This window comes from Acinetobacter sp. YH12231 (assembly GCF_013417755.1).
Lineage (GTDB): Bacteria > Pseudomonadota > Gammaproteobacteria > Pseudomonadales > Moraxellaceae > Acinetobacter > Acinetobacter amyesii.
Map to the genome: position 1 here is coordinate 1 of NZ_VPDJ01000006.1, position 115,019 is coordinate 115,019.

General features: G+C 42.1%; 127 protein-coding genes, 4 tRNA genes and 1 rRNA gene (1 of these 132 running past the window's edge). 51 read left to right on the forward strand and 81 right to left on the reverse strand.

From position 1 onward, the window contains the following. From FTV11_RS03600 to FTV11_RS03615, 4 genes are all read right to left on the reverse strand, one after another. Nucleotides 1-782: ribosomal RNA gene (locus FTV11_RS03600) — 16S ribosomal RNA — on the reverse strand; the annotation flags it as partial. 439 nt (nt 783-1,221) lie between these two features. Beyond that, the gene (locus FTV11_RS03605) at nt 1,222-2,298 is read right to left on the reverse strand and encodes a DUF6670 family protein (RefSeq protein WP_180026035.1); all 1,077 of its coding nucleotides are present in this window, start codon (nt 2,296-2,298) and stop codon (nt 1,222-1,224) included. A 36-nt stretch (nt 2,299-2,334) separates the two neighbouring features. Continuing rightward, nucleotides 2,335-3,159: a CDP-diacylglycerol--serine O-phosphatidyltransferase gene (pssA, locus tag FTV11_RS03610; protein WP_180010549.1), complete on the reverse strand. Its 825-nt coding sequence runs from the start codon at nt 3,157-3,159 to the stop codon at nt 2,335-2,337. 41 nt (nt 3,160-3,200) lie between these two features. Continuing rightward, nucleotides 3,201-4,058, reverse strand: coding sequence for a 23S rRNA (adenine(2030)-N(6))-methyltransferase RlmJ (locus FTV11_RS03615; protein ID WP_078189232.1), 858 nt, complete (start codon nt 4,056-4,058; stop codon nt 3,201-3,203). Between the two features lie 114 nt (nt 4,059-4,172). On the opposite strand from FTV11_RS03615, the gene FTV11_RS03620 reads away from it, so the two are divergent. After that, the gene (locus FTV11_RS03620) at nt 4,173-4,775 is read left to right on the forward strand and encodes a 2OG-Fe(II) oxygenase (protein ID WP_180026036.1); all 603 of its coding nucleotides are present in this window, start codon (nt 4,173-4,175) and stop codon (nt 4,773-4,775) included. A gap of 71 nt (nt 4,776-4,846) precedes the next feature. Continuing rightward, nucleotides 4,847-5,374 carry a hypothetical protein gene (locus FTV11_RS03625; RefSeq protein ID WP_180073401.1) on the forward strand — a complete coding sequence of 176 codons (528 nt, stop codon included), beginning with the start codon at nt 4,847-4,849 and terminating at the stop codon, nt 5,372-5,374. 49 nt (nt 5,375-5,423) lie between these two features. On the opposite strand, the gene FTV11_RS03630 is transcribed toward FTV11_RS03625, so the two are convergent. The 5 genes from FTV11_RS03630 to FTV11_RS03650 form a co-directional block, all read right to left on the reverse strand. Next, complete coding sequence (locus FTV11_RS03630; protein WP_180073402.1) at nt 5,424-5,681, reverse strand: DUF2789 family protein; 258 nt, start codon at nt 5,679-5,681, stop codon at nt 5,424-5,426. A gap of 105 nt (nt 5,682-5,786) precedes the next feature. Continuing rightward, nucleotides 5,787-6,047 (reverse strand): DUF2789 family protein, encoded by a 261-nt coding sequence (locus FTV11_RS03635; protein ID WP_180003486.1) that lies wholly within the window; start codon nt 6,045-6,047, stop codon nt 5,787-5,789. Nucleotides 6,048-6,236: 189 nt separating this feature from the next. Further along, nucleotides 6,237-7,223: a malate dehydrogenase gene (locus FTV11_RS03640; RefSeq protein ID WP_180073403.1), complete on the reverse strand. Its 987-nt coding sequence runs from the start codon at nt 7,221-7,223 to the stop codon at nt 6,237-6,239. Nucleotides 7,224-7,393: 170 nt separating this feature from the next. Continuing rightward, nucleotides 7,394-7,975, reverse strand: a complete 582-nt coding sequence (locus FTV11_RS03645) for a ribonuclease I (RefSeq protein ID WP_257223169.1) — start codon at nt 7,973-7,975, stop codon at nt 7,394-7,396. 126 nt (nt 7,976-8,101) lie between these two features. After that, a complete protein-coding gene (locus FTV11_RS03650) occupies nt 8,102-10,078 on the reverse strand; it encodes a lytic transglycosylase domain-containing protein (RefSeq protein WP_180073405.1) in 1,977 nt (658 codons plus the stop codon). A gap of 307 nt (nt 10,079-10,385) precedes the next feature. Here FTV11_RS03650 and miaB point away from each other — a divergent pair, with 307 nt between their 5' ends. From miaB to FTV11_RS03670, 4 genes are all read left to right on the forward strand, one after another. Beyond that, complete coding sequence (gene miaB / locus FTV11_RS03655; protein WP_180073406.1) at nt 10,386-11,843, forward strand: tRNA (N6-isopentenyl adenosine(37)-C2)-methylthiotransferase MiaB; 1,458 nt, start codon at nt 10,386-10,388, stop codon at nt 11,841-11,843. 38 nt (nt 11,844-11,881) lie between these two features. Beyond that, entirely contained in the window at nt 11,882-12,973 is a 1,092-nt protein-coding gene (locus FTV11_RS03660; RefSeq protein WP_111885944.1) for a PhoH family protein, read from the forward strand. Nucleotides 12,974-12,982: 9 nt separating this feature from the next. Continuing rightward, nucleotides 12,983-13,465 (forward strand): rRNA maturation RNase YbeY, encoded by a 483-nt coding sequence (gene ybeY / locus FTV11_RS03665; protein WP_078192431.1) that lies wholly within the window; start codon nt 12,983-12,985, stop codon nt 13,463-13,465. Between the two features lie 63 nt (nt 13,466-13,528). After that, nucleotides 13,529-13,819 carry an antibiotic biosynthesis monooxygenase gene (locus tag FTV11_RS03670; protein WP_180026041.1) on the forward strand — a complete coding sequence of 97 codons (291 nt, stop codon included), beginning with the start codon at nt 13,529-13,531 and terminating at the stop codon, nt 13,817-13,819. Nucleotides 13,820-13,822: 3 nt separating this feature from the next. Here the strand turns inward: FTV11_RS03670 and FTV11_RS03675 are convergent, their stop codons facing one another. Further along, on the reverse strand, nt 13,823-14,680 hold the full coding sequence (locus FTV11_RS03675) for an energy transducer TonB (RefSeq protein ID WP_213033255.1): 858 nt from the start codon (nt 14,678-14,680) through the stop codon (nt 13,823-13,825). A gap of 258 nt (nt 14,681-14,938) precedes the next feature. Between FTV11_RS03675 and FTV11_RS03680 the strand changes: the two genes are divergently transcribed. The 4 genes from FTV11_RS03680 to FTV11_RS03695 all read left to right on the forward strand — a co-directional run bounded on the left by FTV11_RS03680 (nt 14,939) and on the right by FTV11_RS03695 (nt 17,828). Then, nucleotides 14,939-15,622 (forward strand): hypothetical protein, encoded by a 684-nt coding sequence (locus tag FTV11_RS03680; protein WP_111885941.1) that lies wholly within the window; start codon nt 14,939-14,941, stop codon nt 15,620-15,622. Between the two features lie 158 nt (nt 15,623-15,780). Then, on the forward strand, nt 15,781-16,494 hold the full coding sequence (locus tag FTV11_RS03685; RefSeq protein WP_180010540.1) for a DUF3108 domain-containing protein: 714 nt from the start codon (nt 15,781-15,783) through the stop codon (nt 16,492-16,494). Between the two features lie 90 nt (nt 16,495-16,584). Further along, on the forward strand, nt 16,585-17,160 hold the full coding sequence (locus FTV11_RS03690) for a xanthine phosphoribosyltransferase (RefSeq protein WP_180010539.1): 576 nt from the start codon (nt 16,585-16,587) through the stop codon (nt 17,158-17,160). 269 nt (nt 17,161-17,429) lie between these two features. Then, the gene (locus tag FTV11_RS03695; RefSeq protein ID WP_180026120.1) at nt 17,430-17,828 is read left to right on the forward strand and encodes a hypothetical protein; all 399 of its coding nucleotides are present in this window, start codon (nt 17,430-17,432) and stop codon (nt 17,826-17,828) included. A 109-nt stretch (nt 17,829-17,937) separates the two neighbouring features. Here FTV11_RS03695 and FTV11_RS03700 read toward each other — a convergent pair whose 3' ends face one another. Both FTV11_RS03700 and wrbA read right to left on the reverse strand, forming a co-directional pair. Next, the gene (locus FTV11_RS03700) at nt 17,938-18,093 is read right to left on the reverse strand and encodes a hypothetical protein (RefSeq protein ID WP_180026042.1); all 156 of its coding nucleotides are present in this window, start codon (nt 18,091-18,093) and stop codon (nt 17,938-17,940) included. Between the two features lie 349 nt (nt 18,094-18,442). Beyond that, nucleotides 18,443-19,036 (reverse strand): NAD(P)H:quinone oxidoreductase, encoded by a 594-nt coding sequence (gene wrbA, locus FTV11_RS03705; RefSeq protein ID WP_180026043.1) that lies wholly within the window; start codon nt 19,034-19,036, stop codon nt 18,443-18,445. A gap of 112 nt (nt 19,037-19,148) precedes the next feature. Here wrbA and FTV11_RS03710 point away from each other — a divergent pair, with 112 nt between their 5' ends. Further along, entirely contained in the window at nt 19,149-20,396 is a 1,248-nt protein-coding gene (locus FTV11_RS03710) for a YihY family inner membrane protein (protein WP_078192438.1), read from the forward strand. Nucleotides 20,397-20,450: 54 nt separating this feature from the next. Here FTV11_RS03710 and FTV11_RS03715 read toward each other — a convergent pair whose 3' ends face one another. Continuing rightward, complete coding sequence (locus FTV11_RS03715; protein WP_180026044.1) at nt 20,451-21,380, reverse strand: DMT family transporter; 930 nt, start codon at nt 21,378-21,380, stop codon at nt 20,451-20,453. Nucleotides 21,381-21,483: 103 nt separating this feature from the next. Between FTV11_RS03715 and FTV11_RS03720 the strand changes: the two genes are divergently transcribed. Continuing rightward, nucleotides 21,484-22,299 carry a helix-turn-helix domain-containing protein gene (locus FTV11_RS03720; RefSeq protein ID WP_180010537.1) on the forward strand — a complete coding sequence of 272 codons (816 nt, stop codon included), beginning with the start codon at nt 21,484-21,486 and terminating at the stop codon, nt 22,297-22,299. Nucleotides 22,300-22,395: 96 nt separating this feature from the next. After that, the gene (locus tag FTV11_RS03725) at nt 22,396-23,169 is read left to right on the forward strand and encodes a tetratricopeptide repeat protein (RefSeq protein WP_180064808.1); all 774 of its coding nucleotides are present in this window, start codon (nt 22,396-22,398) and stop codon (nt 23,167-23,169) included. Nucleotides 23,170-23,221: 52 nt separating this feature from the next. Here the strand turns inward: FTV11_RS03725 and FTV11_RS03730 are convergent, their stop codons facing one another. Together FTV11_RS03730 and FTV11_RS03735 are read right to left on the reverse strand one after the other, a co-directional pair. Beyond that, nucleotides 23,222-23,863 carry a fumarylacetoacetate hydrolase family protein gene (locus FTV11_RS03730; protein ID WP_180073407.1) on the reverse strand — a complete coding sequence of 214 codons (642 nt, stop codon included), beginning with the start codon at nt 23,861-23,863 and terminating at the stop codon, nt 23,222-23,224. A gap of 32 nt (nt 23,864-23,895) precedes the next feature. Then, nucleotides 23,896-24,393, reverse strand: a complete 498-nt coding sequence (locus FTV11_RS03735) for a YcxB family protein (protein WP_180073408.1) — start codon at nt 24,391-24,393, stop codon at nt 23,896-23,898. Between the two features lie 184 nt (nt 24,394-24,577). On the opposite strand from FTV11_RS03735, the gene FTV11_RS03740 reads away from it, so the two are divergent. Further along, nucleotides 24,578-25,861, forward strand: coding sequence for an SRPBCC family protein (locus FTV11_RS03740; protein WP_373685403.1), 1,284 nt, complete (start codon nt 24,578-24,580; stop codon nt 25,859-25,861). Nucleotides 25,862-25,953: 92 nt separating this feature from the next. Here FTV11_RS03740 and FTV11_RS03745 read toward each other — a convergent pair. The 4 genes from FTV11_RS03745 to FTV11_RS03760 all read right to left on the reverse strand — a co-directional run bounded on the left by FTV11_RS03745 (nt 25,954) and on the right by FTV11_RS03760 (nt 26,785). Continuing rightward, nucleotides 25,954-26,030: transfer RNA gene (locus FTV11_RS03745), tRNA-Arg, on the reverse strand. 451 nt (nt 26,031-26,481) lie between these two features. After that, nucleotides 26,482-26,558: transfer RNA gene (locus FTV11_RS03750), tRNA-Arg, on the reverse strand. A 45-nt stretch (nt 26,559-26,603) separates the two neighbouring features. Further along, nucleotides 26,604-26,680 (reverse strand) — tRNA-Arg (locus FTV11_RS03755). A 15-nt stretch (nt 26,681-26,695) separates the two neighbouring features. Further along, nucleotides 26,696-26,785: transfer RNA gene (locus tag FTV11_RS03760), tRNA-Ser, on the reverse strand. Nucleotides 26,786-27,053: 268 nt separating this feature from the next. On the opposite strand from FTV11_RS03760, the gene rnr reads away from it, so the two are divergent. From rnr to FTV11_RS03790, 6 genes are all read left to right on the forward strand, one after another. Beyond that, nucleotides 27,054-29,471, forward strand: a complete 2,418-nt coding sequence (rnr, locus tag FTV11_RS03765) for a ribonuclease R (RefSeq protein WP_180073410.1) — start codon at nt 27,054-27,056, stop codon at nt 29,469-29,471. A 79-nt stretch (nt 29,472-29,550) separates the two neighbouring features. After that, nucleotides 29,551-30,135, forward strand: a complete 585-nt coding sequence (locus tag FTV11_RS03770; RefSeq protein WP_111885424.1) for a hypothetical protein — start codon at nt 29,551-29,553, stop codon at nt 30,133-30,135. A 74-nt stretch (nt 30,136-30,209) separates the two neighbouring features. After that, a complete protein-coding gene (locus tag FTV11_RS03775) occupies nt 30,210-32,249 on the forward strand; it encodes a M3 family metallopeptidase (RefSeq protein ID WP_180073411.1) in 2,040 nt (679 codons plus the stop codon). A 40-nt stretch (nt 32,250-32,289) separates the two neighbouring features. After that, a complete protein-coding gene (locus FTV11_RS03780) occupies nt 32,290-32,499 on the forward strand; it encodes a YheV family putative zinc ribbon protein (RefSeq protein ID WP_171256675.1) in 210 nt (69 codons plus the stop codon). Between the two features lie 16 nt (nt 32,500-32,515). Further along, nucleotides 32,516-32,953: a hypothetical protein gene (locus tag FTV11_RS03785; RefSeq protein ID WP_180073412.1), complete on the forward strand. Its 438-nt coding sequence runs from the start codon at nt 32,516-32,518 to the stop codon at nt 32,951-32,953. A gap of 66 nt (nt 32,954-33,019) precedes the next feature. After that, nucleotides 33,020-33,895, forward strand: coding sequence for a DMT family transporter (locus FTV11_RS03790; protein ID WP_180073413.1), 876 nt, complete (start codon nt 33,020-33,022; stop codon nt 33,893-33,895). Nucleotides 33,896-33,982: 87 nt separating this feature from the next. On the opposite strand, the gene FTV11_RS03795 is transcribed toward FTV11_RS03790, so the two are convergent. The 5 genes from FTV11_RS03795 to FTV11_RS03815 all read right to left on the reverse strand — a co-directional run bounded on the left by FTV11_RS03795 (nt 33,983) and on the right by FTV11_RS03815 (nt 39,296). Continuing rightward, the gene (locus tag FTV11_RS03795; RefSeq protein ID WP_180003463.1) at nt 33,983-36,268 is read right to left on the reverse strand and encodes a TRAP transporter large permease subunit; all 2,286 of its coding nucleotides are present in this window, start codon (nt 36,266-36,268) and stop codon (nt 33,983-33,985) included. Between the two features lie 191 nt (nt 36,269-36,459). Beyond that, nucleotides 36,460-37,032 (reverse strand): rhombosortase, encoded by a 573-nt coding sequence (gene rrtA / locus FTV11_RS03800; protein WP_168379122.1) that lies wholly within the window; start codon nt 37,030-37,032, stop codon nt 36,460-36,462. Nucleotides 37,033-37,075: 43 nt separating this feature from the next. Then, a complete protein-coding gene (locus FTV11_RS03805; protein ID WP_180021620.1) occupies nt 37,076-38,140 on the reverse strand; it encodes a hypothetical protein in 1,065 nt (354 codons plus the stop codon). A 519-nt stretch (nt 38,141-38,659) separates the two neighbouring features. Then, complete coding sequence (locus FTV11_RS03810) at nt 38,660-39,046, reverse strand: hypothetical protein (RefSeq protein WP_180073414.1); 387 nt, start codon at nt 39,044-39,046, stop codon at nt 38,660-38,662. Beyond that, complete coding sequence (locus FTV11_RS03815) at nt 39,039-39,296, reverse strand: succinate dehydrogenase assembly factor 2 (protein ID WP_078189264.1); 258 nt, start codon at nt 39,294-39,296, stop codon at nt 39,039-39,041. The genes FTV11_RS03810 and FTV11_RS03815 overlap by 8 nt, the downstream gene beginning before the upstream one ends. A 181-nt stretch (nt 39,297-39,477) precedes the next feature. Between FTV11_RS03815 and FTV11_RS03820 the strand changes: the two genes are divergently transcribed. Further along, nucleotides 39,478-40,650 carry an acyl-CoA dehydrogenase family protein gene (locus FTV11_RS03820; RefSeq protein ID WP_180073415.1) on the forward strand — a complete coding sequence of 391 codons (1,173 nt, stop codon included), beginning with the start codon at nt 39,478-39,480 and terminating at the stop codon, nt 40,648-40,650. 44 nt (nt 40,651-40,694) lie between these two features. Here the strand turns inward: FTV11_RS03820 and FTV11_RS03825 are convergent, their stop codons facing one another. From FTV11_RS03825 to FTV11_RS03975, 31 genes are all read right to left on the reverse strand, one after another. After that, the gene (locus FTV11_RS03825; protein WP_373685399.1) at nt 40,695-41,492 is read right to left on the reverse strand and encodes an alpha/beta fold hydrolase; all 798 of its coding nucleotides are present in this window, start codon (nt 41,490-41,492) and stop codon (nt 40,695-40,697) included. Nucleotides 41,493-41,626: 134 nt separating this feature from the next. Beyond that, nucleotides 41,627-43,117 (reverse strand): NAD(P)/FAD-dependent oxidoreductase, encoded by a 1,491-nt coding sequence (locus FTV11_RS03830; RefSeq protein WP_180073416.1) that lies wholly within the window; start codon nt 43,115-43,117, stop codon nt 41,627-41,629. A gap of 216 nt (nt 43,118-43,333) precedes the next feature. Then, entirely contained in the window at nt 43,334-43,699 is a 366-nt protein-coding gene (gene rplQ / locus FTV11_RS03835; protein WP_005012953.1) for a 50S ribosomal protein L17, read from the reverse strand. Between the two features lie 18 nt (nt 43,700-43,717). Continuing rightward, nucleotides 43,718-44,725 carry a DNA-directed RNA polymerase subunit alpha gene (locus FTV11_RS03840; RefSeq protein WP_004650465.1) on the reverse strand — a complete coding sequence of 336 codons (1,008 nt, stop codon included), beginning with the start codon at nt 44,723-44,725 and terminating at the stop codon, nt 43,718-43,720. 17 nt (nt 44,726-44,742) lie between these two features. After that, the gene (gene rpsD, locus FTV11_RS03845) at nt 44,743-45,369 is read right to left on the reverse strand and encodes a 30S ribosomal protein S4 (protein WP_078192454.1); all 627 of its coding nucleotides are present in this window, start codon (nt 45,367-45,369) and stop codon (nt 44,743-44,745) included. A 12-nt stretch (nt 45,370-45,381) separates the two neighbouring features. Continuing rightward, nucleotides 45,382-45,768: a 30S ribosomal protein S11 gene (rpsK, locus tag FTV11_RS03850; RefSeq protein WP_001040166.1), complete on the reverse strand. Its 387-nt coding sequence runs from the start codon at nt 45,766-45,768 to the stop codon at nt 45,382-45,384. A 19-nt stretch (nt 45,769-45,787) separates the two neighbouring features. After that, entirely contained in the window at nt 45,788-46,144 is a 357-nt protein-coding gene (gene rpsM / locus FTV11_RS03855; RefSeq protein WP_078189269.1) for a 30S ribosomal protein S13, read from the reverse strand. 107 nt (nt 46,145-46,251) lie between these two features. Next, nucleotides 46,252-46,368 (reverse strand): 50S ribosomal protein L36, encoded by a 117-nt coding sequence (gene rpmJ / locus FTV11_RS03860; RefSeq protein WP_000867907.1) that lies wholly within the window; start codon nt 46,366-46,368, stop codon nt 46,252-46,254. Nucleotides 46,369-46,388: 20 nt separating this feature from the next. Continuing rightward, nucleotides 46,389-47,708: a preprotein translocase subunit SecY gene (gene secY / locus FTV11_RS03865; RefSeq protein ID WP_171263746.1), complete on the reverse strand. Its 1,320-nt coding sequence runs from the start codon at nt 47,706-47,708 to the stop codon at nt 46,389-46,391. Nucleotides 47,709-47,753: 45 nt separating this feature from the next. Next, nucleotides 47,754-48,194 (reverse strand): 50S ribosomal protein L15, encoded by a 441-nt coding sequence (gene rplO, locus FTV11_RS03870; RefSeq protein WP_078189271.1) that lies wholly within the window; start codon nt 48,192-48,194, stop codon nt 47,754-47,756. Between the two features lie 3 nt (nt 48,195-48,197). Then, a complete protein-coding gene (rpmD, locus tag FTV11_RS03875; protein ID WP_005012961.1) occupies nt 48,198-48,374 on the reverse strand; it encodes a 50S ribosomal protein L30 in 177 nt (58 codons plus the stop codon). 6 nt (nt 48,375-48,380) lie between these two features. Further along, on the reverse strand, nt 48,381-48,878 hold the full coding sequence (rpsE, locus tag FTV11_RS03880; protein WP_067762902.1) for a 30S ribosomal protein S5: 498 nt from the start codon (nt 48,876-48,878) through the stop codon (nt 48,381-48,383). Between the two features lie 2 nt (nt 48,879-48,880). Next, a complete protein-coding gene (gene rplR, locus FTV11_RS03885) occupies nt 48,881-49,231 on the reverse strand; it encodes a 50S ribosomal protein L18 (protein WP_067762903.1) in 351 nt (116 codons plus the stop codon). Nucleotides 49,232-49,245: 14 nt separating this feature from the next. Then, entirely contained in the window at nt 49,246-49,779 is a 534-nt protein-coding gene (gene rplF / locus FTV11_RS03890; RefSeq protein WP_078189272.1) for a 50S ribosomal protein L6, read from the reverse strand. Between the two features lie 13 nt (nt 49,780-49,792). Next, complete coding sequence (rpsH, locus tag FTV11_RS03895) at nt 49,793-50,188, reverse strand: 30S ribosomal protein S8 (RefSeq protein WP_078189273.1); 396 nt, start codon at nt 50,186-50,188, stop codon at nt 49,793-49,795. Between the two features lie 12 nt (nt 50,189-50,200). Beyond that, nucleotides 50,201-50,506 carry a 30S ribosomal protein S14 gene (gene rpsN / locus FTV11_RS03900; RefSeq protein ID WP_067762906.1) on the reverse strand — a complete coding sequence of 102 codons (306 nt, stop codon included), beginning with the start codon at nt 50,504-50,506 and terminating at the stop codon, nt 50,201-50,203. 9 nt (nt 50,507-50,515) lie between these two features. Continuing rightward, nucleotides 50,516-51,052 (reverse strand): 50S ribosomal protein L5, encoded by a 537-nt coding sequence (gene rplE / locus FTV11_RS03905; RefSeq protein WP_067762907.1) that lies wholly within the window; start codon nt 51,050-51,052, stop codon nt 50,516-50,518. 15 nt (nt 51,053-51,067) lie between these two features. Then, nucleotides 51,068-51,385 (reverse strand): 50S ribosomal protein L24, encoded by a 318-nt coding sequence (rplX, locus tag FTV11_RS03910; protein WP_078189274.1) that lies wholly within the window; start codon nt 51,383-51,385, stop codon nt 51,068-51,070. A 9-nt stretch (nt 51,386-51,394) separates the two neighbouring features. Continuing rightward, nucleotides 51,395-51,763: a 50S ribosomal protein L14 gene (gene rplN / locus FTV11_RS03915; RefSeq protein WP_005012978.1), complete on the reverse strand. Its 369-nt coding sequence runs from the start codon at nt 51,761-51,763 to the stop codon at nt 51,395-51,397. Between the two features lie 89 nt (nt 51,764-51,852). Further along, complete coding sequence (gene rpsQ / locus FTV11_RS03920; protein WP_078189275.1) at nt 51,853-52,110, reverse strand: 30S ribosomal protein S17; 258 nt, start codon at nt 52,108-52,110, stop codon at nt 51,853-51,855. Continuing rightward, nucleotides 52,107-52,304: a 50S ribosomal protein L29 gene (gene rpmC, locus FTV11_RS03925; protein ID WP_005012982.1), complete on the reverse strand. Its 198-nt coding sequence runs from the start codon at nt 52,302-52,304 to the stop codon at nt 52,107-52,109. Before rpmC ends, rpsQ begins: the two co-directional genes overlap by 4 nt. Next, nucleotides 52,304-52,717: a 50S ribosomal protein L16 gene (rplP, locus tag FTV11_RS03930; protein WP_078189276.1), complete on the reverse strand. Its 414-nt coding sequence runs from the start codon at nt 52,715-52,717 to the stop codon at nt 52,304-52,306. The genes rpmC and rplP overlap by 1 nt, the downstream gene beginning before the upstream one ends. Nucleotides 52,718-52,720: 3 nt before the next feature. Further along, nucleotides 52,721-53,473, reverse strand: coding sequence for a 30S ribosomal protein S3 (gene rpsC / locus FTV11_RS03935; protein WP_078189277.1), 753 nt, complete (start codon nt 53,471-53,473; stop codon nt 52,721-52,723). Between the two features lies 1 nt (nt 53,474). Further along, a complete protein-coding gene (gene rplV / locus FTV11_RS03940; RefSeq protein ID WP_035265103.1) occupies nt 53,475-53,804 on the reverse strand; it encodes a 50S ribosomal protein L22 in 330 nt (109 codons plus the stop codon). A gap of 11 nt (nt 53,805-53,815) precedes the next feature. Continuing rightward, nucleotides 53,816-54,091: a 30S ribosomal protein S19 gene (gene rpsS, locus FTV11_RS03945; protein WP_004281508.1), complete on the reverse strand. Its 276-nt coding sequence runs from the start codon at nt 54,089-54,091 to the stop codon at nt 53,816-53,818. Nucleotides 54,092-54,110: 19 nt separating this feature from the next. Continuing rightward, on the reverse strand, nt 54,111-54,935 hold the full coding sequence (rplB, locus tag FTV11_RS03950) for a 50S ribosomal protein L2 (protein WP_078189278.1): 825 nt from the start codon (nt 54,933-54,935) through the stop codon (nt 54,111-54,113). Between the two features lie 11 nt (nt 54,936-54,946). Continuing rightward, nucleotides 54,947-55,267, reverse strand: a complete 321-nt coding sequence (gene rplW, locus FTV11_RS03955) for a 50S ribosomal protein L23 (protein WP_005012992.1) — start codon at nt 55,265-55,267, stop codon at nt 54,947-54,949. Continuing rightward, a complete protein-coding gene (gene rplD, locus FTV11_RS03960; RefSeq protein WP_078189279.1) occupies nt 55,264-55,866 on the reverse strand; it encodes a 50S ribosomal protein L4 in 603 nt (200 codons plus the stop codon). The genes rplW and rplD overlap by 4 nt, the downstream gene beginning before the upstream one ends. A gap of 11 nt (nt 55,867-55,877) precedes the next feature. Further along, nucleotides 55,878-56,516 carry a 50S ribosomal protein L3 gene (gene rplC / locus FTV11_RS03965; protein WP_078189280.1) on the reverse strand — a complete coding sequence of 213 codons (639 nt, stop codon included), beginning with the start codon at nt 56,514-56,516 and terminating at the stop codon, nt 55,878-55,880. A 59-nt stretch (nt 56,517-56,575) separates the two neighbouring features. Continuing rightward, nucleotides 56,576-56,887 (reverse strand): 30S ribosomal protein S10, encoded by a 312-nt coding sequence (rpsJ, locus tag FTV11_RS03970; RefSeq protein WP_000070912.1) that lies wholly within the window; start codon nt 56,885-56,887, stop codon nt 56,576-56,578. A gap of 268 nt (nt 56,888-57,155) precedes the next feature. Continuing rightward, nucleotides 57,156-57,893, reverse strand: coding sequence for a type 1 glutamine amidotransferase (locus tag FTV11_RS03975; protein WP_180073417.1), 738 nt, complete (start codon nt 57,891-57,893; stop codon nt 57,156-57,158). Between the two features lie 158 nt (nt 57,894-58,051). Between FTV11_RS03975 and FTV11_RS03980 the strand changes: the two genes are divergently transcribed. From FTV11_RS03980 to FTV11_RS04010, 7 genes are all read left to right on the forward strand, one after another. Beyond that, the gene (locus FTV11_RS03980) at nt 58,052-59,254 is read left to right on the forward strand and encodes a PLP-dependent transferase (protein WP_180073418.1); all 1,203 of its coding nucleotides are present in this window, start codon (nt 58,052-58,054) and stop codon (nt 59,252-59,254) included. A gap of 14 nt (nt 59,255-59,268) precedes the next feature. After that, the gene (locus tag FTV11_RS03985; RefSeq protein WP_180073419.1) at nt 59,269-60,852 is read left to right on the forward strand and encodes a helicase HerA-like domain-containing protein; all 1,584 of its coding nucleotides are present in this window, start codon (nt 59,269-59,271) and stop codon (nt 60,850-60,852) included. A gap of 150 nt (nt 60,853-61,002) precedes the next feature. Further along, on the forward strand, nt 61,003-62,211 hold the full coding sequence (gene hmpA, locus FTV11_RS03990) for an NO-inducible flavohemoprotein (RefSeq protein ID WP_078192460.1): 1,209 nt from the start codon (nt 61,003-61,005) through the stop codon (nt 62,209-62,211). Between the two features lie 86 nt (nt 62,212-62,297). Further along, a complete protein-coding gene (locus FTV11_RS03995) occupies nt 62,298-62,741 on the forward strand; it encodes an Rrf2 family transcriptional regulator (RefSeq protein WP_180073420.1) in 444 nt (147 codons plus the stop codon). An 85-nt stretch (nt 62,742-62,826) separates the two neighbouring features. Continuing rightward, nucleotides 62,827-63,687, forward strand: coding sequence for a ribosome biogenesis GTP-binding protein YihA/YsxC (gene yihA, locus FTV11_RS04000; protein ID WP_180039474.1), 861 nt, complete (start codon nt 62,827-62,829; stop codon nt 63,685-63,687). A 157-nt stretch (nt 63,688-63,844) separates the two neighbouring features. Beyond that, nucleotides 63,845-64,789, forward strand: coding sequence for a metal-dependent hydrolase (locus tag FTV11_RS04005; protein ID WP_180021608.1), 945 nt, complete (start codon nt 63,845-63,847; stop codon nt 64,787-64,789). A 221-nt stretch (nt 64,790-65,010) separates the two neighbouring features. Next, nucleotides 65,011-65,436 (forward strand): VOC family protein, encoded by a 426-nt coding sequence (locus FTV11_RS04010; protein ID WP_180039472.1) that lies wholly within the window; start codon nt 65,011-65,013, stop codon nt 65,434-65,436. On the opposite strand, the gene FTV11_RS04015 is transcribed toward FTV11_RS04010, so the two are convergent. Together FTV11_RS04015 and FTV11_RS04020 are read right to left on the reverse strand one after the other, a co-directional pair. After that, a complete protein-coding gene (locus FTV11_RS04015; RefSeq protein WP_171525930.1) occupies nt 65,433-66,692 on the reverse strand; it encodes a dicarboxylate/amino acid:cation symporter in 1,260 nt (419 codons plus the stop codon). The two genes, FTV11_RS04010 and FTV11_RS04015, sit on opposite strands and share 4 nt — an antisense overlap. Before the next feature lie 248 nt (nt 66,693-66,940). Further along, nucleotides 66,941-67,813, reverse strand: a complete 873-nt coding sequence (locus FTV11_RS04020; RefSeq protein WP_078189289.1) for an acyl-CoA thioesterase II — start codon at nt 67,811-67,813, stop codon at nt 66,941-66,943. 287 nt (nt 67,814-68,100) lie between these two features. Between FTV11_RS04020 and plsB the strand changes: the two genes are divergently transcribed. Further along, nucleotides 68,101-70,674 (forward strand): glycerol-3-phosphate 1-O-acyltransferase PlsB, encoded by a 2,574-nt coding sequence (plsB, locus tag FTV11_RS04025; protein WP_180073421.1) that lies wholly within the window; start codon nt 68,101-68,103, stop codon nt 70,672-70,674. Between the two features lie 86 nt (nt 70,675-70,760). On the opposite strand, the gene FTV11_RS04030 is transcribed toward plsB, so the two are convergent. Further along, nucleotides 70,761-71,357: a methyltransferase domain-containing protein gene (locus tag FTV11_RS04030; protein WP_180073422.1), complete on the reverse strand. Its 597-nt coding sequence runs from the start codon at nt 71,355-71,357 to the stop codon at nt 70,761-70,763. 151 nt (nt 71,358-71,508) lie between these two features. Next, entirely contained in the window at nt 71,509-72,288 is a 780-nt protein-coding gene (locus tag FTV11_RS04035) for an NAD-dependent epimerase/dehydratase family protein (protein WP_180073423.1), read from the reverse strand. 59 nt (nt 72,289-72,347) lie between these two features. Here FTV11_RS04035 and recG point away from each other — a divergent pair, with 59 nt between their 5' ends. After that, nucleotides 72,348-74,393 carry an ATP-dependent DNA helicase RecG gene (gene recG, locus FTV11_RS04040; RefSeq protein WP_078189293.1) on the forward strand — a complete coding sequence of 682 codons (2,046 nt, stop codon included), beginning with the start codon at nt 72,348-72,350 and terminating at the stop codon, nt 74,391-74,393. Nucleotides 74,394-74,539: 146 nt separating this feature from the next. After that, nucleotides 74,540-75,172, forward strand: a complete 633-nt coding sequence (locus tag FTV11_RS04045; RefSeq protein ID WP_180073424.1) for a ComF family protein — start codon at nt 74,540-74,542, stop codon at nt 75,170-75,172. A gap of 46 nt (nt 75,173-75,218) precedes the next feature. Here the strand turns inward: FTV11_RS04045 and FTV11_RS04050 are convergent, their stop codons facing one another. Beyond that, nucleotides 75,219-75,626 carry an NUDIX domain-containing protein gene (locus FTV11_RS04050; RefSeq protein ID WP_180059170.1) on the reverse strand — a complete coding sequence of 136 codons (408 nt, stop codon included), beginning with the start codon at nt 75,624-75,626 and terminating at the stop codon, nt 75,219-75,221. Next, entirely contained in the window at nt 75,626-76,231 is a 606-nt protein-coding gene (locus tag FTV11_RS04055) for a TIGR00730 family Rossman fold protein (RefSeq protein ID WP_180073425.1), read from the reverse strand. The genes FTV11_RS04050 and FTV11_RS04055 overlap by 1 nt, the downstream gene beginning before the upstream one ends. Nucleotides 76,232-76,386: 155 nt before the next feature. On the opposite strand from FTV11_RS04055, the gene FTV11_RS04060 reads away from it, so the two are divergent. Next, nucleotides 76,387-77,400 (forward strand): CorA family divalent cation transporter, encoded by a 1,014-nt coding sequence (locus FTV11_RS04060; RefSeq protein ID WP_078189297.1) that lies wholly within the window; start codon nt 76,387-76,389, stop codon nt 77,398-77,400. Between the two features lie 75 nt (nt 77,401-77,475). On the opposite strand, the gene FTV11_RS04065 is transcribed toward FTV11_RS04060, so the two are convergent. The 8 genes from FTV11_RS04065 to dxs all read right to left on the reverse strand — a co-directional run bounded on the left by FTV11_RS04065 (nt 77,476) and on the right by dxs (nt 86,232). Further along, on the reverse strand, nt 77,476-77,736 hold the full coding sequence (locus tag FTV11_RS04065) for a lipid asymmetry maintenance protein MlaB (protein ID WP_218945760.1): 261 nt from the start codon (nt 77,734-77,736) through the stop codon (nt 77,476-77,478). Nucleotides 77,737-77,775: 39 nt separating this feature from the next. Then, entirely contained in the window at nt 77,776-78,411 is a 636-nt protein-coding gene (locus tag FTV11_RS04070; protein WP_180064824.1) for a phospholipid-binding protein MlaC, read from the reverse strand. Between the two features lie 17 nt (nt 78,412-78,428). Next, nucleotides 78,429-79,109 carry an outer membrane lipid asymmetry maintenance protein MlaD gene (locus FTV11_RS04075; RefSeq protein ID WP_180073426.1) on the reverse strand — a complete coding sequence of 227 codons (681 nt, stop codon included), beginning with the start codon at nt 79,107-79,109 and terminating at the stop codon, nt 78,429-78,431. After that, a complete protein-coding gene (gene mlaE, locus FTV11_RS04080; protein ID WP_078189301.1) occupies nt 79,109-79,888 on the reverse strand; it encodes a lipid asymmetry maintenance ABC transporter permease subunit MlaE in 780 nt (259 codons plus the stop codon). Before mlaE ends, FTV11_RS04075 begins: the two co-directional genes overlap by 1 nt. Beyond that, complete coding sequence (locus FTV11_RS04085; RefSeq protein WP_218947263.1) at nt 79,885-80,703, reverse strand: ABC transporter ATP-binding protein; 819 nt, start codon at nt 80,701-80,703, stop codon at nt 79,885-79,887. The genes mlaE and FTV11_RS04085 overlap by 4 nt, the downstream gene beginning before the upstream one ends. A 406-nt stretch (nt 80,704-81,109) precedes the next feature. Continuing rightward, nucleotides 81,110-82,921, reverse strand: a complete 1,812-nt coding sequence (locus FTV11_RS04090) for a DEAD/DEAH box helicase (protein WP_078189302.1) — start codon at nt 82,919-82,921, stop codon at nt 81,110-81,112. A 457-nt stretch (nt 82,922-83,378) separates the two neighbouring features. After that, nucleotides 83,379-84,209 carry an inositol monophosphatase family protein gene (locus FTV11_RS04095; RefSeq protein WP_078189303.1) on the reverse strand — a complete coding sequence of 277 codons (831 nt, stop codon included), beginning with the start codon at nt 84,207-84,209 and terminating at the stop codon, nt 83,379-83,381. A 112-nt stretch (nt 84,210-84,321) separates the two neighbouring features. After that, nucleotides 84,322-86,232 (reverse strand): 1-deoxy-D-xylulose-5-phosphate synthase, encoded by a 1,911-nt coding sequence (gene dxs, locus FTV11_RS04100; RefSeq protein ID WP_180073427.1) that lies wholly within the window; start codon nt 86,230-86,232, stop codon nt 84,322-84,324. 311 nt (nt 86,233-86,543) lie between these two features. On the opposite strand from dxs, the gene ribA reads away from it, so the two are divergent. Beyond that, nucleotides 86,544-87,146 (forward strand): GTP cyclohydrolase II, encoded by a 603-nt coding sequence (gene ribA, locus FTV11_RS04105; protein ID WP_168379100.1) that lies wholly within the window; start codon nt 86,544-86,546, stop codon nt 87,144-87,146. Nucleotides 87,147-87,240: 94 nt separating this feature from the next. Here the strand turns inward: ribA and hemN are convergent, their stop codons facing one another. Further along, complete coding sequence (gene hemN / locus FTV11_RS04110; RefSeq protein ID WP_180073428.1) at nt 87,241-88,614, reverse strand: oxygen-independent coproporphyrinogen III oxidase; 1,374 nt, start codon at nt 88,612-88,614, stop codon at nt 87,241-87,243. A gap of 277 nt (nt 88,615-88,891) precedes the next feature. On the opposite strand from hemN, the gene hemF reads away from it, so the two are divergent. From hemF to aroE, 3 genes are all read left to right on the forward strand, one after another. Next, nucleotides 88,892-89,833, forward strand: coding sequence for an oxygen-dependent coproporphyrinogen oxidase (gene hemF / locus FTV11_RS04115; RefSeq protein WP_180026069.1), 942 nt, complete (start codon nt 88,892-88,894; stop codon nt 89,831-89,833). Between the two features lie 229 nt (nt 89,834-90,062). Next, nucleotides 90,063-90,284, forward strand: a complete 222-nt coding sequence (locus FTV11_RS04120; RefSeq protein ID WP_078189308.1) for a hypothetical protein — start codon at nt 90,063-90,065, stop codon at nt 90,282-90,284. A gap of 102 nt (nt 90,285-90,386) precedes the next feature. Beyond that, nucleotides 90,387-91,175: a shikimate dehydrogenase gene (gene aroE, locus FTV11_RS04125; protein ID WP_180073429.1), complete on the forward strand. Its 789-nt coding sequence runs from the start codon at nt 90,387-90,389 to the stop codon at nt 91,173-91,175. A gap of 86 nt (nt 91,176-91,261) precedes the next feature. Here the strand turns inward: aroE and FTV11_RS04130 are convergent, their stop codons facing one another. Further along, nucleotides 91,262-93,772, reverse strand: coding sequence for a hypothetical protein (locus FTV11_RS04130; protein WP_180073430.1), 2,511 nt, complete (start codon nt 93,770-93,772; stop codon nt 91,262-91,264). A 230-nt stretch (nt 93,773-94,002) separates the two neighbouring features. Here FTV11_RS04130 and FTV11_RS04135 point away from each other — a divergent pair, with 230 nt between their 5' ends. Further along, entirely contained in the window at nt 94,003-95,826 is a 1,824-nt protein-coding gene (locus FTV11_RS04135) for an acyl-CoA dehydrogenase C-terminal domain-containing protein (RefSeq protein WP_168379095.1), read from the forward strand. Between the two features lie 342 nt (nt 95,827-96,168). After that, entirely contained in the window at nt 96,169-96,471 is a 303-nt protein-coding gene (locus FTV11_RS04140; RefSeq protein ID WP_180055404.1) for a hypothetical protein, read from the forward strand. Between the two features lie 42 nt (nt 96,472-96,513). On the opposite strand, the gene FTV11_RS04145 is transcribed toward FTV11_RS04140, so the two are convergent. Then, nucleotides 96,514-96,921: a hypothetical protein gene (locus FTV11_RS04145; RefSeq protein ID WP_168379842.1), complete on the reverse strand. Its 408-nt coding sequence runs from the start codon at nt 96,919-96,921 to the stop codon at nt 96,514-96,516. A gap of 133 nt (nt 96,922-97,054) precedes the next feature. After that, nucleotides 97,055-98,209, reverse strand: a complete 1,155-nt coding sequence (gene hemW / locus FTV11_RS04150) for a radical SAM family heme chaperone HemW (RefSeq protein WP_180026074.1) — start codon at nt 98,207-98,209, stop codon at nt 97,055-97,057. Between the two features lie 125 nt (nt 98,210-98,334). On the opposite strand from hemW, the gene FTV11_RS04155 reads away from it, so the two are divergent. The 3 genes from FTV11_RS04155 (at nt 98,335) to FTV11_RS04165 (ending at nt 101,068) form a co-directional block, all read left to right on the forward strand. Beyond that, complete coding sequence (locus FTV11_RS04155; protein WP_180003411.1) at nt 98,335-98,793, forward strand: DMT family transporter; 459 nt, start codon at nt 98,335-98,337, stop codon at nt 98,791-98,793. A gap of 41 nt (nt 98,794-98,834) precedes the next feature. Next, the gene (locus FTV11_RS04160) at nt 98,835-100,193 is read left to right on the forward strand and encodes an MATE family efflux transporter (protein WP_373685400.1); all 1,359 of its coding nucleotides are present in this window, start codon (nt 98,835-98,837) and stop codon (nt 100,191-100,193) included. Nucleotides 100,194-100,633: 440 nt separating this feature from the next. Further along, nucleotides 100,634-101,068: a hypothetical protein gene (locus FTV11_RS04165; protein WP_180073431.1), complete on the forward strand. Its 435-nt coding sequence runs from the start codon at nt 100,634-100,636 to the stop codon at nt 101,066-101,068. On the opposite strand, the gene FTV11_RS04170 is transcribed toward FTV11_RS04165, so the two are convergent. Beyond that, nucleotides 101,061-101,273 (reverse strand): DUF1737 domain-containing protein, encoded by a 213-nt coding sequence (locus FTV11_RS04170; protein WP_180073432.1) that lies wholly within the window; start codon nt 101,271-101,273, stop codon nt 101,061-101,063. The two genes, FTV11_RS04165 and FTV11_RS04170, sit on opposite strands and share 8 nt — an antisense overlap. 201 nt (nt 101,274-101,474) lie before the next feature. On the opposite strand from FTV11_RS04170, the gene FTV11_RS04175 reads away from it, so the two are divergent. Next, nucleotides 101,475-102,773 (forward strand): AarF/ABC1/UbiB kinase family protein, encoded by a 1,299-nt coding sequence (locus FTV11_RS04175; RefSeq protein ID WP_180073433.1) that lies wholly within the window; start codon nt 101,475-101,477, stop codon nt 102,771-102,773. A gap of 104 nt (nt 102,774-102,877) precedes the next feature. Continuing rightward, complete coding sequence (locus tag FTV11_RS04180; protein ID WP_078189321.1) at nt 102,878-103,132, forward strand: type B 50S ribosomal protein L31; 255 nt, start codon at nt 102,878-102,880, stop codon at nt 103,130-103,132. Nucleotides 103,133-103,252: 120 nt separating this feature from the next. Here the strand turns inward: FTV11_RS04180 and crcB are convergent, their stop codons facing one another. After that, nucleotides 103,253-103,636, reverse strand: coding sequence for a fluoride efflux transporter CrcB (gene crcB / locus FTV11_RS04185; protein ID WP_078189322.1), 384 nt, complete (start codon nt 103,634-103,636; stop codon nt 103,253-103,255). 168 nt (nt 103,637-103,804) lie between these two features. On the opposite strand from crcB, the gene FTV11_RS04190 reads away from it, so the two are divergent. Beyond that, nucleotides 103,805-104,137, forward strand: a complete 333-nt coding sequence (locus FTV11_RS04190; RefSeq protein WP_078189323.1) for a HopJ type III effector protein — start codon at nt 103,805-103,807, stop codon at nt 104,135-104,137. Between the two features lie 88 nt (nt 104,138-104,225). Here the strand turns inward: FTV11_RS04190 and FTV11_RS04195 are convergent, their stop codons facing one another. Next, a complete protein-coding gene (locus tag FTV11_RS04195; RefSeq protein ID WP_257223161.1) occupies nt 104,226-104,651 on the reverse strand; it encodes a protease inhibitor I42 family protein in 426 nt (141 codons plus the stop codon). Between the two features lie 73 nt (nt 104,652-104,724). Further along, nucleotides 104,725-105,285 carry a hypothetical protein gene (locus FTV11_RS04200; RefSeq protein WP_111884184.1) on the reverse strand — a complete coding sequence of 187 codons (561 nt, stop codon included), beginning with the start codon at nt 105,283-105,285 and terminating at the stop codon, nt 104,725-104,727. 304 nt (nt 105,286-105,589) lie between these two features. On the opposite strand from FTV11_RS04200, the gene FTV11_RS04205 reads away from it, so the two are divergent. Beyond that, the gene (locus FTV11_RS04205) at nt 105,590-106,216 is read left to right on the forward strand and encodes a class I SAM-dependent methyltransferase (RefSeq protein WP_180003403.1); all 627 of its coding nucleotides are present in this window, start codon (nt 105,590-105,592) and stop codon (nt 106,214-106,216) included. A 47-nt stretch (nt 106,217-106,263) separates the two neighbouring features. Here the strand turns inward: FTV11_RS04205 and FTV11_RS04210 are convergent, their stop codons facing one another. Both FTV11_RS04210 and FTV11_RS04215 read right to left on the reverse strand, forming a co-directional pair. After that, a complete protein-coding gene (locus FTV11_RS04210; protein ID WP_180073434.1) occupies nt 106,264-106,857 on the reverse strand; it encodes a hypothetical protein in 594 nt (197 codons plus the stop codon). A 55-nt stretch (nt 106,858-106,912) separates the two neighbouring features. Next, nucleotides 106,913-107,383 carry a Holliday junction resolvase-like protein gene (locus FTV11_RS04215; protein ID WP_078192492.1) on the reverse strand — a complete coding sequence of 157 codons (471 nt, stop codon included), beginning with the start codon at nt 107,381-107,383 and terminating at the stop codon, nt 106,913-106,915. Between the two features lie 132 nt (nt 107,384-107,515). Between FTV11_RS04215 and FTV11_RS04220 the strand changes: the two genes are divergently transcribed. From FTV11_RS04220 to FTV11_RS04245, 6 genes are all read left to right on the forward strand, one after another. Continuing rightward, nucleotides 107,516-108,160, forward strand: a complete 645-nt coding sequence (locus FTV11_RS04220) for a ParA family protein (RefSeq protein ID WP_078192493.1) — start codon at nt 107,516-107,518, stop codon at nt 108,158-108,160. A 150-nt stretch (nt 108,161-108,310) separates the two neighbouring features. Continuing rightward, on the forward strand, nt 108,311-109,432 hold the full coding sequence (locus FTV11_RS04225; protein ID WP_180026123.1) for an AI-2E family transporter: 1,122 nt from the start codon (nt 108,311-108,313) through the stop codon (nt 109,430-109,432). A 116-nt stretch (nt 109,433-109,548) separates the two neighbouring features. Further along, on the forward strand, nt 109,549-110,097 hold the full coding sequence (gene sodC, locus FTV11_RS04230) for a superoxide dismutase family protein (protein WP_078192494.1): 549 nt from the start codon (nt 109,549-109,551) through the stop codon (nt 110,095-110,097). A gap of 124 nt (nt 110,098-110,221) precedes the next feature. Further along, complete coding sequence (yccS, locus tag FTV11_RS04235; RefSeq protein ID WP_373685401.1) at nt 110,222-112,372, forward strand: YccS family putative transporter; 2,151 nt, start codon at nt 110,222-110,224, stop codon at nt 112,370-112,372. 18 nt (nt 112,373-112,390) lie between these two features. Next, nucleotides 112,391-112,957 carry a hypothetical protein gene (locus FTV11_RS04240; protein ID WP_180049227.1) on the forward strand — a complete coding sequence of 189 codons (567 nt, stop codon included), beginning with the start codon at nt 112,391-112,393 and terminating at the stop codon, nt 112,955-112,957. A 142-nt stretch (nt 112,958-113,099) separates the two neighbouring features. Beyond that, nucleotides 113,100-113,399 carry a DUF3817 domain-containing protein gene (locus FTV11_RS04245; RefSeq protein ID WP_078189335.1) on the forward strand — a complete coding sequence of 100 codons (300 nt, stop codon included), beginning with the start codon at nt 113,100-113,102 and terminating at the stop codon, nt 113,397-113,399. Between the two features lie 79 nt (nt 113,400-113,478). Here FTV11_RS04245 and FTV11_RS04250 read toward each other — a convergent pair whose 3' ends face one another. Both FTV11_RS04250 and FTV11_RS04255 read right to left on the reverse strand, forming a co-directional pair. Beyond that, complete coding sequence (locus FTV11_RS04250; RefSeq protein WP_180073435.1) at nt 113,479-114,708, reverse strand: MFS transporter; 1,230 nt, start codon at nt 114,706-114,708, stop codon at nt 113,479-113,481. 250 nt (nt 114,709-114,958) lie between these two features. Further along, nucleotides 114,959-115,019: the end of a pirin family protein gene (locus tag FTV11_RS04255; RefSeq protein ID WP_180073475.1), read on the reverse strand. Its footprint extends 821 nt past the window's final position; the window shows 61 of its 882 coding nt (coding positions 822-882); its start codon lies beyond the right edge, outside the window; its stop codon occupies nt 114,959-114,961.

Here is a 115,019-nt window from a genome sequence, read left to right on the forward strand (position 1 = left end):
TCCTGTTTGCTCCCCATGCTTTCGTGCCTCAGCGTCAGTATTAGGCCAGATGGCTGCCTTCGCCATCGGTATTCCTCCAGATCTCTACGCATTTCACCGCTACACCTGGAATTCTACCATCCTCTCCTATACTCTAGCTTCCCAGTATCGAATGCAATTCCCAAGTTAAGCTCGGGGATTTCACATCCGACTTAAAAAGCCGCCTACGCACGCTTTACGCCCAGTAAATCCGATTAACGCTCGCACCCTCTGTATTACCGCGGCTGCTGGCACAGAGTTAGCCGGTGCTTATTCTGCGAGTAACGTCCACTATCCTTAGGTATTAACTAAGGTAGCCTCCTCCTCGCTTAAAGTGCTTTACAACCAAAAGGCCTTCTTCACACACGCGGCATGGCTGGATCAGGGTTCCCCCCATTGTCCAATATTCCCCACTGCTGCCTCCCGTAGGAGTCTGGGCCGTGTCTCAGTCCCAGTGTGGCGGATCATCCTCTCAGACCCGCTACAGATCGTCGCCTTGGTAGGCCTTTACCCCACCAACTAGCTAATCCGACTTAGGCTCATCTATTAGCGCAAGGCCCGAAGGTCCCCTGCTTTCCCCCGTAGGGCGTATGCGGTATTAGCATTCCTTTCGAAATGTTGTCCCCCACTAATAGGCAGATTCCTAAGCATTACTCACCCGTCCGCCGCTAGGTAAGGTAGCAAGCTACCTTTCCCCGCTCGACTTGCATGTGTTAAGCCTGCCGCCAGCGTTCAATCTGAGCCATGATCAAACTCTTCAGTTAAAAATCATTAGTAGCTTATGGCTACAAATCTTGGCTCATCAATTTTCTGACTTTAATTTCTCAAATAAACTTCGAGTAATTTCTACCATCAATCAATGAAAATAATTTCGATCGATCAACCGGTAAAAATCCACACAAGTTGTTCTTCATAATCTCTTAATGATCTTCTTGCTACTTCGTCAGCAGCAAGCTAGGTCGGCTATATTACTCTCTATCGAAAGAAAGTCAACAGGTTTTATTGATTATTTTTAAACTTATTCAAGATTTTCAGATTACACCCTTTAGGCTAAATCTTTGTTTCTAAACAAGTTTTAATCAACATCACCGCCGATGGATGTGCATTCTACAGCATTTCAGAACCGTTGCAATACCCTTTTCCATTTATTTTTAATTTTCCATTACGTTTGTTTATTTATTCTACTAAATTGAGTTTTTTTTACTATTTTTTGAGCATAAAAGGGACAATATTTCCATATTTGTCCGTTAATTTATCTTTTTCATTCTTTTCTTGCCATTTCAAAGCTCGACAATCGACATATTCACAGTATCCACCTTCCCCACACTCAATTTCGTCATTGATTTTGATTTGATAGTTAAAGCTTCCTGCATAACCTGCGCCGAGTCCAAATTTAAAATCCCCACGGCTCTGCGCTTGTACATGTATTTTCATTTTGTCATTTTGGTAAATCCATTCAAATTCACGTGGCAAATACATTTTTTGCAAATTGGGGGTTTTAACAACGGGATAAACGCGCATGACTTTAAAGAACACACCTTGGTCTGCCATGAACACTTGCTGCTGATTTAAATCTCTTAGATATAAACGCGAACTCAAAATATTGTTATAACGATCTCGCGTTTGCATAAAGATAATTTGACGCTGTCGGCTAAGGTTGATTACCTGATGGGTATAAAACGCTAAAGGTAAATATGGAAACTTGCGTATTTGTGCATAAGATAATACCGCCAACTGATTTACATCATACATCTGGCCCTGAAATTTGATTTGCCCTTCACATTGGCACATCACTGACCAATATTCAGCAAGACCCAATCTTAATTTAATTAAACACGAAGAAATATCGGTAGTTTGCACGGACAAATCTAAACTGAGTTCAGTATCTTCTCGATGGATTTGAAATACCGCACCATCCCAACCAATCAGTTCTTTGTCTCTAAATTTAAAGACGGTCTCACTCAGACTACAGTCGTCTTTGATGGAATATGATTGTAATTGCCCAACTATATGACCACTCACACTGGTCATTACTGTGGCTGTATTGAGTTCGTCTTGTTGAATGGACGCAGGATTTTGAAAAGCGGGAATCTGAGGCTGCCCGAGCCAACTCATAAAGTTAAGATAATGTAAGGGCGCAGGAAGATTCGGTAGACAAAGTCCATAATGGACTGAAGGATATGGCATATTCGGCGCATGTAGATTTATTTTTTTATGTTGTAAATCTGGAGCTTGATTCAGTCGTCTTGATTGATCCAAGAAATCTTGAAATATCTGCATATCAAGCTCCTTTTCATTTTTATTTCATGTTTTAACTCATGCTTCAGCCTTTTTTGCCATTAAGGTTGTGACAAAGCCAGACAATGCATAAATTACTGAAATAATTAAAATACCCATTGGAATATTATACGTTACAGCAGCTAAAACAAAGACTATGATTGGTAACACCGCAAATGGAACACGGCGACGATCCACCGTTTTAAATGAATAGTATTTTACATTTGAGATCATCAATAGACCCACTGCAATAATCACTACCGCATTAAAAATCTGAATACCTATTTCGCGTAAGTCGAAGACCGCAGGGATATCCATACCTACCCATACCAATGAAATAATCATAACGGCTGCGAGTGGACTTGCAACACCAATAAAGTAACGTTTATCGACGACCCCAATTTGTACGTTAAAACGTGCCAAACGGAAGGCTGCACATGCGGTGTAAACAAAACATGCTGCCAGGCCAATACGGCCTAAGTCATTTAGACTCCAGCTATACATTAAAATGGCAGGTGCAACACCAAATGCTAGCAAGTCTGATAAGGAGTCAAACTGTTCACCAAATGGACTTTGTGCGCCGATAGCACGTGCGACACGTCCATCCAAACCATCAAATAATGCTGCAAGAAAAATAGCATAAATGGCTTGTTGAAACTCACCATTCATACTGGCAATTATTGAATAAAAGCCGGATAACAACGCTGCAGTTGTAATCAAGTTTGGCCACAGATAGATCCCACGACGTTTCACTTTATGCCCTTCATGGGTATGCTCCTCTTCTTCAACTTCAAATGTAATGCCATCAAATGCATTTTCATCCTTTGAAGAAATTTCCCGCTCAGGTTTATTTGTATTTGTCATTGTTCGATCCTAACTGTGACCTTTCTTTTTCAAGTTTAAAATTATTCGCCAACCAACCAACGTACGGCTGCATGACCACCATTTTCATTCATACGAAGATGTGGGAACAACCATTGTAATGCTTCGTCCGCATCTTCAGAGAATTTCCAAGGTGGGTTAATCACCAATAAACCACAACCATTTAGACCGACTGGAGTGTCATCTGGCCATACACAAATTTCGCAAACCAACTGACGACGAATGCCGGTTTTGTACATTTTCTTTTCAAAACGTTCAATCATTGCGCGGTCTTTAATTGGATACCATACCGCAAAAACGCCTGTCGGCCATTTTTTATAAGCAGCCACCAACAATTCTACAAGCTGTGGAAAATCTTTACGTTCTAATTCGTAAGGCGGGTCAATCATGACCAAACCACGTTTTTCTTTTGGTGGAATTACACCCAGTAAACCTTCGTAAGCATCACGCTCATGCAAGCCTGCACGTTTATCAAAAATATTGTGGCGCAATTGTTGGAATACATCACGCTGCATTTCAAAAATCGTTGCTTTATCAGTTTCACGCATGCCTTCAAGTGCAAACCATGGAGAGCCTGGATAAGCACCTTTACCAAAGTTTTCACGCATTTTTTCAACAACTTTTAAATATTGTTGAACACCTTCAGGCGCATTGCGTTTAATCGAATCATCGAGCTTAACTAAACGATGAATACCATTTAAAAACTCACCTGATTTCTGTGCTTCAGAGGTCGAAAGATCATATTTACCCGCACCACCATGTGTATCTACATAGCGATAAGGTTTATCTTTTGCATTCAGTCGACTTAATAACTGAAGCAGCAAAACGTGCTTCATCACGTCGGCAAAGTTGCCTGCATGGAAATGGTGACGGTAATTCATGTTTCTTTAATTCCTGATATCAACGGACATTTTAGCATGAAAAATAGTTTCATTCCGATGCTATTCTTGCTCTAGAATACGTCACCTTTTTTTCCACAACTTTATGGTTCGTATATGGAAACAGCCTTTCTCCCAAAGTCTTGGCCGGTTGATCAAATCCTCGATGATTTAGATCAACACGGGTTTAGCATTATTGATGACGCTTATCCTGCTGAATATATACATGCACTTGTTGAAGAATGTATGTCAAATTTAAATAAATTTAGGGATGCAGCCGTACAAAATGGGGTCATCAGTAAAATTAGAAGTGATCATATTTTATGGATTAACGACACCTTAGATGTCGCACAAGAACACGTTCAAGCGTTAGAACATTTATCAGAACAATTTAATCGCGCATTTTTTTCTGGCATTCACGAAGTCGAAGCACATTTTGCCTGTTATAACGCAGGTGAATTTTATGCTCTGCATAAAGATAATCCTCAAGGCAAAAATGGACGTGTCATTTCAGCGGTTTATTATTTACATGAACATTGGCAAGCCGACTGGGGCGGTGAATTGCGCTTACAAGATAAGAATGATGTTTGGCATATTTTAGAACCTAAACCGAATCGCATTGCATTATTCCAAAGTGACCTATTACACGAGGTACTCGAAGCTAAACATCAACGTTTATCGATTACGGCTTGGCTACGTAATGACAACTCGATGTGGTAATTCGAGATTCCTCCTTTAAATCCCTTAAACTATCCTCATATATGAGTCATTCATAGATGAGGATGTACCCGATGCGTCAAAACAGTCATAAAATTATTCAACGTATTGGCGAAACCGATCAATTATTTCTACAAGGCAACAGCCCTGAACTTGCCCTTGAGCGTGCAGACTTACGCCTGCAATTGGTTAATTTAAGTAAGAACCATCAAGAACAAGTGTATTTTCTGCAAGAAGCCATTGTTCTACTTGAGCAAAGCCGGATTGAATTTGAAGAAATGCCGATTGAGCTATACATCAATTTGTCTGTGCATTTAGCCAAAGCCTATATGGTATTTTTTGAAATCACCAAAGAGCAGCGCTATGCCCTGATTACCCAGCAGATTATGAAACCGATGTCCAAAGCTGAACATGGCGACATCTACTTCTATTTGGCCTATGCCTCTGCAGTAAAACAAGAACCTGCGTTAACCCGCCACTGGTTATATAAATACAGCAAATCTCAAGAATTCAAACTGACCACATTACTTGAGCATCCTGCATTTAATCCTTATCGCCAAGAAGAGTGGTTTGCAGAATTACGCCAAAGTAAACTGCACTAAATAAAAAACACCTCCGAAGAGGTGTTTTTTATTTGTAGAGAAATGAAATCTATGCCAGCTGCAGCTTATATGCATCCATATGTAACTGTTGATTCAGCTCATCAATCCAAATAGCCCAATCATCATCTTGTACTAAATGACTGATTAGAAAATCACGCTGCGCTTTATTCCAAAACGGCGCATCATGTAAATTTTCACTTGCGGCAAGCTGATGCGTACGTACGTATAACTCGATCGCAGCTGGACTGCTGGCTAACCCCAATTGAGAAAACAATAAAGCTAAGGATGGTTTATTTTGATTGAGCATCTCGCCCTCCTTATCAACTAATCTGTCATTTATTATTTAATTAACTTATATGATGAAGCTAAAAAAACCTAGCGATAAAACTAGGTTTGTTGTTTCAAATTGTATTTAGATTTTGCATGATCCGGAAAGCTTATGTTCTGTATGCAATTGTTCATTTAAAATATCGACCACTATGGCCCAGTCATCATCTTTTTTCCAATGACTGATAATAAAGTCACGCTGTGACTTCGTCCAAAATGGCGCTTCATGCAATGGAACATCCATGGTGATTTGATGCGTTTCGATAAATTGATCGATGCCTTCCGGAGTTGCATCCAACCCCAATTGTTCAAAAAATAGTTCCAACGTTGGTTGTTGATCAAACATTGCCGTTCTCCTCAAACTAATAACATTTCTCCCATCTTTATAGTTATCTGTTTATTTGACTTTGTCAGTTGCAACAGCATCTCAACGTGTTATTTTTTGTTCAAAACTTAAGCGTGATATTTTTCGCAGGCCATAAAAAAGCACCCCAAATGGAGTGCCTTTTTTTATAATTTAATTTAAAAAATTAAATTATTTAACCATGTCAGCAACTGCTGCACGTTCTTCTTCAAGCTCGTTTAGAGTGAAGTTGATACGTTCACGGCTGAATTCGTCGATTTCAAGACCTTGAACGATTTTGTATTCGCCGTTTTCGCAAGTTACAGGGAAACCGAACATTACGCCTTCAGGAATACCGTAAGAACCGTCAGAAGGGATACCCATCGTTACCCATTCGCCGTTTGTGCCAAGCGCCCAATCACGCATATGGTCGATTGCAGCGTTTGCAGCAGAAGCAGCAGAAGAAAGACCACGCGCTTCGATGATCGCAGCACCACGTTTACCAACAGTTGGAAGGAATACGTCTTTGTTCCAAGCAGCATCGTTGATTTTGTCTTTTAAGCTTTCGCCGTTTACATTTGCAAAACGGTAGTCAGCATACATTGTTGGAGAGTGGTTACCCCAAACTGTCATGTTTTCGATGTCAGAAACTGCAACACCCGCTTTTTGAGCAAGTTGAGTTAACGCACGGTTGTGGTCAAGACGTAACATAGCTGTGAAGTTTTTCGCTGGAAGATCTGGAGCAGATTTCATTGCAATGTAAGCGTTAGTGTTTGCAGGGTTACCTACAACAAGAACTTTAACGTCACGGCTAGCAACTTCGTTAAGCGCTTGACCTTGACCGATGAAGATTTCACCGTTTACTTTAAGAAGGTCAGCACGTTCCATACCAGGACCACGTGGACGTGAACCTACAAGAAGAGCGTAGTCAGCATCTTTGAATGCAACTTTAGGATCATCAGTACCGATCATACCTTCTAAAAGAGGGAATGCGCAGTCATCAAGTTCCATCATTACGCCTTTAAGCGCTTGTTGAGCTTTCTCAACTGGAATTTCTAATAATTGAAGGATAACTGGTTGGTCTTTACCCAACATTTCACCGCTTGCGATACGGAATAATAAGCTATAACCGATTTGACCAGCTGCGCCAGTAACGGCAACACGAACTGCTTGCTTCATGTAATTATCTCCAATTGAGGAAGGTCATAATGATTAAATAGCTGTTCTATCTAATCTTAATAATCATAAACGGCAAAGATTGTACTCCAATCTTTTGACGCTTGCATGTAAAAGAGAATGCTTTTCAACAAAAGTATGATAGGAAATATAAATAAAATGCCGAAAAAAGCTTAGAAAGAACCTTTAATTATGAAAGTTGCAGGACAATTTCCGACGATAGTCGCAGGGCAACTTTTGTACTGACCATTGTTTTTATAGCAAATTTTAATCTCAGTCAGCAGACTACCACCACGGGTTTGCATACAGTTAAATTCAATACTTTGTGATACCAATCCGCTGTTCATACGCAACATTTTATTACGCAAGACATTGGCTTGAATGGATTGGGTTTCTTGACTGGTCAATTCATCTGGAATTTTTAGCTTATCTGCATGATTAATAATGGTTCTGAAATACTGGCTAGCATTCATTGGGACACAGCCGCCGGTATTGTGCCAAAGCGCCACGCGAGCATTTTCATCAGGCATAATCCGTGCAACCACTTTCGCTTGCAACGGAGAAAGTTTAGCTGAACTATTGGTCGTGCAATCACGTGTAGAGGTTTCTGGATATAGACCCGTGATATTGAGTGAATACCCTTCCAGACATTTACGTTTTTTACTTTTTAATGGGTCATAGGCGCAAACAGCAGGCACCATTTGCACATCCATCACATACCCTTTTACAACCGGTGCAGCCGAAAGCATAGACATACCAAAGCCTGCACCACTGCCGATGAGCAGTGATGTCAGTATTCGATAAGCAGGTCTAATGTCCATTTTCGGCATTCATCATTTACCCATATTGCGCCTAAAAACAGGCGCATCTTGCTTTAAAATTTATTGCGCATTCCGTAATGGAATCATTTGCATTCTTTTTTCAATCGATTGTGGCCCCTGACCTAATAAAAGGCCGTAATGGGTTGCATTGGTCATCACATGTTTTACATAGTCTCGCGTTTCCGTTAATGGAATCGATTCTGTATATTGGTCCGCTGCAATCGCTTGATATTCAGGCTGCCAGCGTCGAGCACGATTTGGACCCGCATTGTAACCTGCGGTCGCTAAGACTGGACTATTACTCAATTGACGTTGAATCATCGATAAATAGAAAGTGCCATAACGAATATTGGTATTCATATCCGTTAATGCAGCGGGGTTATAACTCTCCCCCATCTGACGAGCCACCAATTTTGCGGTGTCTGGCATAATTTGCATTAAACCACCGGCACCGACATGTGAACGTGCGCTAGTGACAAACCGACTTTCTTGACGCATCAAACCATAAGCCCATGCAGGGTCAATGCCGGCATTACGACTATGACTCACCACATAATTTTGATGCGGCATAGCATAACGTAAAGCATAATTGTGCTGTTTAGTGGTTCGATCTGCCGCATAAATCGCCCGATCATACCACCCCATATCGGTTGCACGTTTAGCTGCGGCAAGAATCATGCCATCATCATGCTTTAAATAGGCTTGACGCACTGCCCAGTTCCATTCACGGTTAATATAGCTGTCAGATGCATTAATATTGCGCAATGCAAAGGCACGACGGAAGTGAATATCCTGACTGAGACGCTGCGCATCTTGTGACGAAGGCTGCACATTTGACGGAATATTGTTATAAGACTGACCAATTTTGTCACGTGCTAACAAATTATGGTAATCATCGCCAACGGCAAGCTTACGATAAATGTCTTGTGCCGCACGTTTAGATGAGGCATCGCCACGTTGTTCAGAGGCACGTGCTAACCAATATTGCCAACGATCTTCTTGCTTTTGCGAAACGCTCATCGCATCAATTGCACGAATGACACTTTCCCATGCGCCAAAACGAATGGCTTGTCGCGCATAAATCTCGGCTTCTTCTGCACTAAAAGGCAGTCCATAACTCAAATCAAGATAATTTAGAACTTCACGGTTGAAATTATTTTTCATTACCGTTGTACCACCGATATACCCGACACTACGGTATAGGGCTTTTTGTACATCGGCTGGTGTGCCTTCTGCTGCACGTTTCACCGAAGAAATCGCGCCATTTAAGTCGCTATCGGCCAAGCGACCCATCGCATAAATCAGGTATGCATGATCTTCAGCTGTGGCTTTGGGTGCAGACCATAAATAATTCAGTGGATTGGCTTGAATGGTGTTGAGTTGTGACAAATTAATATTTACGCCAATGGTTTGCGCAGTCGCAATCGCTTGTCCTGACTGACCCGCTCTTAACTGTCCCCACATCCGTTGATGGCGGTCATCTTGAGTCATTAAAGGACTCGACAGCATCATACGGCCCAAGCCCGTACACGAGTCAGGTTGTGAGTTTGTGGTCAACCATACATCTTTAAATTCTGCGTAAACCAGAGGGTCGCCCGACTTTGCGCGGACTTGAGCCATGGCACATGTTTCAGCACGGTCAGCATTAGTCACATATTGCAAGACAGGCTGTGCTGTAGCGAAATCAGCTTGTTTGACTTTTTCTTCAACATAATCTGCGGCTAATTTTTCTGCCATTGCCGAGTTTGGATAGCGCTGTGCAAAATTAATAATGGCACTTGCAGGTTGTGAAGCCAAATTATTATTCAGTAACCAATATTCTGGATAATAGCCCAAAACGTCATTTTGCATGGATGATTGGTATTGTTGTAATAAACTAATATTGCCTGCATTCGCAGCACGTAAAGCATCCTTAAACTGCTCATCTGCGGCTTGGGCAAACGCAGAAATTCCGGAGAGCCCGACACTCAAAGCAAGTAATTTAGCGTAATTTTTCTGTTTAAAATTATGTTTTAACATCCACTTGCCTTCTTTCATGTCATTCTGCTCAGTTACAGCACATCGAACTTTGTTTAGGAATTAGTTTAATAATTCTAAACTCTGCATTGTGTTCTGTTATGTAACCTTATGATTAGCCAATATTAATTTTCAAACATTTTTACTTCATAAATCAATATGGCAGAGTTGTCATTTTAGGCTGTAAGTTTCTAGTGAATTACTGCTAAAATATTGCCCATTCTTAAAATCCCCTTTTTGACCTCCGCAGCTGCACAATTCAATTGATTGAATTGTCTGTCAGCCACGTATGGTTATTGATTTTCATAAAATTCCTTTAGGAGCCTACATGACGGTTCAAACCTTCATCCCCAATAGTGCCCAAGCTGCCCCAGATAACACTGTTACCCAGCCACAGCACACCCCAGCTCAAGATGGAGCAGTGAAAAAACTGTACATCGAAACGCAAGGGTGTCAGATGAATGAGTATGACAGTCAACGTATGGGCGACCTTTTAGGTGATTCTCACGGCTATGTGCTGACAAGCGATCCAAAAGAAGCGGATATTCTCCTGATGAATACCTGCTCTATCCGTGAAAAAGCACAAGAAAAAGTATTTTCTGAGTTAGGCCGCTGGCGCAAGCTGAAAGAAAAAAATCCTGACTTGGTGATTGGTGTTGGTGGCTGTGTTGCTTCTCAGGAAGGTGACAACATTCAAAAACGCGCACCGTATGTAGATATGGTGTTTGGTCCACAAACCTTACACCGTTTACCGCAAATGCTGGATCAACATACTGAGCAAGTGGTCAAACCAAAAAAAGAAAAAATTCAGTTGGTGGATATTTCATTCCCTGATATTGAAAAATTCGACTTTTTACCTGAACCGCGTGTAGAAGGGTTTAAAGCCTTTGTTTCTATCATGGAAGGCTGTTCTAAATACTGTTCATTCTGCGTAGTTCCTTATACTCGTGGTGAAGAGGTTTCTCGCCCACTCGATGACGTATTGGCTGAAATTGCCACTTTAGCTGAAAAAGGCGTACGTGAAATTTCATTACTCGGCCAAAACGTGAATGGCTACCGTGGTGAAACTTTTGAAGGGGAAATCTGTACCTTTGCAGACTTATTACGTTTAGTTGCTGAGATTCCAGGGATTGGTCGTATTCGTTACACCACATCGCACCCGCTTGAATTTAACGATGACTTGATTCAATGCTACCGTGACTTACCGCAAATGGTTTCTCACTTGCATCTACCAGTTCAAAGTGGTTCAAACGACGTGCTACAAGCCATGAAACGTAACCACACGATTGATGTTTATATCGATAAGATTGCAAAATTACGTCAAGTTCGCCCTGATATGCATTTATCTAGCGACTTTATTATTGGCTTCCCAGGTGAAACTAACGAGAACTTCGAAGAAACTTATCAATTTATCCAAGATATGGACTTCGATCATTCATACAGTTTCATCTACTCAAAACGTCCAGGTACTCCTGCTTCAGAACTTGAAGACACCACCCCTGAAGATGTGAAAAAAGAACGTCTTGCCAAAGTTCAACAATGGATTAAACAATCGAGTATTGATAAAACTGATGCCATGCTAGGCACCATTCAACGTGTCTTGGTTGAGTCTGTTTCTGACAAAGATCCGAACTTGCTGATTGGTACTGCAGACAATACACGTTTGGTCAGCTTCATTGGTGATCCTGCATGGGTTGGGCGTTTTGCAGAGATTGAAGTGACCGATATTAAAACTTTGAAGTTTGTTTATGGTGAACTCTTGAATCTTGAGCCTGACGTGGCGTAATGTAAGCTTAATCGTCAGACCAATTTAAAGGAATTCTCTTGACTGCAGCGATTCGACGTACTGTAACTTTTGCTGGTATTCCACTTGACCGTTTACAAAGCATGCTCGGTGCCTATAACGGTCATCTCAAACAAATTGAACAACGTTTAGATGTCAAAATTTCTCATCGCGCAGATGCTTTTTTTGTCGATGGGGAAATCGATGCGGTTGAGAGAGCCGAAAGCCTCCTTCACCGTCTTTATGAAGAGTCCGAAACCAATCCACAGATTAGTGCTGATATCTTACACATGATGATTCAAGGCAGTCAGACCGACCGCGAAATTCAGGAAGATTTTTCTGAAAATGAGCACACCGGTTTAGATAATGTTTATCTACAAACTCGTAAAGGTCGGATCAACCCACGTGGCGCCAATCAAAAACGCTACGTGCAACGTATTTTACAAAGTGATATTTCTTTCGGTATTGGCCCAGCGGGTACAGGTAAAACTTATCTCGCGGTCGCCGCTGCTGTAGATATGCTAGAACGCAACGAAATTCAACGCATTTTATTGGTTCGCCCTGCGGTTGAAGCCGGTGAAAAACTGGGGTTTTTACCCGGTGATTTGAGCCAAAAAATTGACCCTTACTTACGTCCGCTATACGACGCTTTGTATGAAATGCTCGGTTTTGAAAAAGTCGCAAAACTGATAGAACGTCAAGTGATTGAAGTTGCTCCTCTGGCCTACATGCGTGGTCGTACCCTAAATCATTCCTTTGTGATTTTAGATGAAGCACAGAACACCACCCCTGAACAAATGAAAATGTTCCTCACCCGTTTAGGTTTTGGTTCTCGTGCGGTAATCACTGGCGACATTACACAGGTCGATTTACCTCGCGGTCAACAATCTGGTTTGGCACATGCCTTACGTGTGATTGAAAAAATCAAAGAAATTCATATTACTCGCTTCCACTCTCGTGACGTGGTACGTCATCAATTGGTTCAAAAAATTGTTGAAGCCTATGAGGGATGGGACAGCGAACAACATCGCCTCACGGCTGAACAACGTGCAGAACGTAAAGCACGTCAGGAGGCCTTGGTGGCGGACAATGATGCTAAAGCTGATGGGCAGCATCAAGACGAAAACATTTAAGGATTCATTTTGAAACTTAATCTCTCCTTGCAGCAAAATTTTCAGTCACCTGAATTGGTGGTGAAACGTGCGCATATCAAAAAAGTCGTGGAAACGGCTTTACGTCATATCGATACACAAAGTGATTGTGAGATCGGTATTGCATGTGTGGACAATGACGAAAGCCACAAATTGAACTTGGAATATCGTGGTAAAGACAAACCGACCAATGTGTTGTCTTTTCCGAGCGATCTCCCGGATGAAATGGCGGCAGTTTTAGACTCATTTCCGATTGGCGACTTGGTGATTTGTATTCCTGTAGTTCTTCGAGAAGCACAAGAACAAAGCAAAGCACCCCTGACCCACTTTACGCATATGCTGGTACACGGTACGTTGCACCTGATGGGCTATGACCATGAAACCTCTGATGAAGATGCTGAAGAAATGGAAGCGTTGGAAATTGAGATTTTAGCCAAATTGGGGTTTGATAACCCTTATCTGGAAAGAGATTAAGAACCAAAAAAGCGAGCTACGGCTCGCTTTTTTTATCGTCATAAAAACCAAGGAAGGAAAGATATGCAATATGTCGTGATTTTTAAAGCACGCATTCGTACGCTTGATGAATTGTATTTTTCGACTGCACAGCAGCTTAGAGACAAAGCCTTGACACACTTTAACTGTCAACATTTTGAAGCGCTAACAGAGGCTGAGCATGAAATCGCCCTTTCCTACTGGAATACCTTAGAAGACATTCGAGCTTGGCAGCAAGATGCACAACATCTGGTGGCGCAGCAATTGGGGAAAAACCAATGGTATGCAAGTTTTAGCGTCGAAATCTGCGAAGTTTTGCGACGCTATCACAACTGAATTTTAACGAACCTCAAACTCTGCTTCTGCAGGATCGAAGCGCCAAGTCCGCACAATACGAAGTTCTGAGATGTCTTTCATTTTGGCATCAAACAAACCAAAAGGTGCCGCCTTACGCACAGAGGTTTTTGCAGCTTCGTCCAATAAGCTTGAACCTGAACTTTCGATCAAACGAATGGCACGAATCCCGCCATTACTGTTCAAAATAACCATTAAGCGTACTTCACCTCGTAGCTGCTGCTGTTTTGCCGCTTCAGGATAGTAACGGTTACCGTAAAACTCGACTTTTTCACGAAACTTTTCCATATAGGCCGCAGAAACATCTTGCTTGGCTTGAATACCATCTATGGTTTTAATTTTTTGCTGACGGCTAAAGTTTTGCTGACGTTGTAAATATTGAGCTTCGATACTCGCCACCATCGCAGCCTTGGCCTGAAACTGACTATTCAACTCCTCAACAGCTTTTTTGCGACTGTTTTCTTCCGCTTGTTTTTGCCAACTCAAAGTTGTCATCAACACTTTATCTTCAAAACTGAGCTCTTTTTTTTGTTGCAGTTGCTCTAAAGCTTCACTTTTTTGCTCACCGGCTTTTTGTTCGATCATCGGTGCAGGCATGTCACTCGACATCCGATGTGACTCACGGAATGTCCCCGAGCCCTGCTGATCGGCTTGCGCTAAAAAGTCCGCATGTTCAATTTTTTCCGTCGTAGGACGTAAAGAAACTGCAATTTCTTTGGTGTTATAATCCGCCTCTTGGGGCATGGTAAATTGCATGGTTAAAAAAGCCAAATGCAACACAGCAGCAAACGCCAATGCAGTTGCAAATATGGGATCTTTCCACCACTCTTTCATCAAGGGCATGAACGTTATTTTTTTCAGCATCACATTAAACCGACAATTTGCCGCATTCCCCAAACTGCTTAAAACAGTATAAAATAAAACTCGTATTCATTTTTTGATGAAAACGAGAAATCCATCAACACATCGATAATGCACAATTAAAATCATGAAAATGGTGCAATTTATTTTGCTAAACTGCAAGATCAAAACCTTGTGTTTTTATAGAAATCGACAAGATAAACATCGTTAAAAAACATAATTTGTCAGGATGCACTTCTTATGCAAACGCTAGTTTCCAATATCGCTAAACGTATACGCCAAGTGTACCAAAAAGCTGAAGGATTTATTGAAGATGAGCGTGAATTCCCAATGTCTCAAGTGTTTTTAAATGCGACATTTCAGCGCTTTGTCACCGATAATGTGAAAATGCTCAAAGACTTGCATGCTGACCTGCATGATGACTGGCTTCGACTGTATGCCACATTGGATTATAACGGGCTGATCATAACACTCTCTGTTGATTTAAAACTGGTACAAATGGAACTCAACAAACAAACCCAATTGATCGTATTTGAACAAATTAGTGATACACAAGTGATTGAAGCAAAGTATCCAAATGTTCTGTATAAGATGGGCGTGCGCATGGCGTTATGGTTCTATCAAAAAGTACTCAACCAAGATCCATTGGGTATGATTTTGGAAAAGCTCAATGTGATCAAAGTTAAAGATGATTTACTGTATTTAGACCTGAATCGCTGGCTCGGTAAAAGTCGATCGATTATCGACACACTGGGCAAAGTCCATGTCAACCATGCTGTTTTACGTGAGGCCGAATTGGTGGTGATTGGTAATGTTAATTTAACAGCATTGTTCACCAAAATGTCGCAAGAACGGATGGAAGACTGGGATGATTCAAATTTAAAAGACGATGAAGTCACGCCTATAAAGCAAAAGGAAAGCTAGACTTATCCTGTACTTAGGCATCTTGAACCTATAAAAACGCTACACAATATATACATTAGGCACGGATTTGTGACGTGATTCTCCACAATCCAGCCGCATAATAAACATATCAGGTGGTTTAGCCCACCGCACTTCTATTGAATAGGAAAACCATACTTATGGCACATTCAGTTTTGAAAAATTTAGGTCTTGTTGCTGGGGTATCGACTACACTGCTTTTGACTGGTTTCTCAAGTCAGTCATTTGCCATGAGTCCATTCCAAGCAAGCTACCAGTTTAATTACAACGGCAAAAACTTGGGTTCTGCAACACGTACCCTAAAACAATCTGGGAATAACTGGACGTATGTTTTCGCAGCAAAAGCTGGTGCGATGGCCTCTGCAACTGAAACCAGTCGTTTTAGTTTAAATGGCAGCCAAATTCACTCGAACAGCTTTAGCCGCAGCAGCAAAATTTTGGTGCACAACAACACCATGAATATTAATTTTAATGCTGGCGCAAAAACCATTAATACCAAAAAAGATGATAAAGCGCGTTCATTTGCGTGGAAATCAGGTGTGTTAGATGAACTCAATGCTGAATTGCAAATTCGTGAAGATTTAAAAAATGGTGGTTTGAAATCGAATTACTACATTGCCGATGCCAAAGAGGTTGAAGCTCGTAAGTTCGTGAAACAAGGCACTGAAAAAGTGAAAACCACTTATGGAACTTTTGACACCGTGAAAGTCGTGATGCGTCATGATAAACCAGGCCGTCAAACGACTTTCTGGTTAGCACCAAAACTAGATTACCTACCTGTCAAAGTTTCCCACCAAGACAATAAAACCTCTTACGGTTTATTGTTAACGGGCTATAAAGGTGCAACAAATTAATTGATTTGATCAATTTCGCTTGCATTTTTCACGGTGCTTTTTAAAATACGCTTTTGCTTTAAAAAGCACCTGCCCCTCGAGGATTCTCCCGTGCACGCTCTGGAACAGAAAATCTTAGCTGAAGGTATCGTTCTCTCTGAAGAAGTTCTGAAAGTCGATTCTTTCCTGAACCACCAAATTGACCCTGTGATGATGCAGCAAATTGGTCAAGAATTTGCCCGTCTTTTTAAAGATGCTAGCATCACAAAAATCATTACGATTGAAGCATCAGGTATTGCACCTGCAGTAATGGCTGGTCTTGAACTTGGTGTTCCTGTGATTTTTGCACGTAAATATCAATCTTTAACCTTAAAAGATGATTTGTATCGCTCAAAAGTGTTTTCTTTTACGAAACAAACTGAAAGCACTATCGCGATTTCTAAAAAGCACATCAATGCTGAAGATAAAGTTTTAGTGATTGATGACTTCTTGGCCAATGGTCAAGCGGCTTTAGGTCTTGCAGATCTTATTCATCAAGCAAGTGCTGAAGTATTGGGTATCGGTATCGTGATTGAAAAATCATTCCAACCTGGTCGTGATATTTTGCTTGAAAAAGGCTATCGCGTTGAATCATTGGCACGTGTGAAATCACTGGCGAATGGTACAGTTGAATTTGTTCGTGACTAAGTTTGCGTTCAAAAGAAAAAAAGAACACATCAGGTGTTCTTTTTTTTGCTAAAAACTTACGATTAAGGTGACGTAGAGCGTACTTTTTAACACCTTGGTTACAAGCAGACAAAACATCTGTGCGCAAAACTCGATAAAATTCAGGAAAATCGTTGCATTTGATCAAATGGGTCAACTACTCATCTGTCAAATTACATTATGCTGCACCATAAATTCGGCCACTTTATTTTTTAAGGCTACGGAAAGTTATGAATACAGAAGATCAAAACATGGAACCGACAGTTAAATGTCCAAGATGTGGATCAACCCATATTGAAAAGCGTAACCATGAACAAAACTTACAAAAAATTGGTGGGGTTTTACTCAGTGGTGCAGGAACTGCTGCAGGGACTGTCGGTGGTGCGGCATCTGGCGCATCTATTGGTGCTGCGATTGGTGGTGTGACTGCAGGCCCACTTGGCGTGATTATGGGCGGAACCATCGGTACTTTTGTTGGTGCAATTAGCGTCGGCATTACAGGCGGTTTTCTAGGACACCGTTTTGGTAAAAAAGCCGGCGTGATCGTCGATCAAAATATTTTTCTCGACTACCAATGTTTAGACTGCAAACAGCGCTTTGAAGTTGAGCAACAGCCTGAAGACGCTGCAAAGACTTCGGATCAAGACTAAATTGGATATAAAAAAAGAGCGCATCAGCGCTCTTTTTTTATAGGTTATTGTTTTTCTAATATGTATTTCTAGTCTATTGAAATGCTATTCGAAAACCATGGCGAATCAATTATTTTGAAGCATCAGTTAAAGATTTTGATTCTGCTTTGACTTGATCTTGTTTCGCCAAAAATTCTTTTTCTTCAGCTTTTTTCTCTTGCGGGAAATCCATACTGTATAAACTGGCATTGCCGTACACAAGGAAGATGCAGCCAATACGGAACACAGGAAAGTCATTAGAAAATTAACAATAGACATCACACCCCCTAAAGAAGAAATTTAAATACAAATCATGTAATCAAAAAATAAAAATAACGCGCCCAACGAGACAGCAATATTCGACTCAAGGCCATCACTGAGCAGGCTGTATTTAAAAAATTTCAATATATTGTTGATATTATTTATTTTTAATATTTCAGGAATAGTTCGACAGATTTATTTTTATATTTTGGGCGGTATACAACGTCATAAATAAAAAGACGTCACACGTAAATAAAGCAAGAAAAGTGCAATATTTAAACCTTTTCTTGCCCGTTCGCTACAAAGTTAGCGCAACTTCCTAGAGCAAGTAAGTATCAAATCAACTTTTTGACGACTTCGCCTAGGCGTTTACCCAGCTCTTCACACAAGTTACGCTCATCTTGACTCAATGACTGATCATGGCGTGGACCACTGACATGGCTTGCACCATAAGGTGTACCACCCGTTTTGGTATTCGATAATGCAGGATGGGCATTAGTTAAACCCATAACCATCATTCCGTGATGAAACAAAGGCGGCAGCATGGTCAGCAAAGTACTTTCCTGTCCCCCATGCATTGAACCTGAACTGGTAAACACACAGGCAGGTTTGCCATGTAATGCGCCATTGAGCCAAAGCGCTGTGGTTTGATCCCAGAAATATTTCATTTCCGACGCCATATTACCAAAACGTGTTGGCGAACCAAGGGCTAAACCTGAGCAATGCGCTAAGTCATCTAAGCTACAGTAAATATCGCCTTCGGCAGGAATACTGGGCTGCACGTCAGTCACCACAGTAGATAAATTTGGAACGGTTCGTATTTTTACTGCCATTCCAGACGCTTCAATTCCATTGGCAATTAAATGTGCCATCTCACGTGTTGAACCATATTTGCTGTAATACAACACCAGTACATAAGCTTGCGTCATTTTTATAAATTCAATGAAAAAAGAAAACTATACGGTATTTTTCCTATTTTTTGGTTAAGCTAAGTGATGAAAATTGCATAAACATGACTAAAATAACTCGAGACTTGAACGAATGATCGAAGCATTTTTAAAAAAACTTCCCTTTTACGACAAGAAATGGTTTCAGTTTGTTTTATTTGTCATTCGACGTTTTGAAGCCGATCGCTGCCGTGAACAAGCAGGATCATTAACCTATACCACCTTGTTTGCAGTGGTACCCATGTTGACCGTATTCTTGGTCATCATCTCCTCAATTAAAGCTTTAGAACCTGCTCGTCAACAGCTTCAACAATTGATTTATAGTAATTTCCTACCGAAAACGACAATTGCTTTTGATAAAGCACTGAATGCATTCACCGATAAATCCAGTAACCTGACCGTGATAGGTGTGCTGTTTTTATTCATTACCACAGTTATGATGCTGACCAGCATTGAGACAGTATTTAACCGAATTTGGCGGGTGCGTGAGACACGTGGCGGCATTATTGGCTTTATGCGCTATTGGACTATTATCTCATTAGGCCCAATCTTACTGGGTAGCGCATTTGTTGTGTCATCTACCTTGGCCTCTATGAATGTCCTCAGCAATAATTTTGCCGGCTATGAACTGGATGGGGCTTTTCTGCTGTGGATCTTGTCTTTTTCATTGACCATTTTAGGTTTTTTCATTCTGTATTGGACGATTCCCAACCGCAGTGTGCCGATTAAGGCGGCGCTGATCGCGGGTGTCTTTAGTGCCGTGGTATTTGAATTACTCAAAAACCTCTTTGGTTTTGTCATGTCAAATTTCACCAGTTATCAAATCGTTTACGGTGCTTTTGCTGCAGTGCCAATTTTCCTGCTTTGGATATTCCTTTCATGGAATATCGTACTGATTGGGGTAGAAATTAGTTATGCACTGACAGCTTTCAATTCGGGCAACGACCAAAAACGTCATCCTGTTATTATGTTGATGGATTTGCTTGAATTATTTTATAAAAAGCAAAAACTCGGTCAGAGCGTGACAGAAAAAGAAGCGCTTGAGGTTTTAGGGCGTGATGAAATCGGCCGCCTGCCAAGCTATATTTTATTGTTTGAAGAGCAACACCTGATTAAACGTACAGATGATGATCATTATGTTTTAGTTCGTAATTTAACCCAAGTGGACTTTTGGAGTTTTTACAGTAAGCTGCCCTATCCGCTCCCTAAACGGCAAGATTTAGGTCGCGTCGATCCAGATGATGTTTGGATGGAAAAAATTGGGCCGCAACTGGTCGAATCGGATGATTATCTCGCGGCCAAACTCTCGATACCGCTTGCGACTATTTTTGAAGAAAAATAACCGTATAAATTGAAAGGGAGAACTGCAGTTCTCCCTTTTAATTTATACATGATATTAGATCGCTGTGCACTGATGTCCCATCAATTTAGACAACCACCGATGCAAGGTTACCGTCATCACTCCAACCATTACTAAGGCCGTTCCCAAAATAAAGTTCAGTTCAATCGTTTCGTTTAAGATCAATACGCCAAAGACCAGTCCAAAGATTGGGGTAAGGAATGAAAAAACGCCCAGACCATTGGCCAGATATTTACTTAACAGCCAAAACCAAAGCATCAGGCTAAAAAATGAAATAATGAGCACATGAAAAATCATACTGCTGATGGACAACACCGTCCAATGTACAGTCATTTGTCCTGTCAGCCACGCCACGGGTAATAAAAATACACAACCACCAACCAACTGATAAAACAAGGTCTGAGTCGGAGGTGCATCAGAGAGTTTGGTGAGTCTTAATGAAATGGTGGTCAAGGCCCACATCACCCCAGCAAGTAATGCCATCGCATCACCCAACAGGGCTTGAGTGTTGACTGTAGTACTACTTTCACGTCCCATAAACGACAGTACTATTCCTGAAAAGGCAATAAAAATACCGACCCATTGGATCGCTGTGAGTTTTTCTTCAGGCAACTTCCAATGTAAACCTAATGCCACAAAAATCGGTGCGGTATAGAGCAAGACAACGGTATGTGATGCAGAGGTATAGCGCAGGGATTCTGCCACTAAAATAAATTCGGCTGAAAATAAAAACGCCAACCAAATACCCGGCAGCAAGTATTCGCGTGTATATAAATGTGTTCCCGGCTTAAGACGAATCAGTGGAAAGACCAACAGCGCAGCCAAACCCGATCGGATGGCAATTTGCATGATCGGCGCAATATCAACCGCGGCCAATTTCAAAATGACCTGTTGAATCCCTAAAATCATGCACAAAATAATCATCAAACCAGAAGCTTTTGCATCTAGCGCCTTACGCTGTTCCACACTATTTACTCGACAATACGATAAGCAACACTATAGAACTGTCAGAAATAAAATATATACTTCAAAATAGACAAGTGATCTTCTTATTCAGGCAAAATTTCTCATGCGTCATAAAGCTCGTGCAGATCATACGCAGTTGCAACAACTTCCCACCAACGATGAAATTCAAGCAGCACTGTGGATCAGTTTTCGTGACGATCCTGCACTGTCTGTTTATCCCGTTCATGGACATGCTTGGGGCGAGTTTGTCTATGCCTTTAATGGCGTAATGGAAGTGAACATCAACCAGATAGACTATATTACCCCACCACCTTATGGCATTTGGCTTCCCCCACACTTAGAACATAGTGGTTTAAATCGTACTGCAGTTTCACATGGCACCTTATATGTACATGAATCTCTATGCACCCACTTGCCGAAACAACCGGGGATTTTACTCAGCTCACCTTTAGTTACAGCGATATTCAGCCATTTGCGTCTGTTGCATCAACAAGCCGACCTCATGGAAAATACGGCCGAATATCAACGCTTACTCCATGTGATCTTAGATCAACTGCATCAAGCCAAACTGGTCAGTAGTTATTTACCGCATTCGGATCACCCTGCCCTCAAACAGCTGCTTGATTATTTACATCAACATCCTGCAGATCAGAGCGCGCTTGAGCAATTGGCACAGCGGATAAATATGACGGAACGTACTCTGGCGCGTTATTGTCAAAAAGAACTTGGGATGTCCCTGCATGAATGGCGACAACGTCTTAAAGTCATGAAAGCCATGTCGATGCTCAACGCAGGCCAAACCGTCGAAAATATTGCCTTAGAACTTGGTTATGCCAATGCCTCGGCGTTTATAAATATGTTTAAAAAATGGATGCTTTGCACCCCAGATCAGTTTAGGAAATCTACCTTAAAGCCCTAAATGTGTTTAAATTTAGCCGCAAGGATCTCTATAAAGTGATTCAACAATCCGCTAAGATCAAAAAATCCACAAAGAATGATAATGACTCCATTTCGAATGAATAAAAAAACCATTTTAGCGCTGTGTTTATCTGCCGTATTTTTAACGGCTTGTAGTTCCAAAGAACAGCGTGAATTTAAATCTGCACTCAAAACCGCTCAAACGGGCGATGCGACCGCACAAATGAAAGTGGGTGATTTATACCTCAGTGGAACGGGCACAGAACAAAACATCGAACAAAGTGTACATTGGTACAAAGCTGCTGCGGATCAAGGCACTACGGACGCATTCGCATGGTTAATGACTCAAGCCTATCAAGGCAACCCACATGCAGATCAAGTGATTCGAAAGATGCAGCAAGATGGCAATATTTTCCTTGCACACTGGGTGCTAGACCTTGCAAAAAAGACTCATGATCCTGCTGCTGAATATACCGTTGGTTGGATGTACGACACTGGAAAAGGCTTAATTCAAGATAAGCACCAAGCGCAAATTTGGTATGAAAAAGCTGCCAAACAAAAGAATGTCGAAGCGATCAAAGTCTTGGGAAATCAACATTATTTTTCTGAACATCCTTCGTCAACACCCGACAAAGCAGCTGAATATTTAAGCTATGCCGCAGAACAAGGGCAAGATGCTGACGCGGCGATGAAAATGGCACATTATTATCATTATGATATTCGAGATGGTGAAAAAGCGCGACAATGGTATGCCAAAGCAGGTGCATTGGGAGACACCGACTCACAGCATATGGCCGACACCTATGAAACATGGAAAGACACTGGTCCTTTACAACCCAATGAGCCACCGCCATCAAGTAGCACTGAATAGATCAATCAAAAAAGGCTGCATTAAGCAGCCTTTTTTGTATTTCGTTCACAGTTTATTTGACAAAGGTTGTCCAGATATAATCCTGATTTTTTCCTTTTAGGGTCATTTTCAACTGCTCACCTGACTGTAGTGCCGCGACACCTGCAGGCGTACCTGTCATGACCACATCACCCGCTTCAAGACTAAACACTTGGCTAATATCGGCCAGTAATGTACCCACATCAAAAATCAGCAATGCAGTATCACCGTTCTGACGCAGTTCATCATTGACATGCAAGGTGTAATGCACATCTTTCCAATCTTGAACCACTTCTTGGACATCGATCCAATCCGCAAGGATGCAAGAACCATCATAAGCTTTGGCACGTTCCCACGGCTGACCTTTTTTCTTTAAGTCATCTTGTAGATCACGCAAGGTCAGGTCTAGCCCTAAAGTCACAGCTCCGACTGCTTCTAAGGCTTTGCGTGGATCAGTTTCAGCCGATAAAGGACGATCAATACGTAAACTTAATTCGCATTCATAGTGGCAACTGCCCCATGCAGGATTCCATGAGATGCCTTGGTCTAATGCGGTTAATGCACTTGGCGGCTTCATAAAAAGTACAGGACGGTCAGGAATTGCATTGCCTAATTCTTTGGCATGATCTGCATAACTACGACCGACGCAAACAATTTTAGATGGACGTGACTGCATACTTCTCCCTCTTTTGTTATGAATAGATTGTCTTAGTGCTGAAAAGTATTGGTAAAAATCGCTTGGTCCGCAGTATCTTTAAATGCACTTTTCGGCACAATAATCACGGTTTTATTTTTCAGTTCAAGCATATAGGTCAATTTGCCTTCAGCAAAATTTGCCACTTCAGCATAATGGAAGACATTCTTACGACCATTGGCATGAATTTCTGCATAGTCTTGAAATAAATCAATACCTTGTTCACTTTTGCCCAATTGGTATTTTACAAACTGGCGTTTAAACATCATCGGTAAAAACCAATAACGCATGATGCCTTGAAGAAGTAAAAAGAAAGCGCCCAGCCCAACATAGTAGGCACCAACACCATCTACACCCAAGTAAAAACCCCAGATGATAATCCCAAGGCTAATGGCTGGCGTTAAAAAACGCGTAAATTGCTTTTTGCCAAAAGTAGCTAGTGCAAAACCATCCTGTGATTCTTCTAGATTTAAAAAATAGCGCAGCGATAATGCAGGTAGATTCTCAGACATAAGCTTATGAATATTTAAAAATGAATTGCGCTAAATACTACACCACAATTCGAACTTGCTTCATGCTTTTTAATGGTCGGTTGTAACACTTGACTACTTCCCTTCCACCTAGAAATACGTTAAAAACAGCAACAAATAAAAGATTGCATACGCAGGATGTGACATGCAGATAACAAAAATAATCATGATGCTGGTGTTTCTGACTGGACTGAGCATATCGACCAGTTGGGCCAAATTCGTTCAATGGCAACCCCAGATCCCTAGTAGTTTGGACTTGTTTAATGGCAATGCCAAAGCCTTGGCAAATCTTGCCGGTGATCACATCGTGATTTTCGCACATCCTTCACAGCAAATTAGTCTACCCTCGATGAAAGCAGGCCAAAAAGTCGTTGGTAAATTTCAGAGTGCCGCCGTGGTTGTCCCAACCAACAGCAAAAATGTGGCGAGATTACTCAGTAATTATCCAAACTATGCAGGCTTATTTCCCACGCTAAAATCTGCTGAGGTTTTGCAACAACAAGGTTCAACCAGCCAAGTTGAATATCGCATCCATATCCCGACACCAATTCCGGTTTTAAACTTTAAAGAAACCGTGGTGATACAGCACCAAATTCAGCACAACAGCATTAATAGTTTGGTTCTACAAGCACCGGTGCCCTTTGGTACAGGGAAAATTGAATGGTTTGAGATAGATGCACAACACACCTTGATTAGTGTGACCCAATGGGGCGATTTAAATCAGCCCAAAGGTTTTTTGTTTAGCAAAATATTAAATGCCTTACCCGATGCCAAATTAGGGATTCCTGCGGGAACCAATGGTTTTTTACTCGAATCATTACAGCGCCGATTTAAAGCCTTTAGCAGCGAAACTCTCGCTGCAAATCAATTACCTGAACTCAAATTAAATGCCTCTCAACTCGACAAAGTCACCCAATTAAGTCAAAGCTCAAAAGAACCTGTGTCCTTTATTTTGACAGCGCAGCGCGTTCCCTTTGGGCAAAATTATGAATTGATGCGCTTTAGCACCAGTTTTCAATATTATGCACAAGAGCCTTCGAGCTTACAGCGCTGGATTAATGTGTCTTCGTTCAAGCACTTATTTCCAAGACAAGTTAAACATATGCAAGTGCAGAAAATTAATCCGCACCTGATGGATGCCGACTATAAAATTTCGGTGGGTTTAGGTGTGATCAATATTCCCTTTGATTTTAAAATGCGTTTTAACTACCCAGACTTACTGCAAAATCAATACACCGCGACAGGTGGAGACTTAAAGTTTGTCCGAGGCGCAATGCATATTCGCCCCTTACAACAAGGGTCATTATTACAATTGACCAGTGCGGTGAAGATTGATGACAAAGCACCGTTTTTACTTCGTGCTATGCGCAGTCTGCCGTATCACGACATGTTGCCGGCTTTAGGCGGAAATACGGTCTTTGCACTCAAAGTTAAACAGAAGTTAAGTTAGAACCTCGAGGATGAGCTGAATTTATTGTTTTTAGCTATATTTCAGACACAAAAAAACCGCAACATGTGCGGTTTTTTCAATCTTGATCAAGTTGGTGCGCTCAGAGAGATTCGAACTCCCGACCCCTTAGTTCGTAGCCAAGTGCTCTATCCAGCTGAGCTATGAGCGCGATGTCTTGATGAGGCTCATTATACGTGATTTTTATTTTTTGTTAAGAGCTTTTTCATATAAATTTAACCAAACGCACAGCAAATAAACAATTGCCCTTTAAACACGCTAAAAATCAGCCAGATTTACTTTTTTAATGGCTTTTGCATCACAAGTTTGGAATTTAAACTTAGCAATACTCACGTATAAATGCTCAAGATAGATAACAAATCTATCGCCATCATTGAATCACTGCTTTAACTCACCCAACTTTTCTTTATCTTAGCTTTAAAAAAATGCATCACCATGAACATCTGAAATAAGCGTTAATCTGTTGAAGAAAGCAAATGGAATAGAACGCTTTATAAAAGCAAAAGACAAAAGACAAAAGACAAAAGACAAAAGACAGCTATATCAAAGCGATAAATCACAAGCACAAAAAAACCGCAACATGTGCGGTAATTTGTTCAAGTTGGTGCGCTCAGAGAGATTCGAACTCCCGACCCCTTAGTTCGTAGCCAAGTGCTCTATCCAGCTGAGCTATGAGCGCGTAACTTGTGTCGTCTTAAAAGACTACGTTTTCAGATTTACTTATTGGTGCGCTCAGAGAGATTCGAACTCCCGACCCCTTAGTTCGTAGCCAAGTGCTCTATCCAGCTGAGCTATGAGCGCGACATAAGTAAATCGTGGCGGTGAGAGAGGGATTCGAACCCTCGATACAGTTGCCCGTATGCATCCTTAGCAGGGATGTGGTTTCAGCCACTCACCCATCTCACCGTAACGTGCCGCCATAATACAAAGATCATGATACGACTGCAAGCACAGTCGTTATATTTTTTTCATTTTTTTACTCAATTAGATATTTTTTAAACGATTTTCAAAAAATTAGTGCAAAATTAGTTCAGCACGCGCTGCTATCCCCTACTTTTCGGCTTTAAACATTATAAAATATCGGCATAAAACACTTTATTGCAATCAATTGCGTGCAGTATCTGCTTGCATGACTTATGCTAATCCTAATCTTCTGATTTGAAGCCAAATACATATGAAAAACTGGGTCGACCCTGAAGCAAAAGCTGAAGCCGAACGTTATGACAATCCAATTCCAAGCCGTACTCTAATTCAAGAGACGATTGAACAACTGAAAACTGCAATGTCGCATGCCGATCTTGTAGAACATTTTGAAATTGCCGATCAAAAAAGTATTGATGCACTGAGCCATCGTCTGATTGCGATGGTTCGAGATGGTCAGTTGATGAAAGATGGATTTAAGTTCCAGCTTGCAGCTGAGCAACCGACTCATGAAGCAACGGTTTATATCAACTCAAAAGGTTTAGGCACAGCCAATATTAGCGGTGAAGATGACCTTTTACTTCCTGAACGTGAGTTGCGTCAGGTGTTTAATGGTGACCGTGTTAAAGTCCGCCAAACATCGGTAGACCGTAAAGGCAAGGCATGGGGCTTTATTACTGAAGTTCTACAGCATCGTGTCAAAGAAATTATTGGTAAAGTGTCTGAATATGAAGGTGAATATTTTATTCAGCCGGCAAATCCCAATGCACACCAACCGATTACTTTAGAAAAAGAATTAATCGAGCATGCCAAAGTCAAACTCGGTGACTCTGTGCGTATTGCGATTGACAGCTACCCAACCAAAGAAGAATTTGCGACAGGCCATATTGTTCAGTCGATGGCTGATAAAGCAGACACTGAAATTATTATTCCGCAAACCATTTTAGAGTTTGGTTTACCTTACGAATTCCCTGAAGCGGTACAACAAGAAGCTGACAGCTTTAAAGAACCCTCAGAACAAGACCGTGAAGGTCGTGTCGATTTACGTGATTTAGCGCTTGTCACCATTGATGGTGAAGATGCCCGCGACTTCGATGATGCCGTGTATGCGGAAAAACGTCCAGGTGGTGGTTATCGTGTTGTGGTGGCAATTGCCGATGTCAGCCATTATGTACGTCCGGGTAAACCACTCGATGACGAAGCTCAAGAGCGCGGTACATCGGTGTACTTCCCTCATTTTGTATTGCCGATGTTGCCTGAAGCGCTGTCGAATGGTTTATGTTCTTTGAACCCACACCTAGACCGCTTATGTATGGTCTGTGATTTAAACTTATCTCGCGCGGGTCGTGTTACCAAGTTTGAATTCTATCCGGGTGTGATGCATTCAAAAGCTCGTTTGACCTATACCCAAGTTGCCGAATATTTTGAGGGTAATAGTCAAGCCATTCCTGAAGACCGTGATGTGCGTAAATCGATCAATACCTTATTCCAATTGTATCAAGTGTTGAAAGGCTTACGTGCTGAACGCCACGCGATGGAATTTGAAACCGTTGAAACTTATATGACTTTTGATGAGCTTGGCGGTATTAATGAAATCTTACCGCGTAGCCGTAATGATGCACATAAGTTAATTGAAGAATGCATGTTGTTGGCAAACGTCGCAGCGGCAGAATATGCATTAAAAAATGAAATTCCGATGCTGTACCGTGTGCATGAGCCACCTGAGTTCTCACGTATTCAAAAGGTTCGTGATTTTGTGAAGTTATTGGGGCTGCCATTCCCTGAACAGCCGACTCAAGCTGACTATCAAGCCGTGATTGATGCCACCAAAGAGCGTATTGATGCTCCAAGTATTCATGCCGTTTTACTCCGTTCAATGATGCAAGCTTATTATGGCGCGAACAATGCAGGTCACTTTGGCTTGGCTTATGAAGCGTATACGCATTTCACATCTCCAATCCGTCGTTATCCAGACTTGTTACTTCACCGTGCCATCAAAGCACAATTGAAGAAAAAGCCTTACCCAATTTCTGGTGCTTCGCTGGATGATGCAGGTGAACACTTCTCTGCGACCGAGCGCCGTGCTGATGAAGCTTCACGTTCTGTCACTACATGGTTGAAGTGCCATTACATGCAGCAGCATTTGGGTGAAGAATTTATTGGTACCATCAGTGCGACTGCTGAATTTGGCCTGTTTGTAACGCTCAAAGACTTATATGTTGATGGCATGATCCACGTCAGCCAATTGGGTGATGACTTCTTTGTCTATGACCAACCAAGTCAGAGCTTAATTGGTCAATCTCGCGGTCAAGTTTTCAGTCTCGGCGATGAAGTGAAAATTAAAGTTGCTGGTGTAAATCTAGAAGAGCGCAAAATCGACTTTGAATTGATTCAACAATTGAGCCATGCAGGCCGTGCTATTCGCGCGCGTGCCCCTCGTGTTGCAAAACCCACAGCCAAAGAAGAAGTCTTTTCAGAGCGTAAAACCAACGTTGCTGAAGATGGAGAACAGCCCATACGACGCAAAAAAGACAAAGGAAAACCCAGCTCCTACAGCCAAAAACCTGCTAAAAAATCTGCAACAAAGTCTGAAGCGAAGGCTAAAGATAAAGTGAAGAAAAAGTTAAAAGTAAAAAAGAAAAAATCCAATGCCAAAGCAAAGGGTGAGTAAATTTTACTAAATAAAAAAGAGTGCTACGGCGCTCTTTTTCATTTAATATATCTCTATAAAAATAAACCACTTAAAAATCATGACATCACAGAAAATTACTAAATACTATTACCATGAATATGTAATATGCTTAGTCTTTGTACTTAGTATTTCAGCACTGATTGCTCTCTTTTTTATAGACTTCACCCCAACAAATCAAGTCAAAATCACAGCCTTCATTGTTGCAACGTTGATTTATTTGGCTGTTTTGATCTACTTTTATGTTCTGCATAGATACGGACAATGGATCATTCCACGTACATGGACAAATGTACAAAAAAAGCCAAAATTCTATTTTTTACTCCTCTTCCCTATTTTTGTAATTCTGTTTCTTTACTTAAATCTAGTTGTCTATCCTCCTCTGCTTCATACCCTAGTTTTGGGTACACCTACTGTGGTGACATTGGAAGCAAGCGCTGTTAAAAAACATGGTAAAAAAGGAAGTGTCTACTATTCTATTGAAACACCGTATGACTCTACTGGTATGTTTCGAATCAATGTAGATGAATATGAACACTACAAAAATCAAAATCTATTCATAAAATTATCGGTCATTGAGGGGCGCTTTGGCACCTACATCCAAGATATTCAATCTATCCACGGTGAAACAAGAGCGAATAAATAGCACCCAAGGCTTGATTTATCCTTCTAGAAGCCTTACTTCTACAAATAACACAGGAAATAAATCGGCAGACCGACATGACATTAGAAAAGGCAACTTTGCCTGTTCCACAATTTGATCAAATTACACTGGCAGATTTAAAACAAAAAATTGAGCATGCCATTCAGCAGGGACAAAACTTTTTAAATAATCTGACTGCAGTACCTGAAAATACGACGGCGCAATTAAATGTTTTAGAACAGATTGATCAGCTCGAAAATAACATGAGCGAAGCATGGGGCGTGCTGTCACATTTAAATGCGGTCATGAATAATCCTGAAACCCGCGAAGTGTATCAAGCGCTGTTACCAAGTTTAAGCGACTACTACACTCAATTGGGTCAGCACACGGTGTTGTATCAAAGCTATCAACATATTCACGACGCCAACACCTTTAAAGATTTGCCTGCTGCACAACAAAGCGCAATTCAACTGGCATTGCGCGACTTTAAACTGTCAGGTGTGGCCTTAGAAGGTGAAGCTAAAAAACGCTATGCTGAAATTTCAGCGCGTTTATCGCAACTGTCATCAGACTTTTCCAATCATGTATTGGATGCCACCCAAGCCTATTACAAAGTATTGTCCGAAGATCAGCTCAAAGGTTTACCGCCAAGCAGCGTTGAATTGCTGAAACAATATGGTCAGCAACGCGAATTGGAACAAGCTGTGGCAACACTGGATATTCCTGCCTATTTAGCCATTATGACCTATGCCGATGATCGTGCTTTGCGCGAAACCTTGTATCAGGCATACACTACTCGCGCGTCCGATCAATCAGCCCAGTCTGAATTTGACAACACCCCGATCATGGAAGAAATCTTGCGTTTACGTCAAGAAATGGCGCAATTGCTCGGTTTTAACAACTATGCAGAATTATCCCTTGCCAGCAAAATGGCACCAAGTGTCGAAGCAGTCGATCAATTCCTGCGTGAACTGGCAGAACATGCTCGTGCACCTGCAGAACAAGAAATTGCCGAACTCAAAGCCATTGCCGCCCAAGATGGGATTGATACCTTACAACCGTGGGATACAGGCTACTATTCTGAAAAATTAAAATTACAGCAATTTAACCTTTCACAAGAAATGTTAAAACCATATTTCCCTGCACCGAAAGTGGTTGAAGGTCTATTTAGCATCGTCAAGCGTTTATACGATGTCGATATTATTGAGCGCGCTGCCCCTGTTTGGCATCCTGATGCACGTTATTTTGAACTTGAAGATCAAGGTCAAGTGATTGGTGGTTTTTACTTTGATCTATATGCCCGTACAGGCAAACGCGGCGGCGCATGGATGAGTGGTTTCCGTTCACGCATGCAATTGGCACAAGGTTTACAAAAACCAATTTGCTATATGGTGTGTAACTTTACCCCACCTGTTGCAGACCAACCCGCGCTTTTAACGCATGATGAAGTCATCACCCTATTCCATGAATTTGGACATGGCTTACATCACATGCTAACTGAAGTAGATAATATTGCTGTGGCAGGTACACATGGTGTCGCTTGGGATGCGGTGGAATTACCAAGCCAATTCATGGAATTTTGGACTTGGGATCAAGATAGTTTAGATATGCTGAGTGCGCATATTGAAACCCAAGACACCCTGCCAGAACACCTGCTTAAAGCACTGTTAGATGCACGTTTCTTCCAGTCGGGAATGCAGAGCCTGCGCCAAATTGAATTTGCCCTGTTCGATTTAAGTATTCATCGCAACAACCCTGCTTTAAATGCGGAACAGATTCAAGCCATGCTAGATGATATTCGTCAAAACTATGCCGTTGCGCCAACTACAGCTTACAACCGCTTCCAGCACAGCTTCAGCCATATTTTCGCAGGCGGCTATGCTGCAGGATATTATTCATACAAATGGGCAGAGGTTTTGGCGAGTGATGCCTTCGACCGATTCGAAAATGAAGGAATTTTTAATACTTCGACTGGCAAGTCGTTTAGACAATTTATTCTAGCAGTTGGCGGAAAAGATACGGCACTTGACGCATTTATCAATTTCCGTGGACGCGAGCCAAAAATAGATGCTTTGCTGCGTCATCAAGGTTGGACGAACGCATCTAAAAACGCTTAAACTAGTGACCTTAGTTAGATTCAAGGTAAGTATGATGACCATTAAACGACGCTTCATTGCAGGTGCAAAATGTCCAAAATGCCAAGCGATGGACCGGGTTGTCATGCTGACCTCTGGCGAAGACGAATGGATCGAATGCATTGATTGTGGTTACAGTGAAAATCGACCGACTCATGTCGATCAACCTGAACAACCAGCCGTGCCAGATGATATAGGTGTGATCCAATTTAAGCCGCGCCAGCCTAAATAAAAATTAAGGTCACATAATGCTAGTAGATCAAAGAAATAATCCAAAACTGTTAGTTGGAATCATTGGGGGCTTAACGTTATTGATTGCTATCTTTTTTGCATATCAATGGTTAAGCAGCAGTACAGCAGATAAATCTGCACTTCAAGAAGAAATGGTCGCTGCACCGGCTAAACCGCCTGTTGCAGTCCCTGTCCAATCTGAAACTGAAGCATCAGTCCCTACCGCAGAGACTGACACCATTAAATTGGTCGAAGAAGACATTTTAGATGCAGCTGTGCCTGAAAATGCCTCTTTAGCCAAAGAAGAAATTGCCAAATTAGATGACATTCAACAGCAATTGAATGATCAGGAACAAAGCTTAAAACAGCAGCATTCAGATGCAGATGAGCTGATTAAACTGAAAGAAGAACAAATTAAATTACTCGAAGCCCAGTTAGCACAACAAGCAAAATAACCGACTTCTGCTACACCCTGCGTACTTATAGGCTAGAATATCATCAGATTTTTTAGCCTTTTTGTTATGTCCACTACTACACCACAGAATATCCCCAAAGCAATTGGCTTTCTCATGCTGTCAGCGCTGCTTTTTTCCATCATGGGGGTTTGTATACGCTACGCATCTCACACGGTAGATAATGCCACCATCGTATTTTTTCGAAATGCGGTTGGCTTATTGATCTTTCTCCCTTTGATCCTGCAAAAAGGGAGCACATTTTTTAGAACTGAAAAACTGTGGATGCATACATGGCGTTCAATCGTAGGCTTGGTGGCAATGTATGGCTTTTTTTATGCCATTGCACACTTAAAACTCTCCAATGCCATGGTCTTCACCTATTCCTCACCGATCTTTATCCCCTTAATTGCATGGTTATTTTTAAAAGAAAAAATAACCCTGAGTATGCTCATTGCCGCAGTCATTGGTTTAATCGGCGTGCTCTTCGTCGCAAAGCCCGATGCAGGAATGTTCAATCAGTTATCACTCATCGGACTGAGCGCAAGCTTCTTGGCAGCCATGGCATTTGTCACTGTCCGTGCGCTTACAGCAACAGAACCGCCTGAACGCATTGTGTTTTATTTCTGCTTTTTTGGCACACTTATTTCCATGATCCCAATGTTTTGGCTCTGGCGTCCCTATAGTTTAAAAGAGTTAGCTTTTCTGATTACAGCGGGACTTTTGGCCAATATCAGTCAAATTTTTATGTCCAATGCCTATAAGCTCGCACCCGCAGGTCAAATTGGCCCCGTGAACTATATCACGATTATTTTTGCAGGTATTTGGGGCTTTGTTCTTTGGCAGGAACTGCCAGACATTTACAGCCTATTCGGCTTTGCTTTTATATTTTTAGCGATTTTGCTCTGTAGTCCAATCCTACAAAATAAGTTTAAAAAGTCATAAAGATTCAAACCATTTACCATCAAATGCACAGCCCCTTATTCAATAAAAAAGCACCCGAAGGTGCTTTTTTAATGCTTCAAAATTAATTTATTGATACCAACCAAACAGCTTAAAGAAATACGGCAGATACGCAATAATCAACATTGCAGGGAACAGCACAATCAGCGGCAAAATCCAACGTTCATAACGGTAATAAAACGACAAGTGACGAACTTCAGCATCCGCTTCATTGACTTCAGCATCCCCTATCGACTGTCGGGCCAAGAGGTGGTTCAATGCAACTGGAGGCGTAACATAACCTAGCTCAAAACCAATGAGTGTAATCATCCAAAAATGCACAGGATGAATACCGTATTGATAGGCTACAGGAGCAATAGTTGCAGAAATTAAAATGACTGCGCCAAACGGATCCATAATCATACCCACAAAGACCATCAATCCGACAATCAATGTGATAACCAAAAAAGTACTGCTGATATCAGTTGGGAATAAACTCATGACTTCAGTACGCTCTAGCAATCCACCAACGCTTACCGAAAGCGCCATCAAAATAACCAAAGCACCGATATGTCCAACGGTTTCACTGGTCGAAATATGCATCGACTTCCAAAAACCAACTTGACGTAGAATCTGCATAGAGCTGGATTGAGCCACTGTATGATTCGCAGCCTGCCCATCATCTGTGCTATTACCATGTAATCCTTCACGGTATTCTGCATGTGCAACCTGTGCGCCGGCTAAAGCAGGTTCAGCATTCGCACTATAATTTGCTGTTAGTGTTTCATCCCAATGCCCAACTGCTGACAATGGTGCTGGCTGATGACGTAATTTATCCACTAAAACGATCATCAGCAGAATAACAGGCATCATGACTGGTGCAGTAAATTCATTTAAATCTGTATTCAATAAATATTTATAGAACATCCAAATCAGCACGAAAATCACAATATAAGGAATAACGGCTAAGAAGGCACGTCCTGACTGCGGCGCTGCCACATTGGCTTGAGCAATACGGAACTTATGTTCTGCAAAAAATAACGACACAATTAAAAACATCGTAGATGTCAGCAAGAACGTATAAATACCATATTGATAAAGCAGATCCGTGGTCACTTCTTTATTTAGCGATGCAACAACCACAATCAATAAGCATGGACGTAAAACCACCCCAAGCGAACCGGACATTGCTGTTGCAGCCAAGGCAAATTGACGGCGTCCGCCAGCGTTCCACACTTCCTTATAAATAATCGCGCCTGCCGCAATGACAAAGATCCCCGATGCTCCAGTATAGGCTGTAGGCAATGCTGCTGCGATTAAAATCAGCCATGTTAAAGTCTCAGGAGCTAAGTTCCATGGGCGTAAAATATTCAAGAATAAATCTACGACACGGGTTTGCTTCAACAACATACCCGCCCAAATGAATAACGCTAGATTCAGGAAAATACTTGAAAACTCGACCAATTGCCCTAAATAGATGCCTTGCCCCATCGGGTAGTCCATAAAGAAGATAAAGGCGATACCTGTAATCAACGCCATATACGCATATAAAGGCACGCTTAGGAACGCGAAACTAAGACTACCGCCCTCTTTGGCATCTTTTGGCGGACTAAACAATTGCAAAACACTGATCAATGTCAGGATTGAGAACAGCGTCATCCACATCCAATAAATCAGTTCAGTTTCGGTGGTCATTGGAACTCCCGAATTTTTCACTGAATTGAATTGGCTGATACTTGAGTAGGTTAACAGTCCATTACCGAAGCTCATCATCAGGCTATAAACACGATAATCCTTCTTGGTTGCAGGACCGCGTAGACCAATATGATGAATTTTCAATGTCGCACTAATCGCAGCTATAACCACCATAAAAATCAACAAAATGGCGCGATTTTCAGTACCAAATTTAAAGATACCGAAGAAGCTTGTTTCAAAATTACGATAGGCGCGAATACTCGGATGCTTCTCCATATGTTGCATGGCTTTATCATAAAATTGATACTTTTCTTCACACTGCTGCACACTCGCTAAAATAGACGAACGAACGTCATTCTCAGATGCCGTACCAAAAAAATCAGCAAACTCATCTGCTGCATTGGCTTGCATTTGAGTTTTCACCAACGCATCGACATTCGGGTTACGGTCACATTCAGGCTTGGTCGGTTCTGCACGTAAAAATGAATACTGCATCCCAATGCTTTCATTACCATACAAACGCTCACCAGTACGCAGAAGCTGACCATGAATCATCTCCCCTGTACCGATAATCAATGTAAGCAGAAGCAAGATCAACACGACTAGAGTCGAAATCCATTCTGTCCAGACATACCTTAACAGCCCGACGATGCCGGATCTGTTTTGTGCATCATTTTGCATGAGTCTTCCTATTTTTTATTTTGGAGCCTAGCGGAGCCAAGCATCCTTTTCCTTAGCGGCTCGAGAAGATCCTTTCCCTGACCTAACTGTTTTATTATTACGTTTAAATTTGCATCAATATTCAAAACATTAAAATGACAATATGTATTTTCTTTTCGTTTTTTTTTGTCAACCCAATCACCTAAAGTGAGCTAACGATCCCAGAAATAATTGCCAACAAGATAGAACAAGGCGATGATAATGCCCCAAATCACCCCCAATAAATGTGCTTCGACTAAAATGGGGCTTCCAATTAATTCAGCCGTTCCCGTATTGCCCACGGTATTTTCCCACACCAATTTTGCCAAAATCAGCAACAATACAAAGGCTGCAAAATTTCGCTCCCGTCGATACATCAAATGCACACAAGCGACCGCGACATAGGCACCATGTAAGACACCAGATAATCCGGCATAGGCTTCAATATCGGGTAAGAAAAAATAGAAACTTAGACTGATTAAAGGAGATAAAATCAATAAAATGGCAACAAAATGCCATGTCGAAACTCGTGGGAAAATAAACGGTAAGCAAATAAAGGCCAATATATTTAAAACAAAATGAATCCAACCGACGTGAACCCAATGTGCGGTCCATAAGCGCCAAAAATCATGAAATAAGTCATCTTGCCAATAGATAAAATAATCTTTAAATACCTGTAGCGAGGCACAGATCGAAACGAATACGGCAAGAAAGACAATTTTCGGTATTAAAAATTGTAGTTTCATTTTCGCTCCTCCTGTACCTCACTTTTAAACGCTATTGCAAAGATTAATTTGCAGCTGTGCCACTGGTTTCAATATCACCACTAAACAAATCATCGAGTTCAGAACTATTGGCACTTTCATCCCAGAAATGTTCCATACCATCATCAGCCGTACGAACGCCTGTATGTTCAGTCCAATAACGATCTGAAATCCCTTTCACCATGGTTTCAGCCATGCTATCGATGAGCTTAAATTGTGGATTAACAGGTTTCTCATCGCTACGCGCTTGTGCAAAGGTACGTAAGGCATCACGGATTTTCGCATCATCGCCACTGGCTTGTGCAGCAACCGCATATAAAGCATGTGACAGTCTCACACCTTTTTGCTCACCAATTTGCGTAGATTGTTTCAAGGTTTGGTATGGATCAGGTTTTCCATCACCTGCACCCGGCAATAACGTCCAGATCACAGCGCGGGTTGCATTTGGTGCGCCCCAGAATTTTTCATTATTTAGACATACCATACCGCGTTCAACAATCGCAGCAATGTCTTTTGGAACGTTTACCGCCCCACCTGAGTTAATATCATTGGTCATGGCCTGTAAGCCACTTAACATTCCCAACATATACACTGTTTGGTCAATGTCGCTGTTCATTTTTGGACAGCCTTCACCTAGACTTTTCTTATACTTCTTTTCAAAACGATCTTGAAATAATTGATAGCCGGTATATTGACGCTGTGCAGCAAGTGCCGCCCAACGCTTTTGCTCAACACGAGCATCCTGTGCTTCGGATACTTGGTTAGCTTTAGATGCACGTAAATAGCGTAACTCTGCATCCAAGGCTTTTTGTTCTGCACAAATCCCTGCTGCTGAATACATCAACACAGCCACACGTGTTGGGTCTGCGCCCATATCTTTGGTGGCCATAATGGCTGGAGTTAATGAATTACCTGAATTACACACCATTTCAGCATCTTCCATGGCTAAAATTGGTGGCACAATATGTTTTTCTGTAAATCCGAGTGCAACATTAGCACCGGTTTTTACAACCTGCGAACAACCCGCGAATAATGTACTTGTTATTGCTACAACTGCCACACCCTGGCATATTTTTTGGACGCTCGACATTTTCCTGTCCTCTATAATTGTGTTTATGTCCATCACGACAAACATATCAGAAGCAAAAAATGAATAAAAGAGTATTTGCTCTAATTTGAACGACACACTGTGCCATGAATCACGCTGAATGCAATTGACTGATTTTTTACAAAGACTAAATTTTAGGCAAAAAAAAGTAGCATAGCGACGGTTCGGCACATGCTACTTATTAACTGTGAAAGCGTTTGACTGCTTATTTTTGAGTTAACTGTTCCTTCAGCACTGTTCCTAGTCGTCCTATAACAATTGCTAACACAATCGCTATTACCAGAAACATCCAAGTTGGCATCATCATGATGATTTCCCTTAACGGCTGTTGGTAAGGCTAATATATAGGCAGAGAATCACCGCACAGCTTAAAATTGTCAGACAATTTAAATATTTTGCCAATAAATTTCAATCCTGTCAGACAAGATTATTTTACCCACAACATAAGATAATGAAATATTTGCATTTTATTGAATTTTAAAAATAAAGGCTGTCTAACAATTAGATTATTTTGGCCAATACTTTGAGTGATTTCCACTGTTTCAATGACAATTGATCGCGCCAAATAATCACTGGTTTTGCACGTGCATGCATAAAATACACCACAATATACATTTGATGATCCAAAATATGGCTTATTTGAACGCGTTGCACCGGGCGGTTGAGTCGTTGCAAAGACCAATCAGTTCCATCCAAATAATCTAGACTGGTGACGTGTAAATGCTTACGGAAAAACAGAACATAAACCACTAGCCCGATGAGGAAAAATATCCCCCAAAGCATGGGTGTTAGTAACTGATAAAGCAGCGTCATCAATACCGCAAAAATAAAAAACTGAAACGCATGCGATAAAAAACTGCGTTTCAGTTTGAATTGCCGATTATCCATGAACGTAATGTTTTAATTTTTGAATAAACGTTTTTAATTCAGGACGTGGCGGTTCACTAACTTCCATAAACCAATCCAACAAATCTGGATCTTCTGCAGCAACGAGTTCTGCAAACATGTCTTTTTCAGCTGCATCGGCTTGTAAATAGTAATTTTTGACGTAGGGATCAAAATAAACATCAATCTCTTTTAAACCACGACGTGCACGGTAGATCACTTTACGCTCTTCTAAGCTGATTTCATCAGTCATTGTCTTCCCCAATCGTTGAACACGTCTAGTGTAACTCATCCACCCCATTGAAGTGGAGTGTTTTCACAGATTGACCGAATGCTTCATCGCATTTCCTGCTTTTGAATGTTCTGCACATTGCAGTCACTCGCTGCATCTTATAAGTTGAGACAAAGCCATAAAAATGAATAGGATATTCAAAATGCAATCTGGAGCGATTCGCCCACTCAACAACATGCTGCCACGTCAATTATTTAATGCAGAACATGATGCATTTCGTGAAACAGTACGAAAATTTTATGAAAAAGAAGTTGTGCCCAATATCGAAAAATATGAAAAACAACAACATGTTGACCGTGACTTATGGAATAAAGCCGGTGCCATAGGCTTGCTTTGTCCAACAATGCCCGAAGCTTATGGCGGCTATGGTGTTGACCGGCTTTATAGCATGATTCTGATTGAAGAGCAGGCCTATGCCATGGACTCCTCTACCGGCTTTTCACTGCATTCCGACATTGTGGCCAATTATATTCATAACTTTGGCAATGAAGAACAAAAGCTGCATTGGCTGCCGAAAATGGCGTCTGGCGAAACCGTGACTGCCATTGCAATGACCGAACCGGGCACAGGTTCAGACCTACAAGCCGTACGCACAACCGCTACAGAAGATGGTGATGACTATATTATTAATGGGTCAAAAATCTTTATCACCAATGGCTATTTATGTGACATGGCGATTGTGGTCTGCAAGACAGGCAATAGTGAAAAAGGTTCAGCCAATTTATCGCTAATTATCGTCGAAGCAGATCGCGTCGGTTTTAGTAAAGGCAAACCTTTAAACAAAATTGGCATGAAAGGTCAGGATACCTGTGAACTGTTTTTTGATAATGTCCGCGTCCCTAAAAGCAACTTACTCGGCATGCAAGGTATGGGCTTTATGATGCTGATGAAGGAATTGGCTTGGGAGCGCATGTTGGTTGCGATTATTTGCCAAGCAGGTGCAGAAGCAGTCTTTGCGCACACTGTTCAATACACCAAAGAACGTAAGGCATTTGGCAAGACCGTATCAAGTTTCCAAAACACCCGTTTTAAATTGGCAGAACTACGTACTGAAATCGATTTTTGTCGAGCTTATCTAGATCGCTGTATGGAACTACAACTTGAGGAACAGCTCGGTATTGACGCTGCAGCCGCTGCTAAATACAAAATTTCAGAAATGTTTTCCAAAGTCGTGGATGAATGTCTGCAGTTGCATGGTGGCTATGGCTATATGCTTGAATATCCAATTGCTCGCGCTTATATCGACAATCGTGCCAACCGTATCTATGCCGGAACCAATGAAATTATGAAAGAGCTCATTTCCCGATCTTTATAACAACAAAGCCCATCATCAGATGGGCTTTTTACATTCTTTCGATATCAACTTAAATCATTCACAAAATCACAGATCAGTGCAGTGACCAAAGCAGGTTGCTCTTTGTGCGGCATGTGATGAAGCCCTTCCAAAATCTCTAGCTCGGTATCGCCTTGTATACCCGAAAAAAGTTTCTGAGCTTGTGCTGTCGTCCCATATTCATCCAGTTCTCCATGTATGACCAAGCTTGGACACTGTACTTTTCCAACATAATGCTCGAGGTTCCATTGACGAAAACTCGGTGAGAGCCAAGTTTCAGTCCAAGCATTTAAAACCCATTGGGCTTTATCCCCATGATATTTAGCCAAGCGTTCAAGCTGTCCCTGCTGCGCAAACCCTGTTTTAGCTTCACGTATACCCGATAATGTGAGTTCTTCTACTTCATACTGTGCTGATATGGTAATCAGACCTCGACATTGTTCAGTATATTCACTGGCAATGACCACAGACATTCCTCCGCCAACACTATGCCCCATCACGATAAACTGTTGAATAGAATAATGTTGAAGAAGCGCCTTAAAGCCCTGCTGTGCTTCGGCATAGACAAAATCAGTACTTAATACATCAGGATTTGCTGATGATTTCCCGAAGCCCAAGCGATCATACGCTATTACCGTTCTGCTAGACTCAGCAGCCAATTGCGCAGGAAAATCACGCCACAAATCCACACTGCCTAGAGAATCATGCATCAATATAATCGGAGCCAAAGTTGCATCATTATCTGCTGTTTCAGGCTGCCAAGCTTTAATATATAGCTCATAATCATTTAATTTTATAAATTCTGAATGTTGTTGAATATTCACATTAACCCTGTGTACATTTCCTTATTTTCAACATGATATATTTTTCAACAAATAATACGCATCAAATAAAACCCTAAAGTCACACATCTAAAGTAAAAAAAAGGAGCATCATGCTCCTTTTTTATGTAATAGACTTAAGAAACTAATCTGGGTTTAGCAGCCACTTGATCAGACTTTTTTTCAAATTTCAGCACTCCATCTTCAAATGAAGCATGCTTTAATTCTTTACGATCTGCCAAATAGTTATTGCTGACTTTCCACGGTGCATGTTTACCCTGTTTTGGCATCACATCTGCTGCACGTGCAATATAGCCTGAGGTCAAACTGCCCATTACGGTATCTTCTAACAACTCGGTCGCATCGCCTTGTGGAATCACTTGGTTATAACCATTTTGATCCATATAGTTAATCAATTTACAGATGTATTCAGAAGCAATATCGACTTTTAAAGTCCATGAAGCATTAATATAGCCAATAATCATCGCCATATTGGGTACATCACTGACCATAACACCACGGTACAACATATGTTTTGAGGTATTCAGTGGCTGTCCATCGATTGTGGCACTAATGCCGCCTAAAATTTGAATGTTGAGACCTGTAGCAGAAATTACTACATCTGCATCAAGATGTTTACCTGATTTCAATTGAATGCCATTTTCAGTAAAACTTTCAATTTGATCGGTTTCAACAGATGCACGGCCATCGCGTAAAATTTTAAACAAATCACCATCTGGCACCACACAAAGGCGCTGATCCCAAGGATTGTAATCTGGGGTAAAGTGCTTCATATCTACTTTACCTTTCAACTGCAACTCAATTGATTTTAATAAAAATTTACGGAGTAATTTAGGTTGCTTTTGTGCAACAGCATAAACAGCTCGTTGGACACCGATATTTCGTGCACGGGTCAGTTTATAAGCAACATCTTCAGGTAATACTTTACGCATTTTGTCGTAAATGATGTCAATAGAAGGTACTGAGGCAATATAGGTTGGAGAACGCTGTAGCATAGTCACATGCCCTGCACCGCCTTTTGCCATAGCTGGTACCAGTGTAATCGCTGTTGCGCCACTACCAATAATCACCACTTTTTTGCCTGCATAATTAAAATTTTCAGGCCAATGCTGTGGATGAATAAAAGTACCTTTGAAATTTTCCTGCCCTTTAAACTCAGGTTGGAACCCTTGGTCATAATTATAATAACCCGTACAGCCAAAGACGAAATTTGCAACCCAGGTTTGTTGTTTCTTCTTCGCATCTTCAATAACAACAGACCATTTACGAGCTTGTGAGTCGTAATTTGCACTCACAACACGATGTTGAAAATGAATTTTTTCTTTGATCTTATATTCGTCAATCACTTCAGAAAGGTAGCCTTTAATCGAAGACCCATCAGCAAGCACACTAGATTTTTTCCACGGCTTAAAATTAAAGCCAAAAGTTGACATGTCCGAATCAGAACGAATACCCGGATATTTAAAAAGATCCCATGTACCACCGAAACTTTCACGACGTTCAATAATTTCAAATGAACGATTTGGACATTTTTTTGAAAGATGCGCAGCCAAACCTACACCGGAGATCCCTGCACCTACAATGAGAATATCAACTTGTTTTTCCATGTTGTTCTTTTAACCTATCTTAGATTTATATTTATTAAATCACATTTTTGACAATGCACAATGTCAAGTTTAAGCAAAAGGCGATTTATTTTTATCTTTTAAGGACAAATTGAATTATTGTCTAACAATATACAGCCAACACAAAACTGCAGGCATTAAAAAAGGTCGGTTAAAAACCGACCTTTTTTAGAACAACGTACGCTGCTCTTCACGAAATTAGTTAACTTCGCGATCTACTAGCTCAACGTAAGCCATCGGTGCAGCATCACCTGCACGGAAGCCCGCTTTAAGAACACGTAGATAACCGCCGTTACGTTCTTTGTAACGAGGGCCAAGAACGGTAAATAATTTACCAACAGTTGCAGCTGAACGAGTACGAGCAAACGCTAAACGGCGGTTTGCTACAGAATCGACTTTAGCTAAAGTGATTAAAGGCTCAGCAACACGACGCAATTCTTTTGCTTTAGGAACAGTAGTTTTAATTAACTCGTGTTCGAACAAAGAATTAGCCATGTTTTGGAACATCGCTTTACGATGACTGCTTGTACGGCCTAATTTCACACCACTATTACGATGACGCATGGTGATAGTCCTACTTAATTAACGGCTACGATAAGCAAAGCGATCGTCCATGCGGAGGCTAGCCGGTGGCCAGTTCTCTAAACGCATGCCCAATTGCAAGCCTTTCGATGCCAGAACATCTTTAATCTCAGTCAACGATTTTTTACCTAAGTTAGGAGTTTTAAGCAACTCAACTTCAGTACGTTGAACAAGATCGCCAATGTAGTAAATATTTTCTGCTTTCAAACAGTTAGCAGAACGAACAGTAAGCTCTAGATCATCTACTGGACGAAGCAAAATCGGATCAACTTCTTCACGAGGCTCTTGAGCAACTGGTGCTTGATCTTTCTGAAGATCAACAAAAATTGCAATTTGTTGTTGCAAGATTGTTGCCGCTTTGCGGATAGCTTCTTCAGGATCAACAGTACCGTTGGTTTCAAGATCAATGATCAATTTATCAAGGTCAGTACGTTGTTCTACACGAGCGTTTTCCACTGTGTAAGACACACGTTTAATTGGGCTGTAAGAAGCATCTAATTGCAAACGACCCACTGGGCGAGTTTCACCCTCAGGGAAGCGTGAATCAGAAGTCTCATAACCACGACCTTGAGAAACTTTCAGGCGCATTTTTAATGAGCCAGAAGCACTTAAAGTACCGATCAAATGTTCAGGGTTAACCACTTCAACATTGTGTGGTAAACGAAGGTCAGCGGCTGTAACGTCGCCAGGACCTTGTTTTTCCAATGTCAGATAAGCTTCATTTTGATCGAACAGCTTAATAGACAATCCTTTTAGGTTCAGCAAGAGCTCGACGATGTCCTGCTGCAAGCCTTCCAAAGTACTGTACTCGTGCTCGACACCTTCAATCTCTACTTCAACCACGGCTGCGCCAGGTAAAGAAGACAAAAGGATACGACGTAAAGCATTACCAAGAGTATGACCAAAGCCACGCTCTAATGGTTCTAGAATAACTTTTGCCGAGGTCCCGCTTGCCGCTTCGACCTTAATCGCTTGCGGAGTTAGAAACTCATTTGCAGTACGCGTCATTATTGCTACCTCAAGGATTATTTAGAATACAATTCTACAATCAAGCTTTCGTTGATTTCAGCAGGTAAATCAGAGCGATCTGGTGCAGCTTTGAATGTACCTTCCAATTTAGAATGATCAATTTCAATCCAAGATGGAATGCCACGTTGAGTCGCTAACTCAACTGCGTTTTTGATACGCAATTGTTGTTTAGCACCTTCGTGAACTGCAACAACGTCACCAGCTTTAACTTGGATAGACGCGATATTAACACGACGACCATTTAAAGTGATTGAACGGTGAGATACAAGCTGACGAGCTTCTGCACGTGTAGAACCAAAACCCATGCGATAAACAACGTTATCTAGACGGCTTTCAAGAAGTTTCAACAAGTTTTCACCTGTTGCGCCTTTAACACGAGCAGCTTCTTTGTAGTAGTTACTAAATTGACGCTCTAAAACACCGTACATACGACGTACTTTTTGTTTTTCACGTAATTGTAGTGAGTACTCAGATTGTTTGCCGCCACGAGCGCCACCATGTTGGCCAGGTGCTTTAGCAGCTTTTTTTGTTTTGACGTCAAATGGTTTAACGCCAGATTTTAATTGCAGGTCTGTCCCTTCGCGGCGAGAGAGTTTGCATTTTGGACCAATATAACGAGCCATGAATGTTTCTCCTTACACGCGACGTTTTTTAGGTGGACGGCAACCGTTGTGCGGGATTGGCGTCACATCGGTAATGCTGTTAATTTTATAACCCACTGCACCTAAAGCACGAACCGCAGATTCACGACCTGGACCAGGACCTTTTACAAGGACGTCCAAGTTTTTCAAACCGTAATCTAAAGCAGCTTTACCAGCAACTTCAGCAGCTACCTGAGCAGCAAACGGAGTTGATTTACGTGATCCACGGAAGCCTTGTCCACCAGAGGTAGCCCAAGCCAGTGCATTACCTTGACGATCGGTAATAGTCACAATGGTGTTATTAAAAGAAGCGTGAATGTGTGCAACACCTTCAGAGACGGTACGAGTGACCTTCTTGCGTGTGCGAGTATCTTTAGCCATCTTTTAGCTTCCAGAAATCTTATTTCTTAATAGGTTTGCGCGGACCTTTACGGGTACGTGCGTTAGTTTTGGTGCGTTGACCACGGACAGGCAAGCTGCGACGATGACGAAGACCGCGGTAGCAGCCTAAATCCATTAAACGTTTAATGTTCATGGAAATTTCGCGACGTAAATCACCTTCGGTAGGAACCTTAGTAACTTCTGCACGAATCGCATCAAGCTGAGCGTCATCTAATTCACGAATTTTAGTTGTTGGTGCAATACCAGCAGCAGCTAAGATAGCTTTTGCAGTGTGGCGACCAATACCAAAAATGTACGTTAGAGAGATAACAGCATGCTTGTTATCCGGAATGTTTACACCGGCAATACGAGCCATTCAATTTTCTCCAAAAAGGCAGTTAAGATAATCAACCGCCCGACAAAATCTTTGAGGGGCGGATAATAACCTAATTAGCCTACTGAAATCAACAGGTCTTGATCAGATTAACCTTGACGCTGCTTATGACGAGGTTCTGCGCTGCAAATTACGCGAATAACCCCATTACGACGGATAACTTTACAGCTACCACAAATTTTCTTTACAGAAGCTTGAACTTTCATAATGAAACCTCTAAGTGCGCTTATCCTTTCGGATGAGCAGTCGTTTTACGCATTAACGATTGATTGTCATATTGATGCGATGTGAGATGAGCTTGGAGCTGAGCCATAAAGTCCATCACCACCACCACTACGATCAGTAAAGACGTACCACCTAAGCTAAATGGAATACCAAATGAGCTTTGTAGAATCATCGGCATTAAACAGATGATTGTGATATAAACCGCGCCAATAAAAGTCAAACGATTCAAAATATGATCTAAATAGCGTGCAGTTTGCTCACCAGGACGAATACCCGGTACATAAGCACCACTACGTTTTAAATTCTCTGACACTTCTTTCGGACTAAATACTAGCGCAGTATAGAAGTAACAGAAGAAGATAATTAATGCACCAAATAGCACCAAATACATCGGTTGACCCGGCGACAATACGAGTGCCAAATCTTGTAGGCCACGTTTAATCACGCCAGCATTTGGGTCTGCACTGCCAACCCATTGCCCTAAGCTCGCTGGGAACAATAGCAATGAACTCGCAAAAATTGCAGGAATCACACCCGCCATATTAATTTTTAATGGCAAATGTGTTTGCTGAGCAGTAAATACACGACGACCTTGCTGTTTTTGAGCATAGTTTACTGGAATGCGACGCTGCGCCTTCTCAATAAACACAATTGCTGCTAACACTGCAACAGATAGCAATGCAAAGATTGCAAGACCAATTAAACTTGATTGGCCATTATCTACTGAGGTTAAAGATTGCAGAACCAAGTTCGGCAAACCAGCAACGATACCAGCGAAGATGATCATGGAAATACCATTCCCTACTCCACGCTCAGTAATTTGCTCACCTAACCACATCAGGAACATTGTACCTGCAACCAAAGAAGTTACAGCAGGAACGTAAAAAGCAAGTCCACTAGTCAAAGTAATATTTTGACTAATCAGACCTGCACACATCCCAACGGCTTGCACAAGTGCAAGAAACAATGTGCCTTGTCGCGTATATTGATTGATCTTACGCTTACCTTGTTCGCCTTCTTTCTTTAAAGCTTCCAGCGAAGGAACAACCGTAGACATTAACTGCACGATAATCGATGCAGAGATATACGGCATAATCCCAAGAGCAAGAATTGACATACGCTCTAATGCACCACCTGAGAACATGTTAAACAAACCAAGGATCGTACCTTGGTTTGCATTAAACAGATTCTCTAGTGCGGCATTGTTAATGCCCGGTACTGGAATATGTGCTCCCAGTCGAAAAACCAACAACGCCCCGATGAGGAACATCATACGGCGAATAATTTCACGATATTTCACATGAAAAGGTTGGCCTTTCATCATGTTAACATGACCTGTCGAACTAGGAGTCATAGACACTGGGGATTACTCCTCGACTTTACCGCCAGCAGCTTCAACAGCAGCTTTAGCGCCTTTAGTCAATGCAACACCTTGAACAGTGAATGCACGAGTAATTTCACCAGAAAGTACGATGCGTGCACGCAACATATCTTTACGTACAACGTTAGCAGCTTTTAAAGTTTCAAGAGACACGATGTCGCCTTCAACTTTAGCAAGTTCTGATAAACGTACTTCAGCAGTTTTCAAAGCCATTTGGCTAGTGAAACCGAATTTAGGTAAACGACGATATAACGCAGTTTGACCACCTTCGAAACCAGGACGTGTACCACCGCTCTTACGTGAGTTTTGACCTTTGACACCACGGCCACCAGTCTTACCAACGCCAGAACCGATACCACGGCCTAAACGAAGGTTGTCACGCTTAGCACCTTCTGCAGGTGCAATTGTATTTAAACGCAGAGTCATGGCTTATTCCTCTACACTAACCATATAGTAAACTTGGTTGATCATACCACGGTTAGAAGGCGTATCTTGCACTTCAACTGTATGACCAATACGACGCAGACCTAAACCTTTAAGGCTAAGCTTGTGATTTTTCAAGCGATGCGATGAAGATTTAGTCTGGGTAACTTTAATCGTTTTCATGATTGATTACCCTTGAATTTGTGCTACTGATAAACCACGTTTCGCAGCAACTTTCTCAGGAGAAGTCATATCACGCAAACCGTTAAAAGTTGCGTTTACTACGTTAGCAGCGTTAGTAGAACCATAACACTTAGTTAATACGTTACGTACACCTACAGCTTCTAAAACTGCACGCATAGCGCCACCAGCAATTACACCAGTACCTTCAGAAGCAGGTTGCATGTAAACGCGGCTTGCACCGTGACGAGCATTGATAGGGTGCTGAACAGTACCGTCAACAAGGTCAACAGTAATCATGTTGCGACGAGCAGCTTCAAGTGCTTTAGAAATAGCAGCTGGAACTTCACGTGCTTTACCACGACCAAAACCTACGCGACCATTACCATCACCCACAACAGTTAATGCTGTGAAAGAGAAGATACGACCACCCTTAACAACTTTGGCTACACGATCAACGGCAACCAGCTTTTCAACAAGACCTTCGTTTTGTTCAACTTTAGCCATGATTAGAACTCCAAGCCGTTTTCACGAGCAGCATCAGCCAAGGCTTTGATACGACCATGATATTTGAAACCAGAACGGTCAAATGCAACTTTAGTTACACCAGCCGCTTTAGCACGTTCTGCAATTAAAGCACCAACTTTCTGAGCCGATTCAACGTTACCAGTAGTACCAGCACGTAGAGTAGCGTCTAAAGTAGAAGCTTGCGCTAATACTTTGCCACCATCTGCAGAGATAACTTGAGCATAGATGTGACGCGGAGTGCGGTTTACACACAAACGAGTCGCACCCAATGCACGGATGTGCAAGCGTGTGCTTTTCGCACGACGCAAACGGGATTGTTTCTTTTCGTTCATAAGAACCTCGCGCCTTATTTCTTCTTAGCTTCTTTACGAAGTACAACTTCGTCAGAATAACGAACACCTTTACCTTTATAAGGCTCTGGCGGACGGTAACCACGGATTTCTGCAGCAACTTGACCTAATTTAGCTTTATCAGCAGATTTAAGTACAATTTCAGTTGCAGTAGGAGTTTCTGCAGTTACACCTTCAGGAAGGTTGTAGTCGATCGGGTGAGAGAAACCAAGGTTAAGGTTAACAATGTTACCTTTAACCGCAGCTTTATAACCAACACCGATAAGCTGTAACTTACGTTCGAAACCTTCGTTAACACCTTTTACAAGGTTGTTAAGCACAGCGCGAGCAGTACCAGCTTGCATCCAAGCATCTTTAGATTCAGCTTTAGGAGCAATAACTAGAGTACCGTCTTCCTGTTTTAGCTCGACCAGCGCATGCAGGTTGAAAGACAATGTACCTTTGCTGCCTTTCACTTCGACCTGCCGGCCGTTCTGAGTAACTGTAACACCGTTAGGTACAGTTACTGGGGCTTTAGCCACACGAGACATGAGGAATCACCTATTAAGAAACAAAAGCAATAACTTCACCACCGATACCTGCAGCACGTGCAGCGCGATCAGTCATGATGCCTTTGCTTGTAGAAACAATTGCAATACCTAAACCTTGCTTAACGCTAGGAAGTGCATCTTTACCGCGATATTGACGTAGACCAGGACGGCTTACGCGTTTCACAGTATCAATAACTGGTTTGCCTTCGAAATATTTTAAAGTAATCGTTAAAGTTGCTTTGCCTTCATTGTCAGCAACAGCTACATCAGCGATATAACCTTCTTGTTGAAGTACGTTAGCAATCGCAACTTTCAACTTTGAGTTTGGCATAGAAACAGTTTGTTTCTTTGCCATTTGTGCGTTACGAACACGTGTTAGCATGTCGGCAACGGTATCTTGCATACTCATTTATAGTGCTCCTTACCAGCTTGCCTTAACAACGCCCGGTACATCACCTTGCATTACTGTTTCACGTAATTTGTTACGGCTTAAACCGAACTTACGGAAGTAACCATGAGGACGACCAGTTAAACCACAACGGTTACGTAGACGTACTGGAGACGCATTACGTGGTAATGCTTGAAATTTCATCATCGCTTCGAAACGTTCTTCGTCTGATGCATTTACATTTGCGATAATTGCTTTTAATTCAGCACGTTTCGCAGCGTATTTAGCAACAGTAGCTTCGCGTTTCAATTCGCGATTAATCATACCTTTCTTAGCCATATCGACCTCTTATTTGAACGGGAAGCCGAATGCACGCATAAGCGCACGGCCTTCGTCATCGGTGCGAGCAGTCGTAGTGATGGTAATATCCATACCACGAATACGATCAATCTTATCAAAATCGATTTCAGGGAACATGATTTGTTCCTTAAGACCCATTGAGTAGTTACCACGACCATCGAATGATTTCGCAGAGAAACCACGGAAGTCACGGATACGAGGGATCGCGATAGAGATCAAACGGTCTAAGAATTCGTACATACGTTCGCCGCGTAAAGTAACTTTACAGCCGATCGGCCAACCATCACGGATTTTGAAACCAGCGATAGATTTACGAGCTAAAGTAAGTACTGGTTTTTGACCAGCAATTGCTTGCATATCAGAAAGAGCGCCATCTAACAATTTCTTGTCAGCTGATGCAGCACCAACACCCATGTTGATGGTGATTTTTGTAATGCGAGGAATATCCATCACATTCTTAACGCCCAATGTTTCTTTCAATTGAGCCTTAAGTTCGTCATTGTAACGCGTTTTAAGTCTGGCCATTGCCTAGTCAACCTATTACTTCGCTACCGCCACTGATTCACCATTAGATTTGAATACGCGAGTTTTCACGCCTTCAATCACTTGGTAACCAACACGGTCAGCCTTTTGGGTTGTAGCATTAAAAATTGCCACGTTAGAGATATGAAGCTCAGCTTCTTGAGTTACGATGCCGCCTTCAGCGCCAGTAGCTCGGTTAGGCTTTTGATGCTTCGTTACCAAGTTAAGGCCTTCAACCTTAACACGGTCATTTGAAACAGACAAAACAGTACCTTGTTTGCCTTTTTCTTTACCTGCGATCACAATTACTTGATCGCCCTTTTTAATCTTAGCCATGAGTGCCTCTTATAGAACTTCAGGAGCCAATGAAATAATTTTCATGAACTGTTCAGTACGAAGTTCACGAGTCACTGGTCCGAAAATACGAGTTGCAATCGGCGCTTTGTTGTTGTTCAAAATAACAGCTGCGTTATCGTCGAAACGAATAACTGAACCATCTGCACGACGGATGCCGAATTTTGTACGTACAACTACAGCATTCATCACGTCACCTTTTTTAACACGTGCGCGTGGAATAGCTTCTTTTACAGTAACTTTAATAATGTCGCCAACAGAAGCATAACGACGATGTGAACCACCAAGTACTTTAATACATTGTACGCGGCGAGCACCACTGTTGTCTGCTACGTCGAGCATACTTTCGGTTTGAATCATTGCCCTACTCCAAAACCGAGCATCACCGGTCGCAATTTCGAAAGGCTCAAAGAGTACTCGAAATTGACCGATGATGCAAGAACGTTTAATTACTCAGCAGCAGCTTCAACAACTTCAACTAAAGTCCAAGACTTAGTTTTAGAAATTGGGCGGCTTTCTTTGATGCTTACTACGTCGCCAACTTTAGCAACATTGTTTTCATCATGAGCGTGTAATTTAGTTGAACGGCGGATTGATTTGCCATACAACGGGTGTTGAACGCGGCGTTCGATAAGAACAACGATAGACTTGTCCATCTTGTCGCTAACTACTTTACCGGTTAACGTGCGAACTGTTTGTTCACTCATTGTCCGTTCCCCTGTTTTTCGGTTAGGAGTGTCTTAATACGAGCAATAGTTTTACGAGTAAGCGCAACTTCGTGCGATTTACCCAATTGACCAGTTGCTTTCGCCATACGAAGACGGAATTGGTTAAGCTGTTGCTCATCAAGCAAAGCTGTCAACTCTTCTACCGACTTTTCACGTAGATCATTAGTTTTCATTACATTACCGTCCGAGTCACGATAGTGGTTTTAAACGGAAGTTTTGCAGCAGCAAGCGTAAACGCTTCGCGAGCAAGTTCTTCGTTAACACCATCAATTTCGTACAAGACTTTACCTGGTTTGATTTGGCAAACCCAGTATTCCACAGAACCTTTACCTTTACCCATACGAACTTCTAATGGTTTTTCAGTAATTGGTTTGTCTGGGAAAACACGGATAAAGATCTTACCACCACGTTTAATACGACGGCTGATTGTACGACGCGCTGCTTCAATTTGACGTGCAGTCATTTGACCACGTTCAATTGATTTAAGTGCAATAGTACCAAAAGATACTGAGCTACCGCGATGTGCTAGACCAGTGTTACGGCCTTTTTGCACTTTACGGAATTTAGTACGTTTAGGTTGTAACATGGATTATTCTCCTTTTTCAGCAGAACGATCATTGCGACGACCACGACGCTCTTGACCTTCACCACGACCACGACCACGTTTAGCTGGACGTTCTTCAGCTGGAGCTGGGTTCATGACTTGTTTCATGCCGCCCAAGATCTCACCACGGAAGATCCATACTTTAACGCCGATCGTACCGTAAGTAGTCTCAGCACGCATAGTAGCATAGTCGATGTCAGCACGAAGAGTATGAAGAGGTACACGACCTTCACGATACCATTCAGTACGAGCAATCTCAGCACCACCTAGACGGCCTGAAACTTCTACTTTGATACCTTTAGCACCAGCACGCATAGAGTTTTGAACCGCACGCTTCATAGCACGACGGAACATTACACGTTTTTCTAATTGAGAAGCGATTGCTTCAGCAACTAAACGAGCGTCTAAATCTGGGCGATCGATTTCATTGATACTTACTTGCGCAGGAACACCCATAATGGCTGTTAATTCGCGTTGTAGTTTCTCAATGTCTTCGCCTTTTTTACCGATCACGATACCAGGACGTGCAGTGCTAATAGTTACTTTAGCTGCGCCTGTAGGGCGTTCGATAAGAATATTGCTTACCATCGCATTCTTAAGTTTTTTAGTTAAAAACTCACGAACTTGAAGATCTTTTAGCAAATATTCAGCATATTGTTTCGGATTCGCATACCAGTTAGCGTTATGACGTTTCACAACACCTAGGCGGATACCGATTGGATGAACCTTCTGACCCATATCAAACCCCTACCTTAACGGTAATGTGACAAGTACGCTTAGTAATACGATCTGCACGGCCTTTAGCACGTGGCAAAATACGTTTCAGGCTCATGCCTTCATCAACGTAGATCGTAGAAACTTTAAGGTCGTCTACATCTAAACTGTTATTGTGTTCAGCGTTTGCAATCGCAGATTCCAATGCTTTTTTAACTAAAACTGCAGCTTTTTTGTTGCTGAAGTTTAAGATATTTAAAGCATGCGCAACAGATTTGCCGCGAATTAGGTCTGCAACCAAACGTGCTTTTTGTGCCGAGATAGCGGCACCGCGTAATTTAGCAGTTACTTCCATCATAGCACCTATTAACGTTTAGACTTCTTGTCAACACCGTGACCACGATAGGTACGAGTTGGCGCGAATTCACCTAATTTATGACCAACCATATGCTCAGATACGATCACTGGAACATGGTTACGGCCATTGTGTACAGAAATTGTTAGACCAACAAAATCCGGTAAGATCATCGAACGACGCGACCAAGTTTTGATCGGCTTACGGTTATTAGCCGCGATAGCCGCTTCAACCTTAGCGAACAAGTGCGCATCGACGAATGGGCCTTTTTTCAGAGAACGAGGCATTGTCAGATTCCTTTACTTGTTACTTAACGCGACGGTCGCGAATGATCATCTTAGTCGTACGCTTGTTGGTACGTGTTTTGTACCCTTTAGCTTTTTGACCCCATGGACTTACAGGTTGAATACCTTTGTTACGTCCTTCACCACCACCATGTGGATGGTCTACTGGGTTCATCGCCATACCACGTACGGTAGGACGAACGCCACGCCAGCGTGATGCACCTGCTTTACCAAGTGAACGAAGGTTGCTTTCTGAGTTAGAAACTTCACCTAACACAGCACGGCATTCAACGTGTACTTTACGCATTTCGCCTGAACGAAGACGAATGATAGCGTAAGAACCGTCACGACCCAACAATTGAGCAGATGTACCAGCAGAACGTACTAATTGTGCGCCTTTACCGATTTTAAGCTCGATGTTGTGAAGAGTAGAACCGATAGGCATGTTGCGAAGTGGCAAGCAGTTACCTGGACGGATTGGAGCATCGTTACCAGACTGAACTTGATCACCAGCGCGAAGGCCTTTAGGTGCAATAATATAGCGACGTTCACCGTCAGCATATTTCAATAAAGCAATATGAGCTGTACGGTTTGGATCGTATTCAATACGCTCAACTACAGCTGGGATGCTGTCTTTGTTACGTTTGAAGTCTACGATACGGTAGTGCTGTTTATGACCACCACCAACGTGACGAGTTGTAATGTGACCGTTGTTATTACGACCGCCAGTACGTTTTTTAGCTTCAACCAACGGAGCATATGGCGCGCCTTTGTGAAGGTGGTTATGAACCACTTTCTCTACAAAGCGACGTCCTGGAGACGTTGGCTTACATTTTTGAATCGGCATAATTTTCGTCCTTATTCCGCTGCGTTTTCAGCGGTATCGCCCAAGTCAGCCATTTCAACATCTTGGCCAGCTTTCAGGGTGACGTATGCTTTTTTAACATCAGAACGACGTCCTAATGTTTTACCAAAGCGTTTAGTCTTACCTTTAGTGATCGTTGTGTTAACTTTAACAACTTGAACACCAAATAGTTGCTCAACGGCTTTTTTGATTTCAAGTTTGTTTGCATCTAGTGCAACTTTGAACACTTGAACACCAGCAGTTTCGCCTAAAACTTGTGCTTTTTCTGAGAATACAGGTCCTTGTAGGACTTGATAGATACGTTCGTTGTTCATCCGAGTTCTACCTCAATTTTCTTAGCAGCAGCAACAGACATAACAACTTTATCGAACGCGATCAAGCTAACAGGATCGATTGCAGCAGCATCAACCACATCAACGTGTGGAATGTTGCGAGCAGCAAGATACAAGTTCTCATCAACAGCATCTGTAACGATTAATGCACGAGGTGCATTCAAGTCGTTAAGTTTTGCAAGCAATTCTTTAGTTTTTGGAGCTGCAACAGCAATCTCTTCAACTAAAACAAGGCGATCTTGACGAACAAGCTCAGCCAGGATGCATTGCATAGCACCGCGATACATTTTACGGTTTACTTTTTGAGACCAGTCTTGTGGACGAGCAGCAAAAGTTTTACCACCGCCAACCCAGATTGGGCTACGAATAGAACCAGCACGAGCGCGGCCAGTACCTTTTTGACGGAAAGGTTTTTTACCACCGCCAGAAACGTCAGCACGTGATTTTTGCGCTTTTGAACCTTGACGACCACCAGCTAAGTAAGCTGTAACAACTTGGTGTACAAGAGCTTCGTTAAAATCACGACCAAACGCAACTTCAGATAACTCAACAGCAGAGCCGGAAACAGTATTTAAATTCACGTTATTTCCCCTCAGGCCTTGATAGTAGGACGAACAGTAACGTCGCCACCAGTAGCACCAGGAACCGCGCCTTTAACAACTAGAACTGAACGTTCTGCGTCGATAGCAACGATTTCAAGACCCTGTGTAGTTACACGTTCAGCACCTAAGTGACCAGGCATTTTTTTGCCTTTGAACACGCGACCAGGAGTCTGGTTTTGACCTGTAGAACCGATAACACGGTGAGATACAGAGTTACCATGTGTAGCGTCTTGAGTACGGAAGTTCCAACGCTTAACACCACCTTGGAAACCTTTACCTTTAGATGTACCAGTAACGTCAACGATTTGACCCACTGTAAACACATCTACACCGATAGTTCCGCCAACTTCACGACCTTCAAGATCAGCTTCTGTAGCGCGAAATTCTTGAACTAGACGACCAGCAGCAACACCAGCTTTCGCAAAGTGACCTTTCTGAGCATTAGTTACGCGAGATTCGCGACGTTCACCAGTAGTGATTTGAATCGCTTGATAACCATCAGTTTCAAGCGTTTTGATTTGTGTGATGCGGTTAGGATCAACCTCAATCACTGTTACAGGTACAGAAACACCAGCATCTGTAAAGATACGTGTCATACCGCACTTGCGACCGACTAAACCAATAGCCATGTGCATAAACCTCTAAAAAAGCGGCCTAATTAACTTAGAGCGTTAATTAACCGAAAGCCTTAACCCAAAGCGATCTGAACATCAACACCAGCTGCAAGATCTAACTTCATCAATGCATCAACAGTTTTATCTGTAGGTTGAACGATGTCGATCAAACGTTTGTAAGTGCGGATCTCGTATTGGTCACGCGCATCTTTGTTAACGTGTGGTGATGTTAAAACGTTAAAACGTTCGATACGTGTAGGCATCGGGATTGGACCACAAACTTGTGCACCAGTACGTTTTGCTGTTTCTACGATTTCTTGAGCTGATTGATCAATTAGACGGTGATCAAAAGACTTAAGACGGATACGAATTCTCTGGTTAGACATACCAGTTAACTCCAAGCCAAATATATAAAGAATCACCCTTGACGCATCTCACCCCACTTTAAAAGAGGCAAGTGTCAAGAGCAGTGAAATATCACTAAGGTCACGATCGATGCCGTGACTGTCACGATGTTAACTACTTTATTCGTAGCTAACCCCCTTCATCAAAGGGTCGCCCATTATAGCTATTGTTTAATGCATAAGCAAATCTCTTTTGCTGTTTTTCTTATATTTTTCATTTTTTATGCAAGATCAATTGCTTAACTTTTAATCAATAGGCATTTTTTCTTAATACATACTCTATTGCTTGGTTTAGTATTTGATTTCCCTCAATAAATTTGTTTTTTGCGCTTTTCCGTAGATCATGTACTGGCTGCACATGTATTCCTGAAAAAAATGCCACTTCTTCATCATTTTCCAAAAATAAATCGAGTACTTCAGGAGTAATTTCAGGATGAAATTGAAAGCCCAAAACATTTTGTCCGATTTGATACATTTGATTACGACATGCATCATTTTCCGCCAGTAATACTGCTCCTTTGGGAATTTCAAATGTTTCACTATGCCACTGCATGACTTTAAACTCTTCCGGTAGTTTGAAACAGTCATGCGGTACGTTAGCGACCTTACGGATGGTCGTCCAACCCAATTCTTGTTGTGCATTTCGGCTCACCGCCCCACCCAAAGCATTGGCAATCAATTGCCCGCCTAAACAAAGCCCGATTGCGGGTTTGCCGAGTGCTAAATAGCGTCGCAGCCATCGTTTTTCTATTTTTAACCATGGGAAATTTGCCTCATCATTTACGCTCATGGTCCCACCCATGATGATAAGTAAATCGACATCTTCAACATGCGGCAAAGCCTCGAGATCCAAGGCTTGATCGACAGGTAATGCAAAGAATTCTGTGGCCGTAATTTTGGCCTGATGCTGTTTTAAAAAATCATAACAACTGCCGAACCCTTCGCCAGCAATATGCTGAAAATAATGTACTTTTAAATGCGACTTCATGCGCTAAACCTATTGTTGTTGCTCTGATATCGGTTTTGCAAGAATGAAGCCAACTTTGCTTTTCACTTAATTTTCTATACAAAAGCATCGTAAATCCATGCGTTTTAGTCGTATTCTTTTGAACATTCATTATTATTTTGATCATTTCAGAGCGCCACGTGAAAAAGAATCCTCAAACTGAACTCATTCATGCACCAAGAATGGCACCGCAATACATCAATAGTGTTCAACCTCCCCTGTTTCGTGCATCCACTATAATTTTCGAAAATACAGATGCGCTATTTAATCGCCATTGGACTGATGATTATGACTATAGCTATGGCACACATGGTACGCCCACTACATTTACCCTAGGGGATCAGATTGCTCAGATTGAAGGTGGCTTGTATCACTTACTCGCACCAAGCGGTTTATCTGCAATTAATTTGGTCAATTCATGTTTTTTAAGTCAGGGGGATGAGGTTTGGGTCGCAGATAATATCTATGGCCCAAATATGGAACATCTGCGTAACCTAGAAACCCGCTACGGCATCATGGTCAAGGTTTATAACCCGATTGATGTCGATTCATTTAACCCTTCAGCGCAAGCCAAGCTTATCTGGTTAGAAGCGGCGGGTTCTGTCACTTTAGAGTTTCCTGATTTAGTCGGCTTGGTCAAAAAAGCCCAAGCACAGAACATGCTCACTGCACTGGACAATACGTGGGGTGCTGGTATCGCCTTTAATGCTTTTGATTTTGGCAATGAACACCTAAGCGTGGATATCAGTGTGCATGCCTTGACCAAATACCCAAGTGGTGGTGGCGATATTTTAATGGGCTCGGTAATTACACGAGATAAAAAGCTTCATCACAAACTGTTTCGTGCCCACGCCATTCAAGGCATTAGTATCTCTGGTGATGACGCCGCGCAAGTACAACGCAGCCTGGCTTCTATGCGCTTGCGCTATGAACACCAGTCACAAAGTGCTTTAACTTTATTAAATTGGCTAAAACAACAGCCAGCCTTTGTACAGGTTTTACACCCAGCCGATGAAGCTTCCGCAGGACATCAGTATTGGAAAGAAATTTGTACAGAACAACACAGTGCAGGCTTGGTCAGCGTGGTATTTAATGAAAAATATAGCCTGCTAGATGTACGCTGCTTTTGCGATGCGCTGAAACTCTTTAAGCTTGGTTTTAGCTGGGGTGGCCCAGTCAGTTTAGTCATGCTATATAACTTAAAAGATATGCGTGTACTCGAACATTCACACATTCAAGCCGGCTTACTGGTTCGCTTTTGTATAGGACTAGAACATCCTGCAGATTTAATACAAGATATAGAAAACGCACTACAACATTTAAATAAACAGCAACTCGAATAAATACAGGAACATCTATGGGTACACCAATTGTTATTGGCAAAAAAACACAAGACACTACACAAGATGTGGTGCTTCATTCACAATTTGCAAACCGCCATGGTTTGATTGCTGGGGCCACAGGTACTGGTAAGACGGTGACGTTGAAGGTGTTGGCAGAAAGTTTTTCTCGGCTGGGTGTACCTGTATTTTTAGCCGATGCCAAAGGGGATGTTTCTAGCCTTGCCAAAGCAGGTGAAAGCAATCCTAAGTTTGACGAACGAATTAAAAGTTTAAATATCGAGAGCATTCCTTTTGCTGCCTCCCCTGTGGTGTTTTGGGATTTGTTTGGTGAACAAGGTCATCCCATTCGCACTACCATTTCTGAAATTGGCCCACTGCTCCTTGCCCGAATCCTCAACTTAAATGACACGCAAGAAGGTGTGTTATCAGCGGTCTTTCGTATTGCTGATGATCAGGGCTTATTGCTCATCGACTTTAAAGACTTAAAAGCCATGATCAGCTACGTCAGTGAACATGCAGCAGAATTTAAAAATGAATATGGCAATTTATCACCTGCAAGCTTAGGTGCAATTCAACGTAATTTGCTCGCATTGGCCGATCAAGGTGGTGACAAGTTTTTTGGTGAGCCTGCGCTCAATATCATGGATTTCATTCAAACGGATGCACAAGGTCGTGGCAACATCAACCTGCTCGCCGCCGACAAGTTAATGAATACCCCTAAGCTCTATGCGACTTTTTTACTTTGGATGCTGTCAGAACTGTTTGAACAATTGCCCGAAGTTGGAGATATGGATAAACCCAAACTGGTGTTCTTCTTTGATGAAGCGCATTTATTGTTTGATAATGCCAGCCCTGCTTTACAAGAAAAGATTGAACAAGTGGTTCGTCTGATTCGCTCTAAAGGGGTCGGCATTTACTTTGTAACGCAAAATCCACTTGACCTACCTGAGAGTGTTTTAGGACAACTGGGTAACCGTGTTCAACATGCGCTACGTGCATTTACCCCGAAAGATCAGAAAGCTGTTAAGACGGCAGCAGATACTTTTCGAGCCAATCCTGCGTTTAAAGTCGATCAAGTGATTACGGAACTGGCTGTAGGTGAAGCACTGATCAGCTGTCTAGATGAACAAGGCACACCTCAAATTGTTGAACGTGCTTGGGTGATGCCACCCTACTCTTCATTTAGCCCAATTGCTGTAGAAGAACGCAAAGCTCTGATGGCAAATAGCGTTGTCGCAGGTGTGTATGACACCGAAGCAGATCGTGAAAGTGCCTATGAACTTTTACAAAATAAAGTGGCGGAGCGCCAACAACAAGCCGTCCAAGCGGAACAAGATAAAATAGAAGCCAAAGAACAAGAAGCGTTGGCCAAACAACAAGCCAAAGAAGCAGATGCACTCGCTAAACAGCAAGCGCGTGAACAAGAACGCCTTGCACGCGAACAACAAAAAGACGCTGAGCGCTCAGCCAAACAACGTGAAAAACTGATTCAAGACACTGTAGGAACTTTTGCAAAAAGTGCAGCACGCAGCTTGGGTGGGTCGACAGGTCAGAAAATTATCCGTGGCCTCTTAGGTTCTATTTTCGGCAAGAAATAATCTAAAAGCCCAATTAAAAAGTACAAATTTATGGAATCTTTTTATATTCCATAATTTTTTTATGGTTTTTACTAAAACATGTATTGCGCGGATGTATTTAAAAATGTATTTTAAATACATCTTATAAATAACAGCCATGAGAGATCAGCTATGACTCCGCAGCAAATTGACCTAGTAAAAGCAACTGTTCCTGTTCTACGTGAAAATGGTGTCGCGCTGACTGGTTACTTCTATAATCGTATGTTGGGCAATAACCCTGACCTCAAAGAAACCTTTAACATGGGACATCAGCGCAGCGGTGCTCAGGCACAAGCCTTGGCGGGTGCTGTATTGGCTTATGCTGAAAATATTGAGGACCCATCTGTACTTTTACCAGTTGTAGAATTAATTGCGCATAAACATGTGAGTCTTAACATTCAAGCGCCAGACTATAATATTGTCGGCGAAAATTTGCTGCACTCGATCAGTGAAGTATTAAGCATTTCAATGGAAGATCCACTGATTGCAGCTTGGGCAGCAGCATATGGACAATTGGCAGACTTGTTTATCAGCACTGAAAAAGCGATTTATGAGCAACATCAGCAAACTAAAGGCAGTTGGTTAGGTTGGCGTAATTTCAAAATCGCGAAAAAAGTGGCTGAAAGTGATGAAATCACCTCATTCTACCTTGAGCCTTCTGATGGTGGTGATTTACCAAAATATGAAGCAGGTCAGTACATCTCTGTACGTGTATTGGTCGATGAGCTGGGTCTAAAACAACCACGTCAATATACACTGTCTACCAGCCCACAAGACAACTACTTACGTATCTCTGTAAAACGTGAAGATCAGAAAGGTGACTTGGTTCCAGGTTGGGTATCAAATACACTGCATGGCTTGGAGATCGGTTCAGAAATCGAAGTGTCTGCACCAACAGGTAATTTCTTCCTGATTGATTCACAAAAACGCAATGTCTTTATCAGTGGTGGTGTAGGTCTAACACCAATGATTGCGATGCTGAATCAGTTGGTGACTTTAGACATGCCACAACCTGTAACCTTTATCCATGCCTGCCGTAGCAAACAAGTGCATGCAATGCATAAACACATTCAGGATTTAGAAGCAAAATACCCACGTCTTAGCACCTTTACAGCGTATGAGTTCCCTCATGCTAATGATAAGTTAGGTGAAGATTATGATGCTGCTGGTCGTCTAGACTTAGGCAGCATGGATACTGCACTGTTACCGATCAATGCGGATTATTACCTTTGCGGTCCAATGCCATTTATGGCTGAACAACAGAAAGCTTTAATTGCTCGTGGTATTCCTGCTAGCAATATTCACAGCGAAGCTTTCGGCACTGGTGGTGTAAAACACTAACTAAGCTATTCACCTGAAATACAAAGGGTTAGTTTAGTTATGCTAGACTAGCCCTTATTTATTTCTCTCAGACTCACAGTATTATCATGCAACTCAATAAATTCACCGATTATGCATTACGCATTTTGCTCTATATCGCACGCCCTCGTGATGTGCCTTATAACATTGCTGAAATTGCAGAAGACCTGCATGTTTCGCGTAATCACTTGGTGAAAATTGTGCATTTTATGGCAAAACAAAACTGGTTAATCACCAGCCGCGGCAAAGGTGGCGGTATTCGTCTAAACCCTGAAGCACTTGAGGCTCAGCTCGGTCAAATCGTACGAATTCTGCAAGGCCATCACCAGATAGTAGAATGCAATGACCCACCCTGCGTACTACGCAGTCAGTGTGGTTTAAAAAGCCTCTTAGACCAAGCTTTAGAACAGTTTTATCAAAGTCTCGATCAGTATAAACTTGCTGACGTCTTACAACCAAGCAGCGCATCTAAATTTACAACACAATCTCCAATTCAAATGATCAATCTCTAATTTCACTTTGCCTACGACAAAATTCGCTTGCCTGCCCGACTTCCTTTATAATGCGTGTTGTTAAATCAGTTATTGAAGTTGGGTTATGCATCAGCACAGAGGAAAATCACGAAACAGTAAAGCGGCCAATGCGCCGAAGCAAAAGATTACTTATGAGAAAAAAGTAGACTCTGCGATTACTGAATATGCTGTGCGCTCGCTCAACTGGCTACGCAAAGCTGAGTTCTTAATGAGTGCGCCTAAACTCAACCTCTGCGTTGAAGATACCGGCTATGAAATTGCCTTTGCAGGTCGTTCTAATGCAGGTAAGTCGAGTGCCATTAATGCGCTCACTAATCAAAAACAATTGGCTCGTGCGTCGAAAAAACCGGGTCGTACCCAAATGATCAACTTTTTCAGTCTAGGAAATCCTGATCAGCGTTTGGTCGACTTGCCTGGTTATGGCTATGCCGCTGTACCTGAAGCGATGAAAATCGTGTGGCAAAAAGAGTTAGAAAACTATCTGATACACCGTGAAAGTTTACAAGGTCTTGTGCTGTTGATGGATATCCGTCATCCACTACAACACTTTGACGTCATGATGTTGGAATGGGCACATTCACGTAAATTGTTCGTACATGTACTCCTGACCAAATCAGATAAATTAAACCGTGGCCCAGCCTCTAAAGCTCTACAAGAAGTGAAAGCAGCATTGAAAAAAATGAAGCTAAACTTCTCTATCCAATTGTTCTCATCATTGAATAAACAAGGTTTAGAAGAATTAGCGAGTGTCATGGCGGGTCGTCTCAACTTCACTCTAGAACAATCGACAGAGTTTGATCTCGACAGCATCCCTGAAGCATCAGAAGATGATATTGAAATCGATGCAGACGCGGAAGCATTCGATGACTTCCACACTACATCTGAAGACTTACCCCAAACTGAAGGCAAAAATTCAGACCACTAATCGAGTAATTTTAAAGTCAGCACAAGAATGATTGTCTGACAAAAAGTATCTTCTGAAGATAATGAAATGTCCTGTATTGCTAATCACAATGCAGGATTTTTTTTGGATACTGAATACATCAGATGTGCACTCGATCACATAAAAACAAGGATAGGTCATGAAATTACTCTCCCGCTTGAAAAACACAAAACTTGGATCATCAATCGAATATAAAATTAAACCACGTAAAGTGAAATTTGAGTGGCAAGATACCCAAGTTGACTGGGTGCCCAATCAACCTTTTGTCAGCTATTTTATTAATGAAATTAATATGATCTTACCGGCTGGTGAGTTTTGGTTTTGCCGTCTGTATAACAAAGTATTGCCACAAATTAGAGATGAAAAACTAGCCGAGGACGTTAAAGCATTTATCCGCCAAGAAGCTATGCATGCTCAGGCGCATAACTCTGCCAATAAAGAATATCTGTCTCAGCGCAATATCAGTATTCAACGCAACCTTGAAATCATGGATTTTCTCTTTGGCAAACTGCTTGCAGACCAACCTTTAGGGCTCAACGTACCCAAAGCTTTAGATCATCAGTGGGATCTCTTTCGTTTAGGGGTGATTGCAACGGTTGAACACATGACCTGTGTACTAGGCAAATATGCTTTATATAATAAAGAGTGGGAACGCCTCGGTGCCGATCCGAATATGCTCGATCTAGTAAAATGGCATGGCGCAGAAGAAATAGAACATCGTACCGTGGCTTTTGATTTGTATCGTCATCTCGGTGGGGGCTATATTTCTCGCTATTATCAAAGTGTGATCGTGATTGCTGCCGTACTTGGTCTATGGGTCGATGGTGCAGCACATATCATGCAGCAAGACTCGCGCTATGCATCGATTAAACCTGCCGTATATAAACCGTGGATTTGGCGTGAATGGGCGCGTATCGCGCAAAAAGACAATCGCTTATTGCCACATCCACTTTGGTTAGTGTCGCAGCAATTGGGGTATTTAATGCCTTGGTACGATCCTGTACATGAAGCAAAAACTGAAGATGCGATTGCCTATCTCGACAACTCTCCTGCTGCAAAACGCGCCGCACTGAAAGTTGCTTAAACACTACTTTAAAATCTGTATTAAGCAGGGTTCGCCCTGCTTTTTTTGTGCTCACATCCATTACGCTCCATTTTTTTACTGAGCAATCAACACACTCAAGATGGATAGGCTCATAAGTTCGATGTTTAAAGTACAGTTATTCCAAGTTCCCTATTCTCTTTAAAATGTATTTATACTCAGCCTTATCCTAAAATAAAAATACACCGTTCAGGAGCATCTCCATGCACGCTCACATCTCCGTTATTACACTGGCTGTGAAAGATTTACACGCTGCATTCGCGTTTTATCAGGAGGGTTTAGGTCTAAATAGCGCAGGGATTATTGGGACTGAGTTTGAACATGGCGCTGTGGCATTTTTTGATTTACAACACGGTTTAAAGCTCGTACTCTGGCCACAAGATAGCCTTAGTCATGACACCGGAATCAGTACATCAGCGTTTTGTCCAACTCAAATGTCTCTCGGACATAACGTCAACAGTCCTGCAGCCGTCGATCAAATCATGAAACAAGCCCAACGCGCAGGTGCAAAAACAATTAAACCCGCACTGCCCACGTTTTACGGTGGTTATGCAGGCTATTTTCAAGACTTAGATGGGCATCTGTGGGAGATCGTCTACAACCCACATTTTAGTGCTTTATCTATTTAATTCGACAACGCTGGTTCATCTACATCTCGCGTATGACGATCAACCACCACACTAATCATCATATCGCCCTGTACGTTCACCACAGTCCGTACCGTATCCAATAGACGATCGATCGGCAGCAATATCGCAATGGCTTCTGCAGGAAGCCCAACCGATTGTAAAACCATAATCATCGTCACCATTCCAGCACTTGGAATGCCCGGTGCGCCGAGTGACGCAATCATGGCGGTTGCACAGACAATTAACTGCTGACCCAAGGTTAAATCTAAGCCCATCAAGTTAGCAATAAATAACGCAGCAGCAGCTTCATACAACGCTGTACCATCCATATTTAACTGTGTGCCCAATGGAATCACAAAACCTGCTGTTTGAGGACGTACGCCTAAATTTTCCTGCGCACATTTCATCGACAGTGGCATCGTTGCTGAACTTGAACTGGTTGCAAAAGCAGTGATTAAGGCAGCTCGTGTTCCTCTAAAAAATGTCAGTGGACTCATTTTCCCAAAAATCCAAAGCAACAGAGGTAACACCACTGCCCCATGGAAAATCGTGGTCCCTGTGACTACGGCAGCAAACTCCGCGAGGCGACTCAACACCGAAATATCTTCGGTAGCAATCAATTTAGCCAATAATGCAAAAATACCAATCGGTGCAAGCTTCATCACCCAACCGATGATCATCATCATGATGTCAAAAAATTGCTGACTGAGCTTTCTCACACTTCGAAATTTTTCACCGCCTTTGACCAAGGCCACACCTAAAAATAGTGAAAACACCACGACAGCGAGTACATTGCCATCACTAAAGGCTTTAAACGGATTGATCAGTGTATTTTGAATAAAATTGGTAAAGAATGAACCTGCTGTGAGGGTGTCAGGGCTCTGATGCTGTTGCATTGCATCTTGGAACATGACGATGTCCACGCCCTGCCCAACTTTAAAAATATGCGCACATGCTAGACCCAAGATCAGTGCCAAAGTCGTGGTGGTGACACAGCACGCTAAGGTAATTTTCCACGTACGACTCAGCTGACCACCCGCTTGTAAATTGGATACCCCCACCACAATCGAACTAAAGATCAGCGGAACCAAGATCATTTTCAGCAAGCCAATAAAAATACTACTGGCAATCCCCAGGCCATACAGGCTGGCGGATAAAAACTGCGTCTCTGGAAACTGAATTAATAAAAAGCCAAATGCCACACCCAATATTGCGGCAATTAAAATCTGCGTATTTAAGCTCATTGTGCCTTGCATTTATCATCCTTTATTCAGGCACTATGCCATGCGCCCCACTGGGAATCGAGGAATTTTTTGTCACATATACTGCTACAATTCTGCAAAGCATGTATTCAACCCAATTCAATTTGTACTGCACCCCAATTAGATAACTCGAATCCGTGAGTAGATTCATACTAAAAATTGACGGCATAAAAAAACCGAATCAGGAGATTCGGTTATTTCAGCATTTCAACATGTACGACTTAACACATAGTGCTCAAAGCTTATTGCGTTTCAATTTCGCGTAAACGGATCAAGCCTTCTTGTGTCGTACTACAGACCAACTCACCGTTTTGCCACATGCGACCAAAATTTAGACCACGTGAACTGGCACTGACGGTAGCATCCATGTCATAAAGCATCCATTCATCCACACGGAATGGCTTATGGAAATACATGGCATGATCAATACTGGCACACTGCAAACTTGGTGATAAATAACTTAAACCATGTGGACGTAGTGCAGTCGTCATCAGCGTAAAGTCTGAATAGAATGCCGCAATAGCCTGATGTAAAGAGATGTCATCAACGTCAGCAGCAATTTTGTCATGGGTACGAATATAGTGTGCATACGACGGCGCAGCAGGCTGCGGTTGGTACGGGTTTTGCGGATCAATCGGGCGAATTTCCACATGACGGTCACGCATAAAAGATGCACGGACGTTTTCAGGAACAAATTCCACCATCATTCGTTTTAGCTCAGCTTCAGATTTTAAATCTTCGACGGCTGGATATTCTGGCTCTGCAACTTGGTAATTCAAACCTTCTTCTTGCTCTGCAAATGACACCATACACATGAAAATGGTTTTACCATGTTGAATCGCACGAACCTGACGACTCACAAAACTGCGTCCATCGCGAATACGATCTACTTCATAAATGATCGGTGCATTGATATCACCACCAAATAAGAAATAGGCATGTAAGGAATGAGCAGGTCGATCTGTTGTATAAGATGCCGCACGGAGCGCCTGACCTAAAACCTGTCCACCAAAGACACGCTTCCCGACCAAATTTCGGCTTTGCCCACGAAAAATATTTTCTTCTAATTTTTCAAGACTGAGTAAATCAACCAACTCTTGTGTTAAGGCATTCATAACAAACCTATCTATCATTCGGGATTAAGCTAACGCAGGCAACATCAACAGATGTTTAAATATATTTTCCATTTTGCCATAAATCCAGACTAAAACCCTAAAGATTCGCTGACTGATCTGTCACCTTGCTGATGCAATATAACTGCTAAAAATACGTTTTTTAACGATAAAATCTTACAATATCTATGCAATTTGTCAGAAAATGACATACAGTTTTTAAGTACAATTACGCAGAATAGATTCCCCTCAGAATCTCTGTGGTTTGGTCATGAAAAGTAGGAGTTTGTATGTCCAAGAGCGGCTTTGGTCAGATGTATCGAAAGCTTTCGAGTAAACTGCTTGATCTTGTGGTAACACCGCATGTTTTAGGTGAAGTCCCTGTAGAACCTGTAGTGACTGAAACCGATACAGATACCGGCGTACAGACAACGAAAATTACCTGCTACGTTCTGCAAAATCATTCACGGAGTAATGCTTTAATTGTCGATGGTGAAACCCGTCGTTTAAAGCTACACCCTGCACTCGACCCAATGACTGTGGGTACGCAAACAGAAAAAGCCTCTGTGGTGTTTTTACAACATCATGATGAAGACAACTTACTCAATCCACCACCAAATGCATTTCCACCTCGTTTATTGCGTTTAATCGAGGTTTTGGAAAAAAATCCTGATGCGGATGTTGAGCTCGTTCCTGTAACCGTGCTGTGGGGTCGTGAACCCGATAAAGAAGATTCTTGGTTTAAATTATTATTTACCGATACATGGTCTACACCAAGCAAAGTGAAGCAGTTGGTGAATATTGGTTTGCACGGTCGTCAATCGTACCTTGAATTCCATGAACCACAGTCTTTGCGTCGTTTGGTTGAATATGCCAAAACTACGCATCCAAACTTGTCACCTGCAACTTATATTGTCAGCACACTGAATGATTATTTAGATGCACAGCGTGAAGTGGTTTTAGGTCCGGATTTATCCGACCGTCGTAATGTGATGCATGGCCTGATCAAATCTACGGATGTGCAAGATGCGATTCGTCGTGAAAGCATTCGCAGTAAAATCAGTATGGTTGAAGCTGAACGTCGTGCGATTGGTTATTTAAATGAAATCGTTTCAGACTATTCTGCATCAACAGTACGTTTTGCAGACTTAGCACTGACTCGTCTGTGGACACAGCTTTATGATGGCGTCGAAGTACATAACTTCAGTACCGTTCGTGAACTAGCCAAAGACTACGAGATCATTTACACCCCATGTCATCGTAGCCATATCGACTATTTATTATTGTCTTATGTGATTTATAAACGTGGCTTGATGGTGCCGTACATTGCTGCGGGCGATAACTTAAACATGCCATTTGTAGGGCAAATTTTACGTGGTGGCGGTGCGTTCTTTATTCGTCGTTCATTCCGTGGCAATGGTCTCTACACCACCGTATTTAAAGAATACCTCTATAGTATTTTGGCGCGTAATACGCCACTTGAATACTTCATTGAAGGGGGGCGTTCACGTACTGGTCGTTTATTACCACCGAAGACCGGCATGCTCGCCATGACTGTCCATGGTCATTTACGTAATCCAGCCAAACCGATCGTGTTCTTACCGACCTATATTGGCTATGAGCGTTTAATGGAAGGTGCGACCTACGTTGGCGAAATGAATGGTAAGGCAAAAGAAGGCGAGTCGATCATGGGGATTATGAAAACCCTGCGTAAGATCGAACGTATTTTCGGTAAAGTTCATTTGAACTTTGGTGAGCCAGTTTTCCTTGATGATATGTTGAAACAGCACAATGCAAGCAACATCAAAATCGAGAAAAATGACGACCCAATTCCGCCAGAAGTTTCGGATGCCATTAACAGTTCTGCACACGTGATTTTAGAAAATATTAACCGTGCAGCAGTGGTGAACCCGGTTTCATTGCTTTCACTGATTTTATTGGCGACATCTAAACATACTTTAGATGAAGAGATTTGCATTAAGCAGTTAGATACCTATCGCGATCTTTTAAATGCCTTACCTTACGATGAGCGCATGCAAGTGACACCGCTATCAGGTAAAGAAATCATTGCTTATGGTTTAAAACTCAAGCTGATTAAACGTGTTAATCATGTCCTTGGCGATATTATTGCCATTGCTGATAATCAAGCGGTGCTGTTAACCTACTTCCGTAACAACATCCTGCACGCATTTATTTTGCCATCACTCATTGCCGCTTTGGTTGAACATAATGGTTCTATTCGCCGTGGTGATTTGATTAATGTCATTCGTACACTGTATCCGTTCTTAAAAGCTGAGTTGTTCCTTAAATGGAATGATGAAGAACTTAAAGATCAAATCTGTGCGTATGCTGAAGTACTGATCAAAGCCAAGCTAATTTCTGAAGATGCAGAAGGCAACCTGATCTCCCCTGCGCCTAACTCAGAGCAGCACAATCAGTTAGTGGTCTTGGCTGCACCTGTGATGCAAAGTCTAGAGCGTTACTACATGACTTTGGCTTTAATCACACAACGTGGTTCAGGCAACATCTCAACCCGTCAGGTTGAAGAACTCAGCCACTTGGTTGGTCAACGTCTGTCTGTGTTGTATGAATTTAACTCGCCAGAGTTCTTTGATAAGGCATTGTTCCAAAGCTTTATTAAAGTCTTAACCCAACAAGGTTATATCAGTACCAATGAAAACAACGCCATTGTGTTTGATGAAAATTTCCAAAATGTTGCGCAATATGCCAACCTCGTTTTGGATGATGTGACACTGCAAATGTTGCAACACATTACGACCTTTAGTGATGAAGAGTTAAAAGAAGCACTTGATAAAGTGGCTGCTGAACAAGCCAAAAAACGCTTGAAACGTAAGAAGAAATAAACCGTTCTGATTTTTTCGCCATAAAAGCGGAAGAAGATGAGCAAAATCAGGGACAAGTTGTAAAAAGCTTGTCTCTTTTTTTTGGACTATACAAAAGTATTTAATATTTTCTTTTTTAAAATTAAAGTATGTATATTCCAAAATTTTGGAGTTCCATTGGCTAGTGGTTTATTGCCTTTAAATTCATCGATATAAATAATATCAAAGTCCGCATCAAACAATTGTTTAAGTTCTTCCTGTTCAAAACCTATAAATTTTTCAGAAAAATTATTTACCCAATCATCATCTTTTCCTAACAGTTGTATGAGTAAGATGCCTTGCTCACCTAAGGATTCCTGCATTTTCTTTAAAACACTTTCAAGCGAATCCCTAAAACAAAAAAATAAACTGAATAAAGCAATAATTAAACTAGCTTTAGGAAAGCTATAGTCTTCAAAGGCCTGATTAGAAAATAAAAAATTCTTATTGTCTTTAAATTTAATTAGACAGATATTTTTAGCGTCAACAGACGGATCAAATGCATATACTTTAAAATGATGACGGAGTAGAAATGATGATTCATTTCCTGCACCACAACCACAATCAATCGCGATCTTTGGTAAATTCTCAAAATAACTCAAAGCTTTTTCCAAAATCGGTCTATGGGGTAGATTCTGAGTAAGTTCAGCAAATGATTTTGTCATTATTTAAATTTTATCCTTTGAGATCCATTCGAAAATTTGAACAATACATGTTGTAAAAGACCTATCTTATTCATTTATAGAATTTCTTTTAATACTCACAAAGCTGCACTGAATTTTATACGTCACGACAATTTTACACTGCACATCACAATCAATCGTGCGCTAACTTAAAACCACTCTTCGTCATCCGCGTTGCATAAAGCTTTTTACCTGTTTCTACTTCACTCCCTAAAACCAATTCGGGTAAATGCATAGCTCTTTGCAAATCCAAGATTCGCTCATGCAAGGATTGAGGTTGGTTATTAGTACAAATATATGATTTTTCAGGATGTTCCACGTGGAGTAGATGACACAGAAAATTTGCCAAATCTTCGATATGTATTCGATTGGACCAATGGATATTGGGATAGCGATTAGTCGTTTCTGCTAGTTTACGCATTCGCGCTGTCGATGTGCCATAAATCCCAGATGGACGTACGATCACGCATTCAGTAGGAAATGCTTGTGTGTAGCGATGCTCCATTTCCAGTAACAACATCCCCTGCTCATCGATCGGTTGTGGCACAGTGTCATCATCAATGTGCTCCCCCGCATGCTCACCATAGACACGAGTGGACGACACCACGATTAAACGTTGTATTGGATGATGTGCTAATGCTTGAACAATCGGCTGTACAGAATCGACATAAGTGTATCGATAAGCATCCACAGCATTGAATTGAGCATGACGTGCAGGAGCCAAAAGAACATAGACAGCATCAATCGGTTGAACCTGCGATAAATCCAGTTGGTGAATATCCTGGATTAAATGTTCTGTAAAATCATCCTCTTTTACACTACGACTCACTGTGGTAATTTGGTGACCTTGCTGAAATAATTGTTTAGCAACACGTTGCGATGTTTTACCATAACCGATAAATAGAATATGCATCAAACGACCTATTCTCAGAACTGATCCATTTAGATCATATAAACCGAAGTTGAGGGGACATGGCTGCCGTCCATCAATTGCAAGGGGTTGGCAATGCCGCCGCTGCTTTACTTGAAAAACTAAATATTTTCACGACAGATGATCTTTTGTTTCATCTGCCACGCGACTATGAAGATCGTAGCACGATCATCCCCATGAACCAATTGACCGTGGGTCGAAGTTATTTACTGGAAGGTACAGTCAAAAGTATCGACTTCCCACCCGGTAAGCGTAAATCGATGGCCGCCCTTTTGGATGACGATTGTGGCAAAGTCACTTTACGTTTTTACCATATCTACAAAGGCATTACTGATCGGGTAAAACCGGGAAATCGTTTACGGATTTTTGGTGAAGTCCGTGTTGGTGCTCGTGGCTTAGAAATGTATCATCCTGAACTACAGGTGATTACTGAACACACGCCTTTACCTCAAACCCAACTCACTGCGATTTACCCTGCAACTGAAGGCTTAACACAGCCCAAACTGCGTGAATACGTCAAACAAGCACTACAGTTATATAGTGATGACTTACCTGAATTATTGCCAGAAAAATTCACCAATGGCTATGCCCTAAAACAAGCACTGGACTATATTCATCACCCCCCTGTCGATGCCAATATGTTGCAACTCAGCCAAGGTTCTCATCCTGCACAGCAACGTTTAATTTTCGAAGAATTGGTTGCCCATCAGGTCAGTTTGCTCAGCCGCCGTGCTTATATTCAACAAATCGAAGCACCGTCATTCTCTGCAAGTAAGAACTTCACCAAACAGCTTTTAAGTACACTACCGTTTGAAATGACCGGCGCACAAAAACGCGTGTCCAAAGAAATTGCGGTCGATCTGAAAAAGAACAAACCTATGCTGCGACTCGTACAAGGCGATGTAGGTGCAGGTAAAACCTTGGTTGCAGGCGTTGCAGCCTGTCATGCGCTTGAGGAAGGTTGGCAAGTGGCCATGATGGCGCCAACAGAAATTTTGGCCGAACAACATTATCTAAATTTCAAAAAATGGTTTGAGCCTATGGGACTGACCGTGTCCTGGCTTTCAGGCAAGCAAAAAGGTAAAGCTCGAGCTGCAGCAGAACAAAGTATTCAAGATGGTTCTGCTAATTTAGTGGTCGGCACACATGCTTTATTTCAAGACAATGTTCAATTTGCCAAATTGGGTTTAGTGATTATTGATGAGCAACACCGTTTTGGTGTCGATCAGCGTTTGGCACTTCGGAACAAAGGTCTCAATGGCATGACACCACATCAACTGGTGATGACAGCAACCCCTATTCCTCGTACCTTGGCGATGTCGGCTTATGGCGACTTAGACACCTCTGTCATTGATGAACTACCACCCGGTCGTACACCGATTCAAACGGTCACCATTCCACTGGATCGTCGTGAAGAAGTGCTACAGCGGATTGCCAGCAATTGTGCTGAAGGCAAACAAGCCTATTGGGTCTGTACCCTAGTGGAACAATCCGAAACCTTAGATGCTCAAGCCGCTGAAGCAACTTTTAATGAAATTAAAGAACGCTTCCCAGACCTCAATATTGGTCTGGTTCACGGCAAAATGAAGGCCGATGAAAAGCAAGCAGTGATGCAGCAATTTAAAAATAATGAATTGCAATTACTAATTGCAACCACCGTCATTGAAGTCGGTGTTGACGTCCCGAACGCCTCAATCATGGTGATTGAAAATGCAGAACGCCTAGGGCTTTCACAACTACATCAGCTACGTGGTCGTGTAGGGCGTGGTGCCAAAGCCAGTTTCTGTGCCTTGCTGTATAAAAATCCCTTGTCGCAAAATGGGCAAGAGCGTTTACGCATTATGCGCGAGACCAATGACGGCTTTATTATTGCTGAAAAAGATTTGGAAATTCGCGGCCCCGGTGAGCTCCTCGGCACTAAACAAACGGGCGATATGGGCTTTCGTGTAGCAAAATTAGAGCGAGATGACCATTTACTCAATCAGGCTCACTATGTGGCTCAACAAGTCCTGAATGACTATCCTGCACAGGCTCAAGCGCTTTTAAAACGATGGCTGCCGGAAGCTCCTCGATACGCCTATGTATAATAATTATTAGGATGACAGATCGATCATCCTAATTATACAGATTGGCTTGAACCAATAAGCTTGTCGAACAGGTTGCTGTGGTGTTGTGATTGCACTTCACCACGAACTGTGCAAAATACTCAAAAAAGAATGATTAGAATAAAAACATGCTCCAATCTATCCAACACTTCATCCAAAAAGGAATACAGAGCGTTTCCCCTTGCCTGCTCTGCGGTATCGATCGACAACAACATCATTCGCTTTGTACCGACTGCTGGGCACAACTGCCTTGGTTTAAACAAGCGGTTGATCGCCATGAACACAGCATCTCTTGTGCCTTTTACTATGATTTCCCTATAGATCGCATCATTCAAAGCTATAAGTATGAGCAACACTTGCACTATCAAAATTTACTGGCACAGAGCCTTTTAAGCTTGCGCTTAGCTAGGGTTCAAGCCATCGTGCCCATGCCTATTTCAGTTGAACGCCTTAAAGACCGTGGATACAACCAAATGCTGCTCGTTGCACAGATGATGGCAATGCAATTGGGCATCCCTGTTTGGCAACCAGTGATTCATCAAGCACAGCACGCTCAAAAAGGTTTAAGTCGGCTAGAACGCCTAGAAAATATCGAACAACAATTTATTATCGACCCAACCGAAAAACGCCGTTTCCGTAAAGTCCTCATCATCGATGATGTGGTGACCACGGGGAGTTCAATCCATGCATTAAGTACGCTGTTACATCGGCTACATTGCACGCAGGTATATGCCGCATGCATTGCTGCAGCACAGCCTTAGTTTCTAACATCAACCACTAATAAAGAAACTGAGCAAGCGAAGCGGTTTAGCTTTCAACAAGAGATCGCGCCTGCTGCTTCACCCAAGGAATCACCACCTCACGTGTTAAAGGTGCGAGTTTTGTCTGTGTATCATCCAAGCTGACCCATTGCATTGCTGCAATTTCTGCATCAATTTTCGGTTCACCTTGCAACTGGACCAGATAGACATAACTCACCAGTAGATGATCGGCTTCGTTCGCAGCGGCCGTTTCAAAACGACCAATGAATTGTTCAATCTGCGCAGCGCAGCCAATTTCTTCCTGAATTTCACGTAGCATGGTGATTTCAGGGGCTTCATTGGGTTCTAACTTGCCACCCACTTGCATAAAGAATGCCGTGTGTTTTTTACGAACCACTAAAAGTTCATGCTGTTCATTTAGAATAATGGCTGCGGCAACAGTGATAGTTTTCATCAATCTTGTTCCAAATCGGTGATAAAGGCTGTACGTTCAACCATGCCCCATTTCGGCTCTGGCGCAGTGAAATGTTGAAACTTTTCAACAATCGTTTCAATATTATCTTCTGTAATTAAGCCTTCGATAAAACGCGGATGGGTAAAGCCTTTTTCTGCAGTTGTTTTTAGAAAATTCAATAAATCGTCATAAAAACCATCTACGTTTAGAAAGGCACATGGCTTTAAATGAATGCCCAATTGAGCCCACGTCCACTGCTCAAAAATTTCCTCTAAAGTCCCTGCTCCACCTGGAATCGCCACAAAACCATCCGAGAGTTCAGACATTTTGGTTTTCCGTTGTTGCATATTTTCTACCACATGCAATTCGGTTAAATCTGGATGTGCCAATTCTTTATCGACCAAGACTTTTGGAATCACCCCAATGACTTGCCCACCTGCACGCAAAGCACTATCTGCCACAACACCCATCAAACCTGAACGACCACCACCATAGACCAGTGTGATGCCTCGTGCCGCCAAATGACGACCGACTTTTTCAGCCACCTGTAAATAGGCAGGATTGTTACCAAGGGCGGAACCACAGAAAATTGCGATAGATTTCATTTATAATCACCATCAGATCAGGAACGCTATGCTGGAAAAATCAACTTTAAACAGATTTTTTCATAAAATAAGCATTAGAACAGTGTTTTTCAGCAAATCCTTGTCTAAAATACACCCATTCATTTTTAACTTACTGCGCAAGGGGAAAAGACAACATGCTTGAAGCCTTTTACGCCACAGAGCGCGGTAGCCTGGAAGATGTCACCATCAATGGTGACTTCGATTTACATCAGGATTTAGTCTGGCTCGATCTCATTGCCCCGTCTCAGGAAGAGCAGCAATGGATTATGGATGCCTATGATCAAAATTTACCTACATTAAAATCATTAGAAGATATTTCGTCGAGTGCACGATTCTACCGTGATGACGACGGTATTTTGCACATCAGCACCTATTTTTTAACGAAAAATAAAAATTTTCAGGTCGATGGCGAACCCGAAGAAAATGCCAGCACCTTAGCTACCGTACAAACGGTTGCCTTTATTTTGCATAAAGAGCGCTTATTCACTTTACGGGGTGAAAAGCTGGTGGCTTTCCGTGCCTTTCGTGCCCGCGCGCGTCGCAATGATTATGAAATTGACTATAAAGATCCAACTTGGATTTTATTGGGTCTTTTAGAAGCCAAACTCGATGAGCTTGCGGATATCTTGGAAGATATCCACAAGGACTTAGAAAAGTATTCCACAGAAGTGCTGAATAACCGTCATCGTGAGATGATTTTAGACTTGGATGACATGATTACCCGACTTGCGCATTTAGAAGATATGCTCGGGAAAGCTCAGCTGTGTCTGATCGACTTACGTCGTGTTCTCACCTTCCTGTCACGTCCTCGCGCATTGGGCAGTCATATTTATGATGCCGACATCCGAGAACTCAGTGAAGACGTGCGCTCTCTGGTTGAGCATGATGCCTTCCTGTTCCAAAAGGTTCGATTCTTACTAGATACCACTTCTGGATTCATTAACACCGAACAGAACGATACGATTCGTCGATTCTCGATTTTACCAAGTATGCTTGCGCCACCGATGTTAGTGGCCAGTGTCTATGGGATGAACACCGACGTACTGCCATTCGCGCATGGTACAACCAGTTTTATCGTGGTCAGCTTAATCATCGTGGCATTCTTTATTGGACCATTGATGTACTTCCGCTGGAAGAAATGGATTTGATCCTTGCCTATTGCGTGGACTGGCGAGAGCTTCTTATCGCACTGCAATAAAAAAAGCACCTTACGGTGCTTTTTTTTAGATCAATTGCAAGTCATGCTCAAGATGACAGGCTTGAATAATCTTCATCATTTTTTCAGGGACTGCTTTAAACTGCAAACCTTGCGCTTTTGGCGTTTGACGTAACCAACGAACCAAAACAGCTAAAGCTAAAGTACTGCCATGCTCAAGCTCAGCAAGATTGACCACTAAGGGAAAAGCTTGCTGTTGTTGAATCAATTTCAAGCCGTCTTGATAATACAATTCGGCATTGTTGTAATCGATTTTGCCTGAAACCATCAATTCTTGTTGATGAAGTTTAATCACACATCACCTATCTTATTTTTTCTTGTCCAATGCTGCATCAGCATCAGGTTTGAAGTTCGCAATTGCTTTATCAATGTTACCGCCATTACGTTTTACAGTTGCCGCAAACTGATTACGGAATTGTAAGCCTAGGTCGATACCCGAAACGTTGATATTACGGATTTTCCATTGTGAACCTTTATCCGCCAACTGGAAAGAGACTGGAATTTTTTCACCGTTGTTATGGAAATCAATCGTTACAACAGGGTTCTTACTGTTCGACGCTTTATATGGACGCATGCTATACGTTTGGTTACTAAACTTGGCAAAAGCTGAACCATAGTTTTCGATCAGTGTTGCACGGAAGTTACGTTCAAACTGTGCACGTTGAGCCGCTGAGCTGTATTGATTCGTTGCATACGTACCCATCACGATACGTGTGAACGCTTGTGAATCGATGTACGGGTCTAAGTTTTGACGAACAATCGCTTTCACAGCCGCAGGGTTATTTTGTAGTTTTGCGTGGTCTGCTTTTAAACGTGTAATGAGGCCATCAGCCACTTGTTTTACAAATGCAGGTGGTGCTTCGCTTGGAGCAGCAAAAGCTGTACCTGCCATCATAGTTGATAAGATACTTGCTGTAAGCGTATGTTTTAACAATGTGTTCACTTAATTTCTCCTAAAAATTATTCAACAAATGCAGGTTCTTCTGCCGTTGTTGTGTCAGCAGCTTCTGTTTTTTGTTCAGTATCTGCTGTGCTGTCAGATTTGTTCCCTGCACCACCGGTCACAAATTTAGACACCAAATCTTCGATTTCCATCGTACCTTGGGTATTACCAATTTGGTCACCACGTTTTAAGAAGTTGACACCACCACCCGGTACAATTTTCAAATATTTCTCACCCAATAAACCATTGGTTGCAACCATAATGTAAGCATCTTCATCGATATTGGTGATGGATTTCATGTTAGCAATCAGTTGCTGTTCCATTTCTTTTTGTTTCGCAGGTATTGCTGCTTCATAGTCTGATGTGTAACGCAGCTCTTCGAGTGCATTCTTTTGCACTTCTTTTAATTGTTCTGCGTTATAAGAGGTTAATGAGCCATCCATAATCAGATGTGCTGTCACTAAACGCGTCACAGGATCGAGTTTCAACGATTCCACCTGACCAACTTTGACACCACTTAAGGTGACTTTGGCACGGGGTTTAATCCCGTTTACATTTTCAAATGTCGCGGTCAATTCATAACTGTCTTCGATGTTATTGCCGACCAAACCACTCACACGCATCGCCAAGAAGAAAATAGCAATAGCAAAAAGAATGACAAAAAAACCAACGGCCAGTTCACTCGTACGTGATTTCATTAAATACCTCCGAACATGACCGCAGTCAACACGAAATCTGATCCTAAAACACACAACGAAGAATACACGACAGTACGTGTGGTCGACGTTGCAATACCTTCTGAAGTTGGGACACAGGCATAACCCTGATAGACCGCAATCCAAGTACAAATTAATGCAAAAACAAAACTTTTGATGATGGTGCCATTAAAGACGTCTTTAAAGAATTGCACACTGTTCTCGATGCCACTCCAATAAGAGCCTTCATCTGCACCCAGAAAATCAACACCCACCAATTTACCGCCCATGATGCCGACCGCAGCGAAAATCACCGACAACATTGGCAAGCTAAAAATACCGGCCCAAAGTCGTGGCGAGATCACACGTTTTAATGGATCGACCCCGATCATTTCCATACTCGACAACTGCTCAGTGGCTTTCATCAAACCAATTTCAGCCGTTAAAGCTGAACCTGCACGACCTGCAAAGAGTAAAGCCGCAACCACAGGTGCAAGTTCACGCAATAAAGTCAGTGCAACTGCGGTGCCGAGCATCGCCTCACTACCAAAGGTCGACAGAATGCTATACATCTGCAAACCCAGTACCGAGCCAATAAATAAGCCAGATACCACAATAATCAGTAATGAAAGCACACCAACACGGTACATCTGATAAATAAACAACTTCACGCCAAGTAAAGTCGGCATGGAAAAAAGAATCTGCAGCAACATAATGGTTGCTACGCCGATTCCTCGAACACGTTCAATGACGCGTCTACCTAATGCGGCAATAGCATTCATGAACGAACCTCATGATTTAAATAGGGCTGATGACTGAATTGATAATCGACCGGACCTTCTACCGAACCCGTCAAGAACTGCTTCACAAAAGGCGAGGCATGTGCTTTTAACTGCTCAGGTGTTCCCTCGCCCTGCACTTTCCCTTCAGCCACGACATAGATGTAATCTGCAATTGATAAGGTTTCAGCTACATCATGCGAAACAATAATCGTGGTTAGATCTAAAGCTTCACGTAGCGAACGAATCAAGCGAGTTAATACCCCCATCACAATCGGGTCCTGCCCTGCAAAGGGTTCGTCATACATGATCAGCTCAGGATCGAGTGCAATTGCACGGGCCAAAGCCACACGACGATTCATACCACCTGAAAGTTCAGAGGGCATCATTTTTTCTGCACCACGTAAACCAACAGACTCTAATTTCAACGCAACAATTTCAGCGATCAAATGCTCTGGCAACTTGGTATGCGCACGAATTGGAAAGGCTACGTTTTCATATACCGACATATCGGTAAATAATGCGCCGCTCTGAAACAGCATCCCCATACGCGCACGCGCAGCGAAGAGTTCCTGACGTGACATCTGTGCAATGTCCTGCCCATCAAGCAACACTTCTCCATTATCGGGAGTCAATTGACCACCAATTAAACGGAGTAAAGTCGTTTTACCTGTACCAGATGGACCCATAATTGCAGTGATCTGACCACGACGAATTTTTAAACTGACATTGTCATAAATGACGCGCTCTCCTCGCTTAAAACTCAGGTTTTTCACTTCGATCAGTGCCTGAGTCTGAGAAGACGTTTGATTATTCATAGCTGAGGATTTTCCTGCATTTTTTTCAGCATGCATACTATAAAGGATTGAAGTTTAAAATGTTACCATTGCATGAGCGCATATCCCTGCATTCCATCAGGTAAATTGTTTTTTATTATTAATGCGATTTTATAAAGGGTGTTTTCAACCCAATAGAAGAATTTAGTTAAAATAATTGTATATATAGTAAACGATATTACACAATAAGAGTGTCAAACCGATATAAGGCATAAGTACCTCGATCATCACTGTACGCATATTTGCCAACGCGTTTCCGTTCATATTAATTATCATTAAACACATAAAGTTTGATCAAGTATACATTTTTCTGATTAAAAAGCTAATTTAAATCCATAAAAAAAACCGGTGTTTCCACCGGTTTTTTCGATATTCCTTCGAAATTCAATTAGTCATTGAATTTACGACGTGGACGATCTTCACCGAAAGTGCGTTCGCCACGTGGTTTATCATCACCGAAACGTTTTGGACGGTCATCGCCGAAACGTTTTGGACGATCTTCACCAAATGAACGTTGAGGACGGTCACCGTTGAATTCACGACGTGGACGATCTTCACCAAATGAACGTTTTGGACGATCGCCATAACCTTCACGAGCTGGTTTATAATCTACACGGTTACCACGGTTGTCATCGTTAGAACGACGGTCAAAACCACCTTCACGACGTGGACGATCGCTGTTAAATTCGCGACGTGGACGATCTTCAAAACCGCCTTCACGACGTGGACGATCGTTGTTAAATTCGCGACGTGGACGATCTTCGAAACCGCCTTCACGACGTGGACGATCGTTGTTAAATTCGCGACGTGGACGATCTTCGAAACCGCCTTCACGACGTGGACGATCGTTGTTGTATTCGCGACGTGGACGATCTTCGCCACCGAATGAACGACGTTCGCCATCACGGTTGCCTTCACGACGTTTGAAGTTTGATTCACCTTCAAAACGACGACCGCCACCGAAACCACCACGACCACCGCGACCGCCATCACGACGACCACGACCGCCATCACGGCTACCACGTGCAGGAGGTGGAGATGGCTCAAGACCTTCAATTTCAGATACATTTAAACGTGCATCTAAGAAGTCTTCTAAAGCACGGATTTTACCGCGTTCACGGTAAGTCGCTAAAGTAATCGCGTTACCAGTACGGCCCGCACGACCTGTACGACCGATACGGTGTACATAGTCTTCGTTCTTCATTGGAAGACCGAAGTTAATTACGTGAGAAATAGTTGGTACGTCTAGACCACGTGCAGCAACGTCAGTCGCAACTAAGATTTTTGCACGACCTTCACGAATGCTACGTAAACGACGGTTACGTACAGTTTGTGGCATTGCACCGTGAAGAGCGACAACTGAGTGACCTGCTTCTGCAAGTTCTTCAGCCAACATATCTGTATCTTCTTGAGTAGATGCGAATACAACTGCTTGATCTACAGACTCATCAGATAACCAGTGAGTCAAAAGTTTTTTCTTGTGTTCGAAACCGTCAGTCCAGTGAAGTGTCTGAGTAATGTCAGTATTTGTAGAGTGACCAGTTTCAATCGCAATACGCTGTGGATCATTCATCATGCGTTCTGCAAGTGTAATGATACGCGGCGCAAATGTTGCAGAGAACATTAATGTTTGTTTACGGTTAGCAGCCAAGTCGCTGATCGCTTCTAGGTCTTCAGAGAAACCTAAGTCAAGCATACGGTCAGCTTCGTCAACGATTAACGCATCAACGTTGTCTAGTTTAATTTGACGACGGTTAACCAAGTCAAGTAAACGACCTGGAGTCGCTACGACAACTTGTGCACCTTTAAGCTGTTGAATTTGTTTACCGAAAGGCATACCACCCATAATTGCAGCAATACGAACACCTTTCATATGACGTACTAAAGCAATTGCGTCTTGGCTCACCTGTTGAGCCAATTCACGTGTAGGGCAAAGTACAAGAATAGACGGTGCAGTTACCGCTTTCATGCGCTCTTTGAAAGACATCAAAGTGTCTTGACCAGCCAAAGCATTCACAGTTGGGAGTAAGAATGCAGCAGTTTTACCAGAACCAGTTTGGCTTGATACAAGAAGGTCTTTACCTTCTAATGCAGCTGGAATTGATTGTTCTTGCACTGGAGTCGGAGTAGTAAAACCTAGACCTTGTAATGCTAGTTGTAACGACTCATGTAAAGGAAAATCAGCAAAAGTTTTGCTCATAGAGTATTTCACCCCAAAAATGGGTGCTCCATTAAAAATATAAATTCAGATGGACATCGGCAAAAAGCGGCACAGCAAAAGACGCTGAAAATATAGAATCAGCGGCGATCCGAGAACGACGATGCGTATAACGCACACATGATTACAGCCGCAACCTGAAGGAATCGCTTAGCGATTGGGTGGGGCGCGAAATATCGTCCTCTCTTTGGACCGGAACGCGCATACACAATGATAGAAGAGAATGTTCAGGTAATGAACGAAATTTAGTGCGTGCGGGGATTATAGCAGAAAGTTTTTAAATGTCACCTGTTTTAGTCAACTTCAGAATATTTTTTGTAAGAAGCTTTAAATTATAGGTGTTTAAGCCATTATTTTTGACCGATTAGACAAAAATAAAGCCCTCATAAAGAGGGCTTTATTTCATTATTCTGTCAATAAACTCGAACTAAGCGTTCTATTATTTAGCAGCTTCACCCCAAGCTGGAACAACAGCTTGCATAAGCGGTTTAAGCATTTTCATAGAACATGCAAGTACTTGACCATTGTCCATTGAGTCGTTACCACCACGAGCATCAACCACAGTACCACCCGCTTCTTTCACAATAAGTTCACCCGCAGCGATGTCCCAAGGTTTCAAACCAAGTTCGAAATAACCATCGAAACGACCGGCAGCAACATATGCTAGATCAAGAGCAGCAGAACCTGAACGACGGTATTGAGCACCGGCTTCAGTCACATTTAACAATGAGTTGAAATGGTTTTTCGCATAAGAAACCACTTCGCCATTACGAATTTTACGATACGCATGACCCACTGAAAGGAAAGTGTTTTCTAAGCTGTCTTTTACATTTACACGAATACGGCGTTGGTTCATCATCGCACCGCGACCACGGCTTGCAGAGAACAACTCATCTTTCACAGGGTCATAAATAACACCGTGTTGAGTTACACCTTTATGTTGAACTGCAATAGAGATACAGAAATGTGGAACACCATTAACGAAGTTTAATGTGCCATCAAGTGGGTCGATGATCCAACACCAATCAGCGTCGTGACCTTTGCCTTCTTGAAGACCAAACTCTTCGCCTAGGAAACTGTGATTTTTATAGCTTTTACGTAGGGTATCGATAGTCAATTGTTCCAAATAACGGTCTACACGCGTTACTGGACCATCAATTCCTTTTTCTTCGACTTGTAGATCGAGTTTATGACGATTTTGATGCGCTTTTAAAAGCTCTTGACCAACTAATTGAGCCGCACGCGCAGCCATAACCACCATAGGTTCCATTGAACACCCACTACAAATTTGAAGATACTGATAAAGAATAATGCATAAAAGCCCTTATATCTTATCAAATATAAGGGCTTTTAGGGAAAAAATGTTTCTAAAAATTAGAAATTCAACAAACCACTGTTTGCTTATGTTTTAGCCAGCTCTGTGTCACTGAAGCGCCAATGCCTTCAGCATCCAGTCCAGCCTGATGCAACATTTGAGCATGTGTTGCTTGATGCATGAACTCGTCAGCCAAACCTAAATTCAGCACAGGCTTAACCACGCCTGCTTGGGCTAAATATTCATTTACTGCACTGCCCGCACCCGCCATGACTGCATGCTCTTCAACTGTCACAAATAGTTGCGTACTTGCTGCGATTTGATCGATCAACTGTGTATCTAATGGCTTCACGAAGCGCATATTAATCACACGTACAGCCACATCTAGCTTTGTCGCTAAAGCCTGTCCTGCCTCTAGTGCCGCTTGAACACGACTACCGAAAGCCAGAATAGAAATGGTGTCATCTTGCTGATCATTGAAGTTTGCAAGAATTTCACCACGGCCAATTTCAAGCTCGGTCATCTCTTGCTGAATCTCAACACCCAGTCCATTACCACGTGGGTAACGTACCGCCGCTGGGCCTTTATACAAATAAGCCGTATGCAACATTTGACGACATTCATTTTCGTCTTTCGGCGCCATGATCACCATGTTTGGCACGGTACGCATAAAGGCATAATCATATGCACCGGCATGCGTTGGGCCATCTTCACCAACCAAACCTGCACGGTCGATACCAAATGTCACATCAAGATTTTGCAAAGCGACGTCATGAATCAGTTGATCATAACCACGTTGTAAGAAGGTTGAATAGATTGCAACAACCGGTTTTACCCCTTCACAGGCCATCCCCGCAGCCAAAGTCACCGCATGTTGTTCTGCAATGGCAACATCAAAGAAACGCTCAGGAAACTGCTTGGCAAATTGCACCATGCCTGAACCTTCACACATCGCTGGGGTAATCGCCAATAAACGATCATCCTGTGCAGCTTCATCACATAACCACTGACCAAAAACATCTGAATATTTCGGTGCAGTTGCCACTGCAGCAGGTGCATTCACTTTACTGATGGCATGGTATTTGATTTGATCTGCTTCGGCAGGTGCAAAGCCTTTACCTTTTTTGGTATAGACATGCACTAAACGTGGGCCTCTGCGTTTTTTTAAGGCTTCAAACACATGTGTCAATTGTTCAACATCGTGCCCATCAAAAGGACCAAAGTAGTCAAAGCCAATGGCTTTAAATAAGTTATCTGCAGCATCGGTCGCAGCACAATGTAGGCGTGAGTTATACGCCCATTCAGGATGCGGTTGAATATAGGCTTCGCCATTTTCAGAAATATTAACCGATTGACCACTTTCCCAAATCGCAGCCAAATGTTTGGCAAAACCACCGGTACTGCATGAGATCGACATATCATTGTCGTTCAATACCACCATGAGGTCAGCATTGTGTGCCACCGCATCGTTCATGGCTTCAAAAGCCATGCCCGCTGTCATCGCGCCATCACCCACGATTGCAACCACATGACAGGGATCTTGCTTGAAACGACGTGCCAATGACATCCCAAGACCAGCAGAAATCGCTGTTGATGAATGGCCTACGCCAAAGGTATCAAATTCAGATTCTTCACGGGCAGGAAAAGCAGCTAAACCATCTTTGGCACGAATCGTCACTAATTGTTCACGACGACCGGTTAAGGCTTTATGCGGATAGGCTTGATGACCCACATCCCAAATCAGACGATCACGTGGCGTTTCAAAACAGTAATGTAATGCCACGGTTAATTCGATCACCCCAAGATTGGCACCAAAATGCCCACCACTTTGTCCGGCCGCATACAAAATAAATTGACGTAACTCATCCGCCACTTGCTCTAATTGGCTGCGCTCGAGTAAACGAAGTTGTTGAGGATGGTTAATCGTATCCAGCAACGGTGTTACAGGGCGTTGAGATGGTATTTCTTTATACAGCATAATGTGGCAAAGCCTTCTAAAGCCTGGCAAATTCCTAAGCTCGGTCTAAATGGGTAACTCGATCATATCGTCGAATTGTATCACCTTACAATCAGCCAAACTTGTAGCGATGTAATTTTTAGCAATGATCTCGTTGGGGAGATTTTGAATGAGTCAGATTATCCTGAATAATCTTCCTATTTATCAACTATTATCGTTCGCTTTATACAAAAAAGAAAATGTTCTGCATAAATTCGTCGTTGCAATTCTACCAATGTCCAAGCATTACGCTATACTTTAGCCAATTTATAATCGAATAAACGGGTTAAGCAGTGCCTATAGAATTTGTCGCAACGTCAAGATTACCGACCGCTTTTGGTGAATTCAATATTACGGTTTTTCAGGATCCTGAAACCGGTGAAGAACATGTCGCACTCTCTAAAGGACTAGAACAAGCTCCTACTGAACCTGTTTTAGTACGTATCCACTCCGAATGCCTGACCGGTGATGCCTTTGCTTCACTCAAATGTGACTGCGGCCCACAACTTCAAGCCACCCAAAAATTAATTAATGAAGCGGGTCAAGGGGTGATTTTATATTTACGCCAAGAAGGTCGCGGTATTGGTTTAACCAATAAAATCCGTGCCTATGCCCTACAAGACCAAGGTCATGACACCGTGGATGCCAATTTATTATTGGATCTTCCTGCCGATGCACGTCGTTATGATATGTGTCCTATCATGTTGAATCATCTCAACATTACTGCGGTGCGTCTCATTACCAATAACCCGTTAAAAATTGAAGCGCTACAAGAGCAAGGCGTGAATGTCGTTGATCGCGTTCCGCTGACTGTGGGTTTAAATCCCTTTAACGAACAATATTTAAAAACCAAACATGATCGTATGTCGCATATGTATCAAAAGGACGATTTTTAAAAATCCTTTAAATTCTCCATAAATTAATCCCTCCAAACCTCCCTTTACAAAAGGGAGGCTTCCCCCTCTTTATTAAAGAGGGGTTAGGGAAAATTCAAATCGTCATCGAAAAAATACGATTTTCAGGAACACGACGTTTTAATCGTAAATCAAAAGCCATGCAGATATTGCGAACAAAAGGCTTGCCTGCGTCACGCACCTGAATGTGCTGATCAAAAATCTCGAGCAAGCCATCTTCTTGCATTTCAGCCAATTGCGCTAATACGTCATCAAGCTCAGTAAATTGCATTTCTGGACCTGCCCAAGAAGTTTGGAAACTACACATCAAATTAAGAATATGTTTACGGATGATTAAGTCTTCATCTGTCAGCACATGCCCCCGATAAACTGGAATTTCATTCGCTTCTAAACGTGCATAATAGTCTTCAATTTTCTTTTCATTTTGCGCAAAGCTATACCAACTGTCACTGATCGAAGATAAGCCTAGACCAATCATTACTTGGGTTTTCGATGCGGTATAGCCCATAAAATTACGGTGCAAACTGCCCTGCTGAAAAGCTTGATACATCGGATCTTGGGTTAATGCAAAATGATCCATCCCAATTTCATGATAGCCCTGCGCCAGTAGCTGTTTTTTACCTTCTTCATAGCATTGGCGCTTTAAATCATCTTTCGGCACATCGGCATCTTTAAAACCACGTTGCCCATTGCCCTTAATCCACGGCACATGCGCATAGCTATAAAAGGCTAGACGATCTGGCATCAAACGAGTGGTCTGTTCAATGGTATGCAACACATCGTTTAAATCCTGAAATGGCAGACCAAAAACCAAATCATGTGAAATAGAGGTATAGCCAATATCACGTGCCCACTGTGTCACCTGCTCAACATTTGCAAAGGGTTGAATACGGTGGATGGCTTTTTGCACCTTCTCATTATAATCCTGTACCCCATAGCTCACACGTCGAAACCCAACATCGTACAAGGCTTGTAAATGCTCACGTGTGGTATTGTTCGGATGCCCTTCAAAGCTAAATTCATGTGTATCGGCAATATCAGCATGCGCTAGAATGCCTTGAATCAACTGGGTGAGATGCTCAGGAGAAAAGAAAGTAGGCGTTCCCCCGCCCAAATGAATTTCTTTAATCTTCGGTCGATCGACCAAGAGCTGACAATATAAGTCCCATTCTTTCAGCACCGCCTGAATATAAGGCAGCTCCATCTCATGTTTTTTCGTAACTTTTTTATGGCAACCACAAAACGTACATAAGCTTTCACAAAAGGGTAGATGGATGTACAGACTGATGCCTTCGCTGTGATTAGTCTCATCAAATGAACGCTTCAATCCCTGTTTCCACTGTTGCAATGAAAATTCAGCTTCCTCCCAATACGGCACGGTTGGATAACTGGTATAGCGTGGACCTGGTACATTGTATTTTTGAATTAAAGAACTCGCCTGCTGAGACATCGATGCACCATTTCAATCAATGAGATTCAATTTAAATTTACCTTATGATTATTGTGCTGAGCTTCAGATGTGAATTCAACCTAGCAAATTTGTCGGAATAGGCTCAATTTCAGCCGGAGCAATTGCTGCTATCTTTGCATGATCTTTTGGTTTAATCACTAGATATCTAGATTTAAAGCAAAGATCCGATGCTGAGTATCGGGAAAAATGCCTTAAGTTTTCACGTAATTTATGCTTTGATGACACTTATCTTTAAATTATTTTAATAAAGGTCACCATGCAGAATCCAACTTCAGCCGATATTCAACGTGTAGATGAATTCCTTCGCGATTTACAGGCACGGATTTGTGCCGCATTGGAACAGCAAGAACGTGCTGGTGGCGGAAGTGCCGAATTTGCGATCGATGACTGGGAGCGCCCTGAAGGTGGTGGTGGTCGCTCACGTGTTCTACAAAATGGGACGGTGATTGAAAAAGGTGGTGTGATGTTCTCGCACATCAACATTTCAAAATTACCTGCCTCAGCGACTGAACGCCATCCCGCTATTGCAGGTGCAAAAGCGCAAGCCATGGGCGTGTCATTGGTAATTCACCCGAAAAACCCCAACGTCCCAACCTCACATGCCAATGTGCGTTTATTTGTTGCCGAAAAAGAAGGCCAAGATCCGATTTGGTGGTTTGGCGGTGGTTTTGACCTCACTCCATTTTATCCAAATGATGAAGATGTCTTGTCTTGGCATCAAACTGCCCATGATCTCTGTGCCCCATTTAGCGATACGCTCTATGATGAACATAAAAAATGGTGTGATGACTATTTCTATCTAAAACACCGTGATGAACAACGTGGTGTGGGTGGTTTATTCTTTGACGACCTCAACCAATGGGACTTTGAAACCTGTTTCAAATATATGCAGGCCGTGGGTAATGGTTATTTAGAGGCGATTTTACCGATCTTCCAAAGAAACCAAGACAAAGCCTATACCGAAGCACAACGAGACTTCCAACTTTACCGTCGTGGTCGTTACGTTGAATATAACCTTGTCTATGACCGCGGCACCTTATTTGGCTTGCAAACTGGTGGACGTATTGAGTCGATTTTAGTGAGTATGCCACCTTTGGCGGGCTGGTCGTATCGTCCTGAATGGGAAGAACATTCTGCCGAGAAAAAGCTCACCGACTTTTATTTAAAACCGCAAGATTGGCTTAATACGCTGAAATAAACTGATAAACATGTATTCACCCCCTGTCCGTCAGGGGCTTTTTATTGCCTGATGATTAGAGTATTCATTTGTATGTAATATCTTGATGCATAAATAAATTTTTTAAGCATTTACTTTGTAATCAGATTGCTCAACAATGACACATCTTTTAAACAGCTTTAAGCTATGTCATTGCACAATGTGTCAATAAACTTATGGCTGTAATTTTCTTGTACGGAGTACAACGCACATGACACATCAAACACTCAATAAAAAAGCAGTCAGTCTTACTGCATTGGTGTTTTGGAGCTTTGCTGTTGTGCTGATTAGCGCTATCAGTACCAATATTTTTTCCGAAACGTCTTTGAATGATAATTTGGCTATTGGCTTCATGGTGGTTGCCTTGATTGGTTTAGTCATCAGTGCAGCGAGCATCTTGATTCAAAGCGTCCTAGATATTTGTAATCCTTAATTTTCCGCCTTTATTTCACGATTTTAAGACTGCCCGAACTTTAGCCATCCTCGGTTTTGGCGTATATTGTCTGCTCTTTCACATCTACATGGACGCTGTGCAATGAGCAAACAATTTGCCGTGATTGGCAACCCGATTGAACAATCACGCTCACCTGAACTTCATCATGCCTTCGCTGAAAAAACAGGCCTCGACATTCAGTACAGCAAACGACTTGCGCCACTCGATGGTTTTCAGCACAGCGTCGAATCCTTCTTTGCCGAAGGTGGTATCGGTATGAATGTCACTGTTCCGTTTAAAGAACAAGCCTATGCACAATGTGCCGTCCTTACTGAACGTGCCAAAATTGCAGGTGCGGTCAATACATTATGGATGCAAGATGGCACACTCCATGGCGATAATACCGATGGACAAGGCCTAGTTGATGCCATCCGTGCCTTAGATTGGAATTTAGAACAGAGCGATATATTGATCATTGGTGCAGGCGGTGCGACACGTGGCGTGATTTACCCACTGGTACAAGCTGGGGCCAAAAAAATCGTGATTGCCAACCGGACTTTAGCGCGTGCTGAACAATTGGTTGCTGACTTAAAAACTGCTGTCCCCAATGCCGAACTTGCAGCCATTGCCCTCGCCGACTTAGCAGGTCAATTTGATCTGGTGATTAATGCCACATCGGCCAGCTTAACGGGTGATGCTCTAATTTTGCCTGAAGCTTTACAATTCACCCACGCCTATGAAATGGCCTATGGCAAACCATCGACATTTTTGGATCAAGCCAAAGCACGCCATGTTCCAACCTCAGAAGGTTTTGGCATGTTGGTTGGTCAAGCGATCGAATCTTTTTCCATTTGGAATGGCGTCAAACCTGATCTAAAAGACTTTCTATAATTCAAAATGATTTGCTCAATTCACTTTCTGAGCAGTCTAAACACCTAAAAAAAGAACCTCAATTGAGGTTCTTTTTTTGATCCAACTTAGTTCTTGTGTTTTTGTATCGCCTTATAGGTCTCATAATAAGCCGATTGGCTGAACAACTCTTCGTGTTCTGCTGCTAGGCCTTGCAATGACGCTTCTGATAATTTTCCTTTGATATCATCAGCAAAGGCTTGCGCATAGATTTTTGATGCTTTCACCAAATGTGCTTTTTCAGTTCCTTCCAGTTCATAACTGGCTAAAAAGTTTTGTTGATATAAATGTGCAAAAATCGCCTGATCAGTCTTATAGGTTTTTTGCAATTGTTTCCACTCAACCTGAGCTTTGTACTCACCAATCCCCGACTGTACATAATGATTGACCGAAGAACCTAAGTCATCAAAGTCTTGATAGCGATGTAAAGCATGCTTATCACGTAATTGATTTAAACGTTTCAGCGCATTGCCTGTTGGTTCTTTTAACCCATCAACAAATCGATATGCATAGACTTCCGCAATTTCATTCAAATCATTGACTGAGTAATAACGCACATACTGAGCGCGATAGTTAGCAAATGCCACGACAAATGCCGCTTGATAGGCTTTCACTTCAGATTGATGGCGCTTATAACTTTGCAATGCCACAGTACTGAGATATTCAGGAAGTTCGATTTCTTCATTTGCAGCACGGACATCATCAACCGATGCAGTTTCTGCTTCAGCAAGCAGAGGATCATTTCCCGTGATTGGCGCAAGCAGGCCTTTCAACATATTTTCAAAGAGTGAATCTTTACTGACTTCCTCAATGGATTTTGCCTGTTTCATGGCTTGACGATCAATTTTAGTCGCATTGCCATAATTCAAGATTTGGTTGCTACTTTTCAGCTTTAATTGACCTAAACGTGGCTCATTAAAGGCCAATTGATAGTCCATTACTTGGACGCGGCCTTTGTGATCTAAGCCTACATCCATCACAACATTCGAAGATGATTTATCCTGTGCATTCAGCACCTGCGCAATTTCAGCTTGATGCTTTTGCCATAATTGCTGAAATTGTTTTACATCGATAAGTTGTTCACTTTGATATTGCTGGAATACCGGCTTTAACTGCTCAACAGCGTCCGCAATCTCAGAATCTGTATTGGATGCGTCCGCAGCAGAGGCCGATGGTACAGAATCTGCTTGCAGCGGTATCACTCGAACATCTTGATAATCCTGACACAGTGTGACTTTACCAATCGGCACCTGTTTGGTGTTCATCAAGGCCTGACAGACTTCCTCAGATAAATTCGCTGTTTCATCATCTTCTTCTGAAGCCGCATAAGCTTCGGTTACTTCAGTATCCGAACTATAGGTTTCTTCGTCATCACCCGCGGTCGCCTCCGCATATGCACTTGCAGTATCGATCGCGTATTCAGCAGATTCAGCGGCAGAAGACGTTTGTTCGTCTTCCGTTTCATGTTGGTGATACATCAGGCCATGCATTTTCGCATTGAGCAGCTCATTCACACGTTCTACAGATGCATAAGCCGCATCATAGTCTTCATCCTCAGCTGCTGCCGCTACTGCAGTCCCTCCCGCCGCTTCAGCCGCAGCCATCGCCTCTTCGGAAGCACTGAGATGCACAGCAGCGTCCACAGATTCATCTTGCTCAGCGTCACTATTGCGCTGACCTTTGATTTGCGTGGTGTAATAGTTGGCGTTCACAAAATCAAAAAGTTCAAGCTGGGTGTATAGCGCATCGAGATCACCCACATAGCGGATTTTTTTAGTCAGCCCTGCATTTTTTTCATCACGTGTTAAAGCAATATTTTGCACTTGATTCGGCTCTGCCAAGACATAGGGCAAAGCATTCATTTGTTTTAAATAGTCAGCAAATTTTTTCAAATCGTACTGGGCAATCGTCTCTTTATGTTTTGAAAAATCCACATAAGCCAAGCTGCTTTGGCTTTCACGATTTACCATAAACGGCATGAACGCAAAGTAGTTGGTATAAAATTTATGTTGATTAAAATCAATGATCATCGGCAACTGTGCATTCACCTGCAAAGTCGGTTTTTGATAACTCAGTTGTAAGGTTAAGGCAGCAAGTTTTTCTCTAAAATGTACTGAACCGCTATAGCTAAACTGTAAATCATTCAACACATTCAGTAGTGATTGTGCAATTTTGGATTGCGGAGAAACGCCATCATCTTCATCGCTATAGCGCGCTGATGGTGGGATCGATTCATTGGCAATCGCTTGATAGAGCTGTTTCTTTTCTTTTTGGCTAAATGGAATATTTTGGGTTTTAATCAACTGATCCAGTTGTTTTTTAAGTTTAGGATCCAGCTCTGGCTGTGTAATAGTTGCAGGCTTTGACTTGGTTTCAGGCTTTTTTTCATCGAACTGAAGATCTGTCTGAATTGAAAATTGCCCTTTCATGTCATAACTGGCATTTTCAAACATTGCGTTTAAGCCTTGAGTGGCTTGTTGCCCGAGAGACTGCTCTGTTGAATTGGTTTTTATGACATGTTGAGCACACCCAGTAATACTCAAACCCAGTAAACAAAGTGTTATATATTTTAATCGCATAATTGTACGAAAGACCTAAGTTCTTTATGATTTATTAAAAGAAAAAAATGATCAAAAGATCAACACCCAGTCTATCAGAAGTTTACTTTTCACATGTTGGTTAAATATTACAATTCGCCTTTCTGACATTTTTTAAGGGCGTATTCATCAATGTTTTTTGGATGAAATTATGAATAATCAAATCATCAATACAGATAATCCAAAAAAATTTAGATATTAGGATTAAGACTATGCCTGCATATAAAGCGCCTTTACACGATATTCGTTTCTTAATGAATGAAGTGCTCGATTACCCAGCACATTACAAAACTTTGTCTAATGGTGAAGCTGCTGATGCAGACACTGTCGACATGATTTTAGAAGGTGCAGCGGATTTTTGTGAAAACATCCTTTCGCCTTTGAACCAAACGGGTGATGAAGAAGGCTGTCATTTTGAAAATGGTGATGTGAAAACACCAAAAGGGTTTAAAGAAGCCTATGACCAATTTGTACAGGGTGGCTGGCAAGGTCTGTCTTTCCCTGAAGAATTTGGCGGTCAAAACTTGCCACAGTCGTTGAATCTCATCAAATCTGAAATGATGGGTACAGCAAACTGGTCATTCCAAATGTATCCGGGTCTCAGCGTAGGTTGTATCAACACCATTCTACAATTTGGTTCAGAAGAACAGAAAAACCAATATTTACCGAACCTTGTTGCTGGAACTTGGTCAGGCACCATGTGCTTAACTGAACCTCAATGCGGTACCGACTTAGGTCAGGTAAAAACCAAAGCGGAACCTCAAGCTGACGGTAGCTATGCAATTTCTGGTACAAAAATCTTCATCTCTGCGGGTGAGCATGATTTAACAGATAACATCGTGCATATCGTACTTGCTCGTCTTCCAGATGCACCTGCGGGCACCAAAGGCATTTCATTGTTCATCGTTCCAAAATTCCTTGTGAATGCAGACGGTTCAGTGGGCGAACGCAACCCTGTGACTTGTGGTTCGATTGAACACAAAATGGGGATCCGTGCTTCAGCAACAGCTGTGTTGAACTTTGACAATGCGATTGGTTACTTGATCGGTGAAAAACACAAAGGCCTACACGCAATGTTCACCTTCATGAACACTGCACGTATTGGTACAGCGATCCAAGGCATTGCACATGCTGAATTGGCATTCCAAGGCGCTCTTCCATATGCCAAAGAACGTATGTCTATGCGCGCACTTTCAGGTAAAAAAGATCCTGAAAAAGTAGCCGATGCGATTATTCACCATGCAGACGTACGTCGTATGCTTTTAACTCAAAAAGCGATCGCTGAAGGCGGCCGTTCAATGATTTACTATGCAGCTCAAATTGCGGACAAAATGACTGATGCTTTAACCCGCGGTGATACAGCAGCGTTTGAAGCACATGATGACCACTTAGGCTTCTACACCCCGATTCTCAAAGGTTTCTTAACCGAAATGGGTTATGAAGCTGCAAACCATGGTATGCAAGTATACGGAGGTCATGGTTATATTAAAGAATGGGGCATGGAACAAATTGTTCGTGACTCACGTATCTCTACTCTCTACGAAGGCACAACCGGTGTTCAAGCACTAGACTTGATTGGTCGTAAAGTTCTGCTGACCTCTAAAGGTAAAGTGATTCGTGACTACACAGCTGAAATCTTGAAGTTCTGTGGTCAACATGCACGTAACAAATACATGCGTCGTTTTGCGTGGGACTTAACGAAGCTTTGCGCACAGTGGAATGCATTAACGGTTCGTATCATGCTTGCAGCACGTAAAGACCGTGACATCGTATCTTCTGCTTCTGTCGATTTCTTAATGTTCTCTGGCTACGTGATGATGGCTTATTTCTGGGCACAACAAGCTGCCGTAGCTTCTGAAAAATTAGCAGAAGGCAATGGTGCAGAAGTTCCTGAGTTCTATAAAGCAAAAATCAAAGTGGCTGACTTCTACTTTGAACGTCTATTACCACGCTCACAAGGTCACGCTGAAGCAATGGTTAACCCATCGAAGACCATGACTTCTTTGGCTCCTGAACACTTTAGCTTTGACTACTAAGCTTTAAACCGAGTTAAATGACTCTATAAAAAGACCGCTTCGGCGGTCTTTTTTGTCTTCTCTTTTAATTTTGATCTATAGGAATTACGAGTAGTATTCTTAATTTCTTCATGAGGTAATAACAATGTATAAAGATGAACTTTATATGGAGAAATATTGTTGTATTTTTCAACAAAAATAGAACACCTTATCGCTAAAACATAATTTTATTTAATAAATATTAAATACTTAAAGTAAATTTAACTCCATAATTTTAGCTTTACATTTGTATCTCATACAACTTCATATCTTCTCCATAGCCTCCCCCTATGATGACTTCATTGATTCATAGAGAGCGTAACCATGAAAAAATTGATGTCTTCATTGATGATTGGTCTGATTGCAACAACTGCGACAATGTCTGCAATGGCAGCGCCTGCATTCGATCATAAAAATCCGCTACCTGCTGCACACTTCGATAAAAAACCTGTACCGCCTAAAGCAACACATCACAAACCTGCTGGGCAGCAAATGGTGAAAAAAGAGCATCAACAAGCTCATGCAAAATTTGCCAAACAAAATCATAAGGCAGTAGCTTTTAAAGGCAATCAACACAAACCTGTTTCGCAGCATAAATTACCGCCAATGCCACCGAAACATCGTTAAGCTAAATTAAAAAAAGACCGCTCATGCGGTCTTTTTTAATATTTACTTTGCTTTATCAGCAATAAATTCTTTAATCTCTATGGGTTTATCTTTTACCAACTCAACAGTGCCTTCATTCACACCATTAAAGTTCTTAAAGTGAATTGAAACACCTTGGTCGTTGGCAAGTCGTACACCACTTCCTGAAACTCCTCGTTTCAATTCATACACACGATCAGAATTATCAGTCAATTGTGCGGTTTCAAAATTATCTTTGGTTTTTAACTCAAGGCTAAGATCTTGTGGCCCTGTAAAGTGAATCACTTGCTCATCTTGAGATACTGCAACATCGTTTGTTTGTGCAGTTGCGGTCGTTGCCTCTGTTGCAACATTTTGTTCTGATGGTGCTTTTTTATCGGTGCAACCCACCAAAGCTATAGTTAATAACGTCGTAGTTAAAATATATTTCATTTTCTGAAGTTCCTTTATGCCATGTAAATTCAATTATCAACTGAATAATTTCATACACATTCTGCAAATTACATTCGAAATATGAAAAATTACTTGTCGCTCAAATTTTAAAACAAGTTTGACATAGCTTTCATTACAGGAATTCTTCCAATACTGAATTTAAAAAGATATGTCCCTGCTCGGTACAAGACAAAAGTGTTGGATCACTGACCATCAATTTACGTTCACGTAATGAGTTCAATAACTCGGCAATTGGCTCTAAACTTTCCCCTGTACGCTCACTATATAGCTTGGCTTCCACCCCATGATTTAAACGAAGTGCATTCATCATAAATTCAAAAGGCATATCGGCTGCTTCGATGCGCTTAAACTGAAGATGTTCAGCAGGTACTTTGGCTAAATAGTCTTTCGGCAATCGGGTTTTTTGGAAACGATACACCCCGTCTGGCATGGTCACTTTACCATGTGCGCCTGCGCCAATCGCCAAATAATCGCCAAACTGCCAATAATTTAAATTATGTGCCGACGGCTTTTCTTTACGCCATGCCGATACTTCATAATTGATAAAGCCTTGCGCTGTTAAATAGGCTTCGCCCTGTTCTTGAATATCTTCAAGCACATCATCGACAGGTAAAATTGGTTTTGTGCGGAAAAAAACTGTATTGGGTTCAATGGTCAATTGATACCACGACACATGGGTTGCCCCATTTTCCACAGCAAGTTTTAAATCCAAAAGCGCTTGCTCAATGGTTTGTTCAGGCAGGCCATGCATCAAGTCGACATTTACTCGTTCAAAACCCACCTCTTTTGCATGCTGAATGGCAGAAATCGCATCATCATTCGAATGAATCCTCCCCAGCTTTTTCAGCTGGTCGGTATTAAAACTTTGCACACCGATAGATAGACGATTGATCCCTGCATCTAAATAACCGGAAAAAGGATCGTGCTCAACCGTACCGGGATTGGCTTCCAAGGTGATTTCACAACCTGCTTCAAACGGTAGCAACGCTTTGAGCTGAGCAAATAACCATTGATAGCCTTGGGCAGAAATCAAAGATGGTGTCCCACCACCAATAAATACACTATGGATCAGGCGACCCTGAGCAAAATCGACTTGGGTTTTAAAGTCTTCAACCAACGCCTGTAAATATTCTTGTTCTAAGTCCAAAGACAATTCACCATTCGGCACCGCATGCGAATTAAAGTCACAGTATGGACATTTGCGCACACACCACGGCATGTGAATGTATAAAGATAACGGAACAACTGCAGGATTTAATTCAGCCAAGGAAAATGCTCAAAAGGAACAAAAGAAGTAAGCGCATTTTAACATGACTGCATCAGAGCGCTTATGAAAACTCATCCACAATACAGTAGACTAATAAAATTAAAGAAGAATTAGATGATTAGAAGATGAAAATAAGCAGCCATTTATTGTACTTACTGCCGCTCGCGATGGGTGTTGGTATCGCTATGACCATTCAAACAGCGATCAACAGCCAATTGCGTGAATATTTATATTCACCGCTGCAAGCTGCCCTTTTTTCTTTTTTGGTTGGTACAATAGTCCTCGCCTTTATGGTGTTTTTTCAATCGGCCGAAAAACCGGACTTTGCAAGTTTTGCTCAAATCCCTTGGTATTTATGGCTGGGGGGATGTTTGGGTGTTTATGCCATCAGTATCAGTATTTATACCGCACCGAAACTGGGTTTTTTATCCCTCTCCGGTCTGATTATTTTTGGACAGATCTTAATGTCGATGGTATTTGACCATTTTGGCTTGCTCGGCACTGAAAAAACCCCGATTAACTGGCAACGCTTATTGGGTGGCGTGGTGATTTTTATTGGTGTGCTTCTCACTTTCCAACGCTAAGACCTCATTCCTAAGCACCTCACAAGAAATGAGTACATTCTGTGTCTACTGTCACGGCTGTAACAAGCAGCAAGTATGAATTAAAACAACTGTTTCATTTAATGATCCCGATATTGATCACGCAGTTTGCGCAAGCGGGATTTGGTCTCATTGATACCATCATGGCTGGACACATGTCCGCCAATGACCTTGCAGCCATTGCGGTCGGGGTCGGTTTATGGATACCGGTCATGCTGCTGTTCAGCGGCATTATGATTGCAACCACCCCATTAGTGGCAGAAGCCAATGGTGCTCGCACGCCTGAAAAAATTGCCACCATCGCCCGTCAGTCTGTGTGGGTCGCATTATTTTTAGGGATCATTGCCGCATTAGTCTTACAAGCTATGCCGCTGCTTTTACCGTTATTGGGTGTCCCTGAAGTATTACTTCCGAAGGCGAGCTTATTCTTACACGCCATTAGTTTAGGTATGCCTGCTGTCACCATGTACGCAGCTTTACGTGGTTACTCAGAAGCATTGGGGCATCCACGTCCAGTCACTGTGCTGAGTCTGCTGGCCTTATTGGTGTTAATTCCACTGAACTTTATTTTTATGTATGGTTTAGGCCCAGTCCCTGAACTGGGTTCAGCAGGATGTGGTTTTGCCACCGCGATTTTGCAATGGTTAATGTTCTTTGCTTTGGCGATGTACGTTTTCAAAGGATCGGCCTATCAAAAAACCCAACCTTTCGCTGCTTTTGAAAAAATGAACAGTGAATGGATCAAACGTATTTTAAAACTCGGCTTTCCTATTGGCTTAGCCATTTTCTTTGAAGTCAGTATTTTTAGTACAGCCGCTATTGTGTTGAGTCCTTTAGGCGAAGTCACCATTGCAGCGCATCAAGTCGCCATTTCGATTACCTCGCAATTGTTTATGATTCCCATGTCACTAGCGATTGCGCTGACCATTCGGGTCGGTACCTATTATGGGGAGAAGAACTGGCTAGCGATGAGAAAAGTCCAGAAAGTCGGTATGTTGACAGGGACGGTATTTGCCCTAATTACCATGCTGCTGCTTTGGCTTTTACGTAATGAAATTGTGTCACTCTATACCAATGACTATGATGTGACTCAGCTTGCAGTGTACTTGGTGTTGTTCGCAATTGCCTATCAATTAATGGATGCATGGCAAGTCAGTGCCGCAGGATGCTTACGCGGCATGCAAGACACTAAAGGGCCGATGTGGATCACTATGATCGCGTATTGGATCATTGCCTTCCCTGTCGGGATCTATCTTGCACGCTTCACTACGACTGGTGCTGCAGGCGTTTGGATTGGCCTGATTGTAGGTCTGACTGTCGCATGTACACTGCTACTTACGCGTTTATTTATGATGAATAAACGTTTAGCACATGCGGGATAAGCCCTAAAAAATCATCTAAAAAGTTACTTAACTGATGTTACGCACATAAAAGTAATTTTGCATTTTTAAAATGATTTTTAATTTTATTCGACGGAGTCTTACATCTTAGGGATTGAATAACGGGATTAGCCTTCGGCTGGAGGTACTTTTGTTTCGGCAAAAGTACCCAAAACCATTGTCATCCGCAAAACTCGTTCACCAGCGTGTAATTATTCAAAGTCACGCAAAAACATTTTTGATTAGAAGTAGTCCTGTCTCAAACACTTGCGGATGACGTTACCGCGTATCGTTCTTTTATTTGAATCAAATGGCGCTTCTGATGTTACTACGTAACATCAGTTACTTAAAAAAGACGGCTACGCTATGCAGAAGATTAATGCAAATTAACACCCTGCATAGCAATGCCATAAATAAAAAGCATGAAGAAGAGGAAAATAAACATGTCCCATGTATTTCGCTCGATCAGTCTCTGTCTGAGCTTAGGCTTTTCCATGTCACTACAAGCTGAACAAACGATCAACCGACATGAATTTCCTTTATATCACGCACCCATTAAAGTCCAATCACAACCCGAATTTGATTACATCAATCAAGCACTTTGGACAGCCTTTCGCTTTTATCATGAACAACAGGCTGACTCATATACCGCACGTTTAAAATTAAGTTGTCAGCAGTCTGGTATGGCGTATACCTATCAGGACTTCATCAAGGCCAATCAAAAGTTTACCTCTGCGGATGATCAGGATTTTATCGTGACGCAAAACCTCATCACCTTGAATGAAAATTTACACCATAACCAATGCAGTAAATATCTCAGTCCACATTTAGAACTGGAAAAAACTGAATCGAGCGAAGCAGCAAAACCAACTAATTAAGCGCCGCGATGGCATTTTTTAAACCTTGTGGCACTTGACCGTCGTCCTCTACGTCTTTCACGATCGCCTGCCCGACGATCACATCTGTCCCATTAAAACTCATGGTTGGTGATCCATACAATTCATAGCCTTCATTTAAAGCTTTGGTCACACGGGCACAGAAATTGACATCATCTTTACCGGTTAAATAGCGATACACTTTCATCGTTCAGTTCTCTTCTAGCGACACAATATGTTAAACCATTCAGCGCGTGGCTTAAATTTGCCTGAATTATTTTCAGTATTTACATTTTTGCCCATCATTTTATCAATGGAAATAAAGTCTTAACAATTTAAAGTAGGCAGTTTGTGTTTTGTCGCCTATGATCGGTATTAGATAATAAATGATGATCTTGAGGAACATCACATGGCAAAAACGGCTAGCACACCGGGTCGTCGCTTTATGAAACTTGCCAGTATGACGGCAAGCATTGCTACTAAAACCGTTTCCAATTCCATCCGCAATATCACTGCCGATGAAGAACAGAAAAATGCATCTCGCAGTAAACTTTTTCAGGACATCGGTCTGCAAATTGCAGACACTTTGGGTGAAATGAAAGGTGCGGTGATGAAAGTCGGACAAATTGCCTCGCAGTACAAAGACATTTTTCCACCTGAAGTCGCAAAGGCCATCAGTAAATTACAACGCCAAGCGCCAGCCATGCCCTTTGCTGAAATTAAGGCTCAAGTAGAACAAGAACTCGGCAAACCTCTCGCGCAGATTTTTAAAAGTTTTGAAGAACAACCTTTTGCCGCTGCATCCATTGGGCAAGTGCATAAAGCCGTGTTACCTAATGGTCAGCAGGTGGTGGTGAAAGTGCAATATCCGGGTGTCGAAGAAGCCTGTGAAAGTGATTTAAAACAAGTTCGGCTTGCACTTCGTCTGATGGGCGTATTGAAAATTAATCGGAAGTTACAAGACAAGCTATTTCGTGAAATTCAGGACAGTTTAGACAACGAACTGAACTATGAAATCGAAGCGCAAAACTTAGATGTGGCCCGTGCGTTTCATAGTGCGCTTGATGACAAAATCATCATTCCACAGGTCTATAAAGATTATTCTTCACGTCATATTTTGACTCTAAGTCTAGAGCTTGGCGACAGTATAGAAACTGCCAGCACATGGTCACAAGAAACACGAAATGCCTTGGGAAGACGCTTATTCCGTGCCATTGGCCGTGAAATTTTCTTCCTTAAACGTTTCCACTGTGACCCACATCCGGGCAACTTCGCCTTTCGTGAAGATGGTTCCGTCATCGTGTATGACTACGGCGGTGTGAAAACCCTGTCTCCTGAAATCGTGTCGCACTTTAAGCAATTGATTAATGCTGCACGCAAGCACGATATTCCACTGATGGAACAGCAACTCGATGCCCTACATTCCCTCAATGAACTCGGTAAATTCCCTGCGGACTTGTATGAACAATGGCTGGAAGTACTGATGCGTCCGCTGACCACACAATATGACTTTGCTGAAAATTCAGCGCACCATGACGGGGTAGAATTAATTAAGCCATCTCTTAAATACTGGGATGTGTTTAAACCGTCACCGGATACCTTGATGGTGAACCGGACTGTTTCAGGACATTATTGGAATTTGATTCATTTGAAAGTGAATGACAATCTCAATGATCTTTTTGATGAGTTGGTCCCACCTAGCGCTTAAGGGAGCGTAAAGCGCTAATTGCCTGATGAGTTTCGGGCAATATTTGCATTTTTAATTGTTATGTTATAACATTTCTTTAATCAATAAATTTAAGGAACAGAAGAATGCGTGCCAACATCCATCCCGAATACCGTGAAGTGCTCTTTCATGACACCAATGCCAATGCCTTTTTTGTGATTGGCAGTACCTTAAGCACCAATCAAACCAAAGAGTTTGAAGGCAAAACTTATCCATATGTGACGCTCGATATCTCAAGTGCATCACATCCTTTTTATACAGGTGAACAACGTCAAGTAAATAATGAAGGACGTATTGCGAACTTTAATAAACGCTTTGCGCGTTTCAAACGCTCACAATAAGTTCAGTTTCGATTAAGTTTTTGCTTTTAAAATTAAAGCATTGAAGAAGTTCAGGGTTCCCCTCCTCCAGCCTGAACTTCTTTTTTTATGTCTGAAATTTTGAGGTTTTCAAGCGTTGTTTTAAACATCTATTTTTAAAATCGACTGAAATAAGTAATATCCCAGCCCCAATACGATGACACCAATCACCACACTGGAAATGGCATAACTAAATGCCAACCCACTTTGCCCTTGTCTAAGCAGTTGAAAGGTTTCTAAGCCGAAACTCGAAAAGGTGGTAAAGCCGCCTAAGATCCCGACCATAAGTAATAAGCGTGCTTCATTTTGTAGAACGGGATATTTTTGGCTAAATGCAAAAAACACACCTGCACAAAAGCAACCTAAAATATTCACCCACCATGTTGCCCATGGAAAGAGCACGGTTGGCTTAGCCAATAACAGTCCTGCCGCATAGCGAAGTGTTGCCCCAATTGCGCCGCCACATGCGACCAAAAGCCAGTTCATAGTTGTCCTACTTCAACATCATTGGTATCTACAATTTAGGCAACAGACTGCCTAAGGTCGCCCTTCAATATACACGCATTTAATTTACGCAAATAGTGTTAAATGTTTGGGCCAAAGCTTGCTATAGTCTGCAACACTTTGCGGTATTTTTTATTGAAAGAGGACATTATGGCTCAGGAATTATTAGATCAACTTCAAGCAGGGACTGCGAAATTTTCAGATGTGATTGCATTTATTGAAGCGCGTTATAACCACACAGCAACCGCTTTTACCAATGGCAAACAAGCCAATGCAGCAACTGAAAACCAAGGCAGTGCCAAAGTATTTTCTTTTGCCCAATTGAATGGTCTAAACCAAGCTGAAACCTTAAGTCTTTTTGCTGAACATTATGCTGCTGTATTGGCAACACCAGACGCAACTGACCACCAAAACATTCGCCAATTTATGCAAAATGGTTGGGAAGGTATTCAATTTGACGGTCAAGCACTCAGCGCGAAATAAAGCTTAGGTGGACGTTCTAAATCAGCTCGTCTGCCATAAAAAAGCCAGTACAAATACTGGCTTTTTTATCGTTCATCATCGGTTCAAATCAAGACACTCGAACTCTACAAGTCCATTCAGCCATCGCGGTTTTTTCCCAAGCTCGTGCATGCTTCAAATGTAGTAATTCCTCACCTGCAGTTGTTGCAGTAAAACGATAAGTTTTTTGACCGCCTGCGCCTAGCACTGGTGTCGCATCTGCAGCAGCTTGTTGTTGAGCTGACTGAAACACTTCTTCAACTTTAAAAAGTTTCGGTTGCTCAGCCAAAGACCATACATAACCAGTACTTGGATTTTCGTTTAACAGCACTTCTAAAGTCTGTCCACGATCCATCTCAAGCAAGGTCGGACAACTTTGCTGTTCAGTAAATACATGGGTTTTCCCATCTACAGTTGAACTCATACTAGTACATCCACCAAGCGCCAAACTACTCGCCATCATTAGACTCAAAATAAACTTTTTCTTTATCGTCATTTTCATCATCAAATTATTTTACCTTGAATCTAATGCACACCGATTTCAAATACGATCTCGATGCAATCGAAGTTTAGCCTTTAACTTTTTCAATCCACTGAATCGAACTGACACGAAAAACCTCACAAGCCCCATCACCCGTATCTGTTGGGGTCAAAGATGAAGTCCAAACCAAATCTTTGTCTTTCACCTCAACCAAATCCCCTTTTAAACGCACAAGATCACCACGTTTTACTTGAGTAATTTGTTTCGCAATTTGCGGGTTTGCAGGAATGATGTGCATATTCGACACCATCATCATGGCTTGCTTTTGCGGTACAGGAACGCGATCCATTTTCCAATTTAAGAAACGGTCATATTGATTGACTGAAATCGTACGAGCTATTTCTGGCTCTGCAAATAAACCCCAACTGACCGCATAATCGATCGGAGAAAATTTTGCTTGTTCATCTGTTTGATAGGTTTTTGAACCTAAAATTCGGAAATCACCTTTAAATTCTTTCAAGGTAGAAATTGACTGGCCTTTGGCAACAGGTGCTAAGCCTTTGGCAATATTATAATCTGAAGACGCTTGGACACCGACATTCAATAAAAAGCCTGCAAGCACAGTACTTAATGCAATTCGCTTGATCATCGCGTTATCCTCTTACCCTGTAATACTTCACATTACTCAATTTTCATTCTGCAATTGAGCCGACTTCATCTATACATAATGCCCCAACCTGAACATGAGCTTAAAATCCCGTAGGTTGAGCGTGATGAATGTCGTTTTTACTAGTTGTAACTCTATATTACGCACACAGTCTGCATAAACCTTATGAACTTGGTAACAAAATGCTGTTATTCAGTCAATTGGCCCATATCCACGCCCTACCACATGATTTAGAATTAAAAAGACATGATTTACACTTTTAAAAAAGCCAACAACAATACCCGCTATGATTTATAAATTTTATCAACAACACATTTTTCCGCATCTTTTAAATCAAGTCATGCAAGTACCGAGCCTGATGAATAAACGACGCGAACTCCTTTTAGCCGTGTCTGGTGAAGTACTCGAAATTGGCTTTGGTACAGGTTTGAATTTAGCGTTTTATCAAAATGTTGATACGGTTTTTGCCCTTGAGCCCAATCCTGATATTTTTCATTTAGCTGCTGAACGTGTACATGCGGCACCCTTTGAGGTACAGCATATTTTAGCCGGTGCTGAAAAATTACCCTTTGCAGATGAAAGTCTAGATCATGTCGTGAGTACATGGACCTTATGCAGCATTGCCGATATTGAAACTGCGCTTGAAGAAATCTACCGTGTCCTTAAACCAACAGGAACATTTCATTTGGTTGAGCATGTACAACACAATGAAAATGGGAAAATTAAGCAGTTACAACACTTATTGACGCCCATTCAAAAGAAAGTCGCGGATGGCTGTCATCTGGATCGTAATATGCAAAAGTTGCTTGAAGATGCCCAGTTTGAATGTTTTGAAACGCAGTATTTTGATGCTGAAGGCATTCCAAAAATTGGACAGCGCATGTTGCTCGCCCGCGCACGGAAGTTGAGTTAAAGCTTCCAAGGCCATGTTTAAGCAAAATCAAATCTAGTTAAAAGTACCTAGTCTTTGATTAATCGAATGGCATTAATTTTTAGGATATGACAGGGCTTTTTATTCAACACATTAAAGGTGCTATACGACTTCCCTGTTTTGATGGAATGCACATCCACCCATTCACCCAAAATCTCCACGCGATCACCTGATTTTAAACGCCGAATACGATTTGCGACATCTTCGGATTGAGCAATCACACTAACATTTTGCAATTCGGACTTGAGCTGTTCAATTTGTGTCGAGGGCGCGTCTTTCGCTTGCACACTAAAACAGCGGTTCTGCTGAGACCATTCAAGATGATATTTTAAAGACTGGAAATCATTTGCGCCTGAACCCAGTAGCAAATCAATATTGCTGACATACGCCAAGTCTTGAAAGCCACCCACCACGGTCGGTGCGGCCGGATGTAATGTACGACTACTGGCACTGTAGTAGCGTTTATCCAACAGCAAATATTCACCGGAAAATGCCTGAATCGGTGTGACCTGAAAATTTTTCAGCACACCAGTTTGCTCTAAATGTGGAATGGCACGAAAATATTCAGACCATATCCACAGCATGAGCGCAAAAACGGCTGCAGTCGCTAAGAGTTTTTCCATGTGGATATTCTGTCCTTATTACTTTTCGACGGTTCTGAGCCTGAATCACGCGAGCTTAAATATGCTCAAAATCAATTCGGATGGTTTCAAAACGCACTCGCCCTTCGGCAATGGCTTGAGCAATCGCTTGTTGCCCTTTGGTCAAACGTGCGCCACCACTTTTAATATCAATCAGCACCACTTCGATGTCTTCAGCGAGTCCATCACCATCACGAAAGTCGGTATAGCCATCAAAAACCACATAATCGATCGGGTCACCGAGAAACTTTGCATCGCTAGGTAAATATTGAAATTCGGGCATGATCGGCGCCATTTGTTCGGCCATTTTGCCTTTTAAAACAGCACGACTGGTATTTACACTGCGTTTTTGTGCATGGGCCAAGGCCTGCTGATGTTCCAATTCTAGTTCTGCAATATATTGCTCGTATTCTGCCTTAATCCTTCCATTGCGACTGCCACTTAAAATTAAGGTGGTCAGTACAATCCCAATACACGCGCCAATGAGCATGGCCATCCAGACAGACATTTAAAATTCCTAATCTTTTTAATATATTACAGCGAAACCTATAGAAAAAACTTAGACTTTGGTTCTTTGTCATATTCCCCGCATTAAACAATGATATGCTAGGGATGAGCAGAATAAAATCTATTTAGGTCGATGAAAACGATATTAATTGCCAATCAAAAAGGTGGTTGTGGCAAAACCATCACAGCAATCAGTTTAGCCTCTGCACTTGCGCAAAAAGGCTATAAAGTGGCCTTGGCAGATGCTGACAATCAAAAGTCTGCACGTCAATGGCTCAAACAGCGCCCAGAGACTGCCGCCCCAATTCAGAGCCTAGATTGGCGTCATGAAAAGTCGATTGGTGATGTGCCGAAAGGGATTGAATATCTGATTATCGATGCACCGGGTGCGTTATCGGGTGAACATGCAGATCAGTTGGTGAGTGAAGCCCATGCCATCATTACCCCACTGCAACCATCTTTCTTCGACATCGACTCGACCCGTCGTTTTTTAAAGCATTTGCAAGAAATTAAACGAATTCGTAAAGGTAAAGTCCAAATCCTATTGCTGGCTAATCGTGTCAAACCCAATTCTGCTCATTCCAAAGAAATTCAAGATTTTTTCAATAAAGTTGAACAACAGCCCGTTGCTTGGATTTCTGAACGTACCGCTTATGGTCAACTTGCCATGCAAGGTCTTTCGGTTTTTGACAAAACGCAAAAATTGTACCTCGGTATGCAACAACAATGGCAACCTGTGCTCAATGCCATTATTGAAGACGAAGCCGAGTGGTTTTAACCCATCATTCCACATTTTGTTGATATAAAGGCCAATCTTGCAAGGATCTAGCCTGAAAGATATTCACCATAAGTTAACAAGCTCTCGTTTTCGGGAGCTTTTTTTTCGGTTAAGATTGAACACAACATGATGAAAAAATCAGAGCACGCATTGCCAACGTTCGCACCTACATTACAAAAAGTCTTATTGTTCGGATTATTTTTTATCCTGATTTTTTTGAGCTTTAGCGTACTCAAATACTTTATTGTGCCCGTTGTTTGGGCAGCGATTATTGCTTATATGACTTGGCCACTGTATCAATCGGTGCATCGTTTTTGTGGCAATCGTGCAAATCTAAGTGCGGCGCTGATGATCTTACTGGTGGTGCTCGTGGTGGGTCTGCCGGTGATTTTTGCGATCTTCTTGCTACAACATGAAGGCCGTAACTTGTATTTTGAATTACAAAAGCAAGTTTTCTCTGGTCATGTCAATGTGCCTGATTTTATTCGCCAACTGCCGTTTATTGGTAAAGAAGTCAGTCGTACCCTGCATGAGCTGAACAATGACCCGAACAGTATTATTCAATCGGTACAAATTTGGATTCAGGGGCATTTGAACTACGGTAAAGTTTTGGTCGGCGAAGTCAGTAAAAATATCTTTAAGCTGTGTTTTGCCGTGATGTCTTTATTTTTCTTCTATCGTGATGGTCAAACCATTTTAAGTCAGGTCAGTAAAGCCCTCGAAATGGTCATTGGGCCACGTATTCATCATTATCTTGCCACTATTTCGGATACTACACGTGCCGTCGTGTATGGCATCGGTCTTACCGCCATTGCCCAAGCTTTACTTGCCGGTGTGAGCTATTTTGTCGCCGATGTGCCTAACCCGATGTTACTAACCATCATTACCTTCATGTTGGCACTAATTCCGTTTGGCCCACCAATTTCATATACCGCTGTGTCGTTGTGGTTATTTTCACAAGGTCAAACCATTGAAGCCATTGGCGTCATGGCTTGGGGTGTTTGTGTGGTGAGTACAGCCGATAACGTGATTCGTCCTTTAGTGATTTCAGGGGCAACGCAGATTCCATTCTTATTAATCATGTTTGGTGTTTTGGGTGGGATCGCCAGTTTCGGTCTTGTTGGTTTATTTATCGGGCCAGTGATCTTGGCAGTATTGTTAGCCATTTGGCGTGAATGGTTGCATGAAACCCAAATTGAAGCCGTCATGATGCCCAAAGCAACGTTGGCACATAACTTAGACAATATAGATGATAAGCCTGAACAACCTTAATTCAGGCTTGAATTCATTAAACAAATATTACAATCAAATACTTAAATTATCTGTCATCCTGTATTCGCATCTGTTTCAATGGTTGAAACTCCATAAAAACAGACAGGATGCCAAACATGTCTTCACTATTTAAATTCGGTGCGCTTGCTGCGGTCAGTGCCCTGATGTTTACAGGCTGTGCGAGTACCTCGACTTCAACAGGTCTGAATGCAAAAACCGTGACGGTCAATGCCGTGACTGCTCAAGGTATTGGTCAAAGCATCGGTCAAATTAACTTGGTTGATAGCCCTGCTGGCTTGGTTATTCATACCAATTTAACCCAGCTTCCTCCGGGTCCACACGGTTTCCATATTCATGAAAAAGGCTCTTGTGCCCCAGCTGAAAAAGATGGAAAAGCGGGTGCTGCTCTTGCTGCAGGTGGTCACTTTAACCCTAAAGCTGCACCTCACCACGGTACACCGCTAACAGGTCACTTGGGTGACTTACCGATCCTTCAAGTTCAAACCGATGGCACAGCAAAAGTGAATTTAATTGCACCGCGTTTGAAATTGGCGGATGTACAAGGCTTAGCCATCATGGTCCATGCCGGTGGTGATAATTACTCTGACGACCCTAAACCTCTAGGCGGTGGCGGTGACCGTATTGCCTGTGGTGTGATTCAATAATCGACCTTGCATATAGATTTGAACAAGCGGACTTTAAGTCCGCTTTTCTATTGAATAAAAATTGACAGTTCACAGAAAAAAGCTCAGTCTAATTTACAAAATCATTCGAATACTTCATAACTCTGTGAACACGCGACTCTCTTGGTTTCAACAGTTTCAATCCAGTGCAATCATTATGTATTGCCTGCAAATTTGTATTGTTTTGAGTGGCACCACGCTCGGATTATATTTTCTCGGTTTTCATAGTTTTATTGTGCCCGTCACCTTAGGTGCGATTGCTACCGCGCTCACGGACTTTGATGACCGACTCAGCATCCGACTGCGTAATTTGCTCTATGTCTGCGTACTCTTCTTTAGTGTCAGTAGTATTTTAGATTTTCTCTTTCCCTATAAGCTGCTGTTTATATTGTATCTTTCACTGTCCAGTGCAGGATTTATTTTATTAGGAGCTTTGGGGCAACGCTATGCCACGATTTCTTTTGGCACGATTTTACTGTCGATTTACACCATGTTCGGCTTGGGCGAATATGACACCTGGTATTTTCAACCCAGTTGCTTTGTTCTAGGGGCCTTATGGTATGGCTTGACCTCGATTCTCTTTTACCTGATTAAACCCACCCTCCCCGTACAGGACAATCTCTCGCGTTGTTTTTTACAAATCGCCGAAGTACTCAATGCAAAAGCACGCTTATTTGACCCAGATAATGTCAACAATGTGGAACACTTACTATATGAATTATCACTCAAAAACAGTGATGTCATTCCGAGTTTAAACACGACCAAAGCTTCTTTACTCACCCGTTTAAAAGCCTCAAGAGCAAATAAAAACACCATCTACTGGCTGAATTTATATTTCTTGGCACAAGATATTCACGAACAGGCCAGTGCGAATTATTTACACTACGAACAAATTCATCAAAATTTTAGCCGTACCGATTTAATTTTCCGTTTTCAAAAAAATATCCGATTACAAGCGCAGGCTTGCCAACAGTTGGCCTACTGTATTTTGCACCGACAGCCCTATCAGCCTGATCCCATTACAGCGCAAGCACTGGCACATTTACATGCCTCTTTGCAGGAGTGGATGACCAATAATCCGCAAAATATAGAAGTAAAAAACCTACAGCTGATCTTGAGTAATTTGGACAGTGTGCAAGAACGTTTTTCGCATGTGCAGGATTTAGATCATTCACAGCAACAGGCTTATCAGCAGCATATCGATAACCTCAATTTACTCGATGACGATATTCACGGCTGGCGTGACTTATGGCTCAAACTGAAACAGCATTTGAGTCCCGAGTCTGCCTTATTTCGCCATGCTGTTCGCATCGCTTTTGTCTTTGCTATGGGCTATGCCATTTCGCTACTGCCCTTTGCAAAAAATGGCTACTGGATATTATTGACCAGTTTATTTGTCTGTCAGATGCGCTATTTTGCGACCAAAAGTCGTTTAAAAATGCGGACTTTGGGAACCATATTAGGGGTCTTACTTGGCATTCCTATTTTGTATTTTGTGCCAAGTGTCGAAGGTCAATTGCTACTGACAATTATTTTTGGCGTATGCTTTTTCTATCTGAGTGCCAAAAAATATGCCATGGCGACCCTCATGGCAACCTTAATGGTCTTGCTGATTTTTAATTTAAAAGGCGCAGGTTATGCGGTTATTTTACCGCGTATCGTTGATACCCTACTCGGCTGTTTTATTGCATGGTTCGCAGTCAATGTCATCTGGCCAGATTGGGACTTTCGCAATATTTCCAAGACCATTCAAAAAAGCTCTGCTGCGACCCTGCATTATTTTGATGCCGTGGTTGAGCAATATCTCCATGGGAAAACCAATAGCATTGATTATCGGCGTGCCCGTCGTTCAGCCCATAATGCTCAGACTGAACTATCGAGCATGATTTCAAGTTTAAGTACCGAGCCTGAACCCGACCAAACTTTGATTCAACATGCTTTTCGCTATTTGGTCTATAGCCATAGTCAGCTCAGTTATATTTCTGCTCTGGGGAGCCACCGTGAACAGGTACAAGACCAACAAGTCCTTGAACTGCTGCAATGGTGTCAAAGCACCTTAGACGAGGTCTTAATTCAGCAAAAACCGCTCAACCCTGAGAAAATTCAGCAAAAACTTTTCGAAATTCAAACACTCAGCACTGAAGAAATGCGGTCTAATCACCTACAACTGGTGCTCAAGCAGATCAGTTTATTATTAGAAACATTAGCCGAACTGATTCAGCTCAGAACACAGCTAATTCAGGCGGAAATTAAATAAAATCATTTGGGACTCTTGATGAAAATGCTTAGTTTCGGTCTTAAACGCCTCATATTAACCACGATTGTGGCGACCTCATGTTTAGCTGCTTCTTCTGTTTTTGCAGCACCGACAGCACAAGATTTGAAGCGTATTCTGGAATGTCAGGCCGATTACGACACTTATCATGATACTTTGCTCGACTATGATAAGGCTCTGGGGCAATTGGGTTGGAAACGCCATGATGACCCACATCAACCGTTTATTTATATCTATAAAAATAAGCAGGCTGTTGAATTTTTTGGCATGCCGACCCAAGAAATTGGCCTGTCTTCAAATGCAGTATTCGCGATCTATCGCCAAGCCGATGTGAAAAAACTTGCCCAAAAATATGGTATTGAACAGCATCCGATGTTTGCCAATATGCCGTTTTTCCGTGGTGAAAAAATCCTACGTACGGAAGCTGAAACGGATGATCTGCATGCGATCAATCACAAACTAAGCCTGTCTGAAATGACCGGAAAAAGCCCGATGATTTTACTCGGCTGTAACTATGAATTTGATCAGGGTTCGATTGAGGATGCCTTAGCGGATCTTGAGGATTAACCCGAGCAGACGACTCAGAATTAACTTTAAAAACATTTACTTAGATTCAATATGCAGATCAATTATTTCAACAGGAACGCTTCGTTCCTGCTGTGCTTTCAGGTACACTCAAGACTGAAATCACTTTGAATTTAGACTTCGCATGAATATCAAGACCTTACGCTTTGTGGGCCTACTCGAAGGCATCTCCTTTTTATTATTATTGTTCATTGCTATGCCAATGAAGTACCTGATGGATAATCCAATATTGGTCAAATACGTCGGTATGGGACATGGCGTCTTGTTTATTGCCTTCTTGGTGGTGCTATTTGTGGTCTGTGAAAAGCAAAAATGGTCGCTTAGCGTATTTCTAATGGGCCTGATTGCATCGATTTTGCCTTTTGGCCCGTTCATTTTCGATCGCAAATTAAAAAATGCAGAACAACCTGCAACATCAAATTAAGACGGGATACAACAAATAAAAAAGCCCAATGTTGTTCTACACAGCATTGGGCTTTTTCTATAATGGCATGAACTCGAATTTAAAATTCACCCGACAATTGACGTTGTCGTATAATATCTCGCACCACCAAGCGTGGTAGGCTGAACCACAAGATAATGAGGGTAAAGCCTGCCAAACTATAGGCCCAAAGGCCGAAGTTTTCATACAGCACGCGAACAATTTCGATCACGGCAAAAAACGTCAGCATCATGATTACAGACACTGCCGCAGCCACTGTGCCCTTCGACATTTCAGACGACATTAAGGCAAAACGATAGAGCACAGAAAAGCTAATCCCTTCACCAAAACTGACCAAACTCATGCCGAAAATGAGAAAGGTCAGAAAATAACTTTCAGTCATCGTCCCAATCACCACGAGGCTCGTCCCGAGTAGCATCAGCGGTAGCCCGATCATCACAGAATGACCTAATGGCAGTTTGTCGATGATTTTAATCAGGACAATATTACCGAGGATCAGACCGCCCAAAACAGGAAACTGTGCCATGCCATATTGCATGCTACTCAATCCTAGCTGCTCCACCAATATCACCGGAGATAGCGCAATCCATAGCATCAGTGGCATTGCCACCATCGGTAGACCCAGTGTCAGTGCCAAAAAGCGTTTGTTTTTTAACACCTGTTTAAAGTCATCAATGATATAACCCACCGGTTGCTTGGGGATGCTGATGTGTTGAGTCGGCATCTTGGCTTTTAAACCAAACCAACTCAGAAAAGATAGAAATGCGATTCCTATGAAGCCCCAATGCCATGACACATGATCAATCATAAAAGCACCGAGGACGGGACCGATCAGTGGCGCTAGTAGTGAAATATTCGCCATGATCGCCATGACTTTGATGGCATCTCGCTCTTCAAAAGTTTCCTGAACAGCAGCATAGCCCACGGCTGAAATAACCGACAAGCCAAAACCTTGTAAAAAACGCAAAGTTAAAAAGCTTTCGATATTATGTGTGAGCAATATCGCTAAACAGCATAAGCTAAAGAACGCTACACCACCCAATAGGACTTTTTTACGGCCTAACCGATCTGACAATGGCCCTAATATTGCAGCGACACAAGCACCTCCCAATAAGTAAAATGACATCGACGAGGGTGCCCATGCACTACTCACACCAAACTCTTGGGTAATCGCAAGCATGGCGGGTTGCACTAAGTCGTTGCCGATATAGACAGAAAATTCAAATAAAACCAGTGCCAAGGGAAACATTAAGGTGGCACGACTTAATTTTGTGGTTTGTACGTTTTGCATTGTTATCTACATATCAAATATGTGCTGTCGAGCTTGAAATGACAAATAGGGAGAGACACTTCAGCCCAATGACGAGCACTGTAATATTAATTTTAAAAATGAATTTGCGGCGTATCCGCCATATGTGCGTCGTATTCACAAGACGCTAGATAGAGATAAAATGAACTTCAACGAACCGATCTGTCGGTTTGAGTCCGACTATTTTAACAGTGTTTGCTGGCGTTGTATTGGTCTTTTTAAACTACCGCTTTTATGGTTTTTCATTGTATGCTTTTTGGATAAAGCGACCTTGTTTTAGGTCCTCATAAGCT

Coding starts and splice junctions, on each gene's coding strand:
- rplE (WP_067762907.1), bottom strand. CDS start 51,052: ATGGCCAGACTTAAAACGCGTTACAATGACGAACTTAAGGCTCAATTG.
- FTV11_RS04010 (WP_180039472.1), top strand. CDS start 65,011: ATGCACGCTCACATCTCCGTTATTACACTGGCTGTGAAAGATTTACAC.
- hemF (WP_180026069.1), top strand. CDS start 88,892: ATGCAGAATCCAACTTCAGCCGATATTCAACGTGTAGATGAATTCCTT.
- FTV11_RS04250 (WP_180073435.1), bottom strand. CDS start 114,708: ATGCAAAACGTACAAACCACAAAATTAAGTCGTGCCACCTTAATGTTT.
- FTV11_RS03640 (WP_180073403.1), bottom strand. CDS start 7,223: ATGAAGCAAGCAGTTCGTGTTGCCGTTACTGGCGCAGCTGGTCAAATC.
- FTV11_RS03645 (WP_257223169.1), bottom strand. CDS start 7,975: ATGTCTATGCTTTCGGCTGCACCGGTTGTAAAAGGGTATGTGATGGAT.
- rpsD (WP_078192454.1), bottom strand. CDS start 45,369: ATGGCTCGTTATATTGGTCCAAAATGCAAACTCTCTCGCCGCGAAGGG.
- FTV11_RS03975 (WP_180073417.1), bottom strand. CDS start 57,893: ATGAAGTCGCATTTAAAAGTACATTATTTTCAGCATATTGCTGGCGAA.
- FTV11_RS04175 (WP_180073433.1), top strand. CDS start 101,475: ATGGCAAAAACGGCTAGCACACCGGGTCGTCGCTTTATGAAACTTGCC.
- FTV11_RS04190 (WP_078189323.1), top strand. CDS start 103,805: ATGGCTCAGGAATTATTAGATCAACTTCAAGCAGGGACTGCGAAATTT.
- FTV11_RS03790 (WP_180073413.1), top strand. CDS start 33,020: ATGTCCACTACTACACCACAGAATATCCCCAAAGCAATTGGCTTTCTC.
- FTV11_RS04075 (WP_180073426.1), bottom strand. CDS start 79,109: ATGAAATCACGTACGAGTGAACTGGCCGTTGGTTTTTTTGTCATTCTT.
- rpsN (WP_067762906.1), bottom strand. CDS start 50,506: ATGGCTAAGAAAGGTATGATTAATCGCGAATTGAAACGCGAAGCTACT.
- rplX (WP_078189274.1), bottom strand. CDS start 51,385: ATGGCTAAGATTAAAAAGGGCGATCAAGTAATTGTGATCGCAGGTAAA.
- rplR (WP_067762903.1), bottom strand. CDS start 49,231: ATGAACGAAAAGAAACAATCCCGTTTGCGTCGTGCGAAAAGCACACGC.
- FTV11_RS04015 (WP_171525930.1), bottom strand. CDS start 66,692: ATGCAAGGCACAATGAGCTTAAATACGCAGATTTTAATTGCCGCAATA.
- rpsS (WP_004281508.1), bottom strand. CDS start 54,091: ATGCCTCGTTCTCTGAAAAAAGGCCCATTCGTCGATGCGCACTTGTTC.
- sodC (WP_078192494.1), top strand. CDS start 109,549: ATGTCTTCACTATTTAAATTCGGTGCGCTTGCTGCGGTCAGTGCCCTG.
- FTV11_RS03815 (WP_078189264.1), bottom strand. CDS start 39,296: ATGACTGATGAAATCAGCTTAGAAGAGCGTAAAGTGATCTACCGTGCA.
- rplP (WP_078189276.1), bottom strand. CDS start 52,717: ATGTTACAACCTAAACGTACTAAATTCCGTAAAGTGCAAAAAGGCCGT.
- rpmJ (WP_000867907.1), bottom strand. CDS start 46,368: ATGAAAGTTCAAGCTTCTGTAAAGAAAATTTGTGGTAGCTGTAAAGTT.
- hemN (WP_180073428.1), bottom strand. CDS start 88,614: ATGTCTCAGCAGGCGAGTTCTTTAATTCAAAAATACAATGTACCAGGT.
- FTV11_RS04030 (WP_180073422.1), bottom strand. CDS start 71,357: ATGACAAAATCATTTGCTGAACTTACTCAGAATCTACCCCATAGACCG.
- rpsC (WP_078189277.1), bottom strand. CDS start 53,473: ATGGGTCAGAAGGTTCATCCAATCGGTATCCGCCTAGGTGTTGTGAAA.
- FTV11_RS03830 (WP_180073416.1), bottom strand. CDS start 43,117: ATGGAAAAACAAGTTGATATTCTCATTGTAGGTGCAGGGATCTCCGGT.
- FTV11_RS04020 (WP_078189289.1), bottom strand. CDS start 67,813: ATGAATGCCTTAACACAAGAGTTGGTTGATTTACTCAGTCTTGAAAAA.
- FTV11_RS03625 (WP_180073401.1), top strand. CDS start 4,847: ATGCGTCAAAACAGTCATAAAATTATTCAACGTATTGGCGAAACCGAT.
- FTV11_RS03810 (WP_180073414.1), bottom strand. CDS start 39,046: ATGGATAATCGGCAATTCAAACTGAAACGCAGTTTTTTATCGCATGCG.
- FTV11_RS03775 (WP_180073411.1), top strand. CDS start 30,210: ATGACATTAGAAAAGGCAACTTTGCCTGTTCCACAATTTGATCAAATT.
- dxs (WP_180073427.1), bottom strand. CDS start 86,232: ATGCTGTATAAAGAAATACCATCTCAACGCCCTGTAACACCGTTGCTG.
- rplW (WP_005012992.1), bottom strand. CDS start 55,267: ATGAACAACGAACGTATCTATCAAGTCCTACAAGGACCTGTATTCTCA.
- FTV11_RS03995 (WP_180073420.1), top strand. CDS start 62,298: ATGCAACTCAATAAATTCACCGATTATGCATTACGCATTTTGCTCTAT.
- rpsQ (WP_078189275.1), bottom strand. CDS start 52,110: ATGAGTGAACAAACAGTTCGCACGTTAACCGGTAAAGTAGTTAGCGAC.
- mlaE (WP_078189301.1), bottom strand. CDS start 79,888: ATGAATGCTATTGCCGCATTAGGTAGACGCGTCATTGAACGTGTTCGA.
- yihA (WP_180039474.1), top strand. CDS start 62,827: ATGCATCAGCACAGAGGAAAATCACGAAACAGTAAAGCGGCCAATGCG.
- rpsM (WP_078189269.1), bottom strand. CDS start 46,144: ATGGCTCGTATTGCCGGTGTAAACATTCCGGATAACAAGCATGCTGTT.
- FTV11_RS04065 (WP_218945760.1), bottom strand. CDS start 77,736: ATGGTTTCAGGCAAAATCGATTACAACAATGCCGAATTGTATTATCAA.
- FTV11_RS04130 (WP_180073430.1), bottom strand. CDS start 93,772: ATGCGATTAAAATATATAACACTTTGTTTACTGGGTTTGAGTATTACT.
- rpsH (WP_078189273.1), bottom strand. CDS start 50,188: ATGAGTATGCAAGATACCGTTGCCGACATGCTAACACGTGTTCGTAAC.
- FTV11_RS03675 (WP_213033255.1), bottom strand. CDS start 14,680: ATGCCCTTGATGAAAGAGTGGTGGAAAGATCCCATATTTGCAACTGCA.
- crcB (WP_078189322.1), bottom strand. CDS start 103,636: ATGAACTGGCTTTTGGTCGCATGTGGCGGCGCAATTGGGGCAACACTT.
- FTV11_RS04170 (WP_180073432.1), bottom strand. CDS start 101,273: ATGAAAGTGTATCGCTATTTAACCGGTAAAGATGATGTCAATTTCTGT.
- FTV11_RS03740 (WP_373685403.1), top strand. CDS start 24,578: ATGATGCTGGTGTTTCTGACTGGACTGAGCATATCGACCAGTTGGGCC.
- FTV11_RS03620 (WP_180026036.1), top strand. CDS start 4,173: ATGGAAACAGCCTTTCTCCCAAAGTCTTGGCCGGTTGATCAAATCCTC.
- FTV11_RS04140 (WP_180055404.1), top strand. CDS start 96,169: ATGAAAAAATTGATGTCTTCATTGATGATTGGTCTGATTGCAACAACT.
- FTV11_RS04165 (WP_180073431.1), top strand. CDS start 100,634: ATGTCCCATGTATTTCGCTCGATCAGTCTCTGTCTGAGCTTAGGCTTT.
- FTV11_RS04200 (WP_111884184.1), bottom strand. CDS start 105,285: ATGATCAAGCGAATTGCATTAAGTACTGTGCTTGCAGGCTTTTTATTG.
- FTV11_RS04045 (WP_180073424.1), top strand. CDS start 74,540: ATGCTCCAATCTATCCAACACTTCATCCAAAAAGGAATACAGAGCGTT.
- FTV11_RS04090 (WP_078189302.1), bottom strand. CDS start 82,921: ATGAGCAAAACTTTTGCTGATTTTCCTTTACATGAGTCGTTACAACTA.
- FTV11_RS03735 (WP_180073408.1), bottom strand. CDS start 24,393: ATGTCTGAGAATCTACCTGCATTATCGCTGCGCTATTTTTTAAATCTA.
- FTV11_RS03630 (WP_180073402.1), bottom strand. CDS start 5,681: ATGCTCAATCAAAATAAACCATCCTTAGCTTTATTGTTTTCTCAATTG.
- recG (WP_078189293.1), top strand. CDS start 72,348: ATGGCTGCCGTCCATCAATTGCAAGGGGTTGGCAATGCCGCCGCTGCT.
- FTV11_RS03695 (WP_180026120.1), top strand. CDS start 17,430: ATGGAACCGACAGTTAAATGTCCAAGATGTGGATCAACCCATATTGAA.
- FTV11_RS03795 (WP_180003463.1), bottom strand. CDS start 36,268: ATGCAAAATGATGCACAAAACAGATCCGGCATCGTCGGGCTGTTAAGG.
- FTV11_RS03605 (WP_180026035.1), bottom strand. CDS start 2,298: ATGCAGATATTTCAAGATTTCTTGGATCAATCAAGACGACTGAATCAA.
- secY (WP_171263746.1), bottom strand. CDS start 47,708: ATGAAAGGCCAACCTTTTCATGTGAAATATCGTGAAATTATTCGCCGT.
- rplB (WP_078189278.1), bottom strand. CDS start 54,935: ATGCCGATTCAAAAATGTAAGCCAACGTCTCCAGGACGTCGCTTTGTA.
- FTV11_RS03805 (WP_180021620.1), bottom strand. CDS start 38,140: ATGTCGAGCGTCCAAAAAATATGCCAGGGTGTGGCAGTTGTAGCAATA.
- rplF (WP_078189272.1), bottom strand. CDS start 49,779: ATGTCTCGTGTGGCTAAAGCCCCAGTAACTGTACCTAACGGTGTTACA.
- aroE (WP_180073429.1), top strand. CDS start 90,387: ATGAGCAAACAATTTGCCGTGATTGGCAACCCGATTGAACAATCACGC.
- FTV11_RS04135 (WP_168379095.1), top strand. CDS start 94,003: ATGCCTGCATATAAAGCGCCTTTACACGATATTCGTTTCTTAATGAAT.
- FTV11_RS03770 (WP_111885424.1), top strand. CDS start 29,551: ATGACATCACAGAAAATTACTAAATACTATTACCATGAATATGTAATA.
- FTV11_RS03840 (WP_004650465.1), bottom strand. CDS start 44,725: ATGACGCGTACTGCAAATGAGTTTCTAACTCCGCAAGCGATTAAGGTC.
- FTV11_RS04245 (WP_078189335.1), top strand. CDS start 113,100: ATGAATATCAAGACCTTACGCTTTGTGGGCCTACTCGAAGGCATCTCC.
- FTV11_RS03670 (WP_180026041.1), top strand. CDS start 13,529: ATGCAATATGTCGTGATTTTTAAAGCACGCATTCGTACGCTTGATGAA.
- FTV11_RS04085 (WP_218947263.1), bottom strand. CDS start 80,703: ATGAATAATCAAACGTCTTCTCAGACTCAGGCACTGATCGAAGTGAAA.
- FTV11_RS04050 (WP_180059170.1), bottom strand. CDS start 75,626: ATGAAAACTATCACTGTTGCCGCAGCCATTATTCTAAATGAACAGCAT.
- rplN (WP_005012978.1), bottom strand. CDS start 51,763: ATGATTCAAACCGAAAGTATGCTCGACGTAGCAGACAACAGTGGTGCT.
- rpsJ (WP_000070912.1), bottom strand. CDS start 56,887: ATGTCTAACCAGAGAATTCGTATCCGTCTTAAGTCTTTTGATCACCGT.
- FTV11_RS04155 (WP_180003411.1), top strand. CDS start 98,335: ATGAAAATAAGCAGCCATTTATTGTACTTACTGCCGCTCGCGATGGGT.
- rpmC (WP_005012982.1), bottom strand. CDS start 52,304: ATGAAAACTAATGATCTACGTGAAAAGTCGGTAGAAGAGTTGACAGCT.
- FTV11_RS04195 (WP_257223161.1), bottom strand. CDS start 104,651: ATGACGATAAAGAAAAAGTTTATTTTGAGTCTAATGATGGCGAGTAGT.
- FTV11_RS04145 (WP_168379842.1), bottom strand. CDS start 96,921: ATGAAATATATTTTAACTACGACGTTATTAACTATAGCTTTGGTGGGT.
- wrbA (WP_180026043.1), bottom strand. CDS start 19,036: ATGACGCAAGCTTATGTACTGGTGTTGTATTACAGCAAATATGGTTCA.
- FTV11_RS04180 (WP_078189321.1), top strand. CDS start 102,878: ATGCGTGCCAACATCCATCCCGAATACCGTGAAGTGCTCTTTCATGAC.
- FTV11_RS03985 (WP_180073419.1), top strand. CDS start 59,269: ATGGGTACACCAATTGTTATTGGCAAAAAAACACAAGACACTACACAA.
- FTV11_RS04095 (WP_078189303.1), bottom strand. CDS start 84,209: ATGGAACCTATGGTGGTTATGGCTGCGCGTGCGGCTCAATTAGTTGGT.
- FTV11_RS04240 (WP_180049227.1), top strand. CDS start 112,391: ATGAAAATGCTTAGTTTCGGTCTTAAACGCCTCATATTAACCACGATT.
- rplV (WP_035265103.1), bottom strand. CDS start 53,804: ATGGAAGTAACTGCTAAATTACGCGGTGCCGCTATCTCGGCACAAAAA.
- FTV11_RS04120 (WP_078189308.1), top strand. CDS start 90,063: ATGACACATCAAACACTCAATAAAAAAGCAGTCAGTCTTACTGCATTG.
- FTV11_RS03680 (WP_111885941.1), top strand. CDS start 14,939: ATGCAAACGCTAGTTTCCAATATCGCTAAACGTATACGCCAAGTGTAC.
- hmpA (WP_078192460.1), top strand. CDS start 61,003: ATGACTCCGCAGCAAATTGACCTAGTAAAAGCAACTGTTCCTGTTCTA.
- pssA (WP_180010549.1), bottom strand. CDS start 3,159: ATGACAAATACAAATAAACCTGAGCGGGAAATTTCTTCAAAGGATGAA.
- FTV11_RS04060 (WP_078189297.1), top strand. CDS start 76,387: ATGCTTGAAGCCTTTTACGCCACAGAGCGCGGTAGCCTGGAAGATGTC.
- FTV11_RS03785 (WP_180073412.1), top strand. CDS start 32,516: ATGCTAGTAGATCAAAGAAATAATCCAAAACTGTTAGTTGGAATCATT.
- miaB (WP_180073406.1), top strand. CDS start 10,386: ATGACGGTTCAAACCTTCATCCCCAATAGTGCCCAAGCTGCCCCAGAT.
- rplO (WP_078189271.1), bottom strand. CDS start 48,194: ATGACTCTGCGTTTAAATACAATTGCACCTGCAGAAGGTGCTAAGCGT.
- rpsE (WP_067762902.1), bottom strand. CDS start 48,878: ATGGCTAAAGTTGAACAAAACGAAGGTCTTGTTGAAAAGCTGGTTGCC.
- FTV11_RS04055 (WP_180073425.1), bottom strand. CDS start 76,231: ATGAAATCTATCGCAATTTTCTGTGGTTCCGCCCTTGGTAACAATCCT.
- FTV11_RS03615 (WP_078189232.1), bottom strand. CDS start 4,058: ATGAATTACCGTCACCATTTCCATGCAGGCAACTTTGCCGACGTGATG.
- rpmD (WP_005012961.1), bottom strand. CDS start 48,374: ATGAAAACGATTAAAGTTACCCAGACTAAATCTTCATCGCATCGCTTG.
- FTV11_RS03635 (WP_180003486.1), bottom strand. CDS start 6,047: ATGTTTGATCAACAACCAACGTTGGAACTATTTTTTGAACAATTGGGG.
- rplC (WP_078189280.1), bottom strand. CDS start 56,516: ATGGCTATTGGTTTAGTCGGTCGCAAGTGCGGTATGACACGTATCTTT.
- FTV11_RS04210 (WP_180073434.1), bottom strand. CDS start 106,857: ATGGAAAAACTCTTAGCGACTGCAGCCGTTTTTGCGCTCATGCTGTGG.
- FTV11_RS03720 (WP_180010537.1), top strand. CDS start 21,484: ATGCGTCATAAAGCTCGTGCAGATCATACGCAGTTGCAACAACTTCCC.
- FTV11_RS03710 (WP_078192438.1), top strand. CDS start 19,149: ATGATCGAAGCATTTTTAAAAAAACTTCCCTTTTACGACAAGAAATGG.
- FTV11_RS04005 (WP_180021608.1), top strand. CDS start 63,845: ATGAAATTACTCTCCCGCTTGAAAAACACAAAACTTGGATCATCAATC.
- rpsK (WP_001040166.1), bottom strand. CDS start 45,768: ATGGCTAAAGATACTCGCACACGCAAGAAGGTCACTCGTACCGTCTCT.
- FTV11_RS03820 (WP_180073415.1), top strand. CDS start 39,478: ATGCAATCTGGAGCGATTCGCCCACTCAACAACATGCTGCCACGTCAA.
- FTV11_RS04205 (WP_180003403.1), top strand. CDS start 105,590: ATGATTTATAAATTTTATCAACAACACATTTTTCCGCATCTTTTAAAT.
- rrtA (WP_168379122.1), bottom strand. CDS start 37,032: ATGAAACTACAATTTTTAATACCGAAAATTGTCTTTCTTGCCGTATTC.
- FTV11_RS03685 (WP_180010540.1), top strand. CDS start 15,781: ATGGCACATTCAGTTTTGAAAAATTTAGGTCTTGTTGCTGGGGTATCG.
- rnr (WP_180073410.1), top strand. CDS start 27,054: ATGAAAAACTGGGTCGACCCTGAAGCAAAAGCTGAAGCCGAACGTTAT.
- FTV11_RS04215 (WP_078192492.1), bottom strand. CDS start 107,383: ATGTCTGTCTGGATGGCCATGCTCATTGGCGCGTGTATTGGGATTGTA.
- FTV11_RS04220 (WP_078192493.1), top strand. CDS start 107,516: ATGAAAACGATATTAATTGCCAATCAAAAAGGTGGTTGTGGCAAAACC.
- plsB (WP_180073421.1), top strand. CDS start 68,101: ATGTCCAAGAGCGGCTTTGGTCAGATGTATCGAAAGCTTTCGAGTAAA.
- FTV11_RS04035 (WP_180073423.1), bottom strand. CDS start 72,288: ATGCATATTCTATTTATCGGTTATGGTAAAACATCGCAACGTGTTGCT.
- FTV11_RS03650 (WP_180073405.1), bottom strand. CDS start 10,078: ATGAAAGAAGGCAAGTGGATGTTAAAACATAATTTTAAACAGAAAAAT.
- rplQ (WP_005012953.1), bottom strand. CDS start 43,699: ATGCGTCATCGTAATAGTGGTGTGAAATTAGGCCGTACAAGCAGTCAT.
- FTV11_RS03730 (WP_180073407.1), bottom strand. CDS start 23,863: ATGCAGTCACGTCCATCTAAAATTGTTTGCGTCGGTCGTAGTTATGCA.
- FTV11_RS03725 (WP_180064808.1), top strand. CDS start 22,396: ATGAATAAAAAAACCATTTTAGCGCTGTGTTTATCTGCCGTATTTTTA.